Raw genomic sequence first — 115,343 nt, 5'->3', positions numbered from 1 at the left:
CTTTCAATAAATCATCCTTCTTCACAACACTTTTAAAAGGATAAGTTATTTCAATATTTTTAGCATAAATAAGAAGACTTTCATGATTTACGGAAACAAATTTACTATTCTTTCTGCCTTTTGGATTATTTTCAATAGCTAAATTTACTACAAAATTCTCCTCCCCAAAAATCTCATCACACACAGCTTTCAGGTTAGCTTGTTCGTTGTCATCAATCGAGATAAAAATCACACCAGTCTCTTTGAGGAGGTTACGTGCCAAGACTAGTCGTGGGTACATCATGTTGAGCCAGTCTGAGTGATAACGGGCATTTGATTTTTCATTTTTAACCAAACGTTTGCCAGTTTCATCAAGGCTATCAGTTGCCTCGTCAATTTCTTCCTGGGTCATTTGGAATTTGTCTGAGTAAACAAAGTCTCTCCCTGTATTGTAGGGTGGGTCAATGTAAATCATGTCAATCTTATTGAGGTAAGATTCTTGTAGGATTTTGAGGACTTCAAGGTTATCTCCTGTGATAAAGAGATTCTCGGTCTTGTCAAAATCTACACTTTCCTCTAAATCTGGTCGAAGTGTCTTGCTAGTTGGTCGCCCTGCTTCTGCCATGGCATCACGCTTACCAACCCAAGTAAATTCATAAGTCTCAGGTCCATCTGCTAATTCATGACTGAGAATATCCTTAAGTTTATCAAAATCAATGGCTGTATGAAGACGTCCATTGTCGTCTTGACTTTCGGTCAAGACTTGAGGAAAAAGCTTCCCAATCTTTGAAATGTTATCCTGTGTGATGTTCTTAGAAGTGCTATCGAGCATTTCAACTCCCGTATATTCACCATATTGTGCCATTTTAATTACCTCTCGCTTTTTACTTGACACTCAGCACAGCCTCTGTTATTCTAAAAATAGAAAAGGCGCTGAGCGGCTAACTCAACGCCTGACAGGATCACTAAATAGTGGTTCAGGTTGACAGATTAAAAATAACCGTCAAACTCCCTAAAGTTTCTGACGGTTATTTTTTGTCTATAATTGCTAAAATGATGGCAATGATTAAGCCTAGGACATTTACAAGCAAACTTGCAAATGCTATGACAACCATCATATCATCAGCTGACAAAAGCGCTCCTCCTTTCTGTTAGATTTGCTGTCCACTTTCATGGGCATCCCTCCCTTCAGAAACTCAGAACCACCGTCTCAACTTTCCTGTCATTTTATCTATTCGTAATCGAACAAGAAAAATGTTGAGTTATTGTGTTTTTATTTTTTCTAGGTCTGCCAGTACTTGCTGGTAGGCCTTTTTATAGTCCATTTGTTGTCTCATGGACTTAGCAGTATACATTTTCTTCTTGAGTTGCCCTGCTTTCTTTTCCATTTTTTCAATCTCTTGACTTTTGACAATAGCAGAGCTGATATCTTCTTCGGCTCTGGCTATAATCTTATCTTGAGCTACTTCCTTAACCAGCTGACCAAAGAGCTCATCAAGTGTATTGACGCCGTAATCGATACTAATGTCATCTTCCGTTTTAAAGGACCTAACTATCTGATAAAGAAGAGCTTCTTTAGGCGACTTTAAAGGTTCCTTGTAATTGACTAAGAAAGAAGCTCTGCCATTTTCCAAAAGAATCTGAAAAATAAGATACATCCCTAGACGTTGATCCAGTTGCTTGAGCAAGTCAAGATTGATATCATCACTTTTTAGTTTGACTTCTATGACCATGATTTGCTTGACCTTTTGGCCATCAGGGATATTGGTGGTCTGACTGTCCAAGACATGCGTGATACTCAGTTGCGCAATTTGATCACGCAGCTCCTGCTTTTCTTTTGTGGATAAGCTGAGCTTCTCAAAGAAATCTGTATTGCCCTTTTGATGAGGCTTGTAAAGGATGCGCGGTTTAGGAAGTTGGCTGCGCTGTGGAAAATTAGTCACTGCGATCACCTCCTAGCTTCAGAATGAAGAAGCAGATTAGTTCAAAATCATCTGCACCTTCAACTCCACTATCCAAGAGATTAACAGAAGTCATCGAAAAGAGGGAATCCAGTGTTGATTGCTGGTCAGATTCCACCAGATAATCAATTGCAGACTGGAGTAATTCTGTATAATGCTCCATTTGACTGCCATCCTTAGTCTCTTGATTAAATTGTTTCACCAGAAGGTGATTTGGCTCTGCTTTTCCTTTGGCTACCTGTCTCAGTTTTTCCAACAATTGCTTGCTATCGGACGCTGGAAACAGAGATTGACCGTCCGAATCAACATAGACTAGGACATAGGGATAGAGCCTGTTTTGCTGATAATCACTTGCTTGGTCATTTTTATTTCTAAGTAAGAAGATGGCACCCTCTTCTTCTGGAGACTCAACTTCTATTATGGTTTGTAGGCCAAGCGGTGTTGTCTCCAACTCAGGATGCTTGGTAAGGTATTTCTTCATATCAGTACGATAATCTTCTAGACCAAGATCCATGATGGAGATACCTTCATTCATATCTTCCAAATCTACAACTTCATTACGCAAGCGTTCCAACTGTTTCTTGCGGTAGTTATTATCTTCAAGTTCTTCTTCTGAAAGAATATTATCGTCCGCTGTTGAGGTTAAAACTGAAATTTTCATACGGGATTCAACACGCGCCTTGAGATTGATATATTCATCTAGCTCAATATTTGGCCAAAAATTTATCAATTGGATGCAAGCATTAGTTGAGCCGATACGGTCAACGCGTCCAAAACGCTGGACAATTCTCACCGGATTCCAGTGAATATCAAAGTTGACCACAGTATCACAATCTTGCAAGTTTTGACCCTCACTAATAACATCAGTCGCAATCAAGATATCAATTTCTAAACCATCATTTGGATAAACTAAATCCTTTGATTTAGACTTGGGTGAAAAATAAGTCAATAAAGTATTGAGATCATTTGACTTTAGTGGCAAGGTTGTTTGATAACCATCTGCTCCTGAAATTTTAGCAGTATAGAGGCCATACTTTTCTAATACGTAAGAATTTAAATTGTCGTAAAGATAATCAGTCGTTGTCGCAAAAGCTGAGAAAATCAAGAGTTTATGATTACCTTCATTGATTGGCTGTGTCATTTTAGCATCAATGATTTCTTTTAATTGCTGCAACTTTTGGTCATTCTCAGGCTTAATTTGATTAATCAAACCTTCAATTTGTGTCAAGATACGAAAGTCAGCATCTAATTCGTATTTCCAAGTCTGATAGTCCATATCTGCTAAGTTGATAATTGTCTTTTTACCGACCATAAAATCACTGTTTGAGTCTTCAAGGTCGAAGTCTTTATCATCTAAGGATACAGCTTTTATCTGCTCAGCTTTTCCAGTCTTATCGTAATTGTCAATGGTCTTCAGGGTTTGACCAACATAAGCTTTAACGACATCAACTAAGGTATAACGAAAGGCTTCAACAGAGCTTTCCAATCGTTTAAGAAGATTGATCATCATCAATTTTTTTATACCTGACTCACGGCCAAGTTGCGTCAAGTTAGCTTGATTGCCAAGTCCCTCCTTCTCGTATTTTGCCATCTTAGAAGGGTAGATATGTTTACTTGGCTGATAGATAGTCAACTGTAGTTGGTCAAGTAAGTTATAGATTTTCTGATAGCTTAAATCAGAACCTGCACTTGCTAAATCAGGATAGTAATTTTGCGGTACTAAACGCTCAGGAAAATCACCAATTTCTGCTCGATTGTAGAATTCTCTGATATGCTTACGACTTCTAGCTATGGTGACACTATCTAGAACCTTGAAGAAATCAAAATCTAGTTTATGTAATAAACTCTCTGTCGTTCGAGATTCCGAAGGTAAGTCTGACCACTGATTATAGGCGAGCTGGGCTTGACGGAAGATATCATCAATAGATGAGCCAAGTCCTAATTTATCATCGATTTGACTTGAATTACCTTCATAAGCTAGAGCAAGCTGATTTTTCAAATCGTTGAAACGATTATTAACGGGTGTTGCTGAGAGCATGAGTACTTTTGTCGGTACTCCCTCTCTTATAATTCGGTTCATAAGGCGCGTGTAGCGATTTTCACGTCCCAACTCGACTTCTTTATCGCTAGACCCACCATTTCGGAAATTGTGAGATTCATCAATCACCACCAAATCATAGGTATCAAAACGATTTAATTCAAGGTTAATGCCATTAGACATCCCCTTATCTCTACTTAAATCTGTGTGATAGAGGACATCATACTGTAAATAACGGTCATAAATAGGATTATTTTTGTAGTCATGCCGATACATATTCCAGTTATTTTCCAATTTCTTAGGACACAAAACTAAGATACGTTTTCCACGATAGGCATAGTAGGTCATAACTGCTAAGGCAGTAAAGGTTTTCCCTAGTCCTACAGAGTCAGCTAAGATGCAACCATTGTATTGTTCAAGTTTAGCAATCAAAGATTCAACTGCATCTTTTTGGAAATCATAGAGAAGATTCCATATTTTTGACTTTTTAAAGCCGACATGTTCATTTGCCAAGTGGTCATCTGAAATATCATTCAAAAAATCCTTGAAAAGATTGTATAGAGTAACATAGTAGAGAAATTCTGGCGAGTGCTCTTTATAAGCAATGGTTAAATTTTCTAAAACTTCCTCAGTCACATCACGAAAGAATTCATCATTCTCCCAAAAATCATTAAACTCTTTAAGGTATAAAAGACTTTCTGGTGCTGTAAAACGATGACGACTGGACTTGAGCAAACTTTTTTCATAACCCAGCTCTTTCAAGTCAAAATTTTTCAACTTATCATAAACTATTGTGTTATCATCTGTTTCAACTCTTATGCCAGTATCAATTTCCTCGTCAGATACTGCTATCGACTTAAACTGGACTTTCTCTTTTATCCAGTCTGCACATTCTTTTGCGACTGTTTTTTGCTTCAATTCATTCATGAGTTTCAGCTCATAGGTGGCACCAAAAAGACTGCCTTCACGGCGACGTTTTGGGATACTGTACTCTCTGAACTCTTTGGGTAATTCATCTGTCGTAAATGTTGGGTTGGTGAAAATAAATTTTAAAGCCTCAATATTCTCTAGTTCATCTTTGAGTCTCTGATAAGCAAAAATTGAAAAGGTGGCAGCTGCCATCTGAACACGACTTCCACTTTTTAAATCCTCTTTTAACACATCTCCCAGTAAAATTTGTCGATTATCTATTGTCTCCATTTTTTACCCCCAGAGTACGCCAAAAGACCTGACAGTATTCTGCCAGGTTAATTTTATATTAAATTGTGAAAGGCTATATTTCTCTTGAGTTAAGCGAAGCGTGATATATATATATATATATATATATACAGCCACAAGGTTTTCAGCCATTTTCATAATCTCCTTTTACCTGTTAAATTACTTCTATTTTATCACAAATTATACTAATGTTAAGGAAATTTCGAAATGATTTTCACCCCAAAAATTCTTTGAGTCCTTCTTTTTCTTCTGCTGTCAATTCTCTGTAGTCGCCTATTACTAAATCTCCTAGTTGTAAGGGGCCAAAGGTAATGCGTTTGAGGTAAGTTACTTTGACGCCGTAGGCTAGGAACATTTTCTTGACTTGGTGAAACTTGCCTTCTGAAATAGTGATATGGGCGCAGCTGACTTGAGGGCTAGAGCTGATGATATCCAGTTTGGCTGGTTTGCAGATGGTACCGTCTAAGAAGCGGATGCCATTTTCAAAAAAAGCTGGCGCATCGGCATGAAGCTGGTCGTTGACCTCGACGTAGTAGGTCTTATCGACATGGTGCTTTGGGTGGAGCAAGCGAAAGCCCAGAGGACCGTTGTTAGTGATGAGAACCAGGCCTTCGGTGTCGCGGTCCAGCCGTCCAACAGGATAGAGACCGGACTTGCGGTCAGGAGCGTCAATCAGGTCAATAACCGTCTGGTGCTGGTCGTCGCGAACCGCTGACACGACGCCATTGGGCTTGTTGAGGATATAGTAGACGTCGGGGGAATAGCTGAGCTTCTTGCCCGAAATTGTGATGGTCAGCAGGCTGGGGTCCACATTGAGATTATCTGCAGTAGCCAGCTGACCATCCACGCGCACCTGATGACTTCTGATGAGTTTCTTAACTTGATTACGCGAGCCATAACCTGCCAGGCCCAATAATTTATCTAGTCGCATCTTGTCCCAACACCTCTAAGAAATAATGATTGAGTTTCTGCCAATCCACCTTCTCCACTGGCAATTCTGCTGCTAGCTGATTAAGACGAACCATTTGATCTTCCAAATAAGCATTGACAACCTCTACTCTGTCAATTATGCCACCTTCAGGTAAAACCTGCTTGCGCTCCAACAAGTCTTGGACGACTGGCATTAGATTTCGAGGCAATTCTGCTTCAACCAGCTTGTCAAATTCAATAGGCGGCGGTGTCTGGCGCTTAACAATCCAATTGGCAGCCAAAATGGGACGCAGGGCGTAGAAATACTTTTTAACCTTGATCCGCTCCCCTGTCAGATGCTTTTCATAATTGGTTTTCGCCATATTGAGATAGTGATAAAGCGACTTCTTAGCGGAGAAATAGTCTTCAAGCAAGTCCTTCAAGCCCTGGCACTCAGGCGCTTCATAATAGACAATGGGTGACTTGGTCCACTCAATTAAGGTCGGATTGGATTTATAGAGCAATCGCAGAGCCTTCTGCAAGTCCCAGCCATTGATATCCAGAACATCATTGAGCACCCAATCGATGACATCGGGCTGCGCCTGTAACTTGAGATAGTCAGCAGTCTGACGAGAATAAATGAAACGCACATCGTAGTCACTGTCTGGGGATTCAAAGCCCCAAGCACGACTGCCAGACTCAACTGCCAAAAGAATCTTAACCTTTTCTTGTTCTTCGATAGCCTTGATTTCTTGTAAAATCTTTTCTTTCATCATGCTTCTCTCCTTCATATCTTTTCTATCTATTTTATCATTTTTAAGCTGGAAATTTGCTTGATTTTGATAAAAGGTGTAAACTATCACTATATAGTAACATTTTGCAAAAACATGCAGCTAAACAAAAGGAGAAAATATGGGACTTTTACAAGACGGTCAATGGGTTGATCAGTGGTATGATACCAAGTCAACTGGCGGCAACTTCGTCCGCACGACGACGCAATTTCGCAACTGGGTGACAGCGGATGGTTCTGCTGGTCCGACCGGAAAAGGAGGCTTTAAGGCTGAGTCTGGCCGCTACCACCTCTACATTTCTCTGGCTTGCCCTTGGGCATCCCGCACCCTCATCATGCGTGCCCTCAAGGGCTTGGAGGACCACATCTCGATTTCTGTTGTTCATCCTCTTATGTTGGAAAATGGTTGGAGTTTTGAAGAAGGAGACGGTGTGATTGCCGATACTGAGCTGAATAAAGATTACCTCTATCAGGTCTATTTAGCTGCGCAGCCGAATTATAGCGGCCGTGTTACCGTACCTGTACTCTGGGACAAGAAGACAAAAACGATCGTCAACAATGAATCTGCCGAAATCATGCGCATGTTCAATACAGCTTTTAACGATTTAACTGGAAATACCGATGATTATTATCCTGAGGATTTGCAGGCTGACATTGATGCCATGAATGATTTTGTCTATCCCAACATCAACAACGGTGTCTATAAGGCAGGATTTGCCACTTCTCAGGCTGTTTATGAAAAAGAAGTCAAGGCGCTATTCCAAGCTCTTGATAAGTTAGAAGCTCTGCTATCTTCCCAAAACTACTTGGTAGGAAATACCTTTACCGAAGCGGATATCCGTCTTTTCACGACTTTGGTGCGTTTTGATGCGGTTTATTATGGGCATTTCAAGACCAATATCCGCCGTCTGGTTGATTATCCAAACCTTTGGGCTTACACCAAGCGCATCTACAATATGCCTGGCATTGCTGAGACGGTCAATTTTGACCACATCAAGCAGCACTACTATGGCAGCCACAAAACCATCAACCCAACAGGCGTGGTCCCAGTCGGACCAGACTTGGATTGGAGCATATAATAAAAATCAAGTTAGGATTTCCTAGCTTGATTCTTTTCTAGCTTTTGAAAGAGAAGTACCTTGAGCTCTTCAATGGCTTCCTGCTCTTCCTGATTTGTGCGATTTTCAATAATTGCTTTGATATTACACATGACACAGGAACTATACATATCACTAATAATTTCCTTGCCCTTAATATGCTCAAAGCGTTGTAAAAACTGCTCTTTAAACAAAGTCACAAGTCGCGCTTCAAGCCCAAAATCCTTAAATTCAGAATCCAACAAGAGCTTGATAATATCCTTATGTGGTTGATAAAGTTGCTGTGAAAGAGAATCGATGACTGATAAAAGCTCTTCAGGTCGTTCAAAAGTCTGTTTCATGTAAGGCTTAATCTGTTCGATAATTTGGTCAGCGATATCATCAATGACTTGAATTTTATGATCATAATGAGCATAAAAGGTGGAGCGACTGCATTGAGCAGTTTTGCATATGGCATTAACGGTGATTTCTGAAAAATATTGACTAGCTAAACAAGTTAGCATCGCATTTTGAATATTTGTTTTTGTTTTAATAACCCTAAGATCCATAATGATTTTCCCTACATTTCTCTTGCTTGTGTTCGATAGACTACATTTTTAGCTGAAGTGTTCTGTCAAATAACTATATTTTTCATTATACTTTTCTTAACCTTAAAAAGAAAGCAGGAAAGGTATGATGTTTACAGGCAATAGACAATTTGATTTTCAAATCCAACGCTTCACTTCACTCTATATTGAGGATGAAGAGGTCCAAGGAGATCGTAAAGAAATTGGCTCACAAATAGTTGACTTCATTTCTTGGAAAAGATGGTGGTTAGAGAGGGCTAGCTATTATGAAAAAACAGGGAAACTTAACATTGCTTCCTCCTATTACAAAGCTGCCATGTTTTATCTCACCCTGGAGGATCCAGATAGAGAAGACATTTATCAAAGCTTTCAAAGAACTTTTTATGCTAGCTTCACTGATTTTGACTATGAAAAGGATGCGGCGCCTTATCAAGATGGATACTTGCCCACCCTGCTCTTAAAAAATCCTAGAGCTTCTAAGACACTCTTAGTAATGGGAGGTTTTGATGGCTTCCTAGAAGAAATTGCCAGTTTCTTTAGTCACATGAAAGACACAGACTACAATATTTTGATTTTCGATGGTCCTGGTCAAGGCAATACTGTAAGTCAAGGTCTGCGCTTCACACCACTCTTTCATAAACCAGTTGCAGCTGTGTTGGATTATTTTAAACTTGAGCAGGTAGATGCCATGGGGCTATCTTTGGGTGGATTTTTGGTCATGCAAGCCGCTTCTATGGAAAAGAGAATTCGTAAAGTTATCGCTATGGACATTTTCTACAGTCCAATGGATGCCCTCAAAATGAACTTAGGAAATATCCCCTTTGCTATGCTCTCCATCATGATTAATCTAAGAGCAAAATACCTTATCAATCCCATCATCAAGCAAATTGCTAAAAATAGAATTGATTTGAAGTGGGAACTCCAAAACGGTTATATGTTGACAGGAGAATCAAATCCCTATGATTTGATAAGAAACCTCAAAAATCATAATGTGGGCCAATATTTAGCCCAGATCACTCAAGATTGTCTGCTCTTAGTTGGTCAAGATGACCACTATGTCCCCTATCATCGCATTGCTGATATTTTACTAGGACTTAAAAATGCTCGCTCTATACAAGTTAAGGTCTTCACCAAAAAATCTGGCGGAGAAGAACACTGCCAAGTTGGCCATATGGATTTAGCCTTTGATGAAATTAAACACTTTCTGAGCTAGTTTCTAGCTAAAACTATTCAAGTAGAGAACTTGGGCAGGAGTATGAAAGAGAAGATCTAACCCTTTACAGGACTGAAATTATAAAAATGATATAAATTACAAAATTTACTTGATAAAATTACTTAACTGGTTTATAATTTATTTTGTTAATTGGTTAATCATTTTTTCTATAAATATGAAAGGACATTTTATGGCAAAAAAATCTAAAATTGCTCGCTATAATAAGCAACTTAAGTTAATTGAACAATACGCTGACCTTCGTCATGAACTGAAGGCAAAAGGAGACTATGAGGCTCTTAGAAAACTGCCCCGTGACTCTAACCCAAATCGCTTGAAGAATCGTGACCGTATTGACGGCCGTCCCCATGCCTATATGCGTCAATTTGGTCTCAGTCGTATCAACTTCCGACAATTGGCCCACAAGGGACAGATTCCTGGTGTCAAAAAAGCCAGCTGGTAGGCTGACTTGACGATTAAAAAATCATAGCTCAATCAGTTTAGGAGTTTTTTATCACAAAATAGTCACCTAGTTTTCACTATACTAGGTGACTATTTTTACTTTCTACAACTTACTTGCTGCAGCTTCATCAACAATAACAATAACATCATCATGCTCTTGTAAGATGCTTGCTGGCAGGTCTGTGGTGACTGGGCCATTAATCATTTGGGCAATGGCATCCGCTTTGTCCTGACCGTATGCCATGAGCACAATGGTTTTAGACTTCATGATTGAGGCAATCCCCATAGAGATAGCCTGTTTAGGTACTTCTTCATAGGAGTCAAAGAAACGGCTGTTGGCTTGGATGGTGTCTGCTGCCAAATCAACCACTTGAGTAGTCACGTCAAAGGCTGTCCCTGGTTCATTGAAACCAATGTGACCATTTCGACCGATGCCTAAAATCTGAAAATCAATAGGGTGTTGGTCAATAATGGTGTCATAGCGTTTGACTTCTGCTTTCAAATCCTTAGCCAGACCATTTGGTATGAAACTTTCTTTGCATGGTTTGTATTGAAAGAGGTGTTCTTTCATAAAGTAGGCATAGCTTTGCTCATTATCAGCTGATAGGCCAACGTATTCATCCAAGTTAATGCTTGTTAATCCAGAAAAATCCAAATTGCTCTTGATGATTTCTTGATAAAAAGTGATTGGTGTGCTGCCAGTTGCTAAGCCCAATGTTTTAGCTCCGCTAGCTAGTTTTTCTTTGAGCAGGGTGAAGGCAATCTTGCCTCCCTCTTCTTGATTGTCAACTTTAATAATTTTCATGGCTGGCTCCTTATTATTCTTTCTTTTATTGGTCTATACCTTTTTCTATCTTCATTATATGGTATATACCAATTTTTGTCAACTAATAGTCCTAAAAGAGGCTTGAATGTCCTAAGTAAAAAGGTTGAGACGGACCAGTCTCAACCTTTATTGTATCTATTAATCAATTGTACCGATTAAAGCACCCAAAAATTGTCCGACATAGTAGGCAAATAGGGCAGCTAGGAGACCTACCAAGAGTGTACGGAGCACTTCTTTTTTACGGCTTTCCTCGGTAATGGTTCCTTTTACCCAGCCAAGTAGAGCAAGTGCAAAGGAAACGAGGACACAGGCAACCGCAAAAGTATGGTCTTGTAAGAAAGTCAGGCGATTGACCAAGAGATAAGCTAAAAGCGGAATCAGGCCGAAAGCGTTAAAGGAAGTGAAGGTTGCGATGGCATTCTTGAGGGCGTCTTTGTTGTCCACTTCTTTGGATGTGGTTGAACTTAAGTAGTCTCCTGCTGCCATAGAGAAGCCATCTGCTAGGAGGTTGGAAAAACCAAGGATAATAATGGTTGTTAGACCAAGATTTCCTCCGACAGAACCTGCCACGACGGCGAAGGTGGTAATAATCCCGTCCAAACCGCCATATACGATAGACTTTGCATAATCTTTGACCGCCATACTGTCACCCTCCTTCATGAATTTTTTCTGCGTCAGCCATGGATAGTCATGACAAAGCGTAGCTATTTTTCCAAAAAAACATTCTTTTCTATATGTCTATTATAACACTTAATTAGAATGATTACAATTAAACCTAGAGGATGACGAATGGTTTATCTCGTGTTATAATGGATAGGCTGAAAACTCGAATTTAGGAGAATGTATGAATACTGAAGATTTTAATTTCTATTTGCCTGAGGAATTGATTGCCCAGACTCCGCTGGAGCAGCGTGACAGCTCTAAGCTTTTGGTCATTGACCGCGAGAGTCATGAGATGGTGGACGCTCATTTTGACCATATTTTGGATGAGCTTAACCCTGGTGATGCCTTGGTGATGAACAACACGCGCGTGCTGCCTGCCCGCCTTTACGGTGAGAAACCCGACACCCATGGTCATGTGGAGCTTCTGCTCTTGAAAAACACTGAGGGGGACCAGTGGGAAGTACTTGCTAAACCTGCTAAACGCCTTCGTGTCGGTGCACAAGTGAGCTTCGGTGACGGTCGCCTCATGGCAACTGTCGTCCAAGAGTTGGAGCACGGTGGTCGTATCGTCGAATTTAGCTACGATGGTATCTTCCTTGAAGTCCTTGAAAGCCTTGGGGAAATGCCTCTGCCTCCTTATATCCACGAAAAACTCCAAGATCGCGAACGCTATCAGACCGTTTATGCTAAGGAAAATGGCTCCGCTGCAGCCCCTACAGCTGGATTGCACTTCACTCAAGAACTTCTAGCTAAAATCGAAGCCAAAGGCGTGAAATTGGTAGAACTGACTCTTCATGTTGGTCTGGGAACCTTCCGTCCAGTCTCAGTTGATAACTTGGATGAACATGACATGCACTCAGAATTCTATAGCCTGTCTGAAGAAGCTGCCCAAACCCTTCGCCAAGTCAAGGCCAATGGCGGACGTGTTGTCGCTGTCGGAACAACCTCCATCCGTACCCTTGAAACCATCGGCTCCAAATTTGATGGCGACATCAAGGCTGACTCAGGTTGGACCAAGATTTTCATCAAACCAGGCTATACCTTCAAAGTGGTAGACGCCTTCTCAACCAACTTCCACTTGCCAAAATCAACCCTCGTCATGCTGGTATCAGCCTTCGCAGGACGTGAATTCGTGCTTGAAGCCTACAAACACGCCGTAGACGAACACTACCGCTTCTTCAGCTTCGGCGATGCCATGTTTGTCAAGTAGGACTGAAAAATATAGTCATTTGAATTAGCTTTGATACATCGTCACTATCGGTTTGACGTACTTCAAATGTAAACTGACTTCGTCTGTCAGTTTTTATTTCACACCTCTGTTCCTTGTCTGAAAGCTCTTCATTCGACTATAGAATATAGAAAAAGACATGAAAGAATCAATTCATGTCTTTTTGTTTTGTCTTGATTTATGGCAAAATGTCGTAGAGATAAAATCTAGCAAGCTCTAACCCTTAAACCCTTGGACAAACTTGTCCAACTCTTCTTGGGCTTCTGGTGTGGTTCCAACCAGTTGACCGAGAAGCTTTTGAAGTTCTGCGGTTTGTTGGTCAATGCGTTGATTGGTTTCGTTGATTTTTTGGACGATTTCGGATAGGGGAGCGACTTCTTCCTCTTCAAAGGTGTCCACGTAGCGTGGGATGTTGAGGTTGTAGTCGTTTTCTTTGATTTCTTCAAAGCTGGCTAGATGGGCGAATTTGTCCATATCCTCGCGTTTGTGATAGGCGTCAAGTATCTTGGCAATATGGTCATCATTCATGATGTTCTGGTTCTTGCCTTTGACAAATTCCTGTGAAGCATCAATGAAATAGACATCGCGATTGCGACGATTTTTCTTGAGGATAATAACCGTGGTCGGAATAGACGTATTGAAGAAAATGTTGGCAGGCAGACCAATAACGGTATCAATAGCCCCTTCCTCCAGCAGAGCTTGTCTGATTTTCCCTTCAGCATTTCCCCTAAAGAGAACGCCATGAGGGAGAACGATAGCCATGACACCGCCGTCTTGCTTGAGGTGATAGAATCCGTGGAGCAGGAAGGCAAAGTCAGCCTTGGATTTGGGCGCTAGGGCACCAAATGATGAGAAACGTGGGTCTTGCAGGAAGCCAGAATCGGCTGATCACTTGGCTGAATAAGGTGGGTTCATGAGGACACCATCAAAGTTAGTTGGCTCTTGAGTTGGCCAGTCCTCGTCTAGCGTATCAGCATTGTGCAAGTACTGGTTTTCAATAGGCACACCGTGCAGAATCATGTTCATGCGAGCCAGATTGTAGGTTGACGTGTTGAGTTCCTGACCGAAGTAGGAAATAGTGTTCGGTGACTTGCTGTAGCGCTTAGCATTAAGCAAGAGCGAACCCGAACCCATAGTGGCGTCGTAAAGGGTGAAGCCTTGCACCTCTTCTCTTCCAGTCAGGGCAATCTGAGTCATGAGCTTGGCAACAGGCTGAGGTGTGTAGAACTCACCCGCTTTTTTTCCTGAGTCAGTCGCAAACTGACCAATCAGATACTCATAAGCATCACCCAGCATGTCCCCAGCGTGACCTGCCACATCAAGCACCGCCAACTCTTTCATAACACTGGCGATAGTCTGATTTTGTTTTTGAGGAGTCTGCCCAAGCTTTTTAGAATAGAGATCAATGTCCTCAAAAAGATTTTCAAAAAGCTCATCATCCTGCTCGATATTGCGGAAACCTTGAGCCAAGGACTCCAACTGGAAGCGGCCCTCATTGATTTGATTGACCAGAGCCGTAAAGGTCAAATCTGGCTCGATGGCATAGGACATCTCATCCTTAACCACATCCACCAAATCATCGTGCGAATCCGCATCCTCATAATATTTACGATAAGAGGCCAGCGCCTCATTGAGGTCATCCGTCTCCTCCTCCATGGTCTCAGCCACATAGAAGAGCATCTTATCCGAAAGGTATTTGTAAAAGACCATACCAAGCAAATAAGACTTATAATCGTTGGCATCCATCTTCGAACGGAGAATATCCGCCGAATTCCAAAGCGCCTGATAAAGCGATTGGGAAGTTTGATTTTCCATTATTTTTTCCTTTTTTTGTTTTTTTAGGGGAATGGCAGAGCTAGAAAGTTGATCAATAATCTCTTTTATGCTTCTCATCAATACGTCGTGAAAATCTATAACCTTGTGATTCTAATTGCTCAATTCTTCCTTCAATTTTTTTAATTACAGAATCTTCATAGGAGATTTTTTCACCATTTTCGAATTTATACCTTCCAACCCACAATGTATATATTTTGTCATCTGGTCTAAAGTCAAAGTCCTCGTAATCTTTGCCATTGGAAATAATGTTTTGTAAAATCCAGAATGAAACGAACTCATGGTCATTGAGTGAATTAAGTGCACTCCATAAACTTTCGTCCCACTTTGAAAACTTATTCCAAAGGTCATTACTACTAATATATGTTAAAACAATAAAATCTTTTCGTTTTGCTTGCTTAAAGTTTCTACTTAAAACTGATAAATTTGTGAATCTTTCACCTAATTTATGAAAAGAGAATATATGATACTTTACAAAAAAATATATTTTTTGAGATAAATCAAAATCAAATTGATCCAATAACTTATTCCAACACATAAATATTATATTATCAATTTGAGCCTCAGTCTTATTTGCTCTTTCTTTCGGAATATCGTATATGAGGGTCGTTCCTGACGCCCCAGCAAATTTTTTAGGTGGCATTATCTCATATTCTTTTTCTCTGATAATGTAAGAAATTGCATCACTACTTTGATTCTCTTTAATATATTTAAGAGAGATTGCCACTAATAAACTTTTTTTGCTATCTTCAAAAGACGAGTAGTTAGCTATAAAGTATTGATAGAAATCTGTATTTTTGGGAAGAAATAGTGCACTTTCCAATTTAGTATTATCTTGAAATACTTTCTCTAAATCTTCGATAGATGTATTTGAAGTTTGCTCAAAAAGTAAGTATGCACTCCTATCTTTTGAAAAACAATTAGGATAATATACATTTTCCTTATTCTGTAACTGATTTAATAAATACCATATTAATTCATTATCGGGTATTGTTGGTTCCCATTATATTTTAATTCTGATTTCTGTTCATCGGATAGAGTATATTCAATCAGTTCATCATCTAGTAAACCTTTATATAACTTTGGATGAAAAAGATACGCATAAATAACTAGTAATTGTTGTTCAACTTGGACATGACCACTTTTGCCTTGTAGAAAAAATTCTTGATTAACATAATCGTTAAAGTGCACACGGTCCCTCAGATTTCGCCCTTCTGACTTTAATAATCTTTTGAAATGGTCGCTGAGGGTTACACCAAATGTAGCTTCCAATTTAAGAAAGTAGTCGTTCCATATCTCATTTGGATGAAGGGAAAAAGGTAGTTCAATTCTCCGATCTATTATTTTTGATAAATAATTATCCTTTACTTTATTAATTTTGTTGATATCTCCAACAAAAACAATTGGTAATTGACCATTTAATAGACTGAATAATTTATAGATTTCCTCCTGACGTGAACTTGATAAACGATCAAAGTCATCAATGACAAGGACTTTCTTACTAAATGAAAAATTTGCTAAAATATTAGCATAAAAAATATCTGACTTTGGTTTAAAGAATTGGTGAGCAGCAACACATAATACTATTATTGTGACGAAAATTTTAAAAAAAGAATCTGATATATAGTGACTCAAACCGAGATCAATCACATTTGACATTAAAATAGATACAACGACTGCAAAAACTGCTATTGCTCTTATTATAAAATATATAATTGGTCTGAGTCTTGAAAATACAATCTCTATTGAGGTACGATTATCATTTATTTTCCAAAAATCAATCGTAACTATTTTTTTCTTTGACTTTTCACTAACATTTACTAAAAAATCTGTTTTTCCTGAACCCCAAGCACCATTCAAAAAGAATGTTTTATTTTCTTTCAATAATATCACAAAATTTTCAACTGCTACAGATGTATCTATTCTATCTAAAGCAATGTTCTGAGTAGAATTCTTTTCCATTATTCCTTACCTCGTCAAATAAACATATCTTGCAACAACTTCTTCTTCAATGTTTCTAACTCATTTATCTTGGTTTGATAAGATGAGATGAGATTATCAAGTTTTGAAAAGAATATACCAATGGAGTTTTGTTCGCTAACTGAAGGAATTGTTATAGTTATCCCCATAAATTCATCGAAATTTATATTTAGCAAACCGTCCATCCTAGCTCCAGAAGAAACTAATTTTGCCAACTCTCTGTCCGTCTTTTTAGTAGCAAACATTGTTTCAATAAATTTAGAATCTGCTTGTTTGTTGACTTTAAAACTGTGATAGACTCTAGGAACTAGTGCTTCATCGTAGTTCTCAAGTTCAAACACCACTCCATATTTTGCTAATTTGGAATTTCCGTGATTATAAGAAAGTTCACCTTTACGTAAGAGTGTATAATTTTTCTGTTCTTTCCCAGCGATATTTTGTGAAAATCTCTCCTCTTGATTCATCCATCCATTTGCTGCTGAAATTGTTAGAGTAGGTAAATCCATTCGACCATCATTCCCTTTTACTCTCTCTGTTACATCTCCCAATTTCTTCACTTCCCATTCTCCTTCAAACCCATCCAAACGTATCTCAGGTACAGTCTGCCCAGCTTTTGGAAACATCTTGGATAACATGGATTTTTTAAAGGATTGATAATTCTCTAAATTGTCCTTGTAAGAAGATAAAAGAGAATCAATAGTGGAGAAAAGAGAGCCGATTTGGGATTGTTCAGCCAGTTTAGGGTGACTAAGTTTCTGTTTTCCTAGTGATGTTTGATTTATGCTTGCCTGGCTAACCGCTTGATTGGCATGTGATCTAGCCCAATCACGTTTCTCCTCAGTATTTAATTGATAAAAAAGAAATTCAGCATTATATTGCGGTTTACAAGATAACCTTAACAGATTGATACCATGATATACAGTTTTATCAGCTTTAAACAATGCAACTTTTCCCATATGTTTAAGTGAATTGATATTACTATAAAGTATGTCACCTTTATTCAATCTAAATTTTTCATTTGGCTCAATATTTGAAAATCCTAATTTATCAATATTTATATCTCCATCTGCTATTGTTTCAATTCGAGTAAGATAATATTTTCCATCGTTCAAAGAAGAATCTCCAGTAAAACCTGATGAAATATTAAAAATTTCACTTAAACATTTTTGTTGCCACTCATCATCAAATCCATTAAATCTAACTTTTGGAATAATTCGTTTTGTCATCTAAATTTCCTAACATCAATGTTTTACTACTATTACTTTTATATCGTCTTTAACTTCTAAATCTCTTCGAAGCTCAAGCTCATCTCTTATTTCACCTAAATCATAAATAATAAAAAGTAATTTAGAATAATTCTTGCTATAGGCCGTAATATCTGCATTAATCTCTTCAATAATTTTTGATTTTTTCCCCTCTCGTAATAATTTAACTTCAATAGCTAAATTAATATTTGGAATAATGAAATCTGGTACATATTCTCGACCTGAAAAATTGAATTTACCTGTTTCTCTATCATAATCAATTCCTTTTGACCAATTTTTTCCTAAAAATAGATTTTCTATAGCATTTTGGATTTCTTTCTCTTTTAAAGGTTTTTCATGAATCGTTTTCCGTAATTTTGAAGCAATAAAATTTTCTAAATTGTTAAATTCATCCTCAGAAAACTCAATGGAATTATTTAAAAATGATATCAAAAAGTCTGTTTCTAATAATACTGTTTCCATAAAAGTTTTCTGAGCTGGCCAAGTCATATCAAAAGGATTTGTATTTTCAAGATTGAATATATTTATACCAGGATTCTCCTTTAATGTAACAACCGACTCCTTTGCTATCACATTGTATTTCCTCGCGTAAGATACACATGAATTGTATTTACCAATGATGTCCGAGGTATCTGATAAAGTTCTCTTGATTGTTTCAGATAGTACATTTGCTTGACTTATCAGAAGCTTAATTTTTTTAGTTTTAAGTTGTTCCATCTTTCTCCCCACTTAGAATTTCCAATAATGTTTAAAGTGTTGTTCACATCCATTGTCTTCAAAAATTTTGTAAAATAAATCTCTCATTTCTTTAATGCTTTCAGAATAACTTTGTGCGGATAAGTCATCAATAGAGTGAGAATTAACATTAAATAATTTTAGATATTGTTCATTTCCATGATAGAATTTATCTTGATTTAAATTATTAAATTTCATGTATGTTTCAATAATTCTTCTCATTGAATTTAGCATAGAGTTTTTATGTCCACAATCATAAAGTTCCTTTAATTCGAACCATAGAGCTTCATAACTTGTTTTAAAATCTTCTTTACTTGATGTAATTTTTAAGAATCGATGATTTTCTATACGATAAAAATTATTTTTATCATACTTCGTTCGACCTTTCTTATCTTCAAAATTACCATGGGGTTGAACATTTAGGTAAAAGTGAATATTGTGTGTTAAGACAACAAAAATATCTCTATTACTATCATATTTTTCTCTATCTTTACCTTGGTATAATAATTGCAGTTGCCAAATAATAATATATTGCATCGTGTCATCGTTTGAAGTCATCGGATCATCAAAAACAATTATTTTTGGTTTATCATCTCGTTTCTCTTTTACTTCTTCTAACTTTTCTATAAAATACAAAAATGCAATAATATTTTTCTCTCCTGTAGAAAGTTTTTTTACACTGCGATAGTAATCCCCTTGTTTTACTCTGTAATATCCACTGTTCTCATCCTCGTAAAAATCAAGTTCCCATTGCACTTTTAAACGTAATTTTTCATTTATTCTCTTAATGGCTTGTTCTTCCGCCTTTGGTTTTAGTTTGTCAAGCGAAATCAATAATTCTTCAATCTCATTTTTCACTAACTTCCGTTGAGTCTCAGCCCGATTGAACTCTTTTTCCTTTTCTATTTTTAATTGCCCCAGAGAATTAAGTTTCTCATTTTCGACAGCATAATTCTTCTCATCAAGCAATGTCTTTATTTTATGAAATCTCAGAGTATCTTTTGCTTTTTTCATCTCTGATTCAAGGTTTTCCGTAAATTCATTGTTTTCTTCAATTACTGAATTTAGCTTTTCAAAATCAATATTTTGCGGAAGTGGTAATTCAATTTTCTCACTGACTTTAAAAAGATTTTTTTCTTTTTCATCAAGGACAGAATGTAAACTTTTGAAAAACTCAATTTGTTCTTTAATTATTGATTTAATTGCCTCTATTTCGTTTTCTGCATTTGCCTTAAACTTAGAGTAAAAATCTTCATTTGATAAATTTAGACTATTAAGATAAGAAATATTGTTTTGAAGCATTTCTTTTCCTTTAGTTATTCTATCTTGTAAGATTTTGACCTCATCTGCTGAGAAATATGTCTCCAATTCTTCAAAAATATTATCATCAATCAAGCTTCCACAAAATGCACAAGTGTCGCCTTTTTTATGAATATGATATCCTGATTCAGCAAAATTAATTTTTTCTGGAGAAGTAAATCTATTAATTTTTGTCTTCTCTTCAACTTTACTAACTAAAATCTGATTAACGGAGTCAATATAACTAGAAAATTTAGTTTCTTTTATAGAATAGGTATTTATCTTTTTTTGCGGTGTTGACTTTAAAATCGCCACATTTTTTAGAATGTCTTCTTTTTCTAAGGCTGATGCTTTTGAAAGCTCATTTTTAAAAGAATTTTTGTTATAACTCCGAGGATTATCTACTAACATTGGATTAATCTCTTTAGCAATTACTCTAGCAGAATCTATATAAATTTTATCAATCTTTTTTTCCTGATTCTGGTATTTGTTTTTTGCGTTCTGGAGCTTTGTATATAAATTTTCAGAATCACTCTCTTCAGGTTTTGAAATATCTGCATTAATTATAAAAAGTTCTTTTTCCTTTTCCATCTTCTCTTTTTCAAGCTTTTTAATCTCTTCTTGCTTTTCATTTGCGTTAACTGCTAAAGAAAATGCATCAAAGTGCTCATTTTCACCAATCAAGGACTCAAATCCTTTAAAAACATGGACATCAAACTCAGATTCTTTTTGTTTAAAAATTGCCTGACTTAGAGTTGATTTACCAGAACCATTTCTTGCAAAAATAAAGTTTATATTTTTTAATTCTAATTCTTCACCTAAAAAAAGGGGCGAAACGGCATCTTCAAATTTAATTTCAGTAAGATTAATCGTTGTTTCTGTCATAGTAACTTCCCAAACTTCATAATAGTTATTTCCACATCTCCATTATATCACTAAAACTAACTGAGAATTCCCCTATTTTAACTCTATTTGTTTCCAAGTAATAAACGTTAAAGAGACAACTTTCGTCATCTCTTCGTTTCACTCTTCTAAATCACATTGGTTAATAATTCTTTTTTTAGAATAGCTTTTGTGTTTTATTGCAATCTATCTGACCTCACTCCCCATATTCTTCCAAACACCACTTGGCTATTCCCTCAATCAACTCTAGCGGCAATGGTTTATCATAAGGCAGTTTGACTGTTCCTTTGGAAGTCGGGAAGTCTGCTAGTTCTTCTTCAAAATGGGCAATGGCTTTTTGTCCGATATGGAAGCCGATGTGTTGTTTTTTGGCTGCAAAGTGGAGGATGTTCTTGCCTTTCCAATAGGTTGGCATGGTCCAGGCGATGCGTTCTTCAGCTTCAGGGATGGCTTGACTTATTGCCTTTCGGAGTGCTTGTAGTTCCTCTTGGTGACTTTGTCCTTGAATGTAGTCATCAATGGTTTTGGGGGCTTCACCACAAAAGTGTCCCTGATTTTTTCGTTTAAATTCTCTTTGGCAGTTTGGGCAAATCCACATGAGATGACTCCTTTACATATTGTTTTAACTCTAGAATTTCTTCAACGGTTGGTTGATAACCATCAATCATAGATGAACCCACGGCATACCACACGGTATCGAAGCCCTCAAATCGGTCAAACTTGACTCCCATAATGGTTAATTCTTCTTTATTGACATCAAGCTTCATGCTAAATCTTCCTTATCTCGAAATTCCTATACTAAGATTATACCATTAAAGGCCTGCCTATTTACAGGTGACATTTATACAAATTAAAGGACTACTTGGTTGTTAAGTAGCCCTTTCACATTTATTCATAAAAATCTTTTAAAATCTGTCACTCATTCCTCCAGCTCTGCTATTTCATCATTTACTTGATAGCCTGGATCTGCTCTTTGTCGCTCCAAGCAATGACTCGGATGTTTTCATTACGGGCACCTTTGATGGCTTTGAGTTGGGGTGGGTAGTTTTCGTCATTGACGATGATAATCTTCTGGGGCTCTGCCTTTGTCAGCCGCATGGGACTGAGGTCCTTAAAGATGTAATCGAAGGTTGTGAACCTGTCAAAGGTCAGGTGGTTAACCGTTTGGACCAGTCGTTCTGGCTTGGTCTTGGTTTCGCCGATGATGTAATCGACCTGATAATCGATGCCCGATAGGCCAGTCAGTTTGACATTGGGCGTGCCACCGAAATCGTGCTCGTAGAAATAGTGCTGGACTTCTTCTGTGAAGAGCTTGATGACGTTGCTTCTCTTGGTGTTGATCAAATCGTAGAAACGAATGATGCCCTCTAAGAGTTTATGCTTGCTTTTAGCGAAATTATCGAGGTCTGTATCAAGGTAGATGATATCGTCTAGTAACTTGAGTCCAAATTGTCGTAAAATGCTGGATGACATCTTTTTTCGGGTCTCAACATCCAAATCAAGGCCATAAAGTTCAAGCTCATTTATCGTGTTACCATCATCTGAAAGTCGAATCTTACCACTTTTCAAAACCTCAACGTAGAGACGTATTCTGTCATTGATGTGATTGACAAAAGGAGTTGTTATTTCAGTATAAGTATCAAGGTTCGTATACTCAATGAAAATCAAAAAAAGACTAGGCGATGAAGTCGCAGATAGAACTGAAGTTCATCAAGACGAGACAACGAAGTCTTTTTTTTATTTTCGAAGAGTATTAACAGCAGTATTGTCCTTATACCACTTGGCGTAGTCATCAATTAATTTCAAACCATCCATGTTATCATCTCCTTTCTGTGGTTATAAATATTTAAAAATCACAATAGGATTGATTCTTTATTTTCAAACCTACTGTGATTTATTAATCTAGATTTTTATATTACTCTTTTGTTCCTCAAGCAATTTCGATATGATGGTGAGCAAGTATCATGCTATCTTTAATTTCTTGGTATGGCTCTGCGGTTTCGCTCCAAGGACTTCCTGGTCTATGAGTGATATCAACTAATTGGCTAGCTGTTTTCGAACCAAATTTTTCAATAGTTTCATCTAATGATTGTAAAATTGATTTACTATCATCTGTTTGAAGGAAACGTGCCACAACCATGGGCATAGTGATGTCCTCAAGAACAAGTGTTTTTGTGTCATCAAGTTCAATGTCATCTCGTCCATGTACTTTATAAACGTCATAGACTTCCTTGATTAAAGGACCATACTGCATGGCAATAATCTTCTCATCAAAGAGTGATTTTCCCGTCTTTGATAAGTAATCCGCATAAACTAAGTAAATCATTTTTTGAAGTTTAAGATTTGACATAGGCTTCCAAGAAAGGAGATACTTGGAAATATCAAGGGCTGAGATTTTCTTATCCTTAGAGATGACATCTAAAAATTCTTCAAAGTCTTCGTAAAGGTAAAAATCAGCAAAGAAACTATCCTTCTCCACAACACTTGACCAAGTTTTTGAATCAGTAGAGAGCTTATGAATAGAATAATTTGATTTTCCAAGTCTTGCTTTACTACTGTCATGAAGATGCTTTAAAAAATCTTGACTAATCGTTTCAGCAGCATAATGCCAAGCAATCTGTTTTCCTAACTTATAAGAACTAGCTATAAAAATGATATGTCTAATCATGTCTACTCCTCTCTATGTGTACTATCATCGTACTTGCTTGTCCAAGTCAAGTATTTGCGTTTCTCTTTATGTTTACGATGCGCTTCTTCATTTAAATCAGCATCTAACTTTTTCCAGATTTGAAGTTCCCAAGGGAAAAATTTATTATTTTCGCTTTTAAAATAAAGATGAATTCCCTGATACACTTCATCAGTTCTAACGTAAGGTCGAAAAAGACTTGTTTCTAATCTATCAGAATTTTGTATTTGATTGAGTAATTCTTGGTAATCAAACTCTTGATTAATAATAATTCGAAAACCCAATAAATCATTCATACATTTTTGAAGAGGAATACTAGAATTAGCTTTTCCATGTCTATAATAAGTCAATTTATTTAGTGAAGAACCTCTATTTTTGCCTCTAAATCGTGTGTCCAACAAAGGATTATTCGATTCAAAATCAAGATAAAATATCCATTCAGCGAGAGCTTCAATGTATTCTTCAACAAGCCCAATAAAACTTTCATCATAGGAATCATTGAATACGACACTATCAACTCGAACCTTTTTCAAATTATAAGTTTGTCGATTTTCAAAAAAGTCCGTTGAAAAACGGTTATGAAGACGACCAATTTCATTAATTAAGTGAATTAAATCATAAATCATACTTCACCTTCTTTGTCTTGACTATAGACACGATACTCTTCTAAACTATTATCTAGAATTATAGCACAATTCAATATTAAGTTAAACATCTGAACACTCCTCCATCATTTAGCATGCAGAAAACCTTCCTAAACATATGTTCCTAACTATATTATCCGTAAAAAATAATTATAAATGTTTAACACTTGTTCAAAAAAGCATGACACCCTCAAGGCACCATGCTTTTCAAAAGTTCTAGACTTTTTGTTCTGCTACTATACTAACAAAATTGGGTGTTTTATTCAAAAAATTTAATCATCCAACCCAACCAATTTCCTTTGTTTGCGGTTAGCTTCTTCTGCTACCCATTTTAATACAAGTTTGTTTTCACGGATAGTACCTTCGTTGAACATTTTTGAAACACTTCCATCGTATTTATCGATAGTTGCTTTGGCATCTTCAAATTTAATCATAAAGTTTTTCCTCCAAATCTTCTCGTGTATATTTTTCTGGAAGGACTAGCTCTACACTATTCACGTCAAATTGAACATCTGAAATATTATCCTGATAATCTTTATGAATCAGATGGAGACAAATTTTATCTCCAAATTCTGATTTCAATTCTTGGATATTTAGTCTTGATTTGAAATAGGCATTGATAAAGGTTTCCTTGGGAACATATCTCCCCTGTTTAACTTCTCTTTTCTTGGTAAACTCCCATGCTATCAAAGGGTCTTGGTGAACATAATAGATTGTCACTTGATAGCCCCTCTTTAATGCCCTTTCAACATTCTGACTTGCCTTTCCAATGGCGAAGGTGCCGTCTAGTATAAAGGAATAAGATTTTTTTAATATCTCTGTAAAAGAAAAATCTACAAGATAAGCAGCTCCTCTTTGGAATTGACTGGAATTTTGGCCATTATAATCAGGAAATTTGCTTCTAAAATCATCAGCATCTATTACCACTAAATTAGAAATAACCATGGATAGAGCTTCTGCAACTTCTGTCTTTCCAGCACCTGGACTCCCCGCCATAAAGATAGCATCCTTTATCGGTCTTATATCTTTATCAGCTATCAGTTGATTTAAAAACTCTCTCTTATGCTCTTTGGCGTAAACTAATGACTTATCTTCCATATACACTTCCTCTTTGCCATTATATCACACTTTGATTGTAAACTGGCCTTCTACCCTCTCCCTTTCAGCGGAGCGATTTCTTCTTCAATCAGTTGGGTGTAGTCTTCTTTGAGGGCTTTTTTGTATTTGAGGGGATTGAGGGCTTGGTCGACCTCAGCTTTGTAGTCCTTGTAGCGCTGGCTCTGGGTTAGTTGACTTTCACCGGCCTGCTTCTTGGAACCCTTGCGGTAGTTTTTGACCAGATACATAAGCTCATCCTCACCCACATACCACTTCTTGGCTAAGTCCGAAACCTTGCTTGAAATCACCTGCTCCACCATCAGGTCCAGGCTATTGGTCACTGACTGACCACGGAAATTCTCAGGATCCATTTGGATATTGAGCCAGAGGCTGGAAATGATATCGGCCAGCTTGCTGTTGGTCTTAGCCAGATTTTGGATATAGTCATCGATAGCCTTGATGTCTTTTTGGGAAATAGCAGAGCTGTCACTATCTTCACTTGGAATGAGAGCCTGTATGAGACCTAAAATGTACTCGTAGTTAATCTCATCCAAATGCACCGATTCCAATTCATACATGATATCGATAGGGGGCTCTGGATCGTCAGGGTCATCCTTGCGTCGTCTGATTTCTTCAATGACATTCTGATAAGTGCCCATGTAGGCTTCTAAAAGGTCATCTGACAAGCCCATCTCAGCATAGACTTGGTCTTGGTCATATTCTGAATAGACCTGAATAGAGGCAAATTTCTTATCAAACTCTTGATAGGCCTTAGCAAATTTTTTCAGCAGGGCTGTCGGTGCTTCTTCGATATCAAAGCCATCTGTCATGTCATCCGCAAATTGATTTTGAAGCTGGGCTATTTTTTCATCAAAATGAGCCTTTTCTTCCTGCCAAGTCGGGGCAAGGACCTCGTTTTCTCCGCCATTCGAGTAGAGGCGCAGGGCATTGTCAACGGCATCCTTGAAGGCAGCTGGGCGCTGGAAGGTGACGATGTTGCCAAACTTCTTCTTGTCGTCGAAAATGCGGTTGGTACGGCTGAAGGCTTGAATCAGGTCTTGAGGCTGCATGGGCTTTCTGTCGATGAAGAGGGTGGACAAGCAAGGCGCATCGAAGCCTGTCAGCAGGCGATTGACCACAATGACCAGGTCCAGCTGCTCATCTCGGAAGGCATACTTGTCTTTCTTGCGAGCCAGACGATTGTTAACATCGGTGTTAAAGGAACGAAGGTCAGACAAACTAAAGTGGGTGCCGAATTCCTCATTGTAGTCCTCGATGGAAGCCTTCATCTTGTCTTGGTTGCTGACGGAGGCCTCTTCATTTTCGGTCACTGAGTAGGTGATAGTAAACTTAGGAAAATCAGGCAGAACTTGCTTGACACGCTCTGAAATAATCAGTCTGGTCTCGCCCTTCTTCACGCGCTTGAGCAGGTCATAATACTTCTGCGCCATCGGGATAGACTTGACTGTCAAAATGGCATTGTAGGTTCTACCGACACCGTTGAGAAAGCCGAGTGGACCACGGGACTTGTTGATGATGGCATCCAGAACTTCCAGCATATATTCCTCATCTTCATAGGCCTCATCTGGAATCAAGTCCTCTTCTACATTTGAAAGAATAACATTCTTATAATCAACCTTGAAGCCCAGTACTGCACCATCGTGAATAGCTTCTTTGACTGTGTATTCGTGTAGGCGCTGGCCGTACTGCTGTTCTGTTGTCTGAGCTAGGTCTCCAAGTTGCTGACGCTTGTTTTGGGCGAAGATTGGTGTCCCTGTGAAACCATACCAGAGGGAATTGATGAAGAAGTCGCTCAGTTTACGCTGGGCTTGCGGTGTCACGGCACGGTGACATTCATCCACAACAAAGGCAAGGTTGAGACCCTTGATTTTGGTCTGTTCACGCCCATACTTGCCTTCCTCAAACTTGCGCATCATGGTTGTGATTTTCTGAATAGTCGTTACCACAACAGTTTTATCATCTGAATAGAGGCGCTTAACCAGCTGATGGGTATTGTCAGTCTCATCGATGTCAATAGCATCATTTTCAGCATAAGATAGGAAAGATGAGGTAGTCTGCTGGTCTAGGTCTCGTCTATCCACCACAAAGATGGTTTTCTGAATAGAGGGAATCTGCAAGAGATTTCTGGCTACCTTGTATGAGGTCAGGGTCTTACCTGAACCTGTCGTGTGCCAAACATAACCTGATTTGCGCTGACCGCTGGCTTCCTGCACCGCTTCTATGGCATGAATCTGGTAAGGACGGAGCAAAATGAGGGCTCTCTTGTCGTCATCAATGACAGAATACTGCATAACCATCTGGTGGGCACGCGGAATGGACAAAACTTCATGAGCAAAGTCAAAGAGATTAGTCACTGGTCTGTTGTCCTTATCCACCCACTTGGTTAGGAAGGTGGCATTGATTTTATTTTCCTTGGCAGCTGCGATATAGCGTGTATCTTGCCCGTTGGACACAACAAACATCTGTAGACTGGAGAAGATGCCACGGAACTTACCTTCCTTGTCATACTTAACAATCTGACGAAAAGCATCCATAAAAGGATGTTGATTATTTTTAAGTTCGATTTGAACCAGAGGCAGACCATTGATGAGCAAGGTCACATCTAGTCTGCGGTCCTTATCTACTCCATGCTGCTTATCACGAATAACCTGATTGACCACCTCGTAGCTGGATTTTCCGCCAGCCACATGGTCACGCCAGAGCACTGACAGACGAATCGTACCAAGACTGGCATCCTCACGCTGGACCTGAACCTTGGCTATGCCATTTTCCCCCGAAATCCACTTAGCCGCCTCATAATAATTGACAAAATTAAGCTGATTCTTGATTTGTTCCTTTTCCTGAGCTGTCAGCATGACATCATCAAGGACACTAAGATTATTTTCCTCCAATTTTTGGAAAAAATTGTCCCATAGCTGAGCTTCTGTCTTGATTTCCTGACGGTAAGTCCACTGCCCTTCACCAGTCATCAATTGCTCAATGAGCTGCGCTTCCAGCTCCAATTCACCTGTAATTTTCATAATAGTCTCCGAGAAATGTATTACCCCCATTATATCATATAGATGGCCTGCTAATATAAAAATCACCGATCACAAGATCAATGATTTAGTTAATGTACCAACGGATTAATTTGTTCTAATTCAGATAATGGTAGACCTACTTCTCCAATCCTAATAAGGTTTTAAATTCTATAATTTGAGAAGGGAGGACAGGCTCATTTTCTAGGAAATTAGCCAATTTTTGCGGTTTTCACTAAATATGTCCTTGGATTTCTCCATCTACGTCTTTATCAAAATGCCTTATCTGATTTTGATTTTCTTTAAAAATAAATCCCTGTTTCTTTCTCAATTTATCAGCCAATATAGATAATAAAATAGTGATAGCCATGTCAGGCAGAGTATTTCCGATGACGATATCAACAGTCATCAGCCATCTATAAATAACAAATCCCCAAAGCCAAATAAGAAGATTCTGGAGATTATAAGCATCTTTTTCCTTATTCTTCTTCAAAATAAAGAAATCTGCTATCAGAATTGCCACCATAGGAGCAAAGACAGAACCTATAAAATAGAGAAAGTCAGTCATATCATGCAGAGGCAAAAAGATAGCTCCCAAAATCCCCATGACCGTAACAATTATCGCAAAAGATTTGCCATTAATCTTGTTAGATAAGGTTTTACTGGATATTCCTGCAGAATAGGCATCCAAGAAAGTTGTAGTAACTGTTGAAAATACGATAATCATAAGTCCTGCGGCGCCTAGACCAGCCTTTACCATAATTTGTGCAATGTCAGACTCTGCTGTAAAAAGAGCTGCGCCCATTCCCATGATATACATCCAAGAACTCACTATACCATATGTCACAGCGCTAGCTAGTGTAGCCTTAACAGGTTTCTGCGCTTCTCTTGTATAATCACTTATAAGCGGCAGCCATGAGAGGGGCATAGCAATCGAAAGCTCAACTGCTGCACCAAATGACAAAGCTCCTGTACTTGCTTCGAGCATGTGATTATTTTTAAAAATAAGAAAACTCAATATAAGTGTCAAAATAAACAGCCCAGTCAAGGCTACCATATTCACTCTTGCAATATTTTGAATTCCCATAAAAATCCAAAGGATAATCAAAAAACCAATGAGCAGACACCAAATCCAGTTACCTAGGTCAAAAACATGATTTGCTGCTAAAGCACCATCATAAATCATGATTGCTGTCCAACCAATTAGCTGAAAAATGTTAAGCCCGGTAAATAGCAGAGCTCCTTTACTACCAAAACTCATTTTAGTTGTTTCCATAGCACTTTTTCTCATTTTTCCGCCAATAAGCCCTGCTAAATAAAGCAAGAAGCAACCGATAAAATGGCCCAATAGTATGGCAAGCAAACCTCTTTTGAAACCAAGCGGGGCAAAGTAGGTCCCAGTTACAATTTCAGCTATTGAAACCGCCGCACCAAACCAAATTAAGCTGTTCTCAAAGACTGAGGTTCCTTTATAATTCATCTTATTTTTTCTCCTCTGCGTATTTTCCTTTTATATAAAATGCGTGATTCAGGGGACCAGCCCCATGACCCAAATTAAGTTGTGCAGCCAAGGCATCTGTAATATAGTCTTTTGCCCTTTGAACAGACTCAATAAGCGTAAATCCTTTAGCCAAATTTGAAGCTATAGCACTGGACAAAGTACAGCCAGTCCCATGACTATTAGGATTGTCAATGCGTACGCCTTTTATCCAAACGAGATTTTCATCTGAATAAAGCAAATCATCTGCATCATTGGTACGATGACCTCCTTTTAATAATACTGAACAGTTACACATAGCATTGATCGTTTTCACTGCAGAAATCATATCATTCTTAGAAACTATTTTATGTCCAGAAAGAATTTCTGCTTCTGGAATATTTGGTGTTATCAGTGTTGCAATTGGAAATAATTCTTCCATGAGAGTCTGAACGGCATCATTTTGCATTAAAGGTGATCCTGATGTGGCCACCATGACTGGATCAAGAACCACATTCTTTGCACCATAATATCTCAGTCTCTCCGAAATAATTCTAATCAAGTCAACAGATGAAACCATGCCAATCTTGACTGCATCAGGATAGATGTCTTCAAAAATAGCATCAATTTGTTCTTTTAAAAAGTCTGGACTTGATTCTTGAATAGCAACTACGCCCATTGTATTCTGTGCCGTAAGTGCTGTTACTGCGCTCATTGCATAGACACCATTCATCGTCATTGTTTTCAAGTCTGCCTGTATGACAGCACCGCCACTGCTATCACTGCCTGCAATAGTCAAGGCTGTTTTTATTTTCATCAATCAACTCCTATATTGTTCAATCATTTTCTCAGACAAGTGACGAAGCAAACGGCACTCATTTTCAATATCATGGACTGAAAAGATGGCACTCACCAAAGCGACTCCATCTACTCCAGTTCCAGCAAGTTCTCCTATATTTGATTTACCAATCCCACCTATGGCAACAACAGGAATGTCAACCGCAGAGCAAATATCACTTAGAAGCTCTCTGGTCAGGACACTTGCATCTTTTTTAGTCGAACTGGCAAACATAGCTCCCACCCCAAGATAATCTGCCCCTTTACGAACAGCATTTAAGGCTTCTTCAACTGAATGGACGCTGACACCAACCAACATATCCTTACCAACTTTTTGACGAACTTGTAGGGCGTCCATATCTTCCTGACCAACATGAACACCATCAGCTTGACAAGTTATGGCAATCTCAACATTATCATTGATAAAGAATGGAACATCATATTCTTTACACAAAGTTCGAATCTGCATGGCTTCTTCCAAAAATGCTTCCTCACTCAGCGACTTCTCACGGAGCTGAAGACAGGTTATGCCACCTTTCAAAGCTAATTCTACTTGCTCATACAAAGTTTTATTTCTGGTCCATGTCCTATCAGTAACAGCATAAAGTAAGACAGCATCTTTATCGAATGTCATAGTGTGCTCCCTTCTCAAGCAAGTCTGGTGTCATACGATAGATAGCATCGATGATATAATTTCGATAAGTGGCATTCCCATCCTTATCGGTCAGTCTTTCAAACGCTAGTTGACCAGCGTAGCCCATTGAAACAACTGCAGCCACACTTGCTTCTAAAGGATAATCAGGGTTTGCAGCTACGAAAGCCCCTATTAAGGCTGACAATTGACAACCCGTCCCCGTAACAGAAGACATCATCGGATGCCCATTGCGAATACAATAAGACGTTTGACCATCTGTAACAATATCAATTGCACCTGTTACAACAATGACTGCCCTAACCTTCTCTGCGTATGCCTTTAAAAAAGTAATAGCTTCAGAGAGATTGTCTTCTGTAATCTGGTCTGCAATGTTAGCATCTACTCCTCTTGCTCTTCCCTTGCCAACTGCCAAGGCCTTGATTTCAGATATATTGCCCCGAATAACAGTAACTGTCACTTCTTCTAAAAACTGCTTGACAGTTTCAGTCCTGAATTTCGAAGCACCAACACCTACAGGGTCCAAAACAACTGGGTGATTATTCTTGTTCGATTCCTTTCCTGCTATTAGCATCGAGGCAATAGTCCTACTATTTAGTGTCCCAATGTTAACAACCAAGCCCTGACAAAGACTACTGATCTCTGACACTTCATTCTTATCATCAGCCATAATGGGAGATGCCCCACTGGCAAGTATGATATTGGCACAATCATTGACCGTCACGTAGTTGGTTATATTGTGAATTAAAGGATTTGTCATTCGAACATTTTCAAGCATTTTCTGTAACATGTTTCACTTCCCCTTCTTGACTGAGCGACTCCTGCATACCTTTCAATACATTAGTTTTTTTCAAACTATAAATGACATTTGCGGAAATAATAGCTCCCGCTGTTGTGGAAATTAGGAAAGGTATGATATAAGCGTAAAAAACCAAATCAGCAGACTTCTGCCCCATAAATAAGATAGCAATGGGATAAGCACACAAACCGCCTAAGACAGCAGTTCCAAATACCTCTCCCAGTAAAGTTGCTAAAACGTTCTTGGTCTTACTGTAAACCAGACCACAAAGTAAAGCTCCAAACATACTTCCAGGAAAAGCCATGAAAGTCCCAAGACCTAGAAAATTTCGAATTAAAGATGCAACAAAAGCAGCTCCGATCCCATAACCAGGACCTAAAAGCACTGCACATAAAATGTTGACCATATGCTGAACTGGAGCACATTTACTGCCAAAAACTGGAAATGAAAATAAACTTCCTACAACTGCAAGGGCACAAAAAATAGCAGCCACCGCAATCTTTTTAGTATTTAACTTTGTTTTAGTCATATCAAATTTCTCCTCTAAAATAGCTCATGAATAACTATGAGAACGCAATGTCCCAAGATATAAACAATCTTTTTTATTTTGAATAGTGATGCTCAACGAAAATCAAAAAAGGCTTTTATATTTTCGAAGTGTATCACTTTATTTCAAGGCGGAAGATCTTCGATCAATGTTAATAGGATAGTTAAGTCACTCTCTATTTTTATACTCCGCATCATAATAGACCTCACTTGCTTCTAAACCAAAAACAAAAAACAGGAGAATACCTATTTTTGTGGTATCCTCCTGTCCTAGAGACCTAGTCCATAAAAATAAAACAAGCTATCACGACAAAGAGCCTGATGATAAAGCAAAAAATATTTCTTTATCTAACAGACATTGAAAATGACAAGAAAGTATTGTTTTATTTGTTTAGAGCAAACATTTTCCTACGGCGGCATTATCCACATCAGGTATAAGGGTCGAAGGTGATTCCTTCCTCTCAGCCTGTCAAAACAAGCTCCCCTGTTTATTCAGTTGTATAATCGAATGAAGAGCTTTCAAACAAGGAACGTAAGGCGCAGAGAGTACTGGAGTATGGCAAGCCGATAGTGACGATGTATCAAAGCTAATTCAAATGACTATAATTAAAAACAGAAGACAAACTACTGCTGCCTTCTGTAAAAAATCTTTTCTTATGACTTCCTACGACGGCATTATCCGTATCAGGTTAAGGGTCGAAGTTAGATGACTTCCTCTCAGCCTGCCATTACAAGCTCCCCTGTATTTAATTAAGACATATTATACACTATTTTTGTAAAAATACAATAACTTTTGTAAATCCATTCCATTTAGATTTTTAAAAGCTGGCGGCTTATGTTAAAATAATACACATTACGAAAGGTGAAAGGAGGCAGCTTTGAAAACGATAATCACTATCATTAGAAACATCATAAGCCTCTGTCTTATCTCCTTTTTAATCTTTTTTTGCTGGCAACATGAAGTGAGAATTACTCATTTTGAAGAGGCTTATAAGCCATATAGACCACTTTTTGAACGATTGGCAGAAAAGAACTCTGACTATCAATCTTTAGGTATTTTGGATAAAATTCCTTTACGTCGAGAGGTTCTCAAAGAAAGCAAGTCCCTTTCTGAATTAGGCTGGTCCCAGGAAACTATAGCTACAGCATATATTGACCACTTGCAGATAAAATCACCAGAAAATGGTGGCCTAGACCTTCTGAAAAAAGACTTGAAAGAGACAAGAATAGTTGCTAGCCCTGCTTTTAACAAGCTTTGGATGGCAGAAAAGGGAATTAGCACAGCTCAAGCTAAGCAAAAATTGCATATTCTTTTAAATACGATTGGATTACAATCTGATTTGTCAGGTCAGAAAAGTGAAAACCTGCAATTTCTTAAAAGCTTTGATGATTCTTTATCACCTGACAGTTCTTTCTGGCAGGACCTTGCCTCTTTAGTTCAGTTGGCTTTTCCAGACGACAGTTTGGTTGAAGATAAGACTTTCAACCGTCATATGCATCAGCTCCGCTATATCATCTCTGCTCAACAGGCGACTTGGGTGCGTCAGCATTTTGCCAAGGAAGGGGAAAGTGATGCCCAGGCTCTGGCTTTCTACTTGACTAGACTTTCCGAGGACAGGTATAGTTTAACCGAGTCGGCCCGTTATCACAATAAGGTTGGGATCAGTCGGGATGCAAATGGGGATTTGGTGCCTATTTATGCGGACAACAAGGCCCAAACTAACATTAAGATTCTGGTTAATTTTCATAGTGAGTTTATCTTGTCTGAATCTGGCCACTTTCTTTTTTCTCTGGATACTGAAAATCCTACCACAAACAGTATTGTCAACAGCGCTAGTTTTAATTATGCCAATCAAAATGATGAGCTCCATAGGCAGCTTGATGTTAATACCGCTAAGATTTTTGACCCAGATTTTTTGGTACAGACCCTCAGCAATGGAGACAAGCCATTTGTCGCCCCAGATATCAAGCAACAGAAAGATAAGAAAAATCCTATCTACAGTCGAGATGGAAAATCCACTAAGCAGTTGATTAAGGCAGCTCGCAAAAAGTTTAAAAAACTCTTGAACAAGTATCAGAAGGCTTTGGCTGACACATCTCCTTAATACTCTTAGAAAATCAAAATGATACTTTGTTGACTTCACCTTGCCGTACTTTAGTACTGCCTGCGTCTTGTTGCCTCATCTGATTGTGATTTTCATTGAGTATGAGTTGAAAAACACAAAAAAGCAACATCTCTCATTTTGAAGGATGTTGCTTTTATTTTAATATGACACTACTTAGGCTAGGCCATTCTCATTAACACGGTGCCATTGGTTAATAACATAGCAGAGCTCAGCAAGTTGCATGTAACCATAGCCGTTGATTTCATCACTCTCCTCAGTTGAACCACCAAGGTATCGGGTATAGATGGCAACGAGATAGGGACTTTCTTCAAAAACCATGGCATCCACATTAAGTGCTTCTCGAACATAGCCTGGCTTTTGGACAATACGAAGATTGCTTAGATAAGTTTCATAATATTTTCCAGTGAAAGATTGGTCCATGAAATTGATAATATCTGCATACTTATCCTGATTATTATAGAGGTATTCTAAGACTTGAATATAGTAATCTGTTGTTGTCTTATTATCTTCTTGACGGATAGTTTTAACTTCACCCTTGGATTCTCCATACTTCCCAAACATGGTATAAGCTTTATCCATCCCACCTAGTCTCTCTGCCAAAGCGTAGGCTGGCGTATTTTCAGAGTAAACTAAGGAATACTCTTGCATATCAGGAATTGACATAGCCCCATTAAATTGACCGACATAAGCATCATGTTCAAAACGGTACTCATAGTCTGTTTGAGTGATATCAAAGCGCTCTGTCAAAGATAATTTACCTTCGGCAACCTCATCAACCACTAACATATTGAGAGGCATTTTATAGGTAGAGCCAGCTGTCATAGGCTCTGTATCATTCATCGAAAAGGCATGTCCTGTAGCAGGATTTTTGTAAGAAAAAGCAACCTGAGATGGATCTATCCCAAATTCTGCCATATAAGCCTGAACCGTTTCAACTAAGCTCAGATTAGCGTAATCATAGTAGAGACCTAAAGCTCCCATACGGTCATAGTCCGTGTCCATGACACTCTGTTTGTCAGCATCGGACTTAACCAATTCTTTTTCCGGTTCTTCAACTTCAACACCAACTTCTGCCTGACTAGTCTGCCTTGCTTGTGACGGTTTAGCTTCCAGTGTTTCTGCTTTCTTTAATTCCTGGCTATTTTTAAGAAATAGCAGAGCGGCAACAAAAAGGGCTAACACTGAAGCAGCCGCACCCATACAAACATGTTCTTTCTTTTTCAATCGACTTCTCCTCTTATTACTATTTTATTATATTATTAGAAAATTTCAAGAAAAAGAACTAAATGATACAAAAATGAAAACTACGTCTCCTCCTAGTCATATAAAAAACTCTGCCCGCAAAGACAGAGTTTATAAAATTTTAACTAGTTTAAGCTTTTGCTGCTGCGTAAAGCTCAGCTACTTTAGTCCAATTGATAATTTCAAAGAAGGCTTTGATGTAGTTAGGGCGTACGTTACGGTAGTTGAGGTAGTAAGCGTGTTCCCAAACGTCAAGTGCCAAGATTGGTTGTTTGCCTTCCATGATTGGTGTGTCTTGGTTAGCTGTTGACATCACTTCAAGTTTGCCTTCAGCGTTAACTACAAGCCATGCCCAACCTGAACCGAAGCGAGTTGTTGCTGCTACTGTAAATGCTTCTTGGAAAGCATCGATTGAACCGAAAGCTTCGTTGATAGCTGCAGCTACTTCTTCAGTGATTTCAGTTTTTTCTGGTGAAAGAAGTTCCCAGAAAAGCGCGTGGTTAAGGTGTCCGCCACCGTTGTTGATAAGAGCTTGACGGATGTCAGCTGGAATTTGCTCAACATCTGACAAAAGTGCTACCAAGTCTTCACCGATTTCTGGGTGTTTTTCAAGAGCTGCGTTAGCATTTGCCACGTAAGTTGCGTGGTGTTTGTCATGGTGAAGAGTCATTGTTTCCGCATCGATGTATGGTTCAAGAGCGTCGTATGCATATGGTAGATCTGGTAAAATAATAGCCATTAGAGAAGTCCTCTTTTCTTTTGTTTTTCTTTATTTTACTGGAAAATGGCAGAGCTTTCAACTAATTTGATTGTGGATTTTATAGGGGTAATAGTAGCTAATATAGACTACTTCTGATGACATCTCCTCCAGCTTGCTTGTTTAAAGTCCCCATCATTCATCAGGACTTAATTAGGCTTGCTTCTCATGTGCAATCTTAAGCAGGGCCACATCGAAGAGGTAATCTTTGTCATATGTACCTGTCTTGATGGCGTAGTCTGTCTCAATCAGGGTAGCGACAGCTTTTTTCAAAAATGGTAGAGACAGAGGTCTGGAGTCACGCAGAGAATACTTGACTTGGTAAGGATTAACGCGTCTTCCTAGATAATCAGATAAATCTGTTATGATTTGCTGCTCAGACTTTCCTTGACTGGCCAGGATTTTAACCTGTAAGAAGGTACGGAATTGCCCTAGCATGATAGCGATGAGCTTAATCTCATCTTCACCTTGGAGACGAAGGTCACGAACCAAGTCACGCGCAGTATCAATTTTTCCGGTCAGGATAAACTGAGTCAAGTCAAAAATGTTATCCTGAAGTGTCTTTGGAATAGCTTCATCAATATCTGCCTGATTGATTTGCCCGTCTTTCTTATATGATTTGAGGAAAGCCAAATTCTTCAAAATCTCACTGAAATCAAAATTAGACTTGATTAAAAGGGCATCAAAAATACCAGAGTCAAAGACCAATCCATCCTTATGAGCCAGTTTTTGGAAATAAGTTCTAAGCTCTGCTTCCTTGAGCTCTCCCGCTTCAAAAAGTTTGGCATCGCGCTTAAGGAGTTTAACCAATCGACGTTTGCCATCTAATTTCCCAGGAGCAAAAATGACAAGTCTTGTTGTCTCCAGAGGGTTCTCTAAATAGGCTTCAAAACGCTTAAGCTCTTTCTCATCCAGAAAAGACTTTTTATCAGTGGTAATATCAAGTAGGTTGTCAAAAATAACCACCTTTTCATCCGCAAAAAAGGGCAGGCTTACCAAGTCCATCTCAGCATCCTGATAATTCGTTTCTGACATATCAAAATAGGAATAGGTTAAATCAGCCTTATCAAAACCTATTTTTTCTAATAAACGCTCTTTGAGCTGGCTAAATTGCCCTAAGTCATCTCCTGCCACAACTGTCAAGAGAGGCAAGGTTTCTTTTTTAAAACGATCAATTTTTTCAATTGCTAACATGAACCTATTATATCATGTTTTAAAGGTAGCGTCCCTCAAATCTCACTGTCCTACTTCAAAAATCAGCGCATAAATTCAGTAAAAAAATCCAGCAGATTTCTCCACTGAATTTATAAGGTTTTGTATTATCCAATCACAGAACCATTTGGTACTGATGGGTCAACTGTAAGAACAGTCAATTTACCGTCATGTTCGGCTGATAGAATCATACCTTGACTGACGTATTTTTTCATCATTTTACGTGGTTTGAGGTTGGCAACGATTTGGAGTTTCTTGCCTACCAATTCCTGTTCATTTGGATAGAATTTAGCGATACCTGATAGGATTTGGCGGTCTTCCCCATCACCTGCATCAAGGCGGAAGTTGAGCAACTTGTCAGAACCTTCCACTTTTGAGACTTCCTTAACTTCAGCTACGCGGATTTCTACAGCGTCAAATGTATCGAATTTGATTTCTTCTTTAGAAGATTTGAGCTCCACTTCTTCTGGATTCCACTCTTTTTCCTCAGCAGGTTTGCCTGCATTCATTTGGTCTTGAATGTAGGCAATTTCTTCTTCCATATCAAGACGTGGGAAAATTGGTGTCCCTTTAGCCACAACTTTAACACCTGATGGAAGTCCAGCCAAGCTTAAGTTTTCAAGGTCAAAGCTGGCGCCTAGACCAAGTTGTTCCATGATAGCATTAGAAGTTGTCATCATAAATGGTTGAATGAGGTGAGCAACCACGCGCAAGCTTGCTGCAAGATGAGCCATAACGGCTGCCAAGGCTTCCTTGTCACCCTCTTCTTTTGCAAGTACCCAAGGAGCTGTCTCATCAATATATTTGTTAGTACGTGAAATAATGTTCCAAACCGCTTCAAGGGCGCGTGGGTAGTCAACTGCATCCATATTTTTGTGGTAGGCTGCAAGATTGTCAGCTACTACTGCTGCGAGATCTGCATCAAAGTCAGTCACATTTTCAACATATACTGGAATTTCTCCACCGAAGTACTTGTTAATCATGGCAACCGTACGGTTAAGAAGGTTTCCGAGGTCATTAGCCAATTCATAGTTAATACGAGCCACGTAATCCTCAGGTGTAAAGGTACCGTCTGAACCAACTGGAAGACTGCGCATGAGGTAATAGCGGAGCGGATCAAGTCCAAAACGTTCTACCAACATTTCTGGGTAGATAACATTCCCCTTAGACTTAGACATTTTACCATCTTTCATGACAAACCAACCGTGAGCAATTAGGCGGTTTGGTAATGGCAAGTCAAGAGCCATAAGAATGATTGGCCAGTAGATAGAGTGGAAACGAAGGATATCCTTACCAACCATGTGATTAACTTCAGGATTGACGGTAAAGTCCCAAGTTTTTCCATCCTCATCAGTCCAAGATTTTGTCACTGTTTGCCCCAACCAGAACTTGTCAAAGTTAGCTGTATCTGCTTGACCATAGCCGAGAGCTGTTGCATAGTTGAGCAAAGCGTCAATCCATACGTAAACAACGTGTTTTGGATTTGATTTAACTGGTACACCCCAAGTAAAGGTTGTACGAGATACGGCTAAGTCTTCAAGACCTGGTTCGATGAAGTTTTTAAGCATTTCATTCATACGACCATTAGGGCTGATAAAGTTAGGATTAGCTTTAAAGAAGGCTTCTAAGTGTTTTTGGTACTTGCTGAGTTTGAAGAAATAAGATTCTTCTGAAACCAACTCAACTTCATGTCCTGATGGTGCCACACCACCGATAACATTCCCAGCTTCATCACGGAAGACTTCTGCCAACTGGCTTTCAGTGAAAAATTCCTCATCTGATACTGAGTACCATCCTTGGTATTCACCCAAGTAAATATCACCCTGCGCAAGCAATTTTTCAAAAACATCAGCAACTACTGACTCATGGTAATCATCAGTTGTGCGGATAAATTTATCGTAGCTGATGTCCAAAAGTTGCCAAAGTTCTTTAACACCTTTAGCCATGCCATCAACGTACTCTTGAGGTGTAATGCCAGCTTCTTCAGCCTTGGTCTGAATCTTTTGACCGTGCTCATCAAGACCAGTCAAGTAGAAAACCTCCTTGTTCATGAGGCGTTTGTAGCGAGCCAAAACATCACAAGCGATGGTTGTGTAGGCAGAACCGATGTGAAGTTTACCAGATGGGTAATAAATCGGTGTTGTAATGTAGAATGAATTATTTTCAGTCATTAATTGATATTCCTTTCCGCGCTAATGAAACGCGTTTATAGTAACACTTAATTATAACATAAAAAGCCGTTACACTGCATGTTTTTTCAAGTCTTAGTTCAAGTCTTTAAACCTCAGGAAGTCTAAAAACTAAAGACTGTTCCTATACTCTTTTCTAAGCTCTGCTATCAAAAAAGGGCATCTCCAAATTGGATGATGCGCTCGTCATTTTATTTTAAGCTTTTAAAATGTATTAAGCTTGGTCAAAATCATAGTCTTCTCTCAAAAGTGCTTTGAGGTATACAAGAGGAATTAACATGCCTGCTAGTGCCCATTCACCAAAGTGGAGTGAAAGAGTTGTTGAACAGAAGACACCTAGAACAAAGGAAATGAGAACAAGGAAAGTATTGCGGCCGATTGACTGGAGTTCTCTATTTTTCTCAACATATCCCTTAGTTAAAAGATAGGCTGCGTTTTTAACATTACCTGTCATCATAACACTGGCATAGTTAGCCCCACGCAATGTTTTAAAAGTATCCACCTGAACAGATGCAAAGAAAGCTAAACAAATAATGGTGTAATAATCAGGCACAAATGGTGTAATAATTACTGCAACTGTAGCTACTCCCAAAAGTACGCGACTGGCAATGCGATACCAGTGATAATTGTGCTTATTAGACCAAACATGTGTTAAATAAGTAAAAGATTGACCTAACATGAAGACAATAATAGGAAGAAGGAAATCAAATGAACGGCTCCAATCTCCTTTAGCCAGATTAATCCCAAAACAAAGAAGATTCCCTGTTTGAACACCTGCAAAACGCTCTCTTTGAGTGACATAGGTAAAGGCATTAACATAGCCACTGATAAATGTAAGGGTCACAGCACAGCGAATCCCTTCATAAATTGCATAATTTCTTTTTCTTCTTTTTCTCTTAGACATGTTTTCTTTACCCTTCCTACCTTATTTAAAAACGACGAAAAACTGGGGTAACCAGTTCTTTTTATATTATTTTTAATCAGCTTTTTAGACTGAAAATACGAGTTAATTTCATGAAAACAAATTTCAAGAATCAAACAAATTTATCTTATCACAGATTATTGATATGTCAAGGGTTGTCAAGCGTTTTCGGTGTCAAAAATTTTACTAGGTTAAAAAAATATTACATTTTATTGAAAAACAAATATTTTTCTACGATAAAAAAACCAGAGAGATTTCCCTCAAAGCGGAAATCTTTCTGGTTTAAGTAATAGTTTTAAATTAATCTCAAATACACTGGGTAAGAAGTTAAATTTCTAGTCTCCACTTGTAATTTCAAAGTGGCTTAGGTAATTGTCGTCTTCAAGTTGCCCTTTGAAGCTATCTCCCACAGCAAGGAAAGGAAGTTTATCACTTGTGTCAGCTGTAGCTTTCACCTTATAAATTTCACCTGATGATGAAATATAGTAGACAGTAGAGCCTGAAATCATCTGACTAGCCAATTGATCAACTGTTCCTGAAATCTCAACAATCTTCTTCGCATCCTTTCCAGAGAGTGCACCAGAAGCATCTGAAAGAACTGAGGTGTCTGAGTCAGTGAATTGAGAAATCAATCTTTCCAAATTATTATCAACAGTCACCTGTTGGTAGTCCTCTGCATCAACGATTGCATATGATTTAATCAATCCAGCATCATCCTTGAGAGAAATCAAATAGTAGGCTTTGCCTTTTAGCTTAACCAAAGTAGGTGCTGTGGCTTGATAACCTTTTTCTTGCACTTCTCCTTCTGCTGAAGCCTGTGCCGCACTCTCAGTTGCAGATGCCACTTTATAATTGGTAACTTCACGCGTACGCATATTGACCAAGATAAAGCCAAGGTTTGACGAATCTGCCGTTGCAGAGGTAATACCTGTGTAGAGATAAATATCAGAATCAATAGCAATGTAGTTGTAGCTATCTGTTGTTTGTTTAACACCCGTTTGACTAAAAACAGTGTTCCAGAAACCTTTTTGATAAGTGTAATAATCGTCTACACGAGTCAAAACATTGTTGGCTGAGAAGACGCGGTCTACCCAATCTGGTACCTTATCTAGGTTATAAAGCTTACTTTCACCTGTTGCAGCATTTAACAAGATAGCACCAACTGGGTCTTTAGAAGTCAAGAAAAACTTAGGTTTATAAACTGTTGCAACATAATATGGATTGCCATCATCATCAACTTCAAAAGATGGATCTCCAAAAATAGTGGTTGGGTATTTTAAGCGTAAATAGCGGAGCGTATCTCTGAAAGCATACTCTGAATCAGAATACTTCATCGGTTTACTTAATTTAACCAACTCAGCCTTACCTGTCGTCTGATTAACCTTGACATAGTAATCAATACCATCTTTGCGGTTTGACAGCCATTTCCAAAAATTCTTATATTCTAAAGGAGAAACGCGATAAGGTTGTTGACCGATTGTAACCTGACGGTAGTCATCAGAAATACCAAACTGAGAAACCTTGTCTATTGTGCCGAGATAGGTATCCCCAATCTTTTTGGCAGATGCTCGGTCGAGCAGCGCTAGCGCAGAAATATCCGTTGTCGGAAAATCTTTAGAAAAATCAGCTTCTTTTACTGTGATGACATTAGCGTAGCTTTTGGCCCTAAATAATCGTGAATTGAAAACATTTAATCCAATAAGTAGCACCACTATCAGAGCAATTGCTGAAAGGATTGCTTTGACTGGTTTGTCGTACTTAGTCGTATGCACGGTCACATCTTTGCGAACACGGTTGCCTGGAAAGCCTTGGCCTTGCGATGTTCCAAAGGAATCATTTAAAGCTAAGACAAAGAATACTAGAAGAGCAAAAACTAGTCCTTCAATAACAAACATCCAAAAACCACTATCTAAGGGATTGATAGCTGGCAAAAAGAGCCAATAACTGATTGCCATTGCTAAAATCCAAAGCAGAATTAAAACATTAGACAAAATCTTTTTCATTGCAAAATCTCCTTATCATTTTGTACCTCTATTATAACACAGCAGATCAAAACCAAAGAAAAAGAAAGTGTAGTAGCATCCTAGCAAACTTTCTAAGAATTTTCTAACACTTCTTGTCATGATGTTACTTTCGTGATATAATTCAAGAAGATTTGTGATGAAGAAGGTAACCAATGAAACATTCTGAGCTCATCGTTATGCTCACTTATAATGATTGTACAGTGGAAAATGCTGCGCGGATTTTTGAGCAGTGTAAAGAGTCAAAAGCTAAATTTTGGGGCTTTAAGGAGAAGTCTCTGCCACCTGCAGAGATGAAAGAACTCTTCAAATTGATGAAGTCCTGTGGAAAAACAACCTTCCTAGAAGTCGTTGAATACGATGAAAAGGCTGGTTTAGAGGGAGCTAAACTAGCACTTGAATGCGGCTGTGACATCCTTATGGGAACTGTTTTTTATGATTCTATCAATGATTTTTGTCAGAAAAACAAGCTCAAGTATATGCCTTTTGTCGGAAAAATTTCTGAACGTCCATCCATTTTGGAGGGAGAAATCCCAGAAATAATTGCACAAGCTCAGTCTTATATTGATAAAGGAGTTTTTGGGTGTGACCTGCTTGCATATCGTTATACTCAAGATGCTCCTACTCTCATCAAAGAATTTCTTAATCAGATAAAGGAGCCTGTTTGCATAGCTGGTAGTATCGATTCTTATCAAAAACTTGACCAAGTTAAGGAAGCTCAGCCCTGGGCATTCACCATCGGCAGTGCCTTTTTTGATAGGGCCTTTGGCCAAGATTTTCATCAGCAAATCAACACCGTCTGTGAATATATGAACTAAAAATAAAAGACTCGAACACTGATTTTTCAGGGCTCGAGTCTTATTTTTATGCTCTAATCAAATCTGCTGGTATGAGACTGTAGTCAAACATGACTTCAGAGTGATTGTTGAGGATTAAAACCTCCTCTAAAATATCATTAGTCTTGCGATCGCGTTTGACACGGTAGATTTTAGAATGACGGTAGAACTTTTCCCCCTCTTTTTTGAAGTGATGATCTTTTTCAATTAATTCGTATGTCCAAGGAAACTCTTTTTCACTTCTCAATTGGGCGTAAAGAATTTCATTTTCTACCCAAAGGAGAATCTGAACTTTTTGGTCCGTATTGTTTTTAAAACGGTAATCAATATTATTATAAGCTACCGATGTTCCATTGCTGAGCGGAATACGCTTGTCACCATCTGGTGCTAGCGCATCTGAATGCGTGTGGAATTCTGTGATATCCATAGGACTGTGGACAATAAGCCAGTTGATGGTATTGGCCAGGTTGCAGAGACCACCTCCTAAACCGGGTTCAATCTGGTCGCCCATGATGACACGGCCATCCAGATAACCTTTACGTTTGGTAATTTTACCCACTAATTTCCAGAAAGAGAATTCCTCACCGGGATGAATGATGAGATTCGTCATCTTACTTGAGGCAATTTCGATGTTGATTGCTTTATTTTTTTGAAGAGTTACATCGATTCCTGGACCACGTTTAATTAAACCTGATTCATGACTAGAGACCAGATTATCCAAAGTCTCTTTCTCAAAAGTCTTAGCAAATTCTTTTTTTGCTCTAAAATCTTGCAAGTGTCTCTTGATGATTTCTTTCTGCATTGAAATTGCATATGTCGTTGGGCTAATTTCACAAAAGAGCAAGTCCTTATTCCAAAATACCATCCTAATTAATCTCCTTCACTACATTTCCCAGTCTGTTTTGATAGGTTCTGCTCAAACGATAACAAGCTAAAACCAGTCGCTCAACCTGGCGCTTTTTGCCAATCTTGGTTTCATAATCGTGTCGTAAAAACCGCACCAAAATACTAGGAATCCCACATCTGTTTGCTCCGAGAATATCCGTGAAAATCTGATCTCCGATGAAGACTGTCTTTTCTTTACTTGTCCCAAGCATTTCCAGAGCCTTTAAATAACCATCAACTTGCGGTTTGTCTGCCATGGCAACATAAAGAGTATCAATATTTTCAATGAATTCCTCTATTCGCTCGGCACTATTATTTGACAACAAGATCGTCTTAAAACCAATGGCATGAATTCTTTTAAAGAGTTCATCGACTTCTTTGGTAGACTGCTCGCCATGTTGAACCAAGGTTTGATCAATATCAAATATTAATGCTTGATAGCCTTGCTCATAGAGGTATTCATAGTCAATAGCATACACATCCGGAGCATAAGCATGGGGGAAAAATTTTTTTAACATCCTAAAACCTTCTTCATTTGAATAGATATCAACGTTCAAATCGTTAATCTAATAGCATTAGAATAGCATAAGAAAAGCAAGGCGTCAAACCTTGCTATCATCGTATATGAAGACTGTCAACGATATTAGATTTTATCATTTTTTTCTTTCACGTGGCTAAGCCAGTAGGAATAAACCATGGGCAGGAAGACCATGACAAGAATAGTCCCAATAAATACAAAGGGAACAGCCCATCTCAACCATTCATTGACTAGAATAATGAACCCACCAAGAACCCAGAGCTTACCAGCCAAGCGATGGGTTTTATTCCAATTTTCCTCATCATTCAGAGTCCAAGGCAGCTTGATTCCAACCGTATAGTTCTGTTTGATTTTTGGCAGGTAATTACCCAAGATCATAAAAAGAATACTTATAAAGATAAAACCCATGCGTGTCGGATTATGAACCCAGCCCAGAATGGCTCCGTAGATAGACAGCTGAACCAAACCGCTAATAAGAGGAATCATCCAGTAAATAAAAGTTGACATTTTAGGGGTTACATTCTTGGCTTTAGGATCCTTGGAAGTCACAAAAATCAGAAAAACATGGAGAAGGGTCATCATCGCTGGAATTATAAAGACCACTTCTGCTTTGGAAGAAAAGCCATCTGCAGTCCCATCGAAACCAAAATGACTTGGGATGACATCAGGCAATTTATTCCATAAAAGAAGACCGACTAAGATTGGTAGAAGTGTCAAAAAAGAAGTCACAGCTAACAATTTAAGATTAATTTTTTTCATCGTTACTACCTCGTAAATCAGCAAACCAGACCATGATCTCCTCCAAAACTGAGGCATTTAAGTCATAATAGATATAATTTTTTTCCTTGCTCTCGAGAATCAAATCAACCTTCTTCAAAACACTGAGATGATGGGAAATGGTGGCCGCCGTCTGATCAAACTGCTCTGCTATTTCCCCAGCAGAAAGCCTGCCATTCTTGAGCAAATTGAGAATCTCTCGCCTAATGGGATTGGACAGGGCCTTAAAAGTATTAGCGAAGCTCATTTTTCTGTTTCCTTTCTTTTTGTAGAATGGCTAGCGCCAAGAGTAAAAGTGGTAAGCCAGACAGCAAACCTACTGGAGACGGACCTAGTATCCGCATGGCTAGCGCTTGATGAGTTGGATTTTGGAAGAGGATTCCAAGACCAGCACAGGCATTGATGGCACCATGCAAAAGCGCTGGCGCCCAGATGGAGCCCGTTTTTTCCATGATCCAAGATAGAAGGATACCAATACTAAAGCAAAAGATAAACATAGTCAGGACTCCCAGCCAAGGATAGCCCCAATAGGTCAAGCCAAAATTATAACCCTGCAGATTGATGGGCAGATGCCAAAGACTCCAAATAAGGCCAGTAATCAGATGTGCCTGTACTACCGAATACTGCTGACGCAGAGTCGGATAAAGATAACCGCGCCAGCCAATTTCTTCCCCCAAGGCAAAGAAAGTATTGAGGAGGGGAGCATAGGTCACAGCTGAGATAACCTGCAGGCTGGCTAGTAAAGCTGGAGAAATAACAAGACTGCCCCCTGCTTCTTCCAACATCTGCTTGATGACTGGAAATTGCAAACTAAATTGATTTCTAAAAATCACGAAATAAAGCGCCATGCCTAACAAAGTCAGGAGGGCAGGTCCCCACATGGCTAGCAGATAATACTTCCAGTCCTTCTTAAAATTTAAAGCAAAACCAGCATCCAACCTATACTTGTCAGGATTGATTTTACGCAAGATACCGTATGCTAAGGCTGGAATCCACATGCCCAAAGTACTTCCCAGCAGACTTAGTGGCTGACCTAACTGAACACCAGCTAGCCACAAGCCTATCCAGATAAACCAAGCCAAACCGTAGCTTAGAAGAATATAGATAGATGTTTTTTTCATTACAGCCAACCTTCTTTCTATTTAGAAAACTTTCTAAATAGATTATAGCACTTTGGAATTTAACAGTCAAAGATATTTCGATGTTTTTCTAAATAGGTTTGGCGATTTTATGTGGCAAAAAAAAAAAAAAACAGAAGGTGTTCTACTTCCTTCCGTTATTATTCTTAAAGTCATAATATCATTAACCCGAACAATCTTAAAATCACTTAACACCAAAAATAAAGTTTTTAAAGATGGTTTAATCTTCCCTCAAAACTTGTGCTAATAATTCATAAGCTTTATATTGAGCTTCTTTATCATAGATGTAAGAACAAACCATTAACTCATCAAAAACAACACGATCTCTCAGATCATTAATTTGTTTAGAAACAGTTTGAGGATTACCAATGAGTGAAACGCGTGACATCTCCTCAACAACCTGTTTTTCATTTCTTTCAATTGTTTCCATTGAGAAAGAAATCGGTCCAAAATGCGGGACATCAGATGCAACTACGAAGGCACGCCAGATTTTTTCTGCCGACTCTAAAGGCGGCTGTATCGCATGTTCCTGCCCGGTAATAATATTTAAAAATGCTTGGATTTGAGAAGTCGCAAGCCTCTGGGCCTCTTCATCAGTCTCAGCAATCGATATATTAGCTCCTAATATGACATAAGGAAATTGGAGTTGGCTTGACGGTTTAAAATTTTCTCGATAAATTGCTACCGCTTCTTCCATCATTTGAGGTGCAAAGTGTGATGCAAAAGCATAAGGAAATCCTAACTCTGCAGCTAAATAAGCTGATTCTACGCTAGATCCAAGAATATAAAATGGAACTGATAGGCCAGCTGCAGGATAGGCGCTCACTACATTTGTATCCTCAAAGTAGCCCGAAAGCTCTGCTATATCTTTTGAAAACTGGGAAATTGTGTCGTCTCTTCGATAAAGCGCCTCTGCTGTCACACCATCTGTTCCAGGAGCTCTGCCAATTCCTAAATCAACACGATTAGGGTACAAAGTTTCTAAAAAACCGAATTGTTCAGCTACTTGATAGGGACTATGATTCGGCAACATAATCCCACCTGCGCCTACTTTAATAGTCTGTGTATTAGCTAAAGTATGTTGTATCAAAAGTTGTGTTGCTGAGCTGGCAATGGATTTCATATTATGGTGTTCAGCTATCCAATACCGTTCATAGCCTAGCTCCTCGACTTTTCTAGCTAAGTGAATCATGGAATCTATAGCATCCTTATAATGATTTCCTTCATAAAGCGGCACAAGATTTAAAACAGAATATTTCATAATAAAGTGATTTCTCCACTAGGTTACTATAGAGTAACTCAATTCCTAATATAGTATTGACACTCAAATTGTCCTGCGTTAAGTCAAAATTAATCGAAAATAGTAATATTATTCAATTATATAGTAAGCGCTATAAATTTGCAAATTGCTTTTCCATGACAATAAAATGAGACAAGTAGAAATATATAGTCATTTGAATTAGTATGTTTGATACATTGTCACTCTCGACTGAGAGAATGACCTCTCCTTAATTTTCCACTTCTGTTCCTTGTCTTTAAGCTCTTCATTCGATGATATTGGCAATTTTAACGAAATTAATAAGTTTTCATTTTTTGTATCAATTTCCGTTTTTTTTATTTACTAATATCTAGCATATCAGTAAATAAATATCTCATCAAAAAGGGCTAGGAAAAAGTCCCTAACCTCATTTTTATGTTACAAACCCTATACGAAATGGTTTTTATTTTATATTCTCTATTTTATCAGCATTAATATTTGAGAAGATTTGATCAATTAAGTGGATAAATCCAATTGAACTTTCTTGATCGGATCCCAAAATCATACACGAGTTGACATAAAGTGTCGCTCTAAATCCATCTATTGTCCTCACTGCCATAATTTCTTCAATCGCATTTTGAACATAATTGTCCATTTCAGTAAAATTACTACCTTTTTCCAGTATAGCAAAATGCCAACTACCAATCCTTGAAATCGTAGCACCTCTTTGTGAATGTTTTTGTAAGATTGAAGCAACTTCTTGCATCATGTGTTCAGCCACTTCTTTCCCATATGACGTCAACATATGATGGTAACCTTTTATTTCCAAAATAACAAGTTTATAATTTTGGTTGTGTATGCGATAATTGTCCTCGTACTGAATACAAGACATTAAAAATCCACGTGAATTCATAACACCGGTAGAAGTGTCAATATGTAACTCTTGGAAATTTTTCTCATTTTCAGAAAGAACTTCGTCAATATCGATAAAATAGCCGATTATACCTGATATTTTTCCATTATCATACATTGGAACTTTAGTGGCTGAAACGTTATGAATAACACCATTTATGATATTCTGGCCAGCAGAATGATAGATAGGTTTCCCAGTAGCCAAAACAGCCTCTTCATCAGACTTGTAGTTAATGTCATCAATATGCCACTTCAAGTCCTCATCAGTTTTACCAATAATTTCATCTATAGATTTTATATTGTAGTAATCTAGGAATGACTGACTTGCACCAAGAAAGCGACGCTCTTTATCCTTCCAGAAAAACTTAATGTCAGTCTTCTTCATCAATTCTTTCCAATAATTACAACTCTGAGCTGGGTTTGCTTTAAGCTGATTATTATTTCTTGAAGTCTCCGAATCTTTGCTTGTCAGACCGGTCATATCAGCTTTTCCTTCTAAAACTGATGGTTTGATACACAATAAAAATTGCGTACGGCTAGGACTAGGTAAAGCAATGATAATAATCTCTTTCCAATGGTAATTGCCGTCTCGTCCCTTAATTCGGAAAATATCTGACACATGAGCTTCTCCAACCTCTAAAATACGACGTGTTATGGTATCTAAAGTAAGGAAATTTTCATACTTTTCACGGTCTCCGTCATAAAATTCTAAGTGTTGGACTATGTGAGCTTTGGTAAAGCTTTCATAAAAATCACCTACGCTCTGGTCATCTCTATTTGTATAAACTAATTCAGCCTTATCAGTTGCAAAATCAACATGATAAATTGATTCATAGAGTGTAGCGACATTTCTTACAACGCTATTTAAAGCTGATGTTCGCTCTTTTATCTCATTAAAAGTAATATCTTCTAATGAAACGCGATGCATCCAGCCATCAATACTGTTAGCAATTACTTTCATTCGTAAACGATAGTAACGACCATTATAAACCAAATCAATTGACTCATCTTTAGAACTTTTTTTGGCTTTCTCTGCTAAGTTACGAATTGAAGGTCTCAACATGGAGTCTGCTGAATTTATAATATCATCAGACATGGCCATAATGGCTTCACGTGACCCCAAGTCATTCCAGTATTCTCTGTTCACAAAAACAGTTTTAAACTTTTTACCATCGTCATAAAATAGGGCCAGTGAACGATCTGTCATAAAGTCAACCATTCCAACTTTTTCATAAAAAGCCTTCATTGTTTGAGTTTCAACTTCTATTCCTTGATCTTTAATATGCTGCATTACTTCTTCATAAGGGGCTGGCTTACCAAAAAAGTATCCTTGAATTTTCTCACAGCCAATTTCTCTAAGGAAATCAACATGTTCCTTTGTCTCGACACCTTCAGCAAGTGTGTGGATACCAATTTGTTTAGCCATTCGAACTGCCGAGGACAGAATTTTTTTTGAACGGTCGTTCATATTTCGCAAAAAAGCCATATCAATCTTGATTTCATCAAAATCAAAATCTTTTAGGGTGTTAAGCGAAGAGTAGCCACTTCCAAAATCATCCATCCAGACATCGAATCCGCCTTTATGAAATTTTTCAATTTCAGATTGTATTGTTTCAGCATCAGTTGCAATAGCTGATTCTGTAATCTCGACAGTTATCCATTCACGGACGAGACCATATTGAGTCACTACTTTTTCAACCTCTGCAAAAGGGTCACACATGGCGAAATCCATTCGTGAAATATTGAGGGATACAGGAACAATTGGTTTGTTATTATCGTTTTGCTCTTTTAAATGTTTTGCAACCTCATTGATAACAAATAAATCCAACTTGTAAATAAGGTTATTTTCCTCAAGAATTGGTATGAAGTCGCCAGGTGATAGAAAACCATGTTCAGGGTCTATCCATCTTGTCAAAGCCTCCATACTGCAAAGTTCGCCAGTTAAAGCGCGAACAACTGGTTGAAAATATATTTTAATATAACCATTTTTAATAGCCTTATCAATATTATCAGTAATGTATTTTCTTAATTCTTGCACTTCCTTAAGCTTGTCACTATAAACAGCATAATAGTCTGTCAAAGAATTCTTAATACTATCACAGGCTAATTTTGCTAAATCACAATCTAAACTTGTTGGATTAGTGTAATCTGAATAATAAACACCCGCATCAATGTATAATTGAAATCTATCATCTAAAGCAGCTACACGTCTGTGTACTTCCTTAATATTTTCAATCTCATCATTACCATCATATAGAACAACAAAATGATCATCTGAAAATCTAGCTATAGTATTGACCTTAAAGACATCTGTTAGGATATCTCCTATCTCCTTCAAACAATTATTACCTTGTTCAAATCCATAATAACGATTATACATTTTAAAATTTAAGATATTAAAATATATCGCAACATGCTTAACTGTTTTATCAAGTAACTGTTTAGTATTCGATTGTCGCTTCTTATCCATGATATTTAACAGATAACGCATATTTAATAATCCGGTCACTTCATCCCTTGAAGCTTCAGTCAATTTCACCTTAGGCAAAACAAGAAAAGCATAGTAAACTAAACCAAAATCTTCATCATCAACAAGCTTCCCATAATCTTCAATGTATATCTTCTCACCTTGCTTGGTTTGAATATGATAAAAGACGTGATCGTAATTATTACTTGTTTCGTCATTTATCTGTTTATTAATATTAAAAAGAGTTCCTTCTAGCTCATCGTCACTGACTAAACCTGTAAAACTATTCCCAGTGTAATCTTTAAAATCATCAATATCATTACAACCAAATAGTTCAATAACATTCTGATTAGCATACAATATTTCTTGGGTCTCATCAGCACGGTAGACAAGAACTGCTCCAGGAAGATAATCCAACTTTTTCATTGAGTTATCACTCATTTAAATAAAACCTCCCACATAACATATAACTTCTTGAAAGTGTAACTTTTCAACCAATAATGGTTTATTGGGAAATTTTAATTGAATGCATTTGAAAAATAGCATTCACTATATTTTTACTTACACTAATTGGAGTGTCCTCCTGTTTATAAATTTCCTACTTTCTTATTATTCGTTTTTTATTACAAATATTTATCAAAAGAATTTTTTACAATATCGTACAGCCAGCTCCGCCATTACTTTTCGTTATATAGAGGGCACGGTCTGCTTCTACATAAAGTTTTTCAATTCTATTTGAACCCGAAGTTACTAGCCCCGCACTAATGCTTGTGATTGGCAGAGTATCATTTTCAGTTAAAAGCATCTTGTTAATCATATCAATCTTATCACTGATACGTTCAACCTCATCCTGATTGAGTTCGGTGAATAACACCACAAACTCATCTCCTCCTATACGAAAGACATATTCGGTCTCATTAAAAGTAATTCGTAAATAATCTGCTACTTTACTTAAAATACGATCTCCTATATCATGTCCACACTCGTCATTAATTGCCTTGAATTTATCAATATCTAGCATCAAAAATCCAATTGGTTCATCTGATAACTTCAATTCATTGATAATTTGATTATAGGCATAACGGTTAGATAAGCCAGTCAAACCATCTTGACTAGCAATTTGAGAATATCTTTGATGCTCTGCTTTATATTGAACCGAATTATAATAACCGTAGTAAAACACTATGGCCGCAATCATTGATCCTCTTGAAATTCCTGAGCTAGTATATAAGGCATTGAAATAAATACCAGCAAGAGTTAGTAAAACTAAATAGCCTCCAACAACAACTTGTAAGGTTAATCGATAGGATTTATACAAATGTAATAGTTGGATAACTAGTATCAATAGATAAACTAAAAGAATAATATAACTGTAATAGCCTAGCGGACCTCTATAATAACGATTATCAATCGTGTACCAATAAGCTATTTTAGAAAAGAAAGTTGAAAATGAAAGAAAAAGATTGATTAGTGCCATTGCACTAACGATAACTTTCTGGCGTGTCCATTTTTCAGAAGCGTCATTCAAAAATATTATTGCCAGAAAAATAATGGGTCGGCAACTGTAGCCAATCACCGACCAAAATTGTCTCCAAATTGAAAACATAGGCTGAGCAGCAAGATACTGTTCAAAATTAAAACTAAGCATATCTAGCAACATCATAATAGTTGCCAAAATAAAAAAGAACTTTCCTCTCTTATTGATTTCATCATTAAAACTTAGATGAAGTAACATATACACGATGCCAGTAAAAACAATGAAATTCATTTCTACATAAGAGATGATCGTTTCTAATAATGTCATAGAAAACCTCCTAGTAAACCCTTCCTACTTAGGAGACCACTTGAATGACCTTATGTTGCTATCATATTATTTCTATCACTCTTAAACTAGATGTCTTTATATTTGAATTTAGCTAAAAATAAATATGATAATGTTAAATTGTTAAAGTAAATCTCCAATATCAAACGCCCTGAAACAGCGTTTTCATATTTTAATTATAAACTGAAATGAATATATTTTCAATATTTTTTGAAAACATTTTCAAAAAAATATATTATCAATTAGTTGTATCCGAACAGTTAGTTAGGTGGGCTGCCATCGCTTGCCCAGCAAGAGAAACTAAAGAGCCAGAATCCAACAAATTCTACTAGACTCTATTACATATTAAGTACTTTCTCTCTAGTTTCTTGCTAGTTTTATAGTTAGCCGAAAGCAACAAACTCGCCTGCTTTGCTATTTTTTGGTAAAATGGAAAAAAGAAAAACTAGAAAAGGTAAAGACATGAAACTCATCTCCTGGAATATTGATTCCCTCAACGCTGCTTTAACCAGCGATTCCCCACGCGCTCTCCTCTCACGTGCTGTTATTGACACACTGGTTGCGCAAGACGCCGACATCATCGCTATTCAAGAAACAAAACTCTCTGCTAAAGGACCAACTAAGAAGCACCTTAGCATCCTCAAAGACTTCTTCCCTGATTTCCATGTCGCTTGGCGTTCATCGGTTGAGCCTGCGCGCAAAGGATACGCTGGAACCATGTTCCTCTACAAAAACACTTTACCAGAACCAGCCATCACCTATCCAGAAATCGGTGCCCCTGACACAATGGACAGGGAAGGCCGCATTATTACCTTGGAATTTGACCAATTTTACGTGACCCAAGTTTATACCCCTAATGCTGGAGATGGCTTGAGACGATTGGAAGAGCGTCAAGTTTGGGACCAAAAATACGCAGACTACCTAGCAGAGCTTGACAGCCAAAAACCTGTCCTTGCTACAGGTGATTACAATGTTGCCCACAAGGAAATCGACTTGGCAAATCCAGCAACTAATCGTCGCTCTGCAGGTTTTACTGATGAAGAAAGAGAAGGATTTACTAACCTTCTTGCCAAAGGCTTCACAGACAGCTTCCGCTATATTCATGGTGACGTGCCATCAGTCTATTCATGGTGGGCACAACGCAGTAAAACCAGCAAAATCAACAATACAGGCTGGAGAATTGACTATTGGCTCACATCTGACCGTATCGCAGATAAAATCAGTAAATCTGAAATGATTGACTCTGGTGCACGCCAAGACCATACACCTATTCTGCTCGATATTGATTTATAAGATTCAAAAGTAACTGCTACTAGAAAATTGGAAGACAGAGGCTGAGCGATATCAGTCTCTGTTTTTTATATTCTAGGATTTTCTACAAAAATCGCAAGCTTGACTTTGTGCATTCTTCAAAAATGTATTACAATTAAAGAAAACGTTTTCTTTAAAGTGAGGTTACCCCCATGACTAATACCTATATTATGGCAATCGACGAAGGCACAACCAGTACACGAACTATTATTTTTAATCGTAAAGGAAAGAAAGTTGCTGAAGCCCAAAGTGAATTTCCACAGTATTTTCCACAACCTGGATGGGTAGAACACAATGCTAATGAGATTTGGAATGCTGTCTTATCCACAATCGCCAGTGCCTTTATCAAATCTGATATTCGACCTGACCAAATTGCAGGGATTGGCATCACAAATCAACGCGAAACTACAGTTATCTGGGATAAAGAAACTGGACTGCCTATACACAACGCTATCGTCTGGCAATCCCGTCAAACCAGCGAGCTGGCTGACCAATTGATAAATGATGGTTATGCCGACATGATTCACCAAAAGACCGGACTGGTCATCGATGCCTATTTCTCAGCTACAAAGATTCGTTGGCTACTAGATCAAATCCCTGAAGCTCAGGAGCGGGCTGAGCGTGGCGAACTGCTCTTTGGCACCATTGATAGCTGGCTAGTCTGGAAAATGACAGCTGGTAAGGTCCACGTGACCGATTACTCTAATGCTAGCCGCACCATGCTTTTCAACATTCACGATTTATGTTGGGACAAAGAAATACTAGATTTACTAAACATCCCTGAAGCCATCTTGCCTGAGGTTCGCAGCAATTCTGAAATTTATGGGCATACTAGCAACTTCCTATTCACCGGTACAAAAGTACCTATTTCAGGAATGGCTGGCGATCAGCAGGCAGCACTCTTTGGACAGCTAGCTCTCAAAGAAGGTATGGTTAAAAATACTTATGGCACTGGCTCCTTCATCGTCATGAACACCGGCGATAAGCCCGTTATTTCTAAAAATAACTTATTGACCACCATTGGTTATGCCCTAAATGACAAGGTTACCTATGCCCTAGAAGGCTCAGTCTTTGTCTCTGGTTCAGCTCTGCAATGGCTCCGTGACCAAATGAAACTAATCAGCCCATCTCCTGAGTCTGAGACAGCAGCTAGGCGCTCTCAAAGCCATAACGAAGTATATGTAGTTCCCGCTTTTACAGGGCTAGGTGCTCCTTATTGGGATAGCAAAGCTCGAGGAGCTGTCTTTGGTATTACACGAGGAACAAGTGCTGACGACTTCACAAAAGCGACACTGCAATCCCTAGCCTATCAAACCAAAGATGTGGTCGAAACCATGAAATTGGATACTGGTATCACCATCCCCGTCCTCCATGTAGATGGCGGAGCTGCTAAAAATGACTACCTCTTACAATTCCAAGCAGATATCCTGCAAACAGATGTTCAAAGAGCAGCTAACCTCGAAACCACCGCACTCGGAGCCGCCTTCCTAGCAGGGCTAGCAGTCGGCTACTGGAAGGATACAGAAGAACTTAAAAGCATCTTCGCACAAGGCGATCACTTTACCCCACAAATTTCAAAAGAAGCCAGCCAAAAACTCTATAAAGGGTGGCTAAAAGCTGTCAAGGCGACCCGACTCTTTGCTCAAGAAGACTAATAGAACATAAAAACCTCAAGTCCCCACTAGCAGAACTGGAAAGAAATTTCCAAACTGACAGTAGAAACATGAGGTTTTATTCTTACGTCGTCTTATTAAAAGATATTATTGTTGAGTGATTTAACTTTTAGACAAGCAACAGATGTGTAGATAACTCAAACAGTCAGGGAAGCGACTGTTTGAGGTGGGAAATGAAAACTGACCTAAGTCAGTTCACTAAACAGTCTGGGAAGCGACTGCATGAGGTAGGTCTTAAGGAAAGGACTGTCTCTCAGCCGAAAGCGGGACAAGCCGATAGTAATGATTTATTAAAGCTCTTCAATTGACTTTTCGTCTCATACACTACTTCTTCTTAACCTTAAGCATGGCATATATAGCAAGACTAAGTAGCATTAATCCTGCAGTAATGTAGAATGGCGTCACGAAAGTTTCCAAAGACAAAAGTCCAAGCAGTTTAGTCAGAACTAGTGGTGTCAAAATAACACCGACATTTCCAGCCGTAATAGCCATACTTGTCACAAAATTAATTTGTTCTCTGGGATAATGCTGCGCAATCGCATCAAAAATCGCAGACATCCCACCTACAAAACTGGCACCAATTAAAACGGCACCGATGTAGAAAAAGACTAGCTGATTGCCTAAAACAAAGAAACAATTCCCAAGAGCCATCATGGCTAACATTAAAGTCAACGTTTGACCTTTCAATAACTTTGAAACATAACCAAAGAAAACTCCAATCATGATCCCACTAAAGGCAAGTAAAGTCAAAAGATAACTTGAGACCATTTCATCATAACCATAATGCATCACAAGCAAGGATGGAATCTTGACAGTCGCACCAATATAGGCCATCCCAATAAAGAATGTGATAAGCATCCACAAGATAACATCACGATCAAAGATAATAATCTTCGATAGCTCTTTTTCTTCAAAAGGAACTTCTGTCACAAATACATGAAAAAGAATCAAAACAGGAACAGCCAACAAATAGACTAAGAAAATGTAACGTGTTCCTAGTAACATAGCGTAACCTGCAATAAAAGTAGTGATTGTTTTTCCTATATTCATGGTCGCCGTACGTAAACCAATCATACTGGCTCTTTGTTCATCCTTGTAAAAATCGCTAATCATCGAGATTGAAAGAGGATTATATAGTCCAATCCCTAAACCTAAAAGCAGGCGACCAATTAAGGCAATCTGAAATGAACTAGCTAGAAAAGTGACTAAACTTGAAATAAAAATCAAGGCTAGCCCAAGTTCAACTGTTCTTTTCTTACCTAATTTAGTCACAAGCACATTAGATAAAACAACTGCTACCATAATCATCATAGCTGGAATTGTCACCAAAGTCTCTACAGATGCCAAGCTAACTGAGGCATCCTGAGCATGGTAAACATCATACAACTTTGGAATAGCTGGCGCTATAGCCACATGGGACATTATAAAAAGTGAAATGGATAATAAAGAAAACTTTAACCATTTATTATTTTTCATTGTAATACCTTATCTCCCTAACACATTTGGGAATATTAAACTTTGATAAAACGTGTGTTTAAATCAGCATTAATCTAGTTGGGTAATAATCAAAGAAAAAATAGAAAATTTCCTTTTCTGAAGACAAAATTCCCAAGATAGATTTATACTCAAATAAAATCAAAATCAGACGAGGAAGTGAGACGAAGTCAGTACTAGGGTACGGCAAGTCGAAACTGACGATGTATCATTTTGATTTTAAAAGAGTATTAGGCTGTATTAAATATCAAAAATAAAGGACTGGGCAAAAATGACCAGTCCCTCAATTAATAAATGAATCTAATTTTTAAAATTAGTTGTTAAGAGCTGCTGCCATTGTAGCTGCAACTTCAGCTTCAAAGTCGTTTGAAGCTTTTTCGATACCTTCACCAACTTCGAAACGTGCAAAGCTTACTGCTTTAGCGTTTACTGAGTTAAGGTACGCTTCAACAGTTTTGCTGTCGTCCATGATGTAAACTTGAGCAAGAAGTGTGTATGCTTGGTCAACTTTTGTGTTGTCAAGCATGAAGCGGTCCATTTTACCTGGGATGATTTTGTCCCAGATTTTTTCTGGTTTACCTTCAGCAGCCAATTCAGCTTTGATAGCTTCTTCAGCAGCTGCGATAACTTCGTCAGTCAATTGAGCTTTTGAACCGTATTGCAAGTGTGGAAGTGCTGGTTTGTTAACCATTGCACGTGATTCGTTATCTTGGTCGATAACGTGGTTCAATTGAGCCAATTCATCTTTAACAAATTGTTCGTCCAATTCAGTGTATGAAAGAACAGTTGGTTTCATAGCTGCAACGTGCATTGACACTTGTTTAGCAAGAGCATCGTCGCCACCTTCGATAACAGTGATAACACCGATACGGCCACCGTTGTGTTGGTATGCACCGAAGTGTTGTGCATCAGTTTTTTCAACTAAAGCAAAACGACGGAATGAGATTTTTTCTCCGATTGTAGCAGTTGCGTTAACGTATGCTTCTTCAAGAGTTTCGCCTGAAGCAAATTTGATAGCCATTGCTTCTTCGTTGTTAGCTGGTTTAGCTTCAACGATAGCTTTAGCAGTTTCGTTTACCAATTCAACGAATTGAGCATTTTTAGCAACAAAGTCAGTTTCAGCATTTACTTCAACTACTGCAGCAAAGTTACCATCAACGTAAACACCAGTCAAACCTTCAGCAGCGACACGGTCAGCTTTTTTAGCTGCTTTAGCCATACCTTTTTCACGAAGCAATTCAATCGCTTTTTCGATGTCACCATCAGTTTCTACAAGTGCTTTTTTAGCGTCCATAACGCCGGCACCAGATTTTTCACGCAACTCTTTAACAAGTTTAGCTGTAATTTCTGCCATTAGTGGTTCCTCCAAGTTTTATATGAATTTCAAATAAGAAAAACGAGACAGAGCGGTTTGCATCTGCCCCGTTTTTGTTTCTTGTGTCAAAGACAAACTAAGAATTAGTTGTTGTCGCCTTCTACAACTTCAACGATTTCTTCGATTGATTCTGCTTCTGCAGCTGCTTCGAATGAAACTTCGTTATCTTCACCTTGACGGCCTTCGATAACAGCGTCAGCCAATTTAGCAGTGATCAATTTAACGGCGCGGATAGCGTCATCGTTAGCTGGGATGATAACATCGATATCATCTGGATCAGCGTTTGTATCAACCATAGCTACAACTGGGATACCAAGTTTTTTAGCTTCTTTAACTGCGATTTGTTCTTTATGTGGGTCAACAACGTACATTACGTCTGGAATACGTGGCATATCTTCGATACCGCCCAAGAATTTCTCAAGACGAGCACGTTGTTTGTTAAGAAGTGCAACTTCTTTCTTAGGAAGAACTTCGAAGACACCTTCTTCTTCCATACGTTTGATTTCTTTCAAACGAGCGATACGTTTTTGGATTGTACCCCAGTTTGTAAGAGTTCCACCCAACCAACGGTGGTTGATGTAGTATTGACCTGCACGTGTAGCTTCTTCAGCAACAGCTTCAGCAGCTTGTTTTTTAGTACCAACAAACAAGATAACAGCATCGTTTGCAGCAGCATCACGAACGAATTCGTAAGCTGTGTCAGCCATTTTTACAGTTTGTTGCAAGTCGATAACGTGGATACCGTTACGTTCTGTGAAGATGTATTTAGCCATCTTAGGGTTCCAGCGACGAGTTTGGTGACCAAAGTGAACACCAGCCTCAAGAAGTTGTTTCATTGAAATTACTGCCATGAGTAGTTTCTCCTTTTAAATGTTTTTTCCCTCTCTCAAACTTCATCTTGCAGGCAGACCTTTCGGCAACCTGTCCACAATCAGTTTGAGATGAGTATTTGTTGTTTGCACAACTACAATAGTATAGCAAAATATAAGCTCAATAGCAAGGATTTTAATGCCTATTTAAGAAAATTCCTCTAAGAAAATGAGGACATTTTGTTCAATTATCGAATTCAAAGATTTTTACTTTTTCCTGCTTACTTCAACAGGGGCAATATTTATTAGAATCACTGTCTCCTTGAAATAAAATTCAGAAGACTTGAATAAATTAAAAATGAAAAAAAGCTCGAAATTCGAGCTTTTTCAATAAGAATAAATGAGGAATACATCCTTTTAAAAAAGGCGGTAGACGGATTTGAACCGACGATCAAGCTTTTGCAGAGCCGTGCCTTACCACTTGGCTATACCGCCATAACAAAGAATATTTTACCTTAAAATCTGACCTTCGTCAAGTATATTTTTCAGACCTTTTCATTTTTGCGAAACAATAGTTCATAACTTTTTTAGGATAAACTTCATCTCATATCTAATAAAAAAGTGGCAGAAACAATCCACCACTTTATATTATGAAATAGAACGACTTAGAAATCTGCTACGTTGTGATAAACTTTTTGAACATCATCATCTGACTCAAGAGCATCAACCAATTTTTCAAAAGTTTCCAAATCTTCCCCTTCGAGAGTCACTTCTGATTGTGGAATCATCTCAAGTTCAGTCACTTGGAATTCAGTGATGCCGTTAGCACGAAGAGCTTCAAGACCTTTGTGAAGATCAGTTGGTGCTGTGTAGACAGTGATTGATCCATCTTCTGCTTCCACATCATCCACATCAACATCTGCTTCAAGCAAAATTTCGAAGATTGCGTCAGCATCGTCACCAGCAAAAACGATAACACCTTTTTTATCAAACATATAAGATACAGATCCAGACGCACCCATGTTACCACCGTTTTTACCATAAGCAGTACGAACGTTTGCAGCTGTACGGTTAACATTTGATGTCAAAGTATCAACGATAATCATTGATCCATTTGGACCGAATCCTTCATAACGACCTTCTACGAAAGTCTCGTCAGTATTTCCTTTAGCCTTGTCGATAGCACGATCGATGATGTGTTTTGGCACTTGAGCTTGTTTGGCACGATCAAGTACAAAGCGAAGAGCAGCATTTGTCTCAGGATCTGGATCACCTTGTTTTGCAGCTACATAGATTTCAACACCGAATTTAGCATAAACCTTTGAAGTAGCACCGTCTTTAGCAGTTTTCTTAGCAACAATATTTGCCCACTTACGTCCCATGGGAGTCTCCTTTTTATCTTTCAGAATTTTATTTTTGACAATAGCAGAGCTATGACATTTTTTTCTAACTTATTATAGCACTTTGATTGGAGTGTGTAAAATGGGGAATTTTACTGTGATATTCCCAAAATTTCCTTAATATCATCTCCTGTAATCGTGGCATAAGTTCATCATCATAGAAGCGATAGCCATTTTCCCCAACATAAGTGGGCTTGAGTAAGCCAATCAGGTCATAATAGTGAAGGGGTCGAACACTTAGACTAGCCAGCGATAAGATAAAGACAGAGCTATAGAAGAAAAAAATGATTTTATAAATTCTAGAGAAGGAAAACAAATCCTCTTCTGCTATTAAGCCCAATAAGGAAAAAATAATAAATATGAAAGAAAGAACCATCAGTTTAAGCTAAAACAGAGATTTTCTGTGATACGTAAATAGCATCTGCACCTCCTATAGAATCTATTCGTAAGTTTTTATCAAAAACATTCCTAAATTTTTTCAAAAAATTAGAAAGAAGCAAGAAAGATGCTCGTCCAATCCATGTTATAATATAAAAAATGAGGTGATTTTTATGAAATTGACTAGAATTTATAGAGGAAATGACATTGTAACACTTATTGAAACAGATCGTGGTTGGTTGCCCTTAGGTGGTGATATTGACAGTCAGGCCTTGGAAAGAGGGCAAGCTCTTCTGAACCACATAGAAGACTATGAGGATGCTGACTTCATCTTATCTCTTGATAATTACAAAGCAGCTCCGCTATTATCCTCAGCCAAAAATATTATTTGTATCGGTCTCAATTATCAGGATCACATTGCTGAGACCAGTTTGGCGAAGACAGACTTTCCAGAAATTTTCACTAAAACAACTAGAGCTCTCAATAGTCATGAGGCACCAATCGTCATGTCCCCTTACGCTAAGAAGTATGATTATGAAGGAGAGTTGGTCATTATTATAGGTAAGGAAGCTAAGTATGTCTCTGAAGAGAATGCTGACGACTATATCCTAGGCTACACCATCGGTAACGACTTCTCTGCTCGTGATCTGCAATTCAGGGGAAGCCAGTGGATTTTAGGAAAAACTCTGGATGGTTTCGCACCTATCGGACCAAGTCTAGTGACAGCTGACGATTTTGACTTTGATAATGCTAGGATTACAACCAAGGTCAATGGTCAAATTCGTCAAGAGGCTAGCTTACAGCAAATGATTTTTAAACCTGCCCAAATCATCTCCTATCTTTCTCAATTTATGACCTTACAAGAAGGGGATATTATCTTCACAGGAACACCAAGCGGTGTCATCCTCGGAGATAATGAAGCCAAATGGTTCTGGCTAAAAGATGGTGACCAAATCTCAATCAGCATTACAGGTATTGGTCAGTTAGACAATATCTTAAAATCAGAATAGAAAAAACTGCAGTCCAATTTGAACTGCAGTTTTTTTGCTAACTAAGTCTGTTACACCTTGTCCAACAACTCCTCATAGCTGGTATTCATCAGGTGAAATTTTGGAAGCCTCTCATTCCCTTTTGAAGCTATAATAGCATGATACTTAGTCATATCAATGCATTAACATCAATGGGATTTTGAGTTAAAAAATCAACAAATTTTTATATATTACTCCCCAAGCCTACTTCTTCCCTCGCAAGCGACGGAATGTAGCTTTTATTGCATCTGCGATTTCAGTTCCTTGATCTTTTAAGTGATTGATACGGCGCTGATTCAAATCAGCTTGTACCTTGTCATAAAGGTCATCTTGAACTTGTCCTGCCAACTCCACTTCTCGCCCTACAGCTAAGGCATCCCAGCGCATAATATTGGCTTTAAACGGAGCAAAAACATGATTAAGCACGCTCTCATCTTTTTCACTAACCAAGGCAATGACAGCAATTTCGCCATCCAATAATTTTGTTGTGACATCTTCAATCAAACCATTATCTGTTGAGTCAGTCATTGAACCACTTGCTGCACCTGCCAAAGCACCTAGACCAGAGCCGAAAATAACTCCTAAAGGTCCTGATAAAATACCAATCAACCCACCAACAATGCCACCGATTGTTGCATAATCACGCGTTGCGTCATCAAAATCAACAGAATCCTTGATGCTGACATTCCCTGAATCATTCTTAACCAAAGCAATTTGGGCAATCTGCGTTTGATCATCTTGCTTGAAGCTCTTCAATTCTGAAAATGCCTGATAAGCTTCACTATGAACATCAAAAATTGCAACTAATACATTTGCCATAAGATAATCCTCCTCACCAATAAAGCAAGCGCTTTCTTTATTTTCATTATACCACCTTGGATAGAAAAAAGCTGAGAAAAAGTAAATTCTCAGCTCCTATTTCTCAAGAAAGGATTTCAATTTCTCATAAGTTCTACCATTGCGTATAGTCACTTGCTTGTAGAGAGGGGTCTTAATTAATTCTTTGTGATAAGCAGTTTTAGAATAAGAAGTCTCATTATATTTTCCCCAGAAAATAGCAAAGCTGCCGAAGTGAACAACCTCATCAGTCAAATTCATCTCACCTACCATATCTTGTGCAAGCTCCTTCTGGTCACTCCTAGTGTAAAAGAGAACATCTTTTCGAGCTAAATCATCCTGCCACCAATCTGGGAGCTTGTCATAGTCCTGCATATAATCTTCAAAACTCAAGAGACAAAAGGAACTTACAAAGGGATAGTGGCTCGAAAAAAATTGCTCTAGCATCTCTCTTATCTGAGCTTGCGGTCGGTCGCTACTAAAAAAGAGGTTGCCACTGTTAATATAAGAGGCCACTTCAGACAATCCAAGTTCTGTGAGAGTTGCTTTTAGCTCTGCCATAGACACCTTATTTTTTCCACCAACATTAATACCCCTTAGTAATAGTGCATAGCGCATTTTATCAGTCCATCTCTTTCTTTATGGCTTCAAAAATATCACGACGCTTTTCAATCCAAAGCGGTCTATCATCGTATTCAAAGGTGCGATTAGTCAGAAAGATGGCTGCCTGCTGTTCTTTTCGGTTAATCATGATAAAGGGACCAGTATAACCTGTATGACTTATCCAAGAACCATCTAAATCCCAAGCGATGGAGCGTGTCTTATCTGGACCCCCATAATTACTCCAAAGCTTTTTGGCAAAATCATCCTGCAGATAGTGTTGGCAAAAGATTTCCAAATCCTTAATAGTCGAAAAGAGACCAGCTGAACCGGCATGAACTCCAAAGACTTTAGCTTTTGGGTCATGGACAAGACCATCTGATACTCCTTTGATTGTCGGAACAGCTTCCTGAACTGGACCAAAAGAGGTTTCAGACATGCCAAATCTCTCAAAGATTTTTTCTTGAAAAAGCTGGTCCAGCGATTGACCATAAATTTTTTCCAACATAAAGCCCAGCAACAAGAAATTAATATCTGTATAGTGAAACTTTTTATTTTTCGTCACAGTAATATGATTGATGGCAGTTTTGAGTTGATCAGCTGTCAGCTGATCCCGATTAGGAATAAAGGGATTTATGCCACTGGTATGGGTTAATAGCTGGCGCAAAGTGACAGATGAATCATGAAAGTCTGGGTAGTAGGCTGTTAAGGGCTGATCTAAATCCAAAGCTCCGCTATTGACCATAAAAATAACCAGAGTTCCAACACCAACTACCTTAGAAACAGATGCAAATCGTAAATTAAGCCCTCATTAACAGGGCTTAATCCATCTATTGTTCCCAGATAGTGCTCTGTCCATCCGCCATTTTTATAGAGAGCAAGACTAGCACCATGGTAAAGGCCCTCAGCCATCTGCTGCTCAATAAGAGCTAGTGATGGGCTTATCATTTGATGAACCAGATTTCAATCTTGCTTGGGTCAGAGATAACAAGGACTCTTTCTTTTTTATCCAAGTAAACTGACAAGCCCTTGCTTTCCAAATAAGCTTTGAGTTCTGCTAATGGATAATCTTGGGGAACTTGGAATTCCAAAATTTCTAAATCCCAAGTCACATTGGGTTCAACAGCCAAGTCATCTCCTTGAGCTTGAAGGAAATCAAGATTAAGTGGAAATTGTCCGTCAAAGGTATTTTGGTAAAATGCTTTTGATAGTTCAACATCTTGGACGTTCAAGACAATTTTCTCAAATGTAAAATCAGAAAGTCCTTTAACTGATGGCTCTTGAGCTAAGTCTGGACGTTCAATTGCTGTCAGACTATCTAGGTCATCTTCAGCATGCAAGAGAAATAGGGCTCCCTCTGGGGAAACAGTCTCATAGGCGTATCCATTTTTACCTTGGAAAACTTGGCTAGCAGCTGCGCCATTTCCCAACAAAGCGGCAATATCCCTAGCTTTAGAGGCTTTGATAATAATCTTATTAGCTTTTTGAGGACCTTCTACCGCGCGTGTACGCATTGAAGGTGATTCTTCTATGATAAAGCTAGCGTCAGGATTTTCCCAAGCTGAAAAGATAGCAATGGCATTTTCTTCACTAACTAATTTGAATCCAAGGCTCTTTTCGTAAAAATCTATGTTTCTATCGCGGTTATTCACGCGCAAAACGGGATGATTAAATCTTATCTGTTCTAATAACGTCATTTCTTCCTCCTTACAGTCTATTCTATTTTAGACAAAAAGAGGAATTTTGACAAGAAATTATGTGCTCCTACACTATGTGAAAATAATAGGCAAATAAAATCAAAATCAGACGAGGAAGTGAGACCAAGGTAGCTCCAAGAGTATGGGAATAGACTCTTGAAGCTTGGAAATTGAAGAAACTATGTTTCTCTCAACTGCAGTAGGGCAAGTTTAAACTGATAATGTAGCATTTTGATTTTAAAAGAGTAAAAAATGAACGGTCGTTAATACCGCTTTCCTACAACTAGGTATGCTTACGGCGGTTCGTCTAGCCTGTCACTGAGCCATAACATTCAAATTTAGACATTAAAAAAGAGGCCGGAGCCTCTTTAATTTATCTTATAGATACAAGTATTTGAACAAAGCTACTGCAGCGATTGATGCAAGAATTGGAGCCACAACTGGCACCCAAGCATACCACCATTTAGAATCGCCTTTAGCTTGGCCAAGTACTGATTTTGGTAAGAAGTGGTGAACAAGACGTGGACCAAGGTCACGCGCTGGGTTAAGACCAGGACCTGTAGGACCACCAAGAGATGTTACAAGAGTCATCACCAAGAAACCAATCCCGATGTGAGCAACTGCCAAGCTTCCGCCAGCCATCAATGATGCAGATGGATTTTGTGCCAAGAAATCAGACTCAGTTACTGCGCCAGCATATTGTTTCACAGTAGCTAGGATAGCTTCGTGACCAAAGTAGTTCTTAGTCAAAGCAAGAGCTCCGAAGAAAAGAACAAATGAACCAGCGAACTCATTCAAGAAACCGTTAATCCATGAAGCTTTGCGGCTTTCTTTAGTACCATCATCAACAGCTGAAATGGTTGAGAATGATCCCAAAACATGGTTTGGATTTTCTGTTTTCAAGTAGTATGGTTTGTAAACCATAACAACCACCAATTGACCAAAGATAGCACCAAGAACTTGTGCAATGATGTATTGCGCAACGTGTGCCCATGGGAAGAGTCCTGAGATTGCAAGACCAAGAGTAAAGGCTGGATTGATGTGGTTGCCAGATACGTTACCAAACATAAGCGCAGGCATCATAACACCAAAACCGTAACCAAGGGCAATAATAACCCAACCTGAGTTATTTCCTTTAGTTCCTTTAAGGTCAACGTTAGCAACGGCACCGTTACCCAAGATGAGCAAGAAAGCAGTTGCGATAAATTCAGTGATATATTTCACTGTCCATGTAACATCCATGTGTCTTTTTTCCTCCATATTAATAATGATTTAGACAAGTAACATTTTATCAAGTATAATAGATAAAGTAAAGAACAAGCCTGAAATAAAAACGTTTACTTTATAGGAAGGAAAATCCATGAAATATAATCAATACTCTTACATTCCCGTTTCTTTGGAAATAGCAGAGCAGGAATTACAAGCTTTGGGATTCAATATCAAGCAAAACTATTCAGCCAAAGATAATCTAGAAATCTTTATCCGCAAAGTCTTTTTCAACTACTCAGATACTGACTATCCTCTATCAAACCTCATCGCGGACAGCCAAACAGATTTGCTGAGCTTCTTCCAATCCAATCAGCCCTTAACAGAAGACATCTTCAATCTTCTGGCTCTGCAAATACTTGACTTTATACCAAATGTTGATTTTACAGATAGCCAAGAATTTTTAAAGACAATCAAGTTCCCAATTTCTTATAGCGAAAAGGACATTATCAAAAATCTTCATCACTTGCTTGCAAGCCGCATGAAGAAAGGAATGACTTTGCTTGATGATTTGGTTAGTCGTGGTCTGATTCCAGTTGATAACGATTACCACTTCTTCAACTGGAAATCACTGGCTACTTTTGACACCAATGACCTTGTTCGTGAAGTTGTTTATGTACAAGCACCGCTTGATACAGATGGCGATGGTCAACTAGATCTGGTTAAAGTTAACATTATCCGTCCCAAAACAGCGCATGCCATTCCCACAATGATGACCGCAAGTCCCTACCACGAAGGTATCAATGGACCAGCCAATGACAAGAAACTTTACAAGATGGAAGGTCAGCTTGCTATTAAGGAAGCCGGGAAAATCACTGTTGAGACGCGTAACTTTAAGGCACTTGAAACACCTGACTGTGACCTAGCTGTGACTGAAGCCGATCAAACTTTCTCTTATATCGACAGCTACAGCCTCAACGACTACTTCTTGGCTCGTGGTTTTGCTAACATCTACGTTTCAGGTGTCGGAACTGCTGGCTCTGACGGCTTCATGACTTCTGGTGACTACGCCCAGGTGGAAAGCTTTAAGGCCGTTATTGATTGGCTCAATGGCAGAGCTCTTGCCTTTTCTAGTCACCGCCGTGACAAACAGGTCTTGGCAAGCTGGGCAAGCGGACTAGTCTGCACCACAGGTAAATCTTATCTAGGCACCATGTCCACAGCACTAGCAACAACTGGTGTCGAGGGACTCAAAGTCATCATCGCTGAGTCAGCCATCTCATCTTGGTATGACTACTACCGTGAAAATGGTTTGGTCTGCAGCCCTGGCGGCTATCCTGGTGAAGATTTGGATGTCTTGACTGAACTGACTTATTCACGTAACTTACTGGCTGGTGACTACCTCCGCAATAATGCTCATTATCAGGAGCTCTTGGATGCTCAATCGGCTGAGCTCGACCGTAAGAGCGGAGATTATAACCAATTTTGGCATGACCGCAACTATCTCCCTCATGCTGACAAGGTGACCTGCACTGCCGTTTATACACATGGCCTGCAAGACTGGAATGTTAAACCTGGTCAGGTCTATAACATCCTCAAAGCACTGCCATCTTCCATCCAAAAACACGCCTTCCTCCATAACGGTGAGCATGTCTATCTCCATAATTGGCAGTCTATCGATTTCCGCGAAAGCATGAATGCTCTTTTGTCTGAGAAAATGCTGGCGCAGGATAGTCACTTCGAGCTACCAACTATTCTTTGGCAAGACAATAGTCAGGAGCAAAATTGGCTAGCGCTGGATCAATTTGGGACTGATGATAGCCTTAGCCTAAAACTTGGTCAAGGAAACCATATAATTGACAACTACTATGACCAAGAAGATTTTACCCGTTATGGCAAGGACTTCAATCTTTTCAAGACTGACTTGTTTGCTGATAAAACCAATGCCCTTTGCCTAGATGTGACACTAGACCAAGATATTCATGTCAATGGGCAAATGACCCTTCATCTAACCCTCAAATCAAGTGAAAACAAGGGTATCTTATCTGCTCAAGTTTTAGATTTTGGTAAGAAGAAGCGCTTTACAGATACGCCTGCTATCCTATCTCTTAATACCATTGACAATGGACGCAACTTCTCTCGTGAAGCCTTACGTGAATTACCTTTCAAGGAAACTCCTTATCGTGTTGTAGCAAAAGGTGTCCTCAACCTACAAAATCGAAGCGACTTGCTGACTGTCCAAGACATCCCAGCTAATGAGTGGATGACCATCGACTTTAAACTCCAACCAAGTATCTACAAGTTAAGCAAAGGAGACAAAGTCCGCGTCCTCCTCTACACCACAGACTTCGAACACACCATCCGCGACAATTCCAGCTATGACCTTACCGTCGATTTAGACCAATCAAGCCTGGAAATCCCGGTGGAGAAATAGGAAGACATAAGAACCAAGAAATGTTCAAATTTGCAATTAGACCATAAGTATTCTAATGAAAATAGATAAATCAGTTGCATCAACAACTGCCTAATGCAGAGCCGTTTAAGACGGAATCTATTAATATCATATTTGGATTCTAAAAAATCTTCCTACCAATTGCGGTAAGAAGATTTTTTAATATCAAAATGTTCTCTTGCATTGAATCTTAATACGAAGAACCATCCAATTATGATTGATAGCATCCAGCCACCCCATAACATGAGTATAAAAATCATGACTGGTACAATTGTTACGGATAACCTTAAAATCAGACGTTGAGATGTTGCATTTTTATAAAATATAAACCGATAACAAGCACTTTAAAAATTTCAATCGAAAAACATTTTTTGACAGACAATTCCAAAAAAAGTATAATGTAAGCGCAAGCAACACAAAGAAGAACTGCTTATAAAAATTAAAGAAGTAAAAAAGTAGCGGATAAAACCAACACCGTGTCAGTCAACAATAAATACATATGTCTGAATAATAAATTACTGTTTGTATAAATCAGTTTTTGAACTATCTAAAGTTTGGTAAAGTTGAGACTCTTTATTTTAATAGTTTCGATACTACTATAAGAGTAACTGATGTTTAGAAGATTAATTTGAAATATAAGGAGCTCATTAATGCAATTATTAAAAAATAAAAATTTCTCAAATTTATTTTTAGGAAGATTGCTTAGCAATTGCGGGGATACTATATATGCTATTGTTCTATCATGGTATATATTAGAGTACTCAAATAACGCTTACTGGGTAGGAATCTTAAACTTCTTGATTTTTCTCCCAAATGTATTTTCATTTATTTCAGGTAAAGTTATTGATAGATTTTCAAAGAAAAAAATACTTATCTTATTAGAGGTTACTCAGTGTATTGCAGTTACGATGATTACCCTCTCAATGTTTTTTATGATGAAAACTTCAAATAAAGTAGCCTTATATTCTATTTTATTTTTTGCATTTATTGCATCAATTGCAGGAATTAATACCTACACCGTACAAGATGCTTTTGTTCCATCAATCGTTAAAAAAGAAGACTTAGCTCAATCTGAAATTTATATGTCAATAGCCTATAATGGTAGCGAATACTTATTTAGCACGATTACTGGTTTCTTAATGTCTATCTTTTCTTACATCAATCTTTTAATAGTTGATATTTTTTCTTTTATTCTTTCTGTTCATCTTTTTAAAAAAATTGATAACATAGAGGTGATAAATGAGAAGAACAATGAAGAGGGGGTGAACTCCCTATTCAGTGGAATTTCGTATATTATAAAAAATAAGTTACTATTATTAATCACATTGGGCAGTGGACTATTGAATTTTTTATTTGCAGGTTTAAATATTTATCAATTACTTTTATCACAACAAATGGGGGGAGCAAAGTATTACGGAATAATTATTGCCACTGCTTCAATTGGAACATTACTTGGCTCAAGCATCGTAGCGAATTTTTTTATCAAAATACTAACTGTTGGAAGAGTGTTATGTCTTTTTAGTTTGCTTTTTGGTATCTCTTTCAGCCTAATAAGTTTTGTTACTAATCCCTATGTATTTATTTTAATTTGGTTTATAGCTTTTATTTTTCTGGGAATTACTCAAGTTGTACAAAAACCAATTTTACAATCTGAAATAGCTAAATATAGGTTAGGAGAAGTACTTGGAGCATTCTATACCTTAACCGTTTCGACATTAGCAGTTGGTTCTTTATTTTGGGGTACAATTACTGAAATACTGAGCTCAAGATTCTTTTTCCTTACATTTGGACTGTCTTACACAATAATAGCTATTATCTATTTCCTAAACAAGAAACTAAATAATTACATGCCAAGTTCTGAACTGGAAGAATCAGTTTAAATTACTTTAAGTAATTAAGGACTAAATGATGTATTCCAACTTTTTAGAAATATTTTTTAAGGACCTCAAAAGAGTACGCGAGCTACACTTTAAAAGAGACTTCTTTCACTTTATAATTCCAAAAGATCTATCTTTTATTGACCGAACCTGACTGTTTTCAGCTTCTTGATAAGCCTCAACCATCATTTGTCCAAATTCATCTGAAAATATCCCTTCTACACTAACTGATGTTGGAGCTTCTGGCAATGTAATATCAAAAGGAACACTTTTCGTAAATGATACTTGTTTGGTTATTAAAGTTGACATTGGCATTCCAAGTTGCTTTAAAACTTGTTCTGCTGATTTTTTATCCGATTCATCAACTCGAACGTTAATTGTAGCCGTTTTTCCCATGTTTATCACCTCATTCCATTTTGTAACGTAATTGTGTAGTGAATTGCATCAAAAGTCAATTTTTTATAATTTCAACATAGGCCTCCAAGCGGCTTAAAACCTATGTACAGTAAAAAAATGACAGCAGATTCTACTATCTTTTGTATCTTTCTGAAAACCAACTATTTTCAAGAAAGACAAAAGAAGAAACAGTCCATGCATGATGCACAGACTGCTTCAAGAAGATTTTGAAAAAGAATAGTTTTAGGATAACTATAGTATATAAACTCTTACTTAAATATGTCTTAAGTAAGGTAAGAAGTCATTAGGGGATTTGAGTTAATTCCTAAAAATGATATAATTGATAATGGACTTCATGATACTGGAATTCTAAAAGGAAATCCTCAACGTGACTGTAACAAAACTATCCAACGGAAAAGGAAATCACTTCTGCCTTTGATAATTTATTAATAATAAGGCGACATAATTTAATAACAAGGCTCAAAGCCTTGATACGAAAGGAATCTTAAAACTATTATGATGAATATGCAAAACATGATGCGTCAGGCACAAAAATTGCAAAAACAAATGGAAACTAAACAAGCTGAGCTTGCTGCTACTACTTTCTATGGTAAATCAGCTCAAGACCTTGTTCAAGTTGAAGTGACTGGTGATAAAAAAGTAACTAACATCAGCTTTAATCCAGCTGTTGTCGACCCAGAAGATATTGAAACTTTGTCAGATATGACTCTTCAAGCTTTGAACAATGCTCTTGAACAAGTTGACGAAGCTACTAAGAAATCATTAGGCGCATTTGCTAACAAATTACCATTCTAAACTATGGAAGAATGAATAAAAAAACTCTTGAGTTCACATTTTCAACTGTGAACTCAAGGGTCTTTTTGTTTTATTGAAAATTTCCAGATTAACTAAATAATCCTCCCAAAGCAGCAAAGGGATTATCACCATGGCTTTCTTCTTGTTGATTTAAATAAGATTTATTATCGTCCAATTCCATAAATTTTTCATAGACTTGGGCTGTCATACGAGCATCTTCTAAACTGTTATGGCTGCGTCCTGTAAACCCTAAGAACTCTGCTACTGTATGCAGTTGAAGGTTTCGAATACCATTCAAATCAGTACTGCGACGTTCAAAAGCTTCGTCAAAGACATCAACTTGATAGAGTTCTGTCAAGTCTAAACCATTTTCTACAAGTAAAGGAAGGTCAGACTTTAGTCCATTGTAACCGATCAAGGCTGTCTCACCAACGAAAGTTTGAAAATCTGACATAACCTTTTCAACCTTTGGAGCGCTAGCAATTTTTTCAGCCGTAATTCCAGTCAAACCATTGATGAAGGATTGGAGGGGAACATCTGTGTAGACGTAGGTATCAAACTGGTCAACCTCACGATTTTCTTCAAACTTGACAGCTGACACTTGAATGATGTGACTGATGTCATTTACAGTATTGAACTCTAAATCAAAGGCAATATAGTTCTTTAAAGTTTTCATCTTTTCTCCTAAAAAGGACCCTCAAGGGTCCGATTTTTTATTTACCAAACATACGAGCAAAGAAACCTTTTTTAGCTTCTACTTTAGTTTCTTCTTCCAATTTAATTTCTTCTTCAACTTTAGTTTGGATTTCTTCAACTTCAGCCTTAGCCTCATTCAATTCCAATTGAAGACGTTTGCTATCTTCCATAGCTGCAAGCGTCAATTGTTGTTGCTGGTCTAATTGCTTGTCTTTTTCAGCAATTTGAACATCTTTAACACGCAATTGTTCATCCTTAGCAGCAATTTGAGCATCTTTAGCTTTTAATTGGTCATACAAGCGCGTGATTTCAGTATTCTTTTCGTCAACTAGTATTTCCAAAAGTTCACGCTGCTTAACTTCTTCACTGATTGGCTCATCTTCAAAAATTGTCTTCTTATAATGCTCTTCAAGCTTGATCAAGCCACTACGCTTAACAACCGTCACACCCTTATCATTCTTTTCCACATCCTCTTCAGGAAGTGATTTAACACGATTGTTAACAGCTTGACGGCTGACACCCAAAATTTCAGCAATCTCACTGACAGTCTTTTCGATTGACATAATTTCCTCTTCTAATCTGATGTTACTAATAAGAATAGTAACATAATCGCACTTTTCTGTCAATTTCCCAAAGTAGCTAAACTACTTAAAAATTAGCATTTATGCTACAATATAACCATGACACATTACGACACAATTATCATCGGTGGAGGACCTGCTGGCATGATGGCAGCCATCTCCTCTAGCTACTACGGACAAAAGACCCTCCTCATCGAAAAAAACAGACGCCTAGGTAAAAAGTTAGCGGGCACTGGCGGTGGGCGCTGCAATGTCACCAACAACGGCACCCTTGACGACCTGCTGGCTGGCATCCCAGGCAACGGCCGCTTTCTTTACAGCGTCTTCTCCCAATTTGATAACCATGATATCATCAACTTCTTCGAGGAAAATGGGGTGGCCCTGAAAGTTGAAGACCACGGGCGCGTCTTTCCAAAAACGGATAAATCAAAAACCATCATTGGCGCTCTAGAGGCAAAAATCCATGAACTTGGCGGTAGCGTCCTGACTAACACAGAAGTCGTCTCTGTCAAGAAGATTGATGACCTCTTCCATATCAAGTCAGCAGAGGCCGAGTTTACCTCTGACAAGCTAATCGTCACAACAGGTGGTAAGTCCTATCCATCCACGGGTTCAACTGGCTTCGGTCACGACATTGCCAGACATTTTAAGCTTGAAGTAACAGACTTGGAAGCTGCTGAAAGTCCACTTTTGACTGATTTTCCTCACAAGGCTCTTCAGGGTATTTCCCTTGACGATGTGACGCTGAGCTATGGCAAGCATGTCATCACCCACGACTTGCTCTTTACCCACTTTGGCCTATCTGGACCTGCTGCTCTGCGCCTGTCCAGCTTTGTTTCTGGCGGTGAAATAGCAGAGCTAGACTTCCTGCCCCAGACTTCTGAACAAGACCTGCTCATCTATTTTACAGAAAACCGAGAAAAATCCGTCAAGAATGCCCTCAGGGGGCTAGTGCCTGAACGGGTAGCTGAATTCTTTGCGACAGACTATCCTGAGAAAATCAAACAGCTCTCCCCAGCTCAAAGTCAGGAATTGGTGGATAAGCTCAAAAAAATGCCCATCAAAATCACGGGCAAGATGTCCCTAGCTAAGTCCTTCGTGACCAAGGGCGGTGTAGATTTGAAAGAAATCAATCCCAAAACCCTTGAAAGCAAGAAAGTCCCTGGACTGCACTTTGCAGGTGAAGTCTTGGATATCAATGCTCACACAGGCGGCTTTAACATCACCTCTGCCCTTTGTACTGGCTGGGTAGCTGGAAGCTTACATTATTAACATTCAAAAAATCCTTCATCCAAGCAATTGAGCTTTGCGATGAAGGATTTTCTATTTATTTAAAGTTATACTCAACAAAAAGTTGGCTGAACGACCTATCACTTCTATTTTCACAGAATATTAGTGTTCATTTGGGTCATTACGGGCATCATCATGTGTTGGATGAACAGTTCCTGGAACATGATCTGGACCACCATAAATAGTATAGAGTTTAAGTGGTTCGTCACCAGTATTTGTAACATTGTGCCAAACATCAGCTGGAACAAAGATAGCTTGATCTGCACTAACTTCAACTTCAAAGTTTAAGTTATCTTCACTTGGTCCCATTTGGCAGAGTCCTTTGCCAGATTCAATGCGCAAAAATTGTTCAATGCCATGGTGAACTTCCAAACCAATATCATCACCTGGTTCAATGCTCATCACTGTCAATTGAATCTTATCACCAGTCCAGAGCGTTGTACGATAATTGTCATTATCTAGGGTAATACCCTCCATGTCAATCACGAGAGGTTTCTTACCATTATCAGTGTAATCGAAAACCATAATTTCTTCCTCCTTCACTTGATACCTTAATTATATTCTTCTAATTAAGTAAGTCAAGGATTTACAATCGCTCAGCTAACCTGACTTCTTTTAGGCACCTGTTAACTCTGCAAGTGACTCTCCGATTACTTCTAATCGCTCTGCCCATTCTTGACGGCTAAGCCCATTTTCAGAAACATAACGATTGCGTTCATTAGCACGACATTCTGCTGAACAGCCACGCACATACTTAGCCTCTGTCTCTTCTGACATGAAGATACGCTTATTACAGTAAGGATTAGCACAGTTAACATATCGCTCACAAGGTTCACCTGTGATATGATCGTGTGAAATCACTGTTGGATTGACACGGTTGACTGGCACTGAGATCCGCTCATCAAAAACATACATAGCACCGTCCCAAAGCTCTCCCATAACTTCAGGATCTTTTCCATAAGTGACGATACCACCGTGAAGTTGGCCAACATCCTTGAAACCTTCACGAACCATCCAACCAGAAAATTTCTCACAGCGAACGCCACCGGTACAATAAACCACCACGCGCTTCTCCATGAATTTTTCTTTGTTATCACGCACCCATTGCGGCAACTCACGGAAGTTACGGATATCTGGGCGAATAGCTCCGCGGAAATGTCCAAGGTCATACTCGTAGTCATTACGAGTATCAAGAACAACTGTATCGTCGTCAAGCAGAGCTTCTTTAAATTGTTGAGGATTGAGGTACTCTCCAGTTGTTTCAAGCGGATTGATGTCCGAATCAAAATCATCATCTTCTAAACCAAGATGGACAATTTCTTTCTTGTAACGCACAAACATTTTCTTGAAAGCATCGCGCGGTTCCTCATCAAATTTGAACCAGAGATCAGCAAAGCGCTCATCACTATGCACCCAGTCCATGTACTTTTGAGTCGTCTCAAAGTCACCTGAAACCGTACCGTTGATCCCTTCATCCGCAATAAGAATGCGACCTTTCAGACCAATTGATTTACAAAAATCCAGATGGATTTTAGCATATTCTTCCGCATTTTCAATGGGAACATATTTATAATAGAGTAAAACTCGAATATCTTTAGACATTTTTTCTCCTTAAATCTTTACAAGAGATTTTTATGGGCACGCCCATTCTATGAGTATACCCGATGATGTGGACAGAAAGCAAAAATCTGAACCGAGAAAAAACTTAATGTTTTAAAAGATTCATCAAAAAAGACTCCCTAGTCGCAAATGTCCAGTGAGTCTTTGATATATGTCTTAAAATGTCTACCTATGGCCCACAGTTAGGCATCCTTATACTGCTTGATTTGTTTATTCAGCCATCTCAAAAAACCTTTTTGACGTTTAATGGCTCTATCAAGAATAAGAAAATGCCCATAGTTGCTATTAACAGTCTCTTCTTTAGAAAAGAGCAGTCGATTTCTTTCTTCCAAATGCAAGATATTATCTTTAACAAGCTCTCGCTGTTCCTCAAGCAACTGTATAATACGCGGATCATTTTTATCCTGAATAAAATACATTTTCAAGGCAAATAGATCCTTAGATGGAAGTGGGATGGTATTTGATTCCACAAGCCACTCATCCAAAACGTTCTGCCCATCTCCTGTCATTTGATAATAGATTTCTTTATCATTTTCCTCAGTGGGAACAACTTTAACCCAATTATCGTCAAGCATACGTTTTAATTCAGGGTAAATTTGACTGTGAGATGAACGCCAAAATTCACCGATTTCTGTTTTAAAAACATTAGTGATTTGGATTCCGTTCATTTGTTTCTGACCGCTAAGAATACCTAAAATAATATAAGGAAGAATACGTTGCTGAGGCATGAAATTAGACGACTCCTTTTTTATTGACTATACCAATACATTATACCACGAATATGTGTCTTGACATAAGTATATTTATACAAATTTCGCGATTTTTACATAAAAAGCATCATTAATTATAGGATTTCTCTTAAAAGTTCCATATCTTGAGCAGCTTGTGGCAAGTCGGATAATCGTGTGAGTGTCATCATACTTCTCCCAGAAACTGTAAACAAGGTTCTCAGCTAATTTATCCAATTGAGCGTTTTCCACAATGATGAATTGCTGAACTGTTTAACCAGCGTCTTGAAATGCTTGGGACGATTTTGCTTGGTAAAGACAAGCGCTGCTCTATTTAAGCCTACAAGATTGGTACTATCAATATAAAAACATCAACCAGCTCTGCTATTTTCCTTAAAAGACCAACCGTAAAAAAGCAATGCAAATGATGCCTGTCACAACAGCCAGCATGACATTCTTGCTCTTGCTGATGACTAGGAAGGTCGGTAGCACAGCGATGGTCTCCAGCCAATTAAGGCGAGGAAGACTGCCAACCTCTACTGTAAAGATGCTAGATAGAATCAGAGCAAAGATGATGGTAATGGGCAGGTAGCCAAGAAATTGCACAACCTTGTCTGGTAGTTTGGCAAAGCGCACTAGGATATAAGGAAAGATACGCGGAATCCAAGTGACTAAGGCTGAAACAATTATGGCAGCTAAAATATAAGTATCAATCATCTATCATCACCCCCACAGTACATCCAATCAGTGTTGCCATCAAAACAGCCAAGGAACCTGAAATAAAAATCGCAAGAACCAAATAGGAAAGCAAGACCGCACCCAAAATCCAAGCAATCTTAGGCAGCTTGACAGTCCTCACCATCCCTTCCAGCTGACTGGCAAAGATGGCTACGAACATAGCAATCAATGCAAAATCAATACCAAAGGCATCTGGATTAGGAATGAGCCCACCAAGGACACAGCCAAGCACTGTAGCTGTTATCCAAGTCAGATAACCAGCGAAGTTATTGCCATACATCCATTTGGGTAAAATATTTTTGTTTTGAAGATTTTCACCAAGCATGACACCGTAACTTTCGTCCGTCATAAAGGTTCCAATCAAGACTTGCTGACCGAGACTGGCTGTTGGAAAGACAGTAGATGTGTGCAGATTCATCAAAAAATGACGAAGGTTGATAAGAAAGACAGTCATGGCAATTGAAGCTAAGGGGGCTTTAGATAAAATCAAAGCAGCCAAGGCAAACTGGCCTGAACCAGAATAGACCATGATACTCATGAGAGCTGTTTCAAGTGGTGACACACCAGCTTTGGCAGCTACAATTCCAAAGGCAAGGCCGATCGACAAATAACCAAAAACCGTCGGCGTCGCAGCTCTTGCTCCATCCCAAAATCCTTTCTCTTTCATCATATTACCTCTAAATTTTCAGAATATTCCTGTATTATATCACAAAAAGAATCTCCCAAACAAGAGATTCTCTTTAGTAATCAAAACTAGTCTGCCATCTCATCAAAGGCTAGACTTGGTTTGGCATTCAAATCTAGGCCAGCAAAGTTACCCTTATCATATTCGATGGCTGCTGCTAGGGCAATCATACCAGCATTGTCACCACAAAGACGCAAAGGCGGAATGACTACTTCAGCATCTGTGATGTCATCAGCTAAGCGTTCTCTCAAGCCTTGATTAGCTGCAACACCGCCGGCAACAACCAGCATTTCAACAGGATATTTTGCTAATGCTTTCTGCGTCTTAGCCATAAGAATATCTAGCACAGCTGCCTGAAATGACGCTGACAAATCTTCTTTGCCCAGTTCTTCACCCTTTTGTGCAGCATTATGGTGCAAATTGATAAAGGCTGACTTCAGCCCAGAAAAAGAAAATTCTAAATTATCTTCCTTAATCATGGCACGAGGGAAGTTATGAACATCTTTCCCTTTATGGGCCAGCTCATCAATTTCACGACCTGCTGGATAGGTCAAGCCCATAACACGGCCAACCTTATCGTAGGCTTCACCTACGGCATCGTCTCGTGTTTCACCAATAATCTTATAGTCCCCTGGCTCAGACACATAAACCAATTCAGTATGCCCACCGCTGACCAACAAGGCCATAAGAGGGTATTGCAACTCCTTGACCTGACGCGCAGCCATGAGGTGACCTGCCATGTGATTAACAGGAATCAAAGGCAACTGGTGTGCCCATGCAAAGGCCTTAGCGGCAGCCATTCCCACCAGTAAAGCCCCAACCAAACCTGGCCCGTAAGTCACTGCTACGGCATCCAAGTCATCTGCAGTGATACCAGCTTCAAGCAGAGCATCTTCAAAACAAGTAGTGACCACTTCCACATGGTGGCGGCTGGCCACCTCAGGCACAACCCCGCCAAAACGCTTGTGGCTCTCCACTTGACTGGCAATGACATTAGCCAGCAGTTCATTCTCATTCTTCAAAATAGCGACGCTGGTCTCATCACAAGAAGACTCCACCGCCAAAATATATCTATCTCTCATCTGTCTCCTCTAAATACCTCAATCTCTGGGCTCGCGCTTCATGATTATAGCATCTTCAACCGGTTCATGGTAGTAACGTTTACGTTTGCCGACAAGTTCAAAGCCGAATTTTTGGTACAAAGCTTGCGCAGACTTGTTTGACTCCCTCACCTCAAGAAAAATGGGGAAATCCATATCATCCAAGGAAGCCATCAGCTGTGCTCCTAGCCCCTGTCCCTGATAAGATTTTCTCACCGCAATGTTAGTTATTTCCACTTCTCCAACCAAGTGCTGAACGGACAAAAAACCGATAAGCTCCTTCTCATCTTCTAAGAAAAAATAATCGACGTTGTCCTGCTGCATATCTGCCAAAATCTGTTCTTCAGACCAAGGCGACTTATTGTAAACATCTGATAAGATGTCATAAACAGCAGAAACCTTTTCTTCTACCGTCCTCATCTTAAACTCGCTTCACATAGTCAGCCAGACTGTTCTCATCGTGACTCTTGAGCCAATTTTCTTCAGCTTCAACTCGCTTGAGATAATTTGGAACAAAGGTATCAACATCTACAGGTTCAAAAGTCTGACCAAGTTTCCCAATTTCATAGGCCGATGGCAAAGTCTCTTGAATAGCCGCAGATGGCATTACTTCTTCAATTTGGCTTCGGAAGTTGACTACTTCACCGACAAAGGTCACATTTTCAACACTCGATAAGCTTTCCAGAACTAACTCAAAAGCCATATGGGCATCTGCTTTGACAGCTCTGCCATTTTCATAAAAACCAGCATAAACGTTGTTACGACGGGCGTCTATCAATGGCACCACTAAACTATCATTTGTGACGGGCGCAGCAAGAGCAAACAGGCTTGAAACACCAACAAGCTCGATATTTAGTGTGTAGGCCAAGGTTTTTGCAGTAGCCACAGCTACTCGGAGTCCAGTGTAAGAGCCCGGTCCTTGTGCGACAACAATTCTGTCTAAATCTGCAGGCTTCCAATTCACTGATGTCACCAAAAAATCAATTGTAGGCATCAGGCTGATACTATGATTCTTTTTTATGTTAAGAGTAAGATCTGCAAGGAGTTGTCCATCTTCTAGCAGTGCAACAGACATGGCCTTATTTGATGTATCAAAAGCTAATACTTTCATTTAATTTCCTTCTGACTTGAATTTTCTTTTCCAATTATATCATAAAAAATAAGACCTCTCTACTCTAGGCTCTGCAAGCATTGTGCTAGTGACTTTACAAGGTTTTTCTCTACAGATCTTTAGCTATCTAAGGTTAGACGAAAACGTGACGATATGGTATAATTGTAATAATTGTAACGAATCAAGGTTAAATCTATTACTCGTATAATTTCATAAAAGAGAGCTGATGGTAGTCTTTTACCATTCAGCAGGCTTTTTGTTATTAAGATTTAACCTGTTATCAAGAAAGGAATATTATGATTTATAAAGTTTTTTACCAAGAAAGAAAAGATCGCAGCCCACGTCGTGAACAGACTAAAGCACTCTATCTTGAAATTGAAGCAAACAACGAACTCGAGGGTCGTATCAAAGCACGTAAACTTGTTGAAGAAAAAACACCTTACAACATTGAGTTTATCGAATTGCTTTCTGATAAACACCTTGAATATGAAAAAGAATCAGGTGTCTTTAGCCTAACGGAGTTGTAATATGTCACAAATCAATTTAAAACCCGAAGAAGTTGGGGTTTATGCGATTGGTGGTCTCGGTGAAATCGGAAAAAACACTTATGGAATTGAATACCAAGACGAAATTATCATCGTCGATGCTGGTATTAAATTCCCCGAAGATGACCTACTCGGTATCGACTATGTTATCCCAGACTATTCTTACATTGTCGAAAATATTGACCGTGTAAAAGCGCTCGTTATTACTCACGGGCACGAAGACCATATCGGCGGTATCCCATTCCTTCTAAAACAAGCTAATATACCAATCTATGCTGGCCCCCTCGCTCTTGCACTTATCAAAGGTAAGCTAGAGGAACACGGACTCTTACGAGAAGCAAAATTGTATGAAATCAATGCTAACACTGAATTGACTTTTAAAAATCTCAGTGTTACTTTCTTCCGTACAACTCACTCAATTCCAGAACCACTTGGTATTGTTATCCATACACCACAAGGAAATGTGGTCTGTACCGGTGACTTTAAATTTGACTTTACCCCAGTTGGTGAACCAGCAGATTTGCACCGTATGGCAGCACTTGGTGAGGAAGGCGTTCTCTGTCTTCTTTCAGATTCAACCAACGCAACAGTTCCTACATTTACTAACTCTGAAAAAGTTGTTGGTCAGTCTATCATGAAAATCATTGAAGGTATTCATGGACGTATTATTTTTGCGTCTTTTGCCTCTAATATTTTCCGTCTCCAACAAGCAGCTGAAGCTGCCGTTAAAACTGGGCGTAAAATTGTAGTCTTTGGTCGCTCTATGGAGAAAGCCATCGTAAACGGTGTTGAACTTGGTTATATCAAAGTTCCAAAAGGAACATTCATTGATGCTAGTGAGTTAAAAAATTATCACGCCAGTGAAGTTCTCATCATGTGTACAGGATCTCAAGGTGAATCAATGGCTGCGCTTGCTCGTATTGCTAACGGCACTCACCGTCAAGTTACACTTCAACCTGGTGATACTGTTATCTTCTCATCAAGTCCAATCCCTGGAAACACAACAAGTGTTAATAAGCTCATCAACACTATCCAAGAAGCTGGTGTTGAAGTTATCCATGGTAAAGTCAACAACATCCACACATCTGGTCACGGTGGACAACAAGAACAAAAACTTATGCTCCGCCTCATGAAACCAAAATACTTTATGCCTGTTCACGGGGAATACCGTATGCAAAAAGTCCATGCTGGTTTAGCAGTCGATACTGGTGTCCCTAAAGATAACATTTTTATCATGGAAAATGGTGATGTTCTAGCTTTGACAGCTAATTCAGCTCGTCTAGCTGGTCACTTTAACGCACAGGATGTTTATGTTGACGGTAATAGAATCGGTGATATTGGCGCAGCTGTTTTACGCGACCGTCGAGATCTATCTGAGGATGGTGTTGTATTGGCTGTAGCTACCGTTGATTTCGAGTCACAAATGATTCTAGCTGGTCCTGATATTCTCAGCCGTGGATTCATCTATATGCGTGAGTCTGGTGATTTGATTCGCGAAAGTCAACGTGTCCTTTTCAATGCCATCCGAATCGCATTGAAAAATAAAGATGCTAGCATTCAAACAGTAAATGGTGCTATTGTTAACGCACTTCGTCCATTCCTCTTTGAAAAGACTGAACGTGAACCAATCATTATCCCAATGATTCTAACACCTGATAAATAAATTTGACTTTAAAAGCCTTGTCACAAATTTTGTGTGACAAGGCTTCTTTTATTTTGCAAGCATTTCTCTATTAACTGAAATTAAGTCTTTAATTGATATTAAAAGCACTGCTGCTATAATCAATAACATTCCTAGGAAATCAATCGGATAAAAAATGTCATTCATTACTAAAACTGTTAATAGGACAGAGGCGACAGGTTCAACTGATGCTAACAAGCTACCTTTAACAGGTCCAACAATACTTGTTCCTTTTAGGAATACAGTATAGGCAAATAGAGTACCAATAACAATGATTCTAAAATACGCTAGCCCATTATGTCCAACTGTAAAAGCAGCATCATATTTCCAAGCTTGTGTAGCTATAGAAAAAATTGAGCCTCCCATTAACATAGCTGTTCCAATAACTAACAAACTCCCCCACTTCTGAATCAGTTTGACTGGGATTATAATATAGGCAGCATAGGTTACTGCTGAAAAAAGTCCCCAAAAAAGCCCGATAGGAGTGATGGCTAAATTCCCAAACTGGCCATGAGTTGCGATAATGAACGTTCCTGCGATGGCCATAAATATAGACAGCAATTCAATCAGAGTCGGTGCTGTGCGATTTTTCAAACTCACAAAAGCCAATATAAGAACTGGTGTTACATATTGAAGCACTGTTGCAGTTCCAGCGTTTGTATTGTCCTATCGCCTGTAAGTAAGCAAATTGGTTCATAACTAGACCACACAGACTAAAAATAAGTGTCCCCCATAAAAAAGATTTGTCGTTCCAAGCTTTCTTTAATTGCTGAGTCTGCTGTGTAGCAACAATACTCAGTATCAGAATACCCGATATCAGTAATCTTAAGCTGGTCAATAAATTGACATGAACTCCATTTGCCATTAAATACTGACCACTTACTCCCGATATTCCCCAGGCCGATCCAGCAATAATCACCATTAAACTACCTTTAGTCGTTTTGGACATACTTTCCTTACTCCTCTATTCTTTCATCGCTCAGCAGCGCTTTCCTATTCTAACATAATTTGAGTAAGAAAAAAACGGCTAAAACTATGTTCAGCCGATACTTTATTATCCCAAAAGAATTTTTTCAAGTTCTAGAGGCAGGATATATTCATCACCCTTATAGGCACGCATGTTACCACCTGAAATCTCATCGATAAGAGCAACTTTACCGTCGATTAATCCAAATTCAAATTTGATATCGTAAAGATCCAAATCTTTCTTAGCCAATTCATCCTTAACAACATCACCGATTTTCTTAGCAAGGTCTGCCAATTCTTCGTAAGTCTCAGGGCTCATGATGTTAAGAATAGCAAGGGCATCTTTTGTAATAAGCGGATCACCTTTGGCATCGTCTTTAAGTGTTACTTCAACATATGTTGGAATTTCTGTACCAGACTCAATATAATCACCATAACGACGGATAAATGAACCTACAGCACGATAGCGAACAATAACTTCAGCGCCTTTTCCAAATACAGTTGCTTTCTTCACAACTGCTTCATTTTTATCAAGATCAGCTGAAACAAAGTGTGTGTTAAGACCAAGGTCATTTAATTTTTCATAAAAAAATTTAGTCATGGCAAGTGCTGCACGTCCAGCACCTTCGATTTGAAGACCAACTTGGTTTTCACCTGGATCAAAAACGCCATCTTTTCCTGTTACATCATCTTTAAAGTGTAAGAGAACAGTCTTGTCATCAAGCTCAAAAACGTCTTTTGTTTTACCAGTGTAAATTTTGTTCATGCTATCCCTCCTGCGGATTAAAGTCAGTTTATTAGTTACAGAATTCCCTGTCGAACTCATAACATTCTTTTATTATATACTTTTTTTGCTAATTTTCAATTATTTTTAGTGTTTTTATTACAAAATACGTATATTTTTTTATTTTTACGGACTATCATTCCGTTTTTTACACCAAAGGAAGCAGGGCTCATATAATACTTTTTTGAAATCAAAATGATAGATGTTAGTTTTGACTAGTTGTAGCCAAGTACTGTTTTGGTGTTTCTTCCTTGTCTGATTTTGATTTTCCCTGAGTATAAATAGAGTTATCAATCAAAAAATCTCACTATACAGCGAAAAAACAGCACTAGAAGTACTAGTACTGTTGATTATTATTTCTATTTTTAGCGCTCTGCTATTAATCCAAGAGTTTTTGCAATTCTTGGGCCAAAAGTTTAAGGGCTACTTGTGGGTTAGCCTGTCCTTTAGTTGCTTTCATTAGGAATCCAGTAAAGGCCTTGTCAGCGTTACGTTTACCTGACTTGAAGTCAGCAACTGCTGCTTCATTGTTAGCAAAGACTTGGTGAATAATTGGAATGAGGACTTCTGGGTCAGAAATCTGAACCAAACCAGCCTTTTCAACGTATTCACGAGCTGAACCACCGTTTTTAGCCAAGTGAACAAAGACTTTCTTGGCAATCTTAGAAGAAATGGTTCCATCTTCGATGATGGCAATCATTTCCACTAAGTTTTCTGGAGTCAAGCTGATATCTTCAATCGTCTTGCTTTCAGAATTAAGGAACTGAGCCACTTCACCTTGGAGCCAGTTAGAAACCTGTTTAGCATCTCCGCCAAGCTCAACGGCTTTTTCAAAGAAGTCAGAAAGGGCCTTAGTTGCCGTCAATTGGTTGGCATCGTAGTCTGACAAACCAAGCTCCGCAGTATAGCGAGCACGGCGCTCTGCTGGGAAGGCTGGCAATTCAGTGCGAACTTGCTCAATCCAAGCATCGTCAATCTCAAAGAGTGGCAGATCTGGTTCTGGGAAGTAACGGTAGTCTGCAGCGCCTTCCTTAACACGCATAAGGATAGTTGATTTGCTTGCCTCATCGTAACGACGCGTTTCCTGACGGATGATACCACCAGAACGAAGAATTTTAGCCTGACGCTCTACTTCGTACTCAAGACCCTTACGAACATTTGAGAAGGAGTTGAGGTTTTTAAGCTCTGTCTTAGTACCAAATTCCTCTTGACCGTAAGGACGAAGAGAGATGTTGGCATCAACACGCATTGACCCTTCTTCCATCTTAACGTCTGAAATACCAGTGTACTGGATAATTTCTTTAAGGGCTGTCAAGTAGGCATAAGCTTCCTCTGGTGAACGCATGTCAGCTTCAGAAACAATCTCAATCAAGGGCACCCCTTGGCGGTTGAGGTCAACGTAAGAATAACCATCTGTACCGTGGGTATTTTTACCAGCATCCTCTTCCAAGTGGGCACGCTCAATGCGGATTTTCTTAGTTGACCCGTCTTCCAACTTAGCCTCTAACCAACCATCAAAACCAATCGGTTCATCAAATTGTGAAATTTGGTAGGCCTTTGGATTATCAGGGTAGAAATAGTTCTTGCGGTCAAAATGCATGTTCTTGTGGATATCCATGTTAAGGGCAAGAGCAGCCTTGATACCGGCATCGATAACGCCCTTGTTAATAACAGGAAGAACACCCGGGAAAGACCAGTCAATGATATTAGTGCTGGCATTCTGGTCTTGACCAAAATGAGCAGCCGATGGAGAGAAAATCTTAGAGTTGGTGTTAAGCTCTACGTGGACTTCAATCCCGATAATTGTTTCAAAGTTCATTAGGCTTCACCTCCAAAGATAAGTGGTTGTTGTTTGTGGTAGTCTGTTGTCGCTTCAAAAGCTGCCGCTGCTTGATAGATCGTCTCTTCTGAGTATTTAGGACCAATCAATTGCAGACCGACTGGTAGCCCTTGGGCAAAGCCGGCAGGAATTGAAATGCCTGGAAGACCTGCCAAGTTGACCGGAATAGTCAAGAGGTCAGCCAAATACATGGCAACAGGGTCATGGTTAAGCGAATCCAAATCATAGGCAACACTTGGCGCAGTTGGACCTAGAATCAAGTCGTAGTCAGCAAAGACTTTCTCAAAATCTTGAATGATAAGGGTACGGACTTGACCTGCTTTCTTGAAGTAGGCATCATAGTAACCTGATGACAGACTGAAAGTTCCAAGCATGATACGACGTTTAACTTCTTCACCAAAGCCTTCGCTACGGGTATTAACGTAGATATCATCAAGGTTATTAAAGTTTTCAGTGCGGTAGCCGTAACGGATACCATCAAAACGTTGGAGGTTTGAAGAGGCTTCAGAAGATGCGATGATGTAGTAAACCGCTACTCCGTATTTGCTGTGAGGCAGGCTAACTTCTTCAATCGTCGCACCCAATTTTTCAAAGTGCTTAGCCGCATTGATGATGGTTTCTTTAACTTCAGGGTCGATTCCTTCACCTAGGTATTCTTTTGGCAAGGCAATCTTCATGCCTTTGATGTCTTGGCCAATCTTGCTGGTAAAGTCATCCACATGAACTGGTGCAGAGGTTGAATCCTTGCTATCAGCTCCTGAAATCACGTTTAGCAGCTGAGCATTTTCCTTAACCGTTTGAGAGAAAGGTCCGATTTGGTCAAGCGAGCTACCGAAGGCGATGAGACCAAAACGTGATACGGTACCGTAGGTTGGTTTGAGGCCGACAACACCGTTGAAGGCAGCAGGTTGGCGGATAGAACCACCAGTATCAGAACCAAGAGATAGACGGACCTGACCTGAGGCTACTGCCGTTGCAGAGCCACCTGATGACCCACCAGGAACCTTGTTTTGGTCCCAAGCATTCTTGGTTTTCTTGAAGTATGATGTCTCTGTTGAACCACCCATGGCAAATTCATCCATGTTGGTCTTACCGATAACAATCATATCTTTTCCATAAAGATTTTCTACTGCAGTGGCATCAAAGATTGGCTCATAGTTATAGAGCATTTTTGAGGCAGCTGTTGTTAAAATCCCTTTTGTTGAAATGTTGTCTTTGACAGCCAAAGGAATACCAGACATGACATTGTCAGCATCCACACCTTTTTCATCAAGGGCACGCGCTTGAGCCAGCGCAGCTTCTTCCGAAATAGTAATGAAAGAACCTACTGCTTCTTCGCGAGATTTGACATCCTCAAGCGTAGCCTTGGTCAATTCGGTAACTGAAATTTCTTTATTGACGAGAAGGTCGTGCAACTGGTCAATGGTCTTGTTATTAAATGACATTAGGCATCTCCTCCGTCTTCCAAAATTGCTGGTACCTTGATGTAGTAGTTTTCTGATTGAGGGACATTTTTAAAGAGCTGGTCGCGGTCAGTACCCTCTTCAGCCACATCAGGGCGTATAACGGTTTTGCGGTCAGCCATGGTTGTTGTGATTGGCACACCTGTTGTATCTACTTCGTTTAGCAACTCAACCATATCAACAATTTTTGATAAAGTTGTTGCAAATTCTGCAGTTTCTTGGTCCGAAAAAGCTAATTTTGACAAATTAGCCACATGACGAACTTCTTCTTCAGAAATTTTCATTTATTCTCTCCTTAGAAATCTTATAGGCCACGAAAACCAAATCATTCAATGTCTATTGGTATTATTTTGATTTTCAAAAGCAGCACATAGTCTTTAATATTATATCACAAGACGGCTTTATTTCACCAGATGAAGATAGGAAAAATACGAAGCCAAATGAAAAAACATGCTTCTGAAAAACAGACAACATGTTTCATCTTTATAAGCAGACTTATACTCAATGAAAATCAAAATTAGAGGAGGAAAGCCGACGCAGACATGCCTAATGGTAGGCAAGAAGACTTAACGATCTATCATTTTGCTTTTCGAAGAGTATTAGCTCTGCTATTTCCCAAAAACTAAATACCTTTTACAGCAAAGTAGATTCCGCTTGGACAGGCAAAGTTAAAGTTAGGGAAGGGTTGTTCTTGAAGGAGGCTGGCAGTATCTGTCACAGCAGCAACCTTAGCTTGAAGGGCTTCAATGTCATTACTTTCAAAAAGCACGCTTGGCACATTATTAAGCACTTCAGGGGATACTTGCTTGATAAAATCCTTAGCATAGACTGTAAAGACAGTGTTACTTTCTGGGTGTGACTTCATCTCAAAAGAAGGAAAGCCCATCATATCTTGTTCATTTTGAATGGTAAAACCGATAGCAGACCAAAAGTCCTTTTCAGCTAAAACATCATCCACATAGAGCATAATTCCAATAGTTTCAGTAAACATAAATTCTCCTTAAAATGTAACCTTTTCAGACACAAAACCAGGAATGTCAGCATTGATTTGCCATGACATACCAAATTTATCAACTAAATTACCATAAGCTGGACTCCAAGGTGTTTCCTGAAGCTCCAAGTCAATACGTTTGGCATCAATTGCTAATTTTTGGTAAATGGCTTGCGCTTCTTCAACTGAATCCACTTGGATACAAGCTGTCATATTTGTTCCTTGAACATAGTCATAATCTGGACCATTGTCAGATAATTGCATACGGATGCCACCAATATTCAAACTAGCATTCAAGAGCAAATTTTTGTTCTCTTCTGGCGTATCAGGAATAGCCTGACCAAATGTTGTGCATGCAGTCACTTCTGCATCAAAAACATCTTTGTAAAAATCAACAGCCTCTAAACCATTGTTGTCTGTAACCAAGTAAAGTTCTAGTGCCTTAATCATGAGCATCCTCTTTTTTCTAAAATATGCTTCATTATATCTTACTAGATAGTAATAAGCAAAGGATTTAACTTATACTCTTAGAAAATCAAAATGATAGATTGTTGAGCCTCCTCTAATTTTGATTTTCATTGAGTATTAGAGAAAATCTAAGCTATATTTGATAGACAGTCGCTAACCGATTCGTAAAAAAGATTGAGAAACAACCTTCCTCAATCTCATAGTCTGTTAAAAAATAGTTTTATTTAATAATTTTAGCGCCCAAAACATTTTCAAAATGATTTAGAGCAAAGTCATATGCTTCTGGTGTCAGAGAAGCAACTGCTCCTGCTACCACTTCAATCTTATAACCAAGATTATAAGCATCTACTGCCGTATGAAGGACACAAATGTCAGTCAGAACACCTGTTAAGACAACTGTATCTACACGACGTTCACGTAACCTGATATCAAGGTCTGTTCCTGAGAAAGCTGAGTAATGGCGCTTATCTATCCAAAAAACACGACTGTCATTTTTGATAGATTCATAAACCTGACCAAGCTTACCATAAAGATCTCGGCCAGATGTTCCTTTAATATTATGAGGTGGGAAGAGTGCAGTTTCTGGATGGAAGTTATCTCCTTCATCATGACCATCAATAGCAAAAAAGATGTAATCCCCCTGTTTGTAAGCAGCTTGGGTCACCTCTACTATTTTCTCTTCAATGGCCTGCGCAGCTTTTCCAGCTGTCAACTTGCCATCATCCGCAACAAAATCATAAGTGTAATCAATTGAAATAAGTGCTTTTGTCATAGTCTAATTCTCCTAAATACCAAAAAGACTGGAACAAGGTCCAGTCCCTTCTGCTTATTTGTAATCTTTCAATTTATCAAAGATACCTTCATTGATAACCTTGAGGTAAGTTCCCTTCATACCAAGAGAACGACTTTCAATAATACCAGCTGACTCCAATTTGCGAAGTGCATTAACAATAACAGAGCGAGTGATTCCGATGCGGTCAGCAATGACTGAAGCTGTCAATCGTCCTTCATTACCGTCTAATTCATTCAAGATTGCAGCAACGGCTTTCATTTCTGAATATGACAATGTGTTAATAGCCATATTAACAGCTGTTTGCTTACGGATTGTCTCTTCTAGATTTTCAGTTTGAAGATTTAACAATTGAATTCCAACTACTGTGCTGGCAATTTCAACCAAGATCAAATCATCTTCTGAGAATTCTTTGTCATTTCGCCAAATAATAAGTGAACCAAGACGCATCCCACCACCATAGATTGGAGCAATTGTAGTCAATCCATCTGGATAAATATCTTTTGACTCAACTGGGAAGATTGTCAAATCACTATCAACTGACAAGTTAGCTTCTGTATCATAAACACGACTAGCATCTTTTACATAGCTTTCTGGAAATTGCTTAGCATCAAAAAACTCTTCAACACGGTCAGTATTAGTTTTGTATTTCATTGCATAACCAAGCAATGTTCCACCACCGTTGATGATACATGAATTACAGTCAATGATGTCAGCAAGTTGAGCTGCCATTGTGTTGTATGGTAAATCTGTATCCAAACTATCTACTGAACGTTGTAGGATAGAAGTAATTTTACGTGTTTTATTTAATAAATTAGGCATATTTTCCTTTTTCCTTTGAAATTGTTTGCATTACAATTATAACAAAGCTGCCTAATTTTTGCAAATAATTATCAGAAAATTACCTCTTTTTTTGACAATTCTTTGGAAGCGTCATCACCCTTACCCTGCAAGGGATTAATAGTCACAAAAAACAGGGAAAAAGACTAGATTTCTCAAGGCAATTTCACTAAAAGAGGCTGGACAAAAAATCCAAAACTTCAAAATTTGTAGTGTCATAAACTCTAGGTGAAGCGAACATGCTGGATATCTGAAAGGTTATTCTATTAACGTCGGTATTGTCTTAAAACGCGAGTCAATTTTTCTTGAACTTCTGCCAACTCTTCTACTCGTGGTAGATAGACAATTCTGAAGTGATCAGGTTCTTTCCAGTTAAACCCTTTACCTGGAACCAACATAACCTTCTCTTGCTTCAGTAGTTGTAAGCAAAATTCTTCATCGTCATCAATTTGATACATGTTTCTATCAATTTTAGGGAAGAGGTAAAGTCCTGCAGTTGGTTTAACAGCAGAAAGTCCTGGAATTTCGTTGACTGCATCATAGATAAAATTGCGTTGTTCATAGATACGTCCACCTGGTTTTAGGAGTTCATCAACCGATTGATAACCTCCAAGTGAGGTTTGAACAACATGTTGAGCAAGGACATTTGAACACAGGCGCATATTTGCCAACATATTAAGCCCTTCAATGTAGCCTTTTACATTTTTCTTAGGACCAGTTAGAACCATCCACCCCACTCGGAAACCACAAATACGGTGTGATTTTGACAATCCATTCATTGATACACAGAAAACATCCGGAGCCAAGCTTGCAATAGCAGTATGTTCTTTGCCATCCATGACTAAGCGATCATAGATTTCATCCGCAAAAATGATTAAATCATTTTGACGTGCAACTTCCACAATTTCTTTTAGCAATTCATCTGGGTAAAGGGCACCCGTTGGATTGTTTGGATTAATAACAACTATAGCTTTAGTATTAGATGTAATCTTTGATTTGATATCATCAATATCTGGGAACCAACCTGCCTCTTCATCACAAAGATAATGAACCGCACGTCCACCCGCCAAGCTAACACAAGCAGTCCAAAGAGGATAGTCAGGCATTGGTACAAGTACTTCATCGCCATCATCAAGAAGTGCTTGCAGTGAGATAGAAATCATTTCTGAGACACCATTACCGATGTAAATATCCTCAATATCCACCTCAGGAAATCCTTTAAGTTGACAGTACTGCATAATTGCCTTACGGGCCGAAAAGATTCCCTTGCTATCAGAATAACCTTCGCTATTTCGAGCATTCATTATCAGATCACGAATTACTTCATCCGGAGCTTCAAAGCCAAAGGCTGCTGGATTCCCCGTGTTTAGACGCAAAATCTTCTCGCCATTAGCCATCATTCGGTTGGCTTCATCCAAAATAGGCCCACGAATATCATAAGCAACATGTTCTAACTTTGATGATTTATCAAATATTTTCATTGGTTGTACCTCAATTTCAACAAATGCTGTTTTACATAAACAGAATTATAAACCAATTTTATAAAAAAAGAAAGCCTCAAAGAGGCTTGAATGTAAATTAGATTATTTACGTTTACGAGCAATCAAATGAATTGGTGTCCCTTCAAAACCAAAGGCTGCACGAATTTGATTTTCCAAGAAGCGCAAATATGAGAAGTGCATGAGTTCTTCTTCATTAACAAATACAACAAATGTTGGTGGTTTAACAGCAACTTGTGTTGCATAGAAGATTTTAAGTCGTTTCCCTTTATCTGTTGGTGTTGGATTGATAGCAATCGCATCCATAATAACCTCATTGAGCACAGATGATGAAATACGGCGATTTTGGCTTTCGCTAATACGTTTAATAAGTTCAGGTAGCTTATGCAAACGCTGCTTAGTCTCTGCTGAAACAAAGATAATTGGTGCATAGCTCAAGAATTGGAACTGGTCTCGGATATCAGCTTCCCATTGCGCAACAGTATGGTTGTCTTTTTCAATAGTGTCCCATTTATTAACAACGATGATGATACCTTTACCAGCTTCATGAGCAAAGCCGGCAATACGCTTATCGTATTCACGGATGCCTTCTTCAGCGTTAATAACCATCAAGACAACATCAGAACGATCAATGGCACGCATAGAACGCATAACTGAATACTTCTCAGTGTTTTCATAAACTTTACCAGATTTACGCATACCAGCTGTATCAATCATAGTGTATTCTTGACCTTCGCTATCTACAAAGTTTGTATCGATAGCATCACGTGTTGTTCCTGCAATGGGACTTGCGATAACACGGTCTTCACCAAGCATAGCATTAATAAGACTTGATTTACCAACATTTGGACGTCCAATCAAGCTAAACTTGATAATATCTGGATTTTCATCCTCAATTTCAGCTGGAAGATTTTCAACAATGGCATCAAGGACATCACCTGTACCGATACCATGAACTGAAGATACTGGATAAGGATCACCAAGGCCAAGCGTATAGAAATCGTAGATGTCATTACGCATCTCTGGGTTATCTACTTTATTGACAGCTAAAATGACTGGCTTATTCGTTTTGTAAAGGATACGGGCAACATATTCATCAGCATCTGTTACACCTTCTTTCCCTGATACTACAAAAACAATAACATCAGCTTCAGTCATCGCAATGTCAGCTTGGTGCTTGATTTGCTCCATAAATGGTGCATCGACGTCGTCGATACCACCTGTATCGATAATACTGAATTTGCGATTAAGCCATTCAGCAGTTGTGTAGATACGGTCACGCGTTACACCCTCAACGTCTTCAACGATTGAGATACGCTCACCCGCAATACGGTTAAACATTGTGGACTTGCCAACATTAGGACGTCCAACAATAGCAACTGTAGGTAAAGCCATAATTTAAATACCTTTCCCAGCCTCAGCTGAGAGAATTCCTTTCACATTAACTAGGGGCAGACAGAAACGTCTTTCACACCCTTTCACTAATAAATAGCAGAGCAGCTCTGCTATTTACAAATAATAATAAATCTTTAAAAGTAAACTTATATCAGAATTAATCTAATCCCGTACTAGAAAATCAACGACGATTTTCGCCCTGCAAATGCATTTCTTTAGCCAAATATCGAATACGTTCCATGACACGTTTAGCCTGCCACGATTCATCACCAGAACGTGACATAGCAAAGTGCTTCTCCAAGCCCTTAAAATCAAAATTTGAAGTAAAGAAAGTCAGGAGATTTTCTTGCATGCGATATTGTAAAATAACTTGAAGAACATCATCACGAACCCAAGAACTTTGTTGCTCTGCACCAATATCATCCAAGACAAGAATTTCCGCTTTTTTAATAGTTTCAATTTGGTCTCTAACTGTACCATCGTTAATGGCGTTTTTAATATCTACAGAGAAAGTCGGAAAATGTAAGAGTGTTGTTTGTTTACCATACTTAACTGACAATCGATTAGCCAGATATGCCATCAAATAGCTCTTACCCACACCAAAATTACCATAAAGGTAAAGTCCTTTTTGGCCACTTTCTTCCAAATTTTTTATATAAGCCTGTAAGTAGCGATAAATCTCAACGCGATTTGGATCCATAGCCAAATCTTTTTCTGAAATATCTCTTAAGTGACTTGGAAGCCCAACCAGTGTTATTCGATTGCGGGCATCTTGACGTGCTACTGCATCTTTATGTTCCTGTGTTTCCAGATAGGCAACATCCGCATATCCTTCATTCATAACAAGAACCGGTTGAAATCCCTTAGCACTATAACCGGCATCAGACTCTTGAAATTTTTGACGCTCATTCCTAAATTGATTGAACTTAGGGACGCTACGTTTGATTTCTTCGGGACTAAGTTTTTGTTGCTTAATGAAAGCTGAGATATCTTCATCAGCCAAAATCTCTTGAATGAGCCGTTGGGCATTGGCTTGGGCGTCTGCACCTTGACGTCTCAGTGTATCTCCTATTTTTTCCATACGACTCCTTTTCACATGATTATGACCTCGAAAGAGAGACCTCTTCTTGCCTTAGTCCTCCATACCTTGGATTAAAGCCTCGAGTGCTGCCAACTCTTCTTCAGAAGCTTCCGTTTTAAATTCCTGTTTGCTCCACTCAGGTACATTTGATTTTTTACTTGCTTTAGCATTGGCTTTTTTCTGCATTTCTGGAGAATGGCGGAGCGCAACTATAGCATCTTCAGCACTAGCAATTTCTCGATAAGAAAAATCATTGGCCAAGGTCATTAAATAAGGTTTAGACAGATTAGCAGAATTGGTCTTATTAAAAGTATACAAAACTAAAATATTAATAACTTCATCAAGAAAACTCATTTGAGCCAGAGCTTCAAGAAGCTGACGTTCTGCCTTAGTGACAACAGCCTTGCGGGAATCTTTGATAACTTTCAGAAATGCTAAAGAGCTTAAACTTTTAGCCTGTTCGATGACAATCCGCTCGCTATTGGTAAAATCTCCATTTGCGACTTTATTTGTCTGTTGTTTCTTAGCTTCCATACGTTTTAGAGAAATTTTACGGTTAATAGCTGTTGCATTGGCTAAACCATAAACTTCAAACCAGTTCATTTGATATTTCTCAGCAATTGCATAAAGACCAACAACATCTGCTTTTTCATTTTCAGAGAATGTCAAACCATCACGCGCCATTAACCTTTGAAAACTTGCTAAGTCAAATGTTGGTTTTGCTTGAGCTGTTGTCGGATTAGTTTTCTGATCTGTCTCAAAAACATCTGAAAATTTCTTGGAGATATTTCTAGCATCTTCTGGAATAGAGACTTCCAGTTCTTTGACAGCAATCTCACCAATACGCATCTCAAGCAATCGTCTGTATACTGGGTCAGCCAAGAAAGCTTCATTTCCCAAAGCTGGTTTCATTTTTACCAAATAAGAATCTCTAGTCTGATAAAGTTCCATTAAGTCAATAGCAGTTAAGACAACTAAAGCTTCCTCTAAGCGTCTCATACCAAACTGCAAATGGTTTAAGATTTCACTAAATTTATGTTTGTGTCTACCATCATCAAAAAATGAAATTAAGTATTCATAAACTGCCGCCGCATCGCTACCAATAATTGGAAAGTAAAGCTGTATCAAACTAGTGGTATTATAAGTCACTTTGTTGTGCTTTACAAATAAAAAATCATCAATCGGATTCATGGTTCACACTATTATTCTTTTTACTACGGACACGCGCTGTAATCTGTTGAAGCAACTCTTCGATTTCATCAACATCTTTGAATGACTTATAAACAGAGGCAAAACGAACATAAGTAATTTCATCAAGCTCAGCCAATTCATCCATTACTAGATTTCCAATAACTTCACTAGATACTTCGCTATCATATTCACTGCGCACGGCTTGTTCAATACGGTTGATTGCTTTCTCAATATCATCACTTGAAACAGGACGTTTCTGTGCACTCTGAATAACACCATTTAAAATTTTATCTCGAGAAAATTGCTCCCTAGTACCATCTTTTTTAATCACCAAGAGTGGAAGCTCTTCAATTCGCTCAAATGTCGTAAATCGGGTGTGGCATTGTTCACATTCACGACGTCGTCTTATGGTATTGCCTTCTTCGGCCTGACGACTATCGACAACACTGGACTTATTATAATTACATTTTGGACAACGCATGCAAACACCCCTATTCTATCATTTTTCAAAGGCAGACTCTTTTAACATCTCAGATAAACAAAATACTTCAGCTTCTCTTGTTCAATCCCCTTAGAAATAAAGTTACCAAAGTTTACTTAATACTTTATTTTATCATATTTTTCGCCATAGCAAAAGCATGTAGGTTCAAACTACACGCTCCTTTCTTCTTATGCATGAGACTGTGGCACTCTCAGAGAGAAAGTAGTCCCTGACTCTTTCTGACTGCTGACTTGAATACCAAGTTGATAAGCATCTGCAATCTGTTTCAATATTGATAAACCAATACCTGCACCTGCTTGTGTATTCTGGTTTTTCAGACTTGTCTCAGTCCTATAAAAACGCTCAAAAAGATGTTCTATTTGAGCTTCGGAAAGTAAGTGACCTCTATTAGAGACTGAAATACACACATCATTTTCAACTTGACTCAAAGACACTTTAACAGACTTAGTTTCATCAGAATATTTTACAGCATTATCCAATAAAATAACCAAAGCCTGTTCAAAGTGTGTCTTATAGACTTTCCCTATAACAGGTGATGTAACTGATGATTGATATTGAAAGTCAAAATCATCCTTTAAAAGTCTAAAATTTCCCATGACCGTTTGAATCGTTGATTCCAGTTCACACGTATCATCTTTATGTCCCTCAAAAGTCCCTTGAAGACGGATAGTATCCAGAGTTTCAGCAACCATAATTGACATCCGTTTTGCCTCATGAGCGATAGCTTCAAGCCCCTCTTCTAACACTTGTGGATCATCTTTCCCCCAACGCTGTAAGAGACGAACATGACCTGAAATCACAGCAATCGGATTTCTTAATTCATGGTTAACATCACTGACAAATCGACGATGCGTCTCTCTATCTTTACTTACCTCTATAGCTAACTTTTCAAAACTTTGAATCAAGTCTTCATCATTAATTTTCGAAAAAATCTCTGAATCTGAAAAAAGGTCAGGGTGAGTAGAAAGCTCATCTAATACTTCTTTGACTGCTGACATTTTAGACTTCAATTTTATATTTTTTACAAAGCAAACACTGAGAATAAGTAACAATACTAGCAGCACTGCAATAAATAAACTTTTTGTCTCCATCATTTTTCTCTCCACTAGACCAATACTCAAAGAAAATCAAAATCAGTCAAAGCAAGCCAACAAAGGCATACTTTGAAGCAGGCAAGGATGCTTAATCAGCTACTATTTTAATTTTCAAAGACTATCAATAATGATGTCAAGAATGGAAATTGGGTAGCTTGGGCTTCGGAAAAGCCTAAAAATCACAATTAGACTTCTAAGGCATGTTATTTACCCACTATTCTTAATAAGGATGAAACGTTTTACCCTACTTCCTAACATCAAATGGGAGCTCATCTACATCAGATGAACTCCTACTTAAATTATTATTTATTCTACTTAATTCTGTTTTTCTAGAATCCAAAGATTATAAAAAACAAAATATACTGCAGAATCTACGGTGAAAAATTACAAGCTATTACTGATTGTCGCTCTTTAGCTTTCAAATCAGACTCTGGAAAACTTCCTATTTTTCACGAACAACATAACCCATACCGCGAACAGTTTGAATATATGATTCTCTTCCAGGAATGTCAACTTTTCCACGAAGGTAACGAATGTATACATCGACAACATTTGTCTCAACTGAATCATCATATTTCCAAACATTTGCAAGTAAATCTTCACGTGTCATCACACGATTAGCATTGCTTACTAAAGTATTCAGCAAATCAAATTCACGTTTTGTTAAAGAGATCTCTTCCCCTTCACGGATAACTGAACGGTTTTGCATATTAATTTTCAAGTCTTGGTAATCACCTTTGGCACTTGAATCTTTCTTAGATGTTTCCAGGTCTTGACGACGGAAAATCGCACGAACACGCGCTAAAAGCTCTTCAATAGCAAATGGTTTGATAATGTAGTCATCTGCACCACGATCGAGGCCAGCTACAATATCCATGACTGAATCACGTCCAGTCATCATCATAACATAAGTCGTTTTTTCTGCATGCAAACGACGTGTGATTTCAAAACCATCCATTTCTGGAAGTAACAAATCAAGAAGTACTAAGTCAAAATCTTTATCAAGAGCTTCTTCCAGGCCTTCTTTACCATTTGACATGATTGTAACCTGATAGCCTTCATGTTGTAACTCAAGTGACACAAAACGCGCCAAATTCTTTTCATCTTCAATTACTAGAATTTTTTTGCTCATCTCGCCAACCTTCTTATTTTTTTATCATTTTTTGGCATTCACTACCAAAATAGACTATCAACTTCACTTGTTTTAAATACATATTATCACTTTATTCTTAATTAATTATAAAAATATCCACAAGTTATTTTGATGATAGGCAATCTTATTTCCTGAATGCACTAATTCTTTTGCACTAGGTAAACAATAGTACTAAAAAAGTATATCAGAAAACCCAAATTTATGATAGAGTTTTTAAGTTTTGTAATCAATTTGTTATTTAACACATTTTTATCATTGTTAACGATTTCAATAAAAAACTTGTAGAATCAAGTTTTCATTAAGTTTAAAGAAAACTTTCATTTGCTTTGTTACAGTTTTGTTACAACTGTCATAGAATATTTATCTTTTTAGTTTTTAAAAATAAAAAGCCGGAAAACGAATTTCCAGCCCTTTAATCTCTAAATAAGTCTAAAATTTTTATCAAATTACCTCAAAGCAAGACAATACGATGAATCTCATGTCTCCAAAAACTGTAAAATGAGATATTGCTCTCATTCTTCATCAAAAAGACCAGTTAATGAAGCAAAAGGATTGTTTTCTTCTTTTTTCTCTTGTTGAAGTGCTTGGTACTGACTCTCTGTCAATACAGACCAGTTATTTCCAGAAGGTAGCTCATCTGATTCCAACTCCTCCTTAGTTAAAACACTCAAAGGAATGGCAAGAAGAATGTTATCCAAGACACTTTCTGATAAAGAAATCTCTCCTCCTTCAACAATGAGAACTAGGTCCTCTTCAACAAGTTCTTTTTTACTGGCAACATCAGCTTCTTCAATAAAGACTTCTGATACCAACTGTTTTTCAGCCCATTCAACTGGCAGCATAGAACGACTTGAAGGCATAGTAATATTATAAGTTAGCTCATAATTAAGTAGGTATAAACCATTATCATATGAGATACTCCCTTGTACACGAACGTTTCTTAAGTCCAAAATTTCTGGATTACGCTCCTTAATAGCTTGATCCAACTCTAGCGTTCGATCAAAAGTAATTCCTTCAGGACGTTTTTTTAATTCTGTTAATACAAACATAAAAATCTCTTTTCTCTCACTTATTTGGCTTTATTATAGCAGTTTTTTTTCTATTAGAAAAGGCAAAGCATCATTAGTAAATACTGTCTATTTGCGACTTGCTAGCTTTATGGTAAAATAGAGTTGCATTATAAGGAGACTGTATGACACCTACTGAATTTTATCAAAAACTAGCTGAACTTGGTTTCGAGCTCAGCCATTTTCAAAAAGAACAATTTGAACGCTACTTCCAACTTCTAGTTGAATGGAATGAAAAAATCAACCTAACGGCCATTACTGAGAAAAATGAGGTTTACCTCAAGCATTTTTACGATTCTCTGGCACCAGTTTTGCAAGGACATATCAAGAACGAGGCTGTGCGACTCTTAGATATTGGAGCTGGAGCTGGTTTTCCTAGTCTGCCAATGAAGATTCTTTGCCCCGAAATTGATGTAACAATCATTGATTCCCTCAATAAGCGTATTAATTTCCTCAACCTCTTGGCTGATGAATTAGAGTTGGAGGGTGTTCATTTTTACCATGGCAGAGCTGAAGATTTTGGTCAAGATAAGACTTTCCGCGCCAGCTTTGACCTTGTAACGGCTCGTGCGGTGGCCAGGATGCAGGTCCTTTCTGAATTGACCATTCCTTTCTTGAAGGTTGGCGGGCGCTTGATTGCCCTCAAGGCAGCTGCAGCTGATGAGGAACTGGCTGACGCTAAAAATGCGCTTGCTCTGCTATTTGCCAAAGTAAGCCTCAATGAAAACTATAGCCTCCCAAATGGTGACGGCCGCAATCTAACAATCGTCGAAAAGAAAAAAGAAACCCCAAATAAGTACCCTCGTAAGGCCGGGATGCCAAATAAAAAGCCACTTTAGATATAAAAATTGGAGAGACGAGTTCGTCTCTTCATTTTTTTGAAGCAAAAAACTCCTAGAATCAATCTAAGAGTCAAGATTATTAATATTTGAAAATAAGGAAACGTACCAGCCAAAGTATTGAGATATGAAGGGGGTAGAAAGCGTAGAATCCCCATTTTACCCAGGCAGGGCAGTAGCCGCGCTGACCATTGTAGTTTTCGAGGAGAGGAATTACTCCAAGGATTCCAAGGGAAGAAAATACTTGAGCCAAACTAGATGCATCCCAATTTTCTGGTATCGATAGTAAGATCATGGCAATACAGAAACTAACAATTATTTTTCTAATCTGCTCTGGTTTTCCATGATTTTTATAGAAAGCAAAGATTAGCGGTATACCAAATACATTCCAGTCCGATAAAATGGTGACAAAGATAAAAGCTATCAGGATAATGGCCTGCAAAATAGGTTGAGATACCTTTTCACAAATCATCATCATAAAAATGCCAAACATGAGAGTAAACATTATATTGTTTACAGGATTAAAGAAGGGCCAGTAAAATTCAAAAAGAAAGAAGAAGGGAATCATGCTCAACAGACCAAATAAAAAGAGGCGGCCAGCGTATTTCCAGCGATTTCGGCTATAAAAGAAACCTTCAACCAAAAGATAAGCCATAATTGGAAAGGTTAATAGACCGATAACCAGATAAATAAATTCCCAGAAAGGGGGATTCCATTCAAATTCAAAGGTATGTCCAATATGATTGATAAGCATAGCAATGATAGCAATAAGTTTTAAGTGAAAGGCATTTATTTTTTTCATTTGCTGCTCCTTGATACTAGCTTTTAATTGTTTATTTTACCACTCCAAATAATCATGTCAAGACTAGCCTTTTTCTATCTTTTCTGCTATGATATAGACATTTATAAGCGCCTCCATTCAGAGGGCTAAGTCTGGGACATGTTCCCCTCAACTTACAAACTAAGACTCTTTATTGGAAAGGATTGTAAAGTTGTTTTCATCATATAAATCATTATCAGTCACTCAAAGGCTGAGCTTTAGTTTTCTTATTGTCATTTTAATAGGGACTTTCTTACTATCCTTACCTATCACTCATTATGCTCATGCGCCTGAAACACATTTGCTGGACCACCTTTTCAATGTTGTCTCCATGGTCTGTGTGACAGGTTTATCTGTGGTTCCAGTTGCTGATGTTTATAATGGGCTTGGTCAAGTTATTATCATGTGCCTCATGCAAATTGGTGGACTTGGTTTGGTGACACTCATTGCCATTAGTATGTTTGCACTCAGAAAGAGAATTGATATTTCTGAACAGACCCTGCTACAATCTGCCTTGAGTCGACCAGATAGCGGGAACTTACGACACTACTTATTTCATGTTTATAAATTCACCTTTATTATTGAAATAATAGCTGCGCTGGTTTTGATGTTTGATTTTATCCCTCGCTTCGGATGGGGACACGGAATCTTTAACAGCATATTCCTAGCTATCTCAGCTTTTTGTAATGCTGGTTTTGATAATCTTGGTTCTGAAAGTTTAAAAGGATTTGTCCTCAATCCTCTGGTCAATTTGGTTATTATAGGCTTGATTATCAGCGGTGGGCTGGGCTTTGCTGTTTGGATTGACTTGGCTCATACAGTCAAACGCTATTTCAGCCAAAAGCCTCGCCATTTCAGCTCTGCTATTCGCCCACTAAGCAATCAAACAAGATTAGTACTATATACAAGTGGCTTCATACTTCTTTCAGGAACGATTTTGACATGGCTGACAGAGATTGGAAACACAAAAACGATTGGAGATTTAAACCCTCTTCAACAATTAATGGTCTCATTATTTCAGACTGTAACCATGAGAACTGCGGGCTTTGCGTCTATCTCTTATCTGGATACAAGACCCGCCACCAATATCCTCTATATGCTTCAGATGCTTGTCGGTGGGGCTCCTGGAGGAACAGCAGGTGGTATCAAGGTAACAACTGCTGCCATTACATACTTGCTCTTTAAGTCTGAGTTAGCAGGGCAATCAGAAGTAACCTTCCGTAATCGTATCATTTCTAGCAAAACTATCCAACAAACTTTAACGGTTCTTATTTTTTATTTCACTATTCTTTTTACTGGTTATATTCTGCTTCTCCAAGTGGAACCTGGTCTTGACCCCATGTCACTGATTTTTGAGTCCATTTCAGCTATCGCTACCGTCGGTGTTTCAATGGATTTAACCCCTCAGTTATCAACTGCAGGTCGTATTATTATCATTGTCATGATGTTCGTTGGACGTGTTGGGCCTATAACAGTTCTTCTTAGCCTTCTCCAACGAAAAAGAAAAGATATTCACTATGCTCCAACTGATATCAGTGTGGGCTAGTGTTCTTGAAACTATATCAAAGGAATCATATTTCCTCATAGAAGGCTCCCTATCACCCGTTTTTATTTACTAAAAGAGGTATAAAATGACTAAAAAAATTATTGGTGTTCTTGGTCTGGGAATTTTCGGTCGTACTGTCGCCGATGAACTCAGCCATTTCGGTCAGGATGTTATCGCTTTAGATAACAAGCCAAGCCATGTTCAAGAAGTTGCAGATTTTGTAGCTAAGGCTGCAGTTGGCGATATTACTGATAGCGACTTTCTTAAAGCAGTTGGTGTCGATCAATGTGATACGGTCGTTATTGCTACTGGTAATAACCTAGAATCTTCTGTTTTAGCTGTTATGCATTGTAAGAAACTTGGGGTCCCAACTATCATTGCCAAGGCTAAAAATGCAACCTATGAAGAAGTTCTCTACGGCATTGGGGCCACTAAAGTTATCACACCAGAACGTGATTCTGGTAAAGCTGTCGCTTCTAATCTGCTCCGCCATCATATTGAAAACATCATCCATCTGGAAGATGACATTGCCATGATTGATTTCTCTATTCCGGATTCATGGGTTGGTAAAACCCTTGCTCAGTTAGATGTCCGTAAAAAGTACGACATCAATGTCCTTGGACTCCGTGTCGGCAACTCAGCTAAATTAAATACCCATATTAACCCTAACCTAGCCTTAGAACCTGATACTGACCTTGTAGCTATCACAAGCAGTGACACCTTCGAAAAATTTGATTATTTAGGTTATTTACGTTAATGCCAAGCAACTATTGAATACGAAAAAAGCATTGGAATTCCAAGGCTTTTTTACTTTCTATAAATAGCTAATAATCTTCGAAAATCAAAATGAAACGTCGTTAAACCTTCCTGCCTACCACTATGACTGCGGCGGCTTGCTTAGTCTCATTTTGAATTTCTTTGAGTATAAAAAAGTTCTTTCTACTGTTTAATTTTCAAACGTTCACGAATTTTTGGTCCTTCTACTTGAATCAAAATAACTAGGATTAAGATGACACCTTTGATGGCATTATTAATCAGTGAATCCATTTTCAAAGATACAATAATCTTATCTACTACAGTGTAGGACATGGCTCCAAATAGGACGCCTAGAATTTTACCTCGTCCGCCGCTCATGGCAATGCCTCCAAGAACAACGGAAGCTATGGCATACATCTCATAACTGTTCCCCGTTGTTGCAGGGTCAGCGCTACCATTCATGGCAATCCATAAAAATGCCCCAAGCCCTGTTAAAAGACCAGCAATTGTAAAGACTGAGACTTTTATCAAAGGAACATTAATCCCACTCATAATTGCCGCTTTTGAATTAGATCCTATAGCATATACTTTCTTGCCATATTTAGTGTTGCTGGCAATAAAAACAAAAAGTAGGGTCACTAAGATAAGAATAAGCCCAACAATAGGTATCGTTCCTAGTTTACCATTACCAAAACCAAACAGACTTCGATAAGCTTCAGTAGTAGCATCCATTTTATAAACACTGCTTCCACCACCAATTAATGCCTTATCGACATGCTGGTTAATGTACTGGGCAAAGGAACGATAGATTAACATGGTCGCTAGGGTGACAATAAAGGCTGGCATTTCAATAGTACCGACAAAAAAACCATTAATAAAGCCACAAAGGGCTCCAAAAACCAAAGCAACTAGTAGTGTCAATATAATGCTATTTGTCGCATTAAAAGTCATAACAGAGACACCAGCTGTAAGCGCTAAGGATGACCCGACTGACAAATCTATCTCGCCAGTTAGACAAATGAGTCCCATACCTAGGGCTACAATTCCAATAACTGCGCTATGACGGAAAATATTCATAGTACCACTCCAAGTTAAACCTGAACTGGTAACCATGTAGATTAAGAAAATAATTAGTAGGACAAAGATAAAATTATATTCAGTCCAAATTCTTCCCAATTTTTTCATTTTACTTACCCCACTTCATTTCTTTCTTCTTTAATACCCACACTAGCTAGCATAACTTTATGTTCATTGATTTCATCATGACTCAATTCTTTAATAATTTGACCATCATAAAAAACTAAGCAACGATCTGCAACTTTCATGATTTCAGGAATTTCAAGACTATTAATAAGGATGGTGCGTCCAGATTTAGCTAAATCTAGAATGAGTTGATAAATTTCAGCCTTTGCACCAACATCAATACCTTGGGTCGGATTATCAAATAATAGGATTTGGGAATCAGTATTCAACCATCTTGCAATGAATACCTTCTGTTGATTTCCACCCGATAAGGATGTGATGAGATCATTGCTGCTATGTGCTTTTAGATTCAATAGTGACTTGTATTTATCATACTTCTCTGTGTCTTTCCTCTTTTCAACTGGAAAATGTAAGCTGGACAAAGTCTGCTCTGAGACAGTCATATTATCCATAATAGACAAATCTGGAAGGACACTATTTTCTTTTCGGTTATTAGGCAACATAGCAATTCCTGCCTTCATAGCCTTATGAATGGAATTTTTAGGCACTTTCTGCCCAAAGGCGACTAGATCCCCAGAAAAAACGTTTGATGAACCAAAAATAGCCTGCAAAAGTTCACTGCTGCCACTTCCTTGAAGACCTGTGAGGCCAATAATCTCACCACGCTTAGCAGCAAAATTAATATCATTGAAACCTTGACCAGTTAGATGGCTTATACGAAGAACTTCTTCACCTAATTCACGTTGATGATAAACCTCCTCAGATTGGTAAGACTGACCAACCATCAGACTTGTTACATCTTGGGGACTTGTTTCAGAAATAAGACCTGAAGCGATAAACTCCCCATTTCTAAAGACCGTGTAGCAGTCAGCTATGGTGAAAATTTCTGGCATTTTATGCGAAATGAAAATAAATGATTTCCCATCCTCCTTTAAACGATTGATAATGCTAAAAAGATGTTCTACTTCCTTATTATTTAAAGATGTTGTGGGTTCGTCTAAAATGAGAAGTTTGGCATTCAATAACAAGGCCTTACAGATTTCAAGCAGCTGCTTTTGACTTGTTTTTAAGTCTGCCACTAAAGCGTCTGGGTCAATATCAACCCCTAGACTTTCAAATAGTTCTAGACTTTCCTGACGCATTTTCTTTTTGTTAAGCCTGCCAAATGACTTGGTATATTCACGATTTAAAAATAGATTTTCAAAAACCTTTAGATCATTAAAAAGATTGAGTTCTTGGTGGACAAAGGCAAGGCCTAGTTCCTCAGATTGTTTGATGCTAATGTTTTCCAATTCCTTACCTTCAAAAACAATCTTTCCAGCATCTCTTGTGAGTACACCCGTTAAAATATTCATCAGAGTAGATTTACCAGCCCCATTTTCACCTAGCAAAGCATGAACTTGACCTTTTTCAACAGTTAAATCCACTCCCTTTAAAACAGGAATACCATTAAATGCTTTTTGAATCTTTCTCATTTCTAGCAAAGCCATTGCCTTCTCCCCCAAATACTATCTCATACTCTTTTAAAATCAAACTGATAGATGTCTCTTTCGACTTATCATACTCTAGTATACCTAGGTCTCACTTCTCGGTTTGATTTTAATTTGAGTTTTATTTCTGAGTCAAGAGGACCTGCATCATTCTTGATACAAGCCCTCTTGGTCATTTATTAATCGAATGCTTGATAATTATCTACATTTTCACTTGTGACATTTTCACAGGCGATAACGTGATCTTGTTCAACTTCTTCACCTGCTAAATGGTCTTCCATATCTTGAATAGCTGTTTGAATCATCGATGGACTGTAAGTTACACTTACTAGACCTCCAAGTTGTGAAGCAAGGTCTGTATATGAATTGCCACGAAGCACCTCATAGAATTCATTCAAGCCACCACAACCTGAAATAACTGGTTTGTTAGCAAGAAAGGCTTTTTTAGTAGCATCATCGATACCACCACCTTGAAGAGCTTCAAGAATACCCATACTTAATTCGTCATCTTGAGCATAGAACCATTTAATGTCAGCATTTGAACTGTCACCCATAAGTGATTCGAATGATGATTTTGTATCACTGCGGCTCCAGTTCATAGCACCAGAATAAGTTACTGCTTTAAGGTCTTTTTCTGACCATTTCAAGTCTTCTGAAATAGTTTCACCATTAAATTCGGCATTTCCAGTTAAATAATCAACAAAACCTTGGTTACGAAGTGATGTTACAGATGAGGTATCTCCCTCATAAACATAGACAGCCTCACCAGGTGTCAACCCTTTTTCAACAAAGTATGCAGCAGCTGCTACCCCTATACCTGTATTATCTCCTTTTACATTGGATACTGCTGTGCTTTCCAAACCTGAGATAATACGGTCAAAGGCAACATAAGGAATGCCTGCATCTACAATTGATTGAACTGCAGATTGAACAGTGTCATCCAAAGGTTGGATCACAATGGCAATATTTTCTTCACCTTTTGAAACGATATCTTCAATTGTTGTAATTTGTTCAGAAGCATCAGATGAGGTAATTAATTCAGCTGTATATTTACCTTCCTCATTAATTGCTTCAACTTTTTCTTTGGCGAAAGTTGCCACACTTCCTGTCCAACCATGATCTTCAGAAGCAGTTAAAACATAAAGATGAGTCTTACCATCACTCCCCTTACTTGATGATGACGAACCACAGGCTGTCAGTGTTAGGATAAGAAGCGCTGCTACTATAACACCCCATAATTTCTTCATATTTTTCATTGTTTCTCCTTTCAGGTTAGTCATTTTGACTTTTAAATAGACTACCTTTTTTCCTTATTAATTTTAAGTTAATTATAGCAAAGCTAAAAATAGGTTTCTTCCTAATACTTAAACTTCTATTAATCCTTTTTTATTTGTTTATTTGGAAATAGTCTTTGTATTTATGACTTAAGCAAAAAAGTATGATACTTTTTTGTTCAAGTCATTCCTTTGCAATATTATCTGTAAGTCTGAAAGTTTAATCCATATTTATAGTCATTTGAAGAGCTTTGATACATGGTCACTTTCGTCTTGCCGTCCTCTCAGCTGAGAGAAAGACATTTCCCTAAGACCCACCTCAAACAGTCACTTCCCTGACTGTTTGAGCGATCCTGGTCTGGAAGCTCTTCATTCGACTATATCAAATCTCCTTAACAAACAAAAAGTTCCATATGACTTCTGGCGAGACGACTCACTCTTAGTCATATGGAACAAATATAATTCTTAAAATGAACAGAGTTTAACTAAATTATTTAACCTTACCTGTCCAGGATTCGAAGCCTTCTTCAAGGACATTAATATCTGTAAAACCTTCTTTTTTAAGTAAAAGAACTGCATTTGGAAGGCTTGTGCTACGGCTGCTGTCATAAATGAAGAGGGGCTTATCTTTGCGAATAGCAGTCAAACTTTGTTTTAATTGACTAGCTGGAAGATTGCGTGCTCCAAGAATATGTTTCTGACGATAGGCAGCTTGTTCACGAATATCAATCAGTTGACCTCCGTGATACATTTTTTCAAAATCTGCATTGTTCAAATAATTTGCAGCTTTGCGAACTCTAAAATAGCGCAAGCCTGACCAAGCTAAGAAAACAAGAACAATAGCCAGTGTCAAAATCAAAGTATACATAGATTCTCCCTATTCTGCGAATTGGCTAGCAAGACTAGCTGCACCAATGATACCTGCATCGTTACCAAGCTCTGCAATTTTTACCTTTGTTGATTGACGAACTTGAGGGAAAGTATATTTAAGGAAGTATTTTTCCACACGACTGCGCAAGAACTCCCCAGCTGCGGAAACACCGCCACCAATGACAATAGAATCTGGATTGAGGATATTTGAAATATTTGCTGTAGCAAGACCTAGATAGTAACTTACTTTTTCAACAATAGAATCTGCAAATTTATCACCACTAGCTGCTGCTTCAAAAATATCTTTACTGCTTACAGCTTCGCCATTGTCAATAGCCGCCTTAATTGATGAATCACCTTCATAGCTTTCAGCTAACTTACGAGCTACACGCACAACACCTGTTGCAGAAGCTACTGTTTCCAAGCAACCATCATTACCACAAGTACAAGCAAATCCATCTTCAGGTTCAACGATGATGTGACCAATTTCACCACCGGCACCTGCAACGCCATGGATAAGGTTTCCGTCAGCAATAACACCGCCACCAACACCTGTTCCAAGAGTCACAAAGACAACGTCAGGATTATTTGCACCAGCTCCAACCCAACGTTCACCAAGGGCAGCCACGTTAGCATCATTATCAATAGCAAATGGAATACCGAGTTCAGCTTCAATGACTGAACCCACTTCTTCTGTATGTGCCCAATTAAGGTTAAAGGCACCAGTGACATTTTTCTTATCGCGATCAACAGCTCCAGGAGAACCCATACCGATACCGACAAAATCATCTTTAGTAAGTCCATAAAGTTCAAGACGGTGTTTGAGTGAAGCTACAATATCAGGAACAATGTGTTTACCATCTTCAAGAATATTTGTTTCAATTGCCCATTTTTCCTGAACTTCACCATCAAGAGTCAGAATACCAAATTTAATGCTTGTTCCACCAAGATCGATACCAATAAGTTTTTTAGTCATGTTTGCTTTCCTTTTCTAATTCTATTCTGTGCTCACGACGCAAAATTAATTCAGCCAATATATAATCATCCTTATCAATCAAGCCATTGTCATAGAGACGCTCTAGCTCAATTTTCATGACCTCAATATCGTAAAGACGTTTTCCGATATAGATAATAATACCAAATCGCTTAAGCAGTTGCTGCACATCATATAGTGTTTTCATATAGAGATTTTAGCAAAAAAAGCAAAAATATGCAACCGTTTTCCGAGTTTTCATGATAGCTTTTTCAATTCAAGTTATAGTCTTGGCTAAAAATTTGATAATCTGCCTCAATTCCTTTATCTGAAAGAACAACACCATGCAGAGCTCCCCCATAAGCAGCACCGCCATCTATGTTTAACTTATTTTTTCGGGACCAAATCTGAGTCTGACTGGCATTTCTTCGGAGATAGGTAACTGGCGTATGACCAAATACAACTCTTTTTTCCAAGGATTCGTCGCTGTCATAAAAATCTTCGCGCAGCCATATACAATCATGACGGGAAGTTTGGCGCCAATCTTCTAAGTCCAAATTAAGACCGGCATGGACACAGATACAAAACTCATTTTCATAGTAAAGGGGAAGCTGGCGCAAAAATGAAATCAATTCTGGGTAATCTTGTTTTAGTTGCTCAGCTATTTTCGACGGACTCATGCGCTCCAAAATACCCGGTCCAAAAAAACTCTCCAAGGTTGACTTTGCACCATTTCCTAAATAATGAGACATGCGATTTTCAGGATCACTTAGCCAAGAGATTAACATGTCTTCGTGGTTACCGGTAACACAAACTGCCTGACCTGACTGAACCAAATCAAAAACCTTGAGAAAACAGGATTTAGAATCCGGTCCACGGTCTCCCAAATCACCTAAGAAAACTAATTTTTCCTCATCTGGTTGCCAATGTTTCAGTAATTTTTCCAACATCTGGTACTCACCATGAACATCACCGACTATAAATAGTTTTTCTGGCATCTTATAACCTCCTTTGCTCTATCTAAATCTATTATACTACTATGTCCAAGTCACTTCTTAAAAAAATTTAGGCTAATCTCAACTTTTAAGTCTAGAATTCGAATAGATAGATATGACAATCTTTTTATTTTTTATGCTTGGAGCATCTTTTGGCTCCTTTATCGGCTTACTTGTGGATAGATTCCCAGAAAAATCAATCATTTATCCACAAAGTCATTGCGATTCCTGTGGACAATGTTTACAAGTCCGAGATTTGATTCCAATTTTTTCCCAACTTATCAACAGGTCTGCCTGTCGCTTTTGTGGAGTCTCTATCCCAAAATCCTATGCAATCATAGAAATCGCCTTAGGACTTACCTTCATCCTTTATGGACTTGATTACCTGAACCTAGCCCAGTTACTGGCCCTCATGCTCAGCCTTACCCTCAGCCTCTATGATATCAAAGACCAATCTTTCCCAGTCATCATTTGGATCCTGGCTACAGCCCTTCTCCTTACTCTCTCCGGCATCAAGACCCTAGCCCTTATCCTTTTTCTTTTAGGAATCATAGCAGAGCTCTTTGACATCGGTATCGGAAGCGGTGACTTTTTCTATCTGTCTAGTCTTGCATTGATTGTGAACTGGCAGAGCCTGCTCTGGGTAATCCAGCTAGCTAGCTTATTTGGGATTCTAGCCTGCATTTTCCACAAGAATAAACGTATTCCCTTTGTCCCCTATCTGTCACTAGCCTATCTAGTTGTCCAGGCAGTCCAAATTATGACTGACCTGCAAATATTCCCTTAATAAACACTAGATGCATTTAACGCTATTGACCCTCAAAAAATCCGCTAGGCCACCCTAACGGATTCGTTTTATTTTTGGTAAGATGAAGCAAATCTAACAAAATCAGTCACTTCATCTTCTTTGCCTTCATAGAGGGCTTTAACTATTTTTGAACCTACAATGACGCCGTCTGAGACTGCGTTAAAACGTTCAATATCTTCCTGACTTGAGACGCCAAAACCTGTTAGAACTGGTATATCAGCAACTTGAGTCAATCTTGCTAAATGTCCATCTAAATCATCCCGGTAGTTACCTGCCTTACCAGTAACACCGTTGACGGCAACGGCGTAGACAAATCCTTGAGCATCCTTAATTAGTTTCTTCTGACGATCAAGACCTGTTGTCAAACTCACCAAAGGAACAAGGGCCACATCAGTGTCAATCAGATAAGGTTGGATAAAATCTTGGTGTTCATAAGGCAGGTCTGGAATAATCAGACCCTTGACTGATGTGTCAGCCAAATCTTGAACAAATTTTTCAATGCCATATTGATAAAGTGGATTGAAGTAGGTCATGATGACCAAGGGAACCTGACTTTGTTGATATTTTAAGGTATCAATGATGTCTGTCAGAGTGACTCCACGCGCTAAGCTGCGCTGCCCTGCCAGTTCTATAACTGGTCCATCAGCTACAGGATCTGAAAAAGGAATCCCCACTTCAATGGCAGAAGCTCCGCTATTTTCCAAAAGATTAATGGTCTCAAAGAGCCCATCCAAGCCTTGAGGATGATCCCCAGCCATAATGTAGGGCACGAAAATGCCCTTTCCACTTGCCTTGATAGCCTCCAAATGTCTGCTTAATGTCTTAGTCATCGCTTACTTCCTTTCTGCTTCAAAACGCTCTTTAACCTGTATAACATCCTTATCACCACGCCCTGAGAGGCAAACAATCAAGCTTTGCTCAGGACTCATGTCCTTAGCAACCTTCTGGGCTAGGGCAATGGCATGGCTGGACTCAAGGGCCGGAATAATCCCTTCAAGACGAGAGAGCAGTTTGAATCCTTCAAGGGCTTCCTCATCTGTAATAGAATCATAAGTCGCACGACCAATCTCATTAAAATAGCAATGCTCAGGTCCAACGCCAGGATAATCCAAACCTGCTGAAATAGAGAAAGCTTCCATAATCTGACCATGAGCGTCCTGTAGAACATTCATAAGAGAACCATGAAGCACTCCTGGACGTCCCTTAGCAAAGGTTGCCGCATGCTTATCGGTATCCAAACCAAGTCCAGATGCTTCAGCTCCATACATGGCAACCGATTCATCATTAACGAATGGATGGAACATACCGATAGCATTTGAGCCGCCGCCAATACAAGCCATAACCGCATCTGGCAGGTCTTTTCCTGTCAATTCCGTAAATTGGCGCTTGGCCTCCTTACCAATAACTGATTGAAAATCACGAACCATCTCTGGGAAAGGTGCTGGTCCAAGAGCAGAACCCATGATGTAGTGGGTATCTTCAATACCAGCCACCCAAGCTCTAAGAGCTGCATTAACAGCGTCCTTCAGAACACGAGAACCATCTGTCACAGAGTGCACCTTGGCCCCCAGCAACTCCATACGGAAAACGTTGAGGGATTGACGCTTAACATCTTCTTCTCCCATATAGATAGTACAGTCCATATCAAAGAGGGCTGCAGCTGTTGCTGTGGCAACACCATGTTGTCCCGCTCCTGTCTCAGCAATAATTTTCTTTTTACCCATACGCTTAGCCAGAAGAACTTGACCTAGGGCATTGTTGATTTTGTGGGCACCTGTGTGGTTGAGGTCCTCACGTTTGAGGTAAATTTGCGCTCCACCGATATGCTTACTGAGACGTTTAGCATGGTAGAGTGAAGTCTCACGCCCCACATAGTATTTGAGTAATTCATCTAATTCTGCTTGAAAACTAGGGTCTTCCTTAGCCTCACGGTAGGCCTGATCCAACTCAATCACCGCCGTCATCAGCGTTTCTGGAACAAACTGCCCCCCAAATTTTCCGTAAAATCCTTTTGCATCTGGTTGATTATATGTCATGCTTTCACTCTTTCTATAAATTGTCTGATTTTAGTCAGGTCCTTGACCCCGTCCGTCTCCACACCCGAAGACACGTCTAGAGCATAGGGCTGAAAAAGGGCTTGCGCTTCTCTCACATTTTCCACTGTCAAGCCGCCTGCGATGAAGAAAGGCTTCTTGATTTCCTTGTCCGCCAATAAGTGCCAGTCAAATGTCTGGCCACTCCCTGCCATGGGAGCATCAAAGAGCAGAAAATTGGCTGGGCTGTTTATGACAGCCACTTCCTGGCTCACTTGAAAAGCTCTGATCGTTGGAACAGATACTTGCTCCAAAAGGCTCTCATCAAAGTCGCCATGTATCTGAACTAAATCAAGTGGGACTGAGGCGATGGCCTGATTCAATTCTTGCAAACTTGGACTGACAAAGACACCAACTTTTTTGACTGATTTTGGAATTCCTTCAGCTAAGTCATGAGCTTGCTTCAAAGTGACCTGTCGTTTGCTGGGAGCAAAGACAAAGCCTATGTAATCAGCTCCGCTATTAACCGCCACAGCCACAGCCTCTGGAGTCTTTAGTCCGCAAATTTTAACCTTTGTCAATTCTTAACTCCTTTAGCTTGTCTGAAACATTGTCGGCCTGCATGAGGGCAGTTCCCACCAAGATA

General features: G+C 38.6%; 108 protein-coding genes, 1 tRNA gene, 4 pseudogenes and 2 riboswitches (2 of these 115 cut by a window edge). Of the genes and pseudogenes, 19 read left to right on the top strand and 94 right to left on the bottom strand.

The window, feature by feature from the left end; translation table 11 throughout:
* From F601_RS0108680 to F601_RS0108650, 6 genes are all read right to left on the bottom strand, one after another.
* Positions 1-844 carry the beginning of a site-specific DNA-methyltransferase gene (locus F601_RS0108680; protein ID WP_018165289.1) on the bottom strand. 1,109 nt of this gene lie to the left of the window's left edge, so the window shows 844 of its 1,953 coding nt (coding positions 1-844); it begins with the start codon at positions 842-844; its stop codon lies off the left edge, out of view.
* A 163-nt stretch (positions 845-1,007) separates the two neighbouring features.
* Entirely contained in the window at positions 1,008-1,112 is a 105-nt protein-coding gene (locus tag F601_RS13525; protein WP_018165288.1) for a putative holin-like toxin, read from the bottom strand.
* Positions 1,113-1,241: 129 nt separating this feature from the next.
* Positions 1,242-1,922: a DUF4391 domain-containing protein gene (locus tag F601_RS0108670; protein ID WP_018165287.1), complete on the bottom strand. Its 681-nt coding sequence runs from the start codon at positions 1,920-1,922 to the stop codon at positions 1,242-1,244.
* A complete protein-coding gene (locus tag F601_RS0108665) occupies positions 1,915-5,178 on the bottom strand; it encodes a helicase-related protein (protein WP_018165286.1) in 3,264 nt (1,087 codons plus the stop codon). Before F601_RS0108665 ends, F601_RS0108670 begins: the two co-directional genes overlap by 8 nt.
* Before the next feature lie 232 nt (positions 5,179-5,410).
* Entirely contained in the window at positions 5,411-6,127 is a 717-nt protein-coding gene (locus tag F601_RS0108655; RefSeq protein ID WP_018165284.1) for a pseudouridine synthase, read from the bottom strand.
* Positions 6,114-6,881 (bottom strand): nucleotidyltransferase domain-containing protein, encoded by a 768-nt coding sequence (locus F601_RS0108650; RefSeq protein WP_018165283.1) that lies wholly within the window; start codon positions 6,879-6,881, stop codon positions 6,114-6,116. The genes F601_RS0108655 and F601_RS0108650 overlap by 14 nt, the downstream gene beginning before the upstream one ends.
* Before the next feature lie 136 nt (positions 6,882-7,017).
* Here F601_RS0108650 and F601_RS0108645 point away from each other — a divergent pair, with 136 nt between their 5' ends.
* On the top strand, positions 7,018-7,974 hold the full coding sequence (locus F601_RS0108645) for a glutathione S-transferase family protein (protein WP_018165282.1): 957 nt from the start codon (positions 7,018-7,020) through the stop codon (positions 7,972-7,974).
* A gap of 11 nt (positions 7,975-7,985) precedes the next feature.
* On the opposite strand, the gene F601_RS0108640 is transcribed toward F601_RS0108645, so the two are convergent.
* The gene (locus F601_RS0108640) at positions 7,986-8,540 is read right to left on the bottom strand and encodes a TetR/AcrR family transcriptional regulator (protein ID WP_018165281.1); all 555 of its coding nucleotides are present in this window, start codon (positions 8,538-8,540) and stop codon (positions 7,986-7,988) included.
* Positions 8,541-8,667: 127 nt separating this feature from the next.
* Between F601_RS0108640 and F601_RS0108635 the strand changes: the two genes are divergently transcribed.
* Both F601_RS0108635 and rpsN read left to right on the top strand, forming a co-directional pair.
* Positions 8,668-9,771, top strand: coding sequence for an alpha/beta fold hydrolase (locus F601_RS0108635; protein WP_018165280.1), 1,104 nt, complete (start codon positions 8,668-8,670; stop codon positions 9,769-9,771).
* Between the two features lie 190 nt (positions 9,772-9,961).
* Positions 9,962-10,231: a 30S ribosomal protein S14 gene (rpsN, locus tag F601_RS0108630; protein ID WP_018165279.1), complete on the top strand. Its 270-nt coding sequence runs from the start codon at positions 9,962-9,964 to the stop codon at positions 10,229-10,231.
* 102 nt (positions 10,232-10,333) lie between these two features.
* Here the strand turns inward: rpsN and nagB are convergent, their stop codons facing one another.
* Both nagB and F601_RS0108620 read right to left on the bottom strand, forming a co-directional pair.
* A complete protein-coding gene (gene nagB / locus F601_RS0108625) occupies positions 10,334-11,035 on the bottom strand; it encodes a glucosamine-6-phosphate deaminase (RefSeq protein ID WP_018165278.1) in 702 nt (233 codons plus the stop codon).
* A 159-nt stretch (positions 11,036-11,194) separates the two neighbouring features.
* On the bottom strand, positions 11,195-11,698 hold the full coding sequence (locus tag F601_RS0108620; RefSeq protein ID WP_018165277.1) for a VIT1/CCC1 transporter family protein: 504 nt from the start codon (positions 11,696-11,698) through the stop codon (positions 11,195-11,197).
* A 202-nt stretch (positions 11,699-11,900) separates the two neighbouring features.
* On the opposite strand from F601_RS0108620, the gene queA reads away from it, so the two are divergent.
* Positions 11,901-12,929, top strand: a complete 1,029-nt coding sequence (gene queA / locus F601_RS0108615) for a tRNA preQ1(34) S-adenosylmethionine ribosyltransferase-isomerase QueA (protein ID WP_018165276.1) — start codon at positions 11,901-11,903, stop codon at positions 12,927-12,929.
* A gap of 234 nt (positions 12,930-13,163) precedes the next feature.
* Here queA and F601_RS12515 read toward each other — a convergent pair.
* The 19 genes and pseudogenes from F601_RS12515 to thiW form a co-directional block, all read right to left on the bottom strand.
* A pseudogene (locus F601_RS12515) lies at positions 13,164-14,762 on the bottom strand (type I restriction-modification system subunit M).
* A 52-nt stretch (positions 14,763-14,814) separates the two neighbouring features.
* Positions 14,815-15,603: a hypothetical protein gene (locus F601_RS13520; protein WP_051070629.1), complete on the bottom strand. Its 789-nt coding sequence runs from the start codon at positions 15,601-15,603 to the stop codon at positions 14,815-14,817.
* A 149-nt stretch (positions 15,604-15,752) separates the two neighbouring features.
* On the bottom strand, positions 15,753-16,742 hold the full coding sequence (locus F601_RS13515) for a P-loop NTPase fold protein (protein ID WP_051070628.1): 990 nt from the start codon (positions 16,740-16,742) through the stop codon (positions 15,753-15,755).
* A gap of 14 nt (positions 16,743-16,756) precedes the next feature.
* Complete coding sequence (locus tag F601_RS0108600) at positions 16,757-17,986, bottom strand: restriction endonuclease subunit S (protein WP_018165273.1); 1,230 nt, start codon at positions 17,984-17,986, stop codon at positions 16,757-16,759.
* Positions 17,987-18,001: 15 nt separating this feature from the next.
* Complete coding sequence (locus F601_RS12505; protein WP_155979162.1) at positions 18,002-18,742, bottom strand: PD-(D/E)XK nuclease domain-containing protein; 741 nt, start codon at positions 18,740-18,742, stop codon at positions 18,002-18,004.
* A 12-nt stretch (positions 18,743-18,754) separates the two neighbouring features.
* Positions 18,755-20,944: an AAA family ATPase gene (locus tag F601_RS0108590; RefSeq protein WP_018165271.1), complete on the bottom strand. Its 2,190-nt coding sequence runs from the start codon at positions 20,942-20,944 to the stop codon at positions 18,755-18,757.
* A gap of 214 nt (positions 20,945-21,158) precedes the next feature.
* Complete coding sequence (locus tag F601_RS0108585; protein ID WP_018165270.1) at positions 21,159-21,560, bottom strand: iron chaperone; 402 nt, start codon at positions 21,558-21,560, stop codon at positions 21,159-21,161.
* Positions 21,526-21,729: a hypothetical protein gene (locus F601_RS0108580; protein ID WP_018165269.1), complete on the bottom strand. Its 204-nt coding sequence runs from the start codon at positions 21,727-21,729 to the stop codon at positions 21,526-21,528. The genes F601_RS0108585 and F601_RS0108580 overlap by 35 nt, the downstream gene beginning before the upstream one ends.
* Positions 21,730-21,910: 181 nt before the next feature.
* Positions 21,911-22,630 carry a DUF1828 domain-containing protein gene (locus tag F601_RS0108575; protein ID WP_026183163.1) on the bottom strand — a complete coding sequence of 240 codons (720 nt, stop codon included), beginning with the start codon at positions 22,628-22,630 and terminating at the stop codon, positions 21,911-21,913.
* Positions 22,631-22,892: 262 nt separating this feature from the next.
* Entirely contained in the window at positions 22,893-23,630 is a 738-nt protein-coding gene (locus F601_RS0108570; RefSeq protein ID WP_018165267.1) for a Panacea domain-containing protein, read from the bottom strand.
* A gap of 2 nt (positions 23,631-23,632) precedes the next feature.
* On the bottom strand, positions 23,633-24,274 hold the full coding sequence (locus F601_RS12705) for a nucleotidyltransferase family protein (protein ID WP_018165266.1): 642 nt from the start codon (positions 24,272-24,274) through the stop codon (positions 23,633-23,635).
* 290 nt (positions 24,275-24,564) lie between these two features.
* On the bottom strand, positions 24,565-24,726 hold the full coding sequence (locus F601_RS13115) for a hypothetical protein (RefSeq protein ID WP_018165264.1): 162 nt from the start codon (positions 24,724-24,726) through the stop codon (positions 24,565-24,567).
* Positions 24,719-25,390: a zeta toxin family protein gene (locus F601_RS0108550; protein WP_018165263.1), complete on the bottom strand. Its 672-nt coding sequence runs from the start codon at positions 25,388-25,390 to the stop codon at positions 24,719-24,721. Before F601_RS0108550 ends, F601_RS13115 begins: the two co-directional genes overlap by 8 nt.
* A 50-nt stretch (positions 25,391-25,440) precedes the next feature.
* On the bottom strand, positions 25,441-28,431 hold the full coding sequence (locus F601_RS0108545) for a type I restriction endonuclease subunit R (RefSeq protein ID WP_018165262.1): 2,991 nt from the start codon (positions 28,429-28,431) through the stop codon (positions 25,441-25,443).
* 232 nt (positions 28,432-28,663) lie between these two features.
* The gene (gene cytX, locus F601_RS0108540) at positions 28,664-29,908 is read right to left on the bottom strand and encodes a putative hydroxymethylpyrimidine transporter CytX (protein WP_018165261.1); all 1,245 of its coding nucleotides are present in this window, start codon (positions 29,906-29,908) and stop codon (positions 28,664-28,666) included.
* Position 29,909: 1 nt separating this feature from the next.
* A complete protein-coding gene (thiD, locus tag F601_RS0108535; RefSeq protein ID WP_018165260.1) occupies positions 29,910-30,722 on the bottom strand; it encodes a bifunctional hydroxymethylpyrimidine kinase/phosphomethylpyrimidine kinase in 813 nt (270 codons plus the stop codon).
* Between the two features lie 3 nt (positions 30,723-30,725).
* The gene (thiE, locus tag F601_RS0108530) at positions 30,726-31,376 is read right to left on the bottom strand and encodes a thiamine phosphate synthase (protein ID WP_018165259.1); all 651 of its coding nucleotides are present in this window, start codon (positions 31,374-31,376) and stop codon (positions 30,726-30,728) included.
* Positions 31,363-32,184 carry a hydroxyethylthiazole kinase gene (thiM, locus tag F601_RS0108525; protein ID WP_018165258.1) on the bottom strand — a complete coding sequence of 274 codons (822 nt, stop codon included), beginning with the start codon at positions 32,182-32,184 and terminating at the stop codon, positions 31,363-31,365. Before thiM ends, thiE begins: the two co-directional genes overlap by 14 nt.
* The gene (thiW, locus tag F601_RS0108520) at positions 32,165-32,722 is read right to left on the bottom strand and encodes an energy coupling factor transporter S component ThiW (RefSeq protein ID WP_018165257.1); all 558 of its coding nucleotides are present in this window, start codon (positions 32,720-32,722) and stop codon (positions 32,165-32,167) included. Before thiW ends, thiM begins: the two co-directional genes overlap by 20 nt.
* Before the next feature lie 402 nt (positions 32,723-33,124).
* A riboswitch (TPP riboswitch) is annotated at positions 33,125-33,235 on the bottom strand.
* 148 nt (positions 33,236-33,383) lie between these two features.
* Positions 33,384-33,491: riboswitch (TPP riboswitch) on the bottom strand.
* Between the two features lie 210 nt (positions 33,492-33,701).
* Here thiW and F601_RS0108515 point away from each other — a divergent pair.
* The gene (locus F601_RS0108515; RefSeq protein ID WP_162138189.1) at positions 33,702-34,844 is read left to right on the top strand and encodes a DUF3114 domain-containing protein; all 1,143 of its coding nucleotides are present in this window, start codon (positions 33,702-33,704) and stop codon (positions 34,842-34,844) included.
* Between the two features lie 174 nt (positions 34,845-35,018).
* Here F601_RS0108515 and F601_RS0108510 read toward each other — a convergent pair whose 3' ends face one another.
* The 6 genes from F601_RS0108510 to F601_RS0108485 form a co-directional block, all read right to left on the bottom strand.
* Positions 35,019-36,089 (bottom strand): serine hydrolase, encoded by a 1,071-nt coding sequence (locus tag F601_RS0108510; protein ID WP_026183161.1) that lies wholly within the window; start codon positions 36,087-36,089, stop codon positions 35,019-35,021.
* A gap of 148 nt (positions 36,090-36,237) precedes the next feature.
* Entirely contained in the window at positions 36,238-36,846 is a 609-nt protein-coding gene (gene sodA / locus F601_RS0108505) for a superoxide dismutase SodA (RefSeq protein ID WP_018165254.1), read from the bottom strand.
* Positions 36,847-37,017: 171 nt separating this feature from the next.
* Entirely contained in the window at positions 37,018-38,058 is a 1,041-nt protein-coding gene (gene holA / locus F601_RS0108500) for a DNA polymerase III subunit delta (protein WP_018165253.1), read from the bottom strand.
* 125 nt (positions 38,059-38,183) lie between these two features.
* Positions 38,184-40,247, bottom strand: coding sequence for a methionine--tRNA ligase (gene metG / locus F601_RS0108495; RefSeq protein WP_018165252.1), 2,064 nt, complete (start codon positions 40,245-40,247; stop codon positions 38,184-38,186).
* Positions 40,248-40,479: 232 nt separating this feature from the next.
* Positions 40,480-41,169, bottom strand: a complete 690-nt coding sequence (locus tag F601_RS0108490; protein ID WP_018165251.1) for a YoaK family protein — start codon at positions 41,167-41,169, stop codon at positions 40,480-40,482.
* A 353-nt stretch (positions 41,170-41,522) separates the two neighbouring features.
* A complete protein-coding gene (locus tag F601_RS0108485) occupies positions 41,523-43,190 on the bottom strand; it encodes a hypothetical protein (RefSeq protein WP_018165250.1) in 1,668 nt (555 codons plus the stop codon).
* A gap of 173 nt (positions 43,191-43,363) precedes the next feature.
* Here F601_RS0108485 and F601_RS0108480 point away from each other — a divergent pair, with 173 nt between their 5' ends.
* Positions 43,364-44,026, top strand: a complete 663-nt coding sequence (locus F601_RS0108480) for a hypothetical protein (protein WP_018165249.1) — start codon at positions 43,364-43,366, stop codon at positions 44,024-44,026.
* Positions 44,027-44,072: 46 nt separating this feature from the next.
* Here the strand turns inward: F601_RS0108480 and F601_RS0108475 are convergent, their stop codons facing one another.
* The 8 genes from F601_RS0108475 to F601_RS12695 form a co-directional block, all read right to left on the bottom strand.
* On the bottom strand, positions 44,073-44,909 hold the full coding sequence (locus F601_RS0108475; protein WP_018165248.1) for a VanW family protein: 837 nt from the start codon (positions 44,907-44,909) through the stop codon (positions 44,073-44,075).
* 1 nt (position 44,910) lies between these two features.
* Positions 44,911-45,447, bottom strand: coding sequence for a YqeG family HAD IIIA-type phosphatase (locus tag F601_RS0108470; protein WP_018165247.1), 537 nt, complete (start codon positions 45,445-45,447; stop codon positions 44,911-44,913).
* 125 nt (positions 45,448-45,572) lie between these two features.
* On the bottom strand, positions 45,573-46,226 hold the full coding sequence (locus F601_RS0108465; RefSeq protein WP_018165246.1) for an SdpI family protein: 654 nt from the start codon (positions 46,224-46,226) through the stop codon (positions 45,573-45,575).
* Entirely contained in the window at positions 46,213-46,491 is a 279-nt protein-coding gene (locus F601_RS0108460; RefSeq protein ID WP_018165245.1) for an autorepressor SdpR family transcription factor, read from the bottom strand. The genes F601_RS0108465 and F601_RS0108460 overlap by 14 nt, the downstream gene beginning before the upstream one ends.
* The gene (locus tag F601_RS0108455; protein WP_018165244.1) at positions 46,478-47,365 is read right to left on the bottom strand and encodes a CPBP family intramembrane glutamic endopeptidase; all 888 of its coding nucleotides are present in this window, start codon (positions 47,363-47,365) and stop codon (positions 46,478-46,480) included. Before F601_RS0108455 ends, F601_RS0108460 begins: the two co-directional genes overlap by 14 nt.
* Positions 47,366-47,603: 238 nt before the next feature.
* Positions 47,604-48,644, bottom strand: coding sequence for an LLM class flavin-dependent oxidoreductase (locus tag F601_RS0108450; RefSeq protein ID WP_018165243.1), 1,041 nt, complete (start codon positions 48,642-48,644; stop codon positions 47,604-47,606).
* Between the two features lie 460 nt (positions 48,645-49,104).
* Entirely contained in the window at positions 49,105-52,461 is a 3,357-nt protein-coding gene (locus tag F601_RS12700) for an EAL domain-containing protein (RefSeq protein WP_018165242.1), read from the bottom strand.
* A gap of 208 nt (positions 52,462-52,669) precedes the next feature.
* On the bottom strand, positions 52,670-53,824 hold the full coding sequence (locus F601_RS12695; protein WP_018165240.1) for a GGDEF domain-containing protein: 1,155 nt from the start codon (positions 53,822-53,824) through the stop codon (positions 52,670-52,672).
* A 480-nt stretch (positions 53,825-54,304) separates the two neighbouring features.
* Here F601_RS12695 and F601_RS0108425 point away from each other — a divergent pair, with 480 nt between their 5' ends.
* Positions 54,305-55,135, top strand: a complete 831-nt coding sequence (locus F601_RS0108425) for an exodeoxyribonuclease III (RefSeq protein ID WP_018165239.1) — start codon at positions 54,305-54,307, stop codon at positions 55,133-55,135.
* A gap of 170 nt (positions 55,136-55,305) precedes the next feature.
* The gene (gene glpK, locus F601_RS0108420; RefSeq protein ID WP_018165238.1) at positions 55,306-56,808 is read left to right on the top strand and encodes a glycerol kinase GlpK; all 1,503 of its coding nucleotides are present in this window, start codon (positions 55,306-55,308) and stop codon (positions 56,806-56,808) included.
* Between the two features lie 342 nt (positions 56,809-57,150).
* On the opposite strand, the gene F601_RS0108410 is transcribed toward glpK, so the two are convergent.
* From F601_RS0108410 to F601_RS13705, 6 genes are all read right to left on the bottom strand, one after another.
* Positions 57,151-58,302 carry an MFS transporter gene (locus tag F601_RS0108410; protein WP_018165236.1) on the bottom strand — a complete coding sequence of 384 codons (1,152 nt, stop codon included), beginning with the start codon at positions 58,300-58,302 and terminating at the stop codon, positions 57,151-57,153.
* Between the two features lie 331 nt (positions 58,303-58,633).
* A complete protein-coding gene (gene tsf / locus F601_RS0108405; protein WP_018165235.1) occupies positions 58,634-59,674 on the bottom strand; it encodes a translation elongation factor Ts in 1,041 nt (346 codons plus the stop codon).
* 104 nt (positions 59,675-59,778) lie between these two features.
* Positions 59,779-60,546, bottom strand: a complete 768-nt coding sequence (gene rpsB / locus F601_RS0108400; RefSeq protein WP_018165234.1) for a 30S ribosomal protein S2 — start codon at positions 60,544-60,546, stop codon at positions 59,779-59,781.
* A 382-nt stretch (positions 60,547-60,928) separates the two neighbouring features.
* A tRNA-Cys gene (locus F601_RS0108395) sits at positions 60,929-60,999 on the bottom strand.
* 170 nt (positions 61,000-61,169) lie between these two features.
* A complete protein-coding gene (locus F601_RS0108390; protein ID WP_018165233.1) occupies positions 61,170-61,886 on the bottom strand; it encodes a YebC/PmpR family DNA-binding transcriptional regulator in 717 nt (238 codons plus the stop codon).
* A gap of 64 nt (positions 61,887-61,950) precedes the next feature.
* Entirely contained in the window at positions 61,951-62,280 is a 330-nt protein-coding gene (locus F601_RS13705) for a MerR family transcriptional regulator (RefSeq protein ID WP_428835782.1), read from the bottom strand.
* A gap of 175 nt (positions 62,281-62,455) precedes the next feature.
* Between F601_RS13705 and F601_RS0108385 the strand changes: the two genes are divergently transcribed.
* On the top strand, positions 62,456-63,292 hold the full coding sequence (locus tag F601_RS0108385) for a fumarylacetoacetate hydrolase family protein (protein ID WP_018165232.1): 837 nt from the start codon (positions 62,456-62,458) through the stop codon (positions 63,290-63,292).
* Between the two features lie 222 nt (positions 63,293-63,514).
* On the opposite strand, the gene F601_RS0108380 is transcribed toward F601_RS0108385, so the two are convergent.
* The 5 genes and pseudogenes from F601_RS0108380 to gla all read right to left on the bottom strand — a co-directional run bounded on the left by F601_RS0108380 (position 63,515) and on the right by gla (position 67,686).
* The gene (locus tag F601_RS0108380; RefSeq protein ID WP_018165231.1) at positions 63,515-64,129 is read right to left on the bottom strand and encodes a DUF1269 domain-containing protein; all 615 of its coding nucleotides are present in this window, start codon (positions 64,127-64,129) and stop codon (positions 63,515-63,517) included.
* Between the two features lie 96 nt (positions 64,130-64,225).
* Positions 64,226-64,765 (bottom strand): DUF1697 domain-containing protein, encoded by a 540-nt coding sequence (locus F601_RS0108375; RefSeq protein WP_018165230.1) that lies wholly within the window; start codon positions 64,763-64,765, stop codon positions 64,226-64,228.
* A 4-nt stretch (positions 64,766-64,769) separates the two neighbouring features.
* A pseudogene (locus F601_RS12485) lies at positions 64,770-65,695 on the bottom strand (serine hydrolase domain-containing protein).
* The gene (locus F601_RS0108365) at positions 65,692-66,444 is read right to left on the bottom strand and encodes a CppA family protein (protein WP_018165227.1); all 753 of its coding nucleotides are present in this window, start codon (positions 66,442-66,444) and stop codon (positions 65,692-65,694) included. The pseudogene F601_RS12485 and the gene F601_RS0108365 overlap by 4 nt, the downstream one beginning before the upstream one ends.
* 378 nt (positions 66,445-66,822) lie before the next feature.
* A complete protein-coding gene (gene gla / locus F601_RS0108360; RefSeq protein WP_018165226.1) occupies positions 66,823-67,686 on the bottom strand; it encodes an aquaglyceroporin Gla in 864 nt (287 codons plus the stop codon).
* A gap of 118 nt (positions 67,687-67,804) precedes the next feature.
* On the opposite strand from gla, the gene F601_RS0108355 reads away from it, so the two are divergent.
* Positions 67,805-70,084, top strand: coding sequence for a Xaa-Pro dipeptidyl-peptidase (locus F601_RS0108355; RefSeq protein ID WP_018165225.1), 2,280 nt, complete (start codon positions 67,805-67,807; stop codon positions 70,082-70,084).
* 668 nt (positions 70,085-70,752) lie between these two features.
* On the top strand, positions 70,753-71,982 hold the full coding sequence (locus F601_RS0108350; RefSeq protein ID WP_018165224.1) for an MFS transporter: 1,230 nt from the start codon (positions 70,753-70,755) through the stop codon (positions 71,980-71,982).
* 105 nt (positions 71,983-72,087) lie between these two features.
* On the opposite strand, the gene F601_RS0108345 is transcribed toward F601_RS0108350, so the two are convergent.
* Entirely contained in the window at positions 72,088-72,375 is a 288-nt protein-coding gene (locus F601_RS0108345; protein ID WP_018165223.1) for a type II toxin-antitoxin system RelB/DinJ family antitoxin, read from the bottom strand.
* A 516-nt stretch (positions 72,376-72,891) separates the two neighbouring features.
* Here F601_RS0108345 and F601_RS0108340 point away from each other — a divergent pair.
* Positions 72,892-73,191, top strand: a complete 300-nt coding sequence (locus F601_RS0108340; RefSeq protein WP_018165222.1) for a YbaB/EbfC family nucleoid-associated protein — start codon at positions 72,892-72,894, stop codon at positions 73,189-73,191.
* Between the two features lie 88 nt (positions 73,192-73,279).
* Here F601_RS0108340 and F601_RS0108335 read toward each other — a convergent pair whose 3' ends face one another.
* Positions 73,280-73,867 (bottom strand): 3'-5' exonuclease, encoded by a 588-nt coding sequence (locus F601_RS0108335; protein ID WP_018165221.1) that lies wholly within the window; start codon positions 73,865-73,867, stop codon positions 73,280-73,282.
* A gap of 37 nt (positions 73,868-73,904) precedes the next feature.
* Complete coding sequence (locus F601_RS0108330) at positions 73,905-74,450, bottom strand: DUF536 domain-containing protein (protein WP_018165220.1); 546 nt, start codon at positions 74,448-74,450, stop codon at positions 73,905-73,907.
* A gap of 117 nt (positions 74,451-74,567) precedes the next feature.
* Between F601_RS0108330 and aao the strand changes: the two genes are divergently transcribed.
* Complete coding sequence (gene aao / locus F601_RS0108325) at positions 74,568-75,740, top strand: aminoacetone oxidase (RefSeq protein WP_026183160.1); 1,173 nt, start codon at positions 74,568-74,570, stop codon at positions 75,738-75,740.
* A gap of 120 nt (positions 75,741-75,860) precedes the next feature.
* On the opposite strand, the gene F601_RS0108320 is transcribed toward aao, so the two are convergent.
* The 9 genes and pseudogenes from F601_RS0108320 to tsaB form a co-directional block, all read right to left on the bottom strand.
* Positions 75,861-76,283, bottom strand: coding sequence for a cupin domain-containing protein (locus F601_RS0108320; RefSeq protein ID WP_018165218.1), 423 nt, complete (start codon positions 76,281-76,283; stop codon positions 75,861-75,863).
* Between the two features lie 90 nt (positions 76,284-76,373).
* Positions 76,374-77,360, bottom strand: coding sequence for an oxygen-dependent tRNA uridine(34) hydroxylase TrhO (trhO, locus tag F601_RS0108315; RefSeq protein ID WP_018165217.1), 987 nt, complete (start codon positions 77,358-77,360; stop codon positions 76,374-76,376).
* Positions 77,361-77,560: 200 nt separating this feature from the next.
* A complete protein-coding gene (locus tag F601_RS0108310) occupies positions 77,561-78,106 on the bottom strand; it encodes a PadR family transcriptional regulator (RefSeq protein WP_018165216.1) in 546 nt (181 codons plus the stop codon).
* 75 nt (positions 78,107-78,181) lie between these two features.
* Positions 78,182-78,379 (bottom strand): annotated as a pseudogene (locus F601_RS13245) (hypothetical protein); the annotation flags it as partial.
* A gap of 120 nt (positions 78,380-78,499) precedes the next feature.
* Positions 78,500-78,823: an AzlD domain-containing protein gene (locus tag F601_RS0108305; RefSeq protein WP_018165215.1), complete on the bottom strand. Its 324-nt coding sequence runs from the start codon at positions 78,821-78,823 to the stop codon at positions 78,500-78,502.
* On the bottom strand, positions 78,816-79,511 hold the full coding sequence (locus tag F601_RS0108300; protein ID WP_018165214.1) for an AzlC family ABC transporter permease: 696 nt from the start codon (positions 79,509-79,511) through the stop codon (positions 78,816-78,818). The genes F601_RS0108305 and F601_RS0108300 overlap by 8 nt, the downstream gene beginning before the upstream one ends.
* Before the next feature lie 86 nt (positions 79,512-79,597).
* The gene (gene tsaD / locus F601_RS0108295; protein ID WP_018165213.1) at positions 79,598-80,611 is read right to left on the bottom strand and encodes a tRNA (adenosine(37)-N6)-threonylcarbamoyltransferase complex transferase subunit TsaD; all 1,014 of its coding nucleotides are present in this window, start codon (positions 80,609-80,611) and stop codon (positions 79,598-79,600) included.
* Positions 80,612-80,629: 18 nt separating this feature from the next.
* On the bottom strand, positions 80,630-81,049 hold the full coding sequence (gene rimI, locus F601_RS0108290) for a ribosomal protein S18-alanine N-acetyltransferase (protein WP_018165212.1): 420 nt from the start codon (positions 81,047-81,049) through the stop codon (positions 80,630-80,632).
* Position 81,050: 1 nt separating this feature from the next.
* A complete protein-coding gene (tsaB, locus tag F601_RS0108285; RefSeq protein ID WP_018165211.1) occupies positions 81,051-81,740 on the bottom strand; it encodes a tRNA (adenosine(37)-N6)-threonylcarbamoyltransferase complex dimerization subunit type 1 TsaB in 690 nt (229 codons plus the stop codon).
* Positions 81,741-82,036: 296 nt separating this feature from the next.
* Here tsaB and F601_RS0108280 point away from each other — a divergent pair, with 296 nt between their 5' ends.
* The gene (locus tag F601_RS0108280) at positions 82,037-82,267 is read left to right on the top strand and encodes a DNA-dependent RNA polymerase subunit epsilon (protein WP_018165210.1); all 231 of its coding nucleotides are present in this window, start codon (positions 82,037-82,039) and stop codon (positions 82,265-82,267) included.
* Position 82,268: 1 nt separating this feature from the next.
* Positions 82,269-83,948 (top strand): ribonuclease J1, encoded by a 1,680-nt coding sequence (rnjA, locus tag F601_RS0108275; protein WP_018165209.1) that lies wholly within the window; start codon positions 82,269-82,271, stop codon positions 83,946-83,948.
* A gap of 48 nt (positions 83,949-83,996) precedes the next feature.
* On the opposite strand, the pseudogene F601_RS12480 reads toward rnjA, so the two are convergent.
* The 17 genes and pseudogenes from F601_RS12480 to F601_RS0108190 all read right to left on the bottom strand — a co-directional run bounded on the left by F601_RS12480 (position 83,997) and on the right by F601_RS0108190 (position 101,072).
* A pseudogene (locus F601_RS12480) lies at positions 83,997-84,915 on the bottom strand (DMT family transporter).
* A gap of 105 nt (positions 84,916-85,020) precedes the next feature.
* On the bottom strand, positions 85,021-85,698 hold the full coding sequence (locus F601_RS0108265) for a phosphoribosylaminoimidazolesuccinocarboxamide synthase (protein ID WP_018165208.1): 678 nt from the start codon (positions 85,696-85,698) through the stop codon (positions 85,021-85,023).
* 397 nt (positions 85,699-86,095) lie between these two features.
* Positions 86,096-87,535: an Asp-tRNA(Asn)/Glu-tRNA(Gln) amidotransferase subunit GatB gene (gatB, locus tag F601_RS0108260; protein WP_018165207.1), complete on the bottom strand. Its 1,440-nt coding sequence runs from the start codon at positions 87,533-87,535 to the stop codon at positions 86,096-86,098.
* Positions 87,535-89,001, bottom strand: a complete 1,467-nt coding sequence (gatA, locus tag F601_RS0108255; protein ID WP_018165206.1) for an Asp-tRNA(Asn)/Glu-tRNA(Gln) amidotransferase subunit GatA — start codon at positions 88,999-89,001, stop codon at positions 87,535-87,537. The genes gatB and gatA overlap by 1 nt, the downstream gene beginning before the upstream one ends.
* The gene (gene gatC, locus F601_RS0108250; protein ID WP_018165205.1) at positions 89,001-89,303 is read right to left on the bottom strand and encodes an Asp-tRNA(Asn)/Glu-tRNA(Gln) amidotransferase subunit GatC; all 303 of its coding nucleotides are present in this window, start codon (positions 89,301-89,303) and stop codon (positions 89,001-89,003) included. The genes gatA and gatC overlap by 1 nt, the downstream gene beginning before the upstream one ends.
* A gap of 338 nt (positions 89,304-89,641) precedes the next feature.
* On the bottom strand, positions 89,642-90,010 hold the full coding sequence (locus F601_RS0108245) for a VOC family protein (protein ID WP_018165204.1): 369 nt from the start codon (positions 90,008-90,010) through the stop codon (positions 89,642-89,644).
* 9 nt (positions 90,011-90,019) lie between these two features.
* Positions 90,020-90,460: a VOC family protein gene (locus tag F601_RS0108240; protein ID WP_018165203.1), complete on the bottom strand. Its 441-nt coding sequence runs from the start codon at positions 90,458-90,460 to the stop codon at positions 90,020-90,022.
* Positions 90,461-90,698: 238 nt separating this feature from the next.
* Positions 90,699-91,250 (bottom strand): cysteine hydrolase family protein, encoded by a 552-nt coding sequence (locus F601_RS0108235; protein ID WP_018165202.1) that lies wholly within the window; start codon positions 91,248-91,250, stop codon positions 90,699-90,701.
* Between the two features lie 54 nt (positions 91,251-91,304).
* Complete coding sequence (gene codY, locus F601_RS0108230; RefSeq protein WP_018165201.1) at positions 91,305-92,090, bottom strand: GTP-sensing pleiotropic transcriptional regulator CodY; 786 nt, start codon at positions 92,088-92,090, stop codon at positions 91,305-91,307.
* Positions 92,091-92,374: 284 nt separating this feature from the next.
* A complete protein-coding gene (locus F601_RS0108225) occupies positions 92,375-93,589 on the bottom strand; it encodes a pyridoxal phosphate-dependent aminotransferase (RefSeq protein ID WP_018165200.1) in 1,215 nt (404 codons plus the stop codon).
* Between the two features lie 102 nt (positions 93,590-93,691).
* A complete protein-coding gene (gene der, locus F601_RS0108220; protein ID WP_018165199.1) occupies positions 93,692-95,002 on the bottom strand; it encodes a ribosome biogenesis GTPase Der in 1,311 nt (436 codons plus the stop codon).
* Positions 95,003-95,183: 181 nt separating this feature from the next.
* Complete coding sequence (dnaI, locus tag F601_RS0108215) at positions 95,184-96,083, bottom strand: primosomal protein DnaI (protein ID WP_018165198.1); 900 nt, start codon at positions 96,081-96,083, stop codon at positions 95,184-95,186.
* 51 nt (positions 96,084-96,134) lie between these two features.
* A complete protein-coding gene (locus F601_RS0108210) occupies positions 96,135-97,274 on the bottom strand; it encodes a replication initiation and membrane attachment family protein (RefSeq protein WP_018165197.1) in 1,140 nt (379 codons plus the stop codon).
* Positions 97,261-97,755, bottom strand: a complete 495-nt coding sequence (gene nrdR / locus F601_RS0108205; RefSeq protein WP_018165196.1) for a transcriptional regulator NrdR — start codon at positions 97,753-97,755, stop codon at positions 97,261-97,263. Before nrdR ends, F601_RS0108210 begins: the two co-directional genes overlap by 14 nt.
* A gap of 188 nt (positions 97,756-97,943) precedes the next feature.
* Entirely contained in the window at positions 97,944-98,870 is a 927-nt protein-coding gene (locus F601_RS12475; protein ID WP_018165195.1) for a sensor histidine kinase, read from the bottom strand.
* 442 nt (positions 98,871-99,312) lie between these two features.
* On the bottom strand, positions 99,313-100,002 hold the full coding sequence (locus tag F601_RS0108195; RefSeq protein WP_018165194.1) for a response regulator transcription factor: 690 nt from the start codon (positions 100,000-100,002) through the stop codon (positions 99,313-99,315).
* A gap of 533 nt (positions 100,003-100,535) precedes the next feature.
* Positions 100,536-101,072: a YceD family protein gene (locus F601_RS0108190; RefSeq protein ID WP_018165193.1), complete on the bottom strand. Its 537-nt coding sequence runs from the start codon at positions 101,070-101,072 to the stop codon at positions 100,536-100,538.
* Between the two features lie 143 nt (positions 101,073-101,215).
* Here F601_RS0108190 and rsmG point away from each other — a divergent pair, with 143 nt between their 5' ends.
* Positions 101,216-101,929: a 16S rRNA (guanine(527)-N(7))-methyltransferase RsmG gene (rsmG, locus tag F601_RS0108185; RefSeq protein WP_018165192.1), complete on the top strand. Its 714-nt coding sequence runs from the start codon at positions 101,216-101,218 to the stop codon at positions 101,927-101,929.
* Between the two features lie 82 nt (positions 101,930-102,011).
* On the opposite strand, the gene F601_RS0108180 is transcribed toward rsmG, so the two are convergent.
* Positions 102,012-102,731 (bottom strand): TraX family protein, encoded by a 720-nt coding sequence (locus F601_RS0108180; protein WP_018165191.1) that lies wholly within the window; start codon positions 102,729-102,731, stop codon positions 102,012-102,014.
* 190 nt (positions 102,732-102,921) lie between these two features.
* Here F601_RS0108180 and ktrB point away from each other — a divergent pair, with 190 nt between their 5' ends.
* Together ktrB and ktrA are read left to right on the top strand one after the other, a co-directional pair.
* Positions 102,922-104,295: a potassium uptake transporter channel subunit KtrB gene (gene ktrB, locus F601_RS0108175; RefSeq protein ID WP_018165190.1), complete on the top strand. Its 1,374-nt coding sequence runs from the start codon at positions 102,922-102,924 to the stop codon at positions 104,293-104,295.
* An 85-nt stretch (positions 104,296-104,380) separates the two neighbouring features.
* Positions 104,381-105,052, top strand: a complete 672-nt coding sequence (gene ktrA, locus F601_RS0108170) for a potassium uptake transporter gating subunit KtrA (RefSeq protein ID WP_018165189.1) — start codon at positions 104,381-104,383, stop codon at positions 105,050-105,052.
* A 182-nt stretch (positions 105,053-105,234) separates the two neighbouring features.
* Here ktrA and F601_RS0108165 read toward each other — a convergent pair whose 3' ends face one another.
* From F601_RS0108165 to F601_RS0108135, 7 genes are all read right to left on the bottom strand, one after another.
* On the bottom strand, positions 105,235-106,236 hold the full coding sequence (locus F601_RS0108165) for an ABC transporter permease (RefSeq protein WP_018165188.1): 1,002 nt from the start codon (positions 106,234-106,236) through the stop codon (positions 105,235-105,237).
* A 5-nt stretch (positions 106,237-106,241) separates the two neighbouring features.
* Entirely contained in the window at positions 106,242-107,744 is a 1,503-nt protein-coding gene (locus F601_RS0108160) for a sugar ABC transporter ATP-binding protein (protein ID WP_018165187.1), read from the bottom strand.
* Positions 107,745-107,923: 179 nt separating this feature from the next.
* The gene (locus F601_RS0108155) at positions 107,924-109,000 is read right to left on the bottom strand and encodes a substrate-binding domain-containing protein (RefSeq protein ID WP_018165186.1); all 1,077 of its coding nucleotides are present in this window, start codon (positions 108,998-109,000) and stop codon (positions 107,924-107,926) included.
* A 508-nt stretch (positions 109,001-109,508) separates the two neighbouring features.
* Complete coding sequence (locus F601_RS0108150; RefSeq protein WP_018165185.1) at positions 109,509-109,886, bottom strand: rhodanese-like domain-containing protein; 378 nt, start codon at positions 109,884-109,886, stop codon at positions 109,509-109,511.
* Between the two features lie 9 nt (positions 109,887-109,895).
* On the bottom strand, positions 109,896-110,864 hold the full coding sequence (locus F601_RS0108145) for an ROK family glucokinase (RefSeq protein ID WP_018165184.1): 969 nt from the start codon (positions 110,862-110,864) through the stop codon (positions 109,896-109,898).
* Complete coding sequence (locus F601_RS0108140) at positions 110,857-111,069, bottom strand: YqgQ family protein (RefSeq protein WP_018165183.1); 213 nt, start codon at positions 111,067-111,069, stop codon at positions 110,857-110,859. Before F601_RS0108140 ends, F601_RS0108145 begins: the two co-directional genes overlap by 8 nt.
* 64 nt (positions 111,070-111,133) lie before the next feature.
* The gene (locus F601_RS0108135) at positions 111,134-111,859 is read right to left on the bottom strand and encodes a metallophosphoesterase (RefSeq protein WP_018165182.1); all 726 of its coding nucleotides are present in this window, start codon (positions 111,857-111,859) and stop codon (positions 111,134-111,136) included.
* A 112-nt stretch (positions 111,860-111,971) separates the two neighbouring features.
* On the opposite strand from F601_RS0108135, the gene F601_RS0108130 reads away from it, so the two are divergent.
* Positions 111,972-112,643 (top strand): prepilin peptidase, encoded by a 672-nt coding sequence (locus F601_RS0108130; protein ID WP_018165181.1) that lies wholly within the window; start codon positions 111,972-111,974, stop codon positions 112,641-112,643.
* 68 nt (positions 112,644-112,711) lie between these two features.
* Here F601_RS0108130 and trpA read toward each other — a convergent pair whose 3' ends face one another.
* The 4 genes in view from trpA to trpC are tightly spaced (at most 3 nt apart) and all read right to left on the bottom strand, a layout consistent with a single transcriptional unit that may run on beyond the window.
* Positions 112,712-113,494, bottom strand: coding sequence for a tryptophan synthase subunit alpha (gene trpA / locus F601_RS0108125; RefSeq protein WP_018165180.1), 783 nt, complete (start codon positions 113,492-113,494; stop codon positions 112,712-112,714).
* A gap of 3 nt (positions 113,495-113,497) precedes the next feature.
* Positions 113,498-114,700 carry a tryptophan synthase subunit beta gene (gene trpB / locus F601_RS0108120; protein ID WP_018165179.1) on the bottom strand — a complete coding sequence of 401 codons (1,203 nt, stop codon included), beginning with the start codon at positions 114,698-114,700 and terminating at the stop codon, positions 113,498-113,500.
* On the bottom strand, positions 114,697-115,278 hold the full coding sequence (locus tag F601_RS0108115) for a phosphoribosylanthranilate isomerase (RefSeq protein WP_018165178.1): 582 nt from the start codon (positions 115,276-115,278) through the stop codon (positions 114,697-114,699). Before F601_RS0108115 ends, trpB begins: the two co-directional genes overlap by 4 nt.
* Positions 115,265-115,343 carry the final stretch of an indole-3-glycerol phosphate synthase TrpC gene (gene trpC / locus F601_RS0108110; protein ID WP_018165177.1) on the bottom strand. It continues 689 nt past the right edge of the window, so only the last 79 of its 768 coding nucleotides appear in the window; its start codon lies off the right edge, out of view — the gene reads right to left on this strand; the stop codon is at positions 115,265-115,267. The genes F601_RS0108115 and trpC overlap by 14 nt, the downstream gene beginning before the upstream one ends.

This window comes from Streptococcus henryi DSM 19005, from assembly GCF_000376985.1.
GTDB classification, from domain to species: domain Bacteria; phylum Bacillota; class Bacilli; order Lactobacillales; family Streptococcaceae; genus Streptococcus; species Streptococcus henryi.
The sequence above is the reverse complement of the archived record's forward strand: the minus strand, read 5'-3'. Positions and strand labels throughout refer to the sequence as shown.

Bases quoted from the DNA above. Each gene is read 5' to 3' on its own strand.
- F601_RS0108665 (WP_018165286.1), bottom strand. From the start codon at position 5,178: ATGGAGACAATAGATAATCGACAAATTTTACTGGGAGATGTGTTAAAA.
- F601_RS0108655 (WP_018165284.1), bottom strand. From the start codon at position 6,127: ATGCGACTAGATAAATTATTGGGCCTGGCAGGTTATGGCTCGCGTAAT.
- F601_RS0108650 (WP_018165283.1), bottom strand. From the start codon at position 6,881: ATGATGAAAGAAAAGATTTTACAAGAAATCAAGGCTATCGAAGAACAA.
- F601_RS0108645 (WP_018165282.1), top strand. From the start codon at position 7,018: ATGGGACTTTTACAAGACGGTCAATGGGTTGATCAGTGGTATGATACC.
- F601_RS0108640 (WP_018165281.1), bottom strand. From the start codon at position 8,540: ATGGATCTTAGGGTTATTAAAACAAAAACAAATATTCAAAATGCGATG.
- F601_RS0108635 (WP_018165280.1), top strand. From the start codon at position 8,668: ATGTTTACAGGCAATAGACAATTTGATTTTCAAATCCAACGCTTCACT.
- rpsN (WP_018165279.1), top strand. From the start codon at position 9,962: ATGGCAAAAAAATCTAAAATTGCTCGCTATAATAAGCAACTTAAGTTA.
- nagB (WP_018165278.1), bottom strand. From the start codon at position 11,035: ATGAAAATTATTAAAGTTGACAATCAAGAAGAGGGAGGCAAGATTGCC.
- F601_RS0108620 (WP_018165277.1), bottom strand. From the start codon at position 11,698: ATGGCGGTCAAAGATTATGCAAAGTCTATCGTATATGGCGGTTTGGAC.
- queA (WP_018165276.1), top strand. From the start codon at position 11,901: ATGAATACTGAAGATTTTAATTTCTATTTGCCTGAGGAATTGATTGCC.
- F601_RS13515 (WP_051070628.1), bottom strand. From the start codon at position 16,742: ATGGAAAAGAATTCTACTCAGAACATTGCTTTAGATAGAATAGATACA.
- F601_RS0108600 (WP_018165273.1), bottom strand. From the start codon at position 17,986: ATGACAAAACGAATTATTCCAAAAGTTAGATTTAATGGATTTGATGAT.
- F601_RS12505 (WP_155979162.1), bottom strand. From the start codon at position 18,742: ATGGAACAACTTAAAACTAAAAAAATTAAGCTTCTGATAAGTCAAGCA.
- F601_RS0108590 (WP_018165271.1), bottom strand. From the start codon at position 20,944: ATGACAGAAACAACGATTAATCTTACTGAAATTAAATTTGAAGATGCC.
- F601_RS0108585 (WP_018165270.1), bottom strand. From the start codon at position 21,560: ATGTGGATTTGCCCAAACTGCCAAAGAGAATTTAAACGAAAAAATCAG.
- F601_RS0108580 (WP_018165269.1), bottom strand. From the start codon at position 21,729: ATGAAGCTTGATGTCAATAAAGAAGAATTAACCATTATGGGAGTCAAG.
- F601_RS0108570 (WP_018165267.1), bottom strand. From the start codon at position 23,630: ATGATTAGACATATCATTTTTATAGCTAGTTCTTATAAGTTAGGAAAA.
- F601_RS12705 (WP_018165266.1), bottom strand. From the start codon at position 24,274: ATGATTTATGATTTAATTCACTTAATTAATGAAATTGGTCGTCTTCAT.
- F601_RS13115 (WP_018165264.1), bottom strand. From the start codon at position 24,726: ATGATTAAATTTGAAGATGCCAAAGCAACTATCGATAAATACGATGGA.
- F601_RS0108550 (WP_018165263.1), bottom strand. From the start codon at position 25,390: ATGGAAGATAAGTCATTAGTTTACGCCAAAGAGCATAAGAGAGAGTTT.
- F601_RS0108545 (WP_018165262.1), bottom strand. From the start codon at position 28,431: ATGAAAATTACAGGTGAATTGGAGCTGGAAGCGCAGCTCATTGAGCAA.
- cytX (WP_018165261.1), bottom strand. From the start codon at position 29,908: ATGAATTATAAAGGAACCTCAGTCTTTGAGAACAGCTTAATTTGGTTT.
- thiD (WP_018165260.1), bottom strand. From the start codon at position 30,722: ATGAAAATAAAAACAGCCTTGACTATTGCAGGCAGTGATAGCAGTGGC.
- thiE (WP_018165259.1), bottom strand. From the start codon at position 31,376: ATGACATTCGATAAAGATGCTGTCTTACTTTATGCTGTTACTGATAGG.
- thiM (WP_018165258.1), bottom strand. From the start codon at position 32,184: ATGTTACAGAAAATGCTTGAAAATGTTCGAATGACAAATCCTTTAATT.
- thiW (WP_018165257.1), bottom strand. From the start codon at position 32,722: ATGACTAAAACAAAGTTAAATACTAAAAAGATTGCGGTGGCTGCTATT.
- sodA (WP_018165254.1), bottom strand. From the start codon at position 36,846: ATGGCTATTATTTTACCAGATCTACCATATGCATACGACGCTCTTGAA.
- holA (WP_018165253.1), bottom strand. From the start codon at position 38,058: ATGTTAGCAATTGAAAAAATTGATCGTTTTAAAAAAGAAACCTTGCCT.
- metG (WP_018165252.1), bottom strand. From the start codon at position 40,247: ATGACTGAAAATAATTCATTCTACATTACAACACCGATTTATTACCCA.
- F601_RS0108490 (WP_018165251.1), bottom strand. From the start codon at position 41,169: ATGTCTAAGAGAAAAAGAAGAAAAAGAAATTATGCAATTTATGAAGGG.
- F601_RS0108485 (WP_018165250.1), bottom strand. From the start codon at position 43,190: ATGAAAAAGATTTTGTCTAATGTTTTAATTCTGCTTTGGATTTTAGCA.
- F601_RS0108480 (WP_018165249.1), top strand. From the start codon at position 43,364: ATGAAACATTCTGAGCTCATCGTTATGCTCACTTATAATGATTGTACA.
- F601_RS0108475 (WP_018165248.1), bottom strand. From the start codon at position 44,909: ATGGTATTTTGGAATAAGGACTTGCTCTTTTGTGAAATTAGCCCAACG.
- F601_RS0108470 (WP_018165247.1), bottom strand. From the start codon at position 45,447: ATGTTAAAAAAATTTTTCCCCCATGCTTATGCTCCGGATGTGTATGCT.
- F601_RS0108465 (WP_018165246.1), bottom strand. From the start codon at position 46,226: ATGAAAAAAATTAATCTTAAATTGTTAGCTGTGACTTCTTTTTTGACA.
- F601_RS0108460 (WP_018165245.1), bottom strand. From the start codon at position 46,491: ATGAGCTTCGCTAATACTTTTAAGGCCCTGTCCAATCCCATTAGGCGA.
- F601_RS0108455 (WP_018165244.1), bottom strand. From the start codon at position 47,365: ATGAAAAAAACATCTATCTATATTCTTCTAAGCTACGGTTTGGCTTGG.
- F601_RS0108450 (WP_018165243.1), bottom strand. From the start codon at position 48,644: ATGAAATATTCTGTTTTAAATCTTGTGCCGCTTTATGAAGGAAATCAT.
- F601_RS12700 (WP_018165242.1), bottom strand. From the start codon at position 52,461: ATGAGTGATAACTCAATGAAAAAGTTGGATTATCTTCCTGGAGCAGTT.
- F601_RS12695 (WP_018165240.1), bottom strand. From the start codon at position 53,824: ATGACATTATTAGAAACGATCATCTCTTATGTAGAAATGAATTTCATT.
- F601_RS0108425 (WP_018165239.1), top strand. From the start codon at position 54,305: ATGAAACTCATCTCCTGGAATATTGATTCCCTCAACGCTGCTTTAACC.
- glpK (WP_018165238.1), top strand. From the start codon at position 55,306: ATGACTAATACCTATATTATGGCAATCGACGAAGGCACAACCAGTACA.
- F601_RS0108410 (WP_018165236.1), bottom strand. From the start codon at position 58,302: ATGAAAAATAATAAATGGTTAAAGTTTTCTTTATTATCCATTTCACTT.
- tsf (WP_018165235.1), bottom strand. From the start codon at position 59,674: ATGGCAGAAATTACAGCTAAACTTGTTAAAGAGTTGCGTGAAAAATCT.
- rpsB (WP_018165234.1), bottom strand. From the start codon at position 60,546: ATGGCAGTAATTTCAATGAAACAACTTCTTGAGGCTGGTGTTCACTTT.
- F601_RS0108390 (WP_018165233.1), bottom strand. From the start codon at position 61,886: ATGGGACGTAAGTGGGCAAATATTGTTGCTAAGAAAACTGCTAAAGAC.
- F601_RS13705 (WP_428835782.1), bottom strand. From the start codon at position 62,280: ATGGTTCTTTCTTTCATATTTATTATTTTTTCCTTATTGGGCTTAATA.
- F601_RS0108385 (WP_018165232.1), top strand. From the start codon at position 62,456: ATGAAATTGACTAGAATTTATAGAGGAAATGACATTGTAACACTTATT.
- F601_RS0108380 (WP_018165231.1), bottom strand. From the start codon at position 64,129: ATGGCAAATGTATTAGTTGCAATTTTTGATGTTCATAGTGAAGCTTAT.
- F601_RS0108375 (WP_018165230.1), bottom strand. From the start codon at position 64,765: ATGCGCTATGCACTATTACTAAGGGGTATTAATGTTGGTGGAAAAAAT.
- F601_RS0108365 (WP_018165227.1), bottom strand. From the start codon at position 66,444: ATGACGTTATTAGAACAGATAAGATTTAATCATCCCGTTTTGCGCGTG.
- gla (WP_018165226.1), bottom strand. From the start codon at position 67,686: ATGGATGTTACATGGACAGTGAAATATATCACTGAATTTATCGCAACT.
- F601_RS0108355 (WP_018165225.1), top strand. From the start codon at position 67,805: ATGAAATATAATCAATACTCTTACATTCCCGTTTCTTTGGAAATAGCA.
- F601_RS0108350 (WP_018165224.1), top strand. From the start codon at position 70,753: ATGCAATTATTAAAAAATAAAAATTTCTCAAATTTATTTTTAGGAAGA.
- F601_RS0108345 (WP_018165223.1), bottom strand. From the start codon at position 72,375: ATGGGAAAAACGGCTACAATTAACGTTCGAGTTGATGAATCGGATAAA.
- F601_RS0108340 (WP_018165222.1), top strand. From the start codon at position 72,892: ATGATGAATATGCAAAACATGATGCGTCAGGCACAAAAATTGCAAAAA.
- F601_RS0108335 (WP_018165221.1), bottom strand. From the start codon at position 73,867: ATGAAAACTTTAAAGAACTATATTGCCTTTGATTTAGAGTTCAATACT.
- F601_RS0108330 (WP_018165220.1), bottom strand. From the start codon at position 74,450: ATGTCAATCGAAAAGACTGTCAGTGAGATTGCTGAAATTTTGGGTGTC.
- aao (WP_026183160.1), top strand. From the start codon at position 74,568: ATGACACATTACGACACAATTATCATCGGTGGAGGACCTGCTGGCATG.
- F601_RS0108320 (WP_018165218.1), bottom strand. From the start codon at position 76,283: ATGGTTTTCGATTACACTGATAATGGTAAGAAACCTCTCGTGATTGAC.
- trhO (WP_018165217.1), bottom strand. From the start codon at position 77,360: ATGTCTAAAGATATTCGAGTTTTACTCTATTATAAATATGTTCCCATT.
- F601_RS0108310 (WP_018165216.1), bottom strand. From the start codon at position 78,106: ATGCCTCAGCAACGTATTCTTCCTTATATTATTTTAGGTATTCTTAGC.
- F601_RS0108305 (WP_018165215.1), bottom strand. From the start codon at position 78,823: ATGATTGATACTTATATTTTAGCTGCCATAATTGTTTCAGCCTTAGTC.
- F601_RS0108300 (WP_018165214.1), bottom strand. From the start codon at position 79,511: ATGAAAGAGAAAGGATTTTGGGATGGAGCAAGAGCTGCGACGCCGACG.
- tsaD (WP_018165213.1), bottom strand. From the start codon at position 80,611: ATGAGAGATAGATATATTTTGGCGGTGGAGTCTTCTTGTGATGAGACC.
- rimI (WP_018165212.1), bottom strand. From the start codon at position 81,049: ATGAGGACGGTAGAAGAAAAGGTTTCTGCTGTTTATGACATCTTATCA.
- tsaB (WP_018165211.1), bottom strand. From the start codon at position 81,740: ATGAAAGTATTAGCTTTTGATACATCAAATAAGGCCATGTCTGTTGCA.
- F601_RS0108280 (WP_018165210.1), top strand. From the start codon at position 82,037: ATGATTTATAAAGTTTTTTACCAAGAAAGAAAAGATCGCAGCCCACGT.
- rnjA (WP_018165209.1), top strand. From the start codon at position 82,269: ATGTCACAAATCAATTTAAAACCCGAAGAAGTTGGGGTTTATGCGATT.
- F601_RS0108265 (WP_018165208.1), bottom strand. From the start codon at position 85,698: ATGAACAAAATTTACACTGGTAAAACAAAAGACGTTTTTGAGCTTGAT.
- gatB (WP_018165207.1), bottom strand. From the start codon at position 87,535: ATGAACTTTGAAACAATTATCGGGATTGAAGTCCACGTAGAGCTTAAC.
- gatA (WP_018165206.1), bottom strand. From the start codon at position 89,001: ATGTCATTTAATAACAAGACCATTGACCAGTTGCACGACCTTCTCGTC.
- gatC (WP_018165205.1), bottom strand. From the start codon at position 89,303: ATGAAAATTTCTGAAGAAGAAGTTCGTCATGTGGCTAATTTGTCAAAA.
- F601_RS0108245 (WP_018165204.1), bottom strand. From the start codon at position 90,010: ATGTTTACTGAAACTATTGGAATTATGCTCTATGTGGATGATGTTTTA.
- F601_RS0108240 (WP_018165203.1), bottom strand. From the start codon at position 90,460: ATGATTAAGGCACTAGAACTTTACTTGGTTACAGACAACAATGGTTTA.
- F601_RS0108235 (WP_018165202.1), bottom strand. From the start codon at position 91,250: ATGACAAAAGCACTTATTTCAATTGATTACACTTATGATTTTGTTGCG.
- codY (WP_018165201.1), bottom strand. From the start codon at position 92,090: ATGCCTAATTTATTAAATAAAACACGTAAAATTACTTCTATCCTACAA.
- F601_RS0108225 (WP_018165200.1), bottom strand. From the start codon at position 93,589: ATGAAAATATTTGATAAATCATCAAAGTTAGAACATGTTGCTTATGAT.
- der (WP_018165199.1), bottom strand. From the start codon at position 95,002: ATGGCTTTACCTACAGTTGCTATTGTTGGACGTCCTAATGTTGGCAAG.
- dnaI (WP_018165198.1), bottom strand. From the start codon at position 96,083: ATGGAAAAAATAGGAGATACACTGAGACGTCAAGGTGCAGACGCCCAA.
- F601_RS0108210 (WP_018165197.1), bottom strand. From the start codon at position 97,274: ATGAATCCGATTGATGATTTTTTATTTGTAAAGCACAACAAAGTGACT.
- nrdR (WP_018165196.1), bottom strand. From the start codon at position 97,755: ATGCGTTGTCCAAAATGTAATTATAATAAGTCCAGTGTTGTCGATAGT.
- F601_RS12475 (WP_018165195.1), bottom strand. From the start codon at position 98,870: ATGATGGAGACAAAAAGTTTATTTATTGCAGTGCTGCTAGTATTGTTA.
- F601_RS0108195 (WP_018165194.1), bottom strand. From the start codon at position 100,002: ATGAGCAAAAAAATTCTAGTAATTGAAGATGAAAAGAATTTGGCGCGT.
- F601_RS0108190 (WP_018165193.1), bottom strand. From the start codon at position 101,072: ATGTTTGTATTAACAGAATTAAAAAAACGTCCTGAAGGAATTACTTTT.
- rsmG (WP_018165192.1), top strand. From the start codon at position 101,216: ATGACACCTACTGAATTTTATCAAAAACTAGCTGAACTTGGTTTCGAG.
- F601_RS0108180 (WP_018165191.1), bottom strand. From the start codon at position 102,731: ATGAAAAAAATAAATGCCTTTCACTTAAAACTTATTGCTATCATTGCT.
- ktrA (WP_018165189.1), top strand. From the start codon at position 104,381: ATGACTAAAAAAATTATTGGTGTTCTTGGTCTGGGAATTTTCGGTCGT.
- F601_RS0108165 (WP_018165188.1), bottom strand. From the start codon at position 106,236: ATGAAAAAATTGGGAAGAATTTGGACTGAATATAATTTTATCTTTGTC.
- F601_RS0108160 (WP_018165187.1), bottom strand. From the start codon at position 107,744: ATGGCTTTGCTAGAAATGAGAAAGATTCAAAAAGCATTTAATGGTATT.
- F601_RS0108155 (WP_018165186.1), bottom strand. From the start codon at position 109,000: ATGAAAAATATGAAGAAATTATGGGGTGTTATAGTAGCAGCGCTTCTT.
- F601_RS0108150 (WP_018165185.1), bottom strand. From the start codon at position 109,886: ATGTATACTTTGATTTTGACACTGGCTATTGTTCTTGTTTTCTTAGCT.
- F601_RS0108145 (WP_018165184.1), bottom strand. From the start codon at position 110,864: ATGACTAAAAAACTTATTGGTATCGATCTTGGTGGAACAAGCATTAAA.
- F601_RS0108140 (WP_018165183.1), bottom strand. From the start codon at position 111,069: ATGAAAACACTATATGATGTGCAGCAACTGCTTAAGCGATTTGGTATT.
- F601_RS0108135 (WP_018165182.1), bottom strand. From the start codon at position 111,859: ATGCCAGAAAAACTATTTATAGTCGGTGATGTTCATGGTGAGTACCAG.
- F601_RS0108130 (WP_018165181.1), top strand. From the start codon at position 111,972: ATGACAATCTTTTTATTTTTTATGCTTGGAGCATCTTTTGGCTCCTTT.
- trpA (WP_018165180.1), bottom strand. From the start codon at position 113,494: ATGACTAAGACATTAAGCAGACATTTGGAGGCTATCAAGGCAAGTGGA.
- trpB (WP_018165179.1), bottom strand. From the start codon at position 114,700: ATGACATATAATCAACCAGATGCAAAAGGATTTTACGGAAAATTTGGG.